Genomic DNA, 109,104 nt, shown 5'->3' on the forward strand with positions numbered 1-109,104 from the left:
GCCCGCCCGAGGCTTCGATGAAGTAGCCAATGCCGCGCCCGCGCAGCTTGCCGCGCGCCCGGCTTTCCGCCTGCCGCGTCGCGAACCCGTCCCAGCCCATGAGGTCGAGCGCCTGGCGCTGCGTGTCGAGGAAGGCACCGCTGTCGATGGCGTTGCCGGCGCAGTTCACATATGGGATCTGCTCGGGCCGCACGTAGTTGCGGGCACGGATCTCCTCGCGCGTCAGGCCGAAGGCGACGGCACCCTGGTCCAGCAGGCGCTCGATCACATAAGCCACTTCCGGGCGCCCCGCGCCGCGATAGGCATCGGTGGGGACGGTGTTGGTGAAGACGCAGCGTACCTGCGCGTTCACCGCCTGCATGTCGTAGACTGTGCCCTGGATGCGCCCACCGGCCACAGTCGGGACGCGCGGTCCGAAATCCAGCAGGTAGGCGCCCATCGCCGCGACGGTCCGCACCTTCATGCCCAGGATGCGCGCATTTCCGTCGAAGGCCATCTCGGCCTCCGTGACGTGGTCGCGGCCATGCGGGTCGCACATGAAGGTCTCGGTCCGGCCCGCGAGCCACTTCACCGGCCGCCCCAACCGCTTCGCCGCCCAGAGCACCATCGCTGATTCGGGGAACAGCTTGCCGCGCAGACCGAACCCGCCCCCGACATCGGGCGAGACGACGCGCATCTGGTCGAGCGGCACGTTGAAGATGTGCTTCGCCAAGCCTTCACGCACGCGCACCACGCCCTGGGTCGGGCTGGTGAGGGTGAAGCGCGTCCCGTCCCACTCGCCGAGCGCCACGCGCGGTTCCATCGGGTTGCCGACGACGCGGTTGTTCACGAGGCGCACTGAGACGCTGCGGTCGGCGCGCGCAAAGGCCCCATCCGCCTCCTTCTCGCGGCCCGAGGACCAGTGAACGCAGAGGTTGGAGCCGCGCTCCGGCCAGATGACCGGCGCGTCGGGCGCCAGCGCTGCGGCCGTATCGGTCACGGCGGGCAGCATCTCGTAATCCACCAGAATCAACTCGCAGGCATCGAGAGCCTGCGCGCGGGTCTCGGCCACCACCAGCGCCACCGGGTCGCCGACGAAGCGCACCGCCTCGGTCTGCAGGATGGCACGGGGCGGGCACCAGACCGGCGAGCCATCAACCCCCGGCACCTCGACGAGCACGGGGAAGAGCCCGAGCCCGTCGGCCGCTGCGTCATGGCCCGTCAGCACCGCAACCACGCCGGGTGCTGCCTTCGCGGCCGAGACATCGATCGAGAGGATGCGCGCATGGGCATGGGGTGAGCGCAGCACGGCAGCATGCACCATCCCGTCGCGCACGAGGTCGTCGGTGAACTGGCCGCGCCCGGTAAGCAGGCGGACATCCTCCTTGCGTCGCACAGGCTGGCCGATGCCGAACTGGTCCATGGTTACGCTCCCCTGATTTGGCGGTGAAGCTATCGGCACGGGCGCGGAAGGGAAGGGGGGCAGTTTGCGCGCCGCGAAATCGGCCCTAGCTTGGCCAAAGAAGGAAACGTCATGCGCTTCGACCTGCCCGACCTGCCCGACACGCGTGCCCTCCGTGCCGAGTTGCGCGAATTCCTCGCCGAAGCCGGGCGCAACTGGACGCCCGAGACCCGTGCCCGTTCCTGGATGGGATTCGACCGCGACTTCTCCCGTTCCGTCGGCGCGCGCGGCTGGATCGGCATGACCTGGCCGAAGGCATATGGCGGGCACGAGCGCAGCGCCATGGAGCGCGTGGTGGTGCTGGAGGAGATGCTGGCCGCTGGCGCCCCGGTCGGAGCGCATTGGATCGGCGACCGTCAGTCAGGGCCCCTCATTCTGCGCCTGGGCACGGAGGAGCAGCGCAAGCGCATCCTGCCTGGCATCGCGCGCGGCGAACTGGCCTTCTGCATCGGGCTGTCGGAGCCGGACTCAGGCAGCGACCTCGCCAGCCTCCGCACAAAGGCCGAGCGGGTGCCGGGCGGCTGGAGGCTGAACGGCCGCAAGATCTGGACCACCTTCGCGCACAAGAGCGACTACATGATCGCCCTGGTGCGGACCTCCCCCGCGCCGGAGGGCGGGGCGCGCCATGCCGGTCTGTCGCAATTCCTGGTGGATCTGCGCCTGTCCGGCATCTCCATCCGGCCGATCCGGGACCTCGCGGGGGAGGACAGCTTTAACGAGGTGACCTTCGACGACGTCCTGCTTCGGGAGGATGACCTGCTGGGCGCGGAGGGACAGGGTTGGGCGCAGGCAACGAGTGAACTCGCCTTCGAGCGGTCCGGCCCCGACCGCTACTTGTCCAGCTATCCGGCCCTGGTCGCCGGGCTGACCGCGCTGCGTCCGGGCCATGAGGCCGAGGCGGGGCGCATCGTCGCGCGCCTCGCCACGCTGCGCGCCATGTCGCTCTCCGTCACCGGCATGCTGCAGCGCGGCGAGGATCCGGCGGTGGAGGCGGCGCTGGTGAAGGATGCCGGCAACGGCTTCGAGCAGGCCTTGCCCGAGCGGCTTCGAGCCATGCTGGAACCGGAGGAACGGCCCGAAGACCTGTCCCGGATGCTGGAGACGCTTGCCATGCTGGCCCCCACCTTCTCGTTGCGTGGCGGCACGCGGGAAATCCTGCGCGGCATCATCGCCCGCGACCTTGGCCTGCGGTGAGAGGGCAGTGCCGATGAGCGAGATGCGCGCCCTGCTCGTGGAGCAGCTGGACCGATTGCTGACGGAGCAGGGCGGCGTCGCCGTTCTGCGTGAGGTGGAACGCGGCACTTGGCCGGAGGCGCTCTGGGCCGAAGTCGAGGCGCAAGGCCTCGCACTCGCCCTGGTGCCGGAGGTGGCCGGCGGCGCCGGGCTTGGCTGGGGGGATGCTGCCGCGCTGTGGCACGTGCTTGGAAGCCACGCCGCTCTGATTCCGCTCGGTGAGGCGATGCTGGCCGGTGCCTTTCTCGGCGCCGCTGGGATCGAGCAGCCTGAGGGCTTCACCACCCTGGCTGCCGCCGGGGAGGCTGCCCCCTTCGGCCGTCATGCCTCGACGCTGGCCATGCTGGACGGTCCTCACGTCACGCTGCGCCAGCCCGGTGAGACGACCAATGGACAGAACACCGGCCGCGAGCCGCGCGACCGGGTTACCCCTGGCGCAACCACCGCCGAGGGGGACCTGCCCAACGGATTCGGCGCCCGCGCGGCCCGGCTGGGCCTCGCCCTGCTTCGCGCAGCGCAGATTGGCGGGGCACTGGAAAAGGTGCTGGCCCTGACTGTGGACTGGGCGAACACCCGCAAGCAGTTCGGCCGGCCCATCGGCAAGTTCCAGGCCATCCAGCAATCCCTGGCGGCCATGGCGGCCGAAGTCGCCTCCGTGCAGGTCGCTGTTGCCGCCGCCGCCCGCGCCGCCGATGCGCGCGGCCTGGATGGCGCGGCCTTCGAGATCGGCTGTGCCAAGATCGTCGCTGGCGAGGCCGCGACCCTCGGCGCGGCCACGGCGCATCAGGTCTTCGCCGCCATCGGCATCACCGAGGAGCATGAGCTGCACCACTTCACCCGCCGGCTGTGGTCCTGGCGGGAGGAGGGGGGCACCGAGCGTGCCTGGGCGGAGGAGATCGGCCGCGACGCCATGGCGCGGGGCGGCGATGCCCTCTGGCCCGATCTCACCGCCCGCGACATTTCCGGAGTTTCCGCATGAGTTTCCTCCGCATCGAGCAGGAGGGCCCTCTGGCCATCCTGACCCTGAATGCCCCCGAGCGGCGCAACGCCATTTCCTCCTTCGCCGATTGCGAGGAGGTCGAGGCGGCCTGCCGCCGGATCGCGCGGGATTCCACTGTGCGCTGCGTCATCGTTACCGGCGCCGACCCCGCCTTCTGTGCAGGCGGCGACCTCAAGGCGATGCGCGACCGCACCGGCATCATGGAAGCGGAGGGCCCCGCGGGCATGCGGGAGAATTACCGCAATGGCATCCAGCGCATCCCCTTGGCGCTGTGGGAACTGGACGTGCCGACCATCGCGGCGGTGAACGGGCCTGCCATCGGTGCCGGTCTCGACCTTGCCTGCATGTGCGACATCCGCATCGCATCCGAGAAGGCGGTCTTTGCCGAGAGCTTCGTCCGCGTGGGCATCGTCCCTGGCGACGGCGGAGCTTGGCTGTTGCCGCGCGCCGTAGGCCTATCCCGCGCCGCCGAGATGTCCTTCACCGGGGATCCGCTCAATGCGCAGGAAGGGCTGGAGGCCCGGCTTGTCAGCCGCGTCGTGCCCCATGGCGAGTTGATGGATGCCGCTCGCGCATTGGCGGCTCGCATCACGCGAAACCCTCCGACCGTGTTGCGGATGACGAAGCGCCTGCTTCGGGAAGGGCAGCACATGTCCCTCGCATCCCTGCTTGAAATGAGCGCGGCGTACCAAGCGATCGCCCAGGAAACCGAGGATCACCGGGAGGCGGTGGATGCCATGCTATCCAAGCGGGAACCGCGCTTCACCGGACGTTGAGCGCAACCGCAGCATTCACGGGGCGTTCCCATCCATCATGGCCCCTTTGGACGTATCAACGGATAGCGAGTTGGAAGCAGCGATCCGCGACTTGATGGCGCGGACGCCGACCGCCCCACGCGATCCTACCCGCACGCGCATCATGCAGATGGCGGGCGGGCAGGAAGCAATGCTCGCGGCGCTGCAGTTCGCCCAGGCCTCGGGCACGCGCCGCCGGCACTGAGCGTCAGCCGCGCCCTTCAAAGGGCATGGCTGTTGCCTTGATGGTCATGAACAGAACGTTGGCGTCGAGCGTCAGGCTGTCCATGAACAGGATCGCGTTGCCGACATTCTGAACGTCCATGGTCGGCTCGACCTTGGTTTCCCCATTCGCCTGCTTCACGCCGCGCTGCATGCGCTGCGTCATCGGCGTGGCGGCGTTGCCGATATCCACCTGGCCCGCGGCGATGTCGTATTTCCGGCCGTCCAATGCCAGCGACTTGGTCAGCCCCGTCACGGCGTGCTTGGTGGCGGTGTAGGGCGCGCTGTCGGGGCGCGGCGCGTGGGCGCTGATGCTGCCGTTGTTGATGATGCGGCCACCGCGCGGCGACTGATCCTTCATCATCCGGAAGGCGTGCTGGGCGCAGAGGAAGGAGCCGGTGAGGTTGACCGCCACGATCTCTTCCCACTTATCGACCGGCAGATCCTCGAAGGGAACGCCCGGCGCGTTCAGGCCGGCATTGTTGAACAGCAGGTCCACTCGGCCCCACTTGTCCTTCACCGCCGCGAACAGCTTTGCCACATCCGCCGCCTTCGCCACGTCGGTCGCGATGGGAAGGGCCTCGCCGCCGCCGATCTGCGCGGTTTCGCCCAGCGGCTCCTGCCGGCGTCCGGCCAGGGCGACGCGGTAGCCCGCCTTCAGCAGCGTGATCGCCACCGAGCGGCCGATGCCCGTGCCCGCGCCCGTCACCACCGCAACCTTGCCCGTCATGCGCTTCTCCCTTGAAGATGGCGGCACCATGGACTTCACCTGCGCCCCCGCCAAGCCCCGCACCACCCCACCCCGGACCCGCGCGCCGGAGGGAAGCTGCGACAGCCACTTCCACATCTTCGGGCCGTATGACCGCTTCCCGCTGGATCCCGGCCGCCCGTACACGCCCCCGCCGGCGCTGGTGCCGCACTACCTCGACATGGCGGGGACGTTGGGCCTCACCCGGCGGGTGGTGGTGCAGGCCAGCGTCTATGGAACCGACAACCGGGTGACGATGGATGCCGTCCAGGCGCTGGGCCGCGCCGATACTCGGGCCGTCGTGGTGGTGGACGAGGCGGCCGACCTTCGGGAGCTGGCGCGCGGCGGCGCGGTGGGGGTTCGCTTCAACGTTGTCAGCGGCAATGGCGCGCCGCTGGAGCAGCTCGAGGCGCTGGCCCGACGCGTCGCGCCCCTGGGCTGGCATATCCAGATCTACACCACAGACATCGAGGAACTGGCGCCACGCCTGTCGGGCCTGCCCGTGCCGGTCGTACTCGACCACATGGGCGGCGTGGACGCGACCGAAGGCCCGGACTCCCCGGCTATGCGCGCCCTGATGCGCCTTCTCGAAGGGGGCGGCGCATGGGTGAAGCTGTCGGGCTACCGTGCCAGCAAGCCGCCTTATGATGACCTCGCCGCGATCGCGCGCGCCTTGGCGAAGGCAGCACCCACGCGCTGCGTCTGGGGCACGGACTGGCCGCACACCCAGTTCCGCACGGAAGCGGAGATGCTGGATGACGGCACGCTGCTGGACTGGCTCTACGACTGGATACCCGACCCGCGCGCCATCCTGGTGGAGAATCCGGCCCGGCTCTACGGGTTCTGAAGCGGGAGCAAGATCGTTTCGCCGAAGCGGGGGATGCGGAAGTCCTGGTCCCCCACCGCGGCGCGCAGCCTGTCCACTGGCTCGCCGATCGGCTCGCGCGTCAACTTGAAGGTGCCGAAATGCATCGCGATGGCGGTCCGGGCGCGCAGGTCGCGCTGGGCTGCCACCGCCTGCTCCGGCGTGATGTGGACGGCCTGCATGAACCATTCCGGGTCATAAGCGCCGATCGGGATCATCGCGGCGTCAAAAGGTCCGAACTCCTGGCCAATGGCGGCGAGGTGCTCACCCCACGCCGTGTCGCCGCAGTGCATGAACCGTCCGCCGCCTGCCGCTTCAATGGCGAAGCCGCCCCAGAGGGTTCGCGACCGGTCGCGCCAAGTGCGGGCCGCGAAGTGTCGCATGGGCAGGAACACCACCACGTGCCCGCCGGGAAGCGTGGCGCGCCTACCCCAATCAAGCTCCGTGACGTCGGGGATGCCATGCCGGGCCAGGAAGGCCGCATTGCCGAGGCCGGCGACGAAGCGAGGCGCGAAGCGGGCGTGCAACTCGCGCAGGCTGGGCAGGTCCATGTGGTCGTAATGGGCGTGGCTCACCAGCACCACATCCACCCGGTCAAGTGCGGCAAGGCTGAGGGCAGGGGGGCGCACGCGGCGCGGCCCGGCCCAGGCGACGGGTGAGCAGCGCTCGCTGAAGACCGGGTCGAAGAGCAGGACCCGCCCATCATCCAGACGCACCAGGAAGGTCGAATGGCCGATGAAGGTGAAGGCCGCATAACCCGCCGGGATGTCGCGCGGCGGTGGTGCTTCGCGGGGGTCTTCCAGCGGGGCGGGCCAAGGGGTTCCGAACCCCTCGCGCCACAGCCGCCAAAGGGCGCGCAGCCCCTGGCCGGCGCGGGACCCGTCCGGATTGAGGAAGCGCCCGTCAGCCCCGCGCTGGGCTGGGCCGATCACCACATGCTGGCCTTGGCGCGTTCCGGCCATTCGCGGTCATAGGCCTTACCGCCGACTTCGCCCGCCGTCATCCCCGCCAGGATCTGGCCGGGCGTCGGAAGGGTGGGAGCTTCATGCGGCTCCCACAGCCGGGCGCGGATCACGGCGCGCGCGCACTGGAAATATACCGTCTCGATCTGGATCAGGGCGACGGTGCGGGGCGCCTTGCCTTCCATCATGAAGCTGCCGAGCAAGGCGCGATCCGCCGTGAGCCGCGCCGTGCCATTCACCCGCAGCGCGTTGCCGCTGCCGGGCACCAGGAACATCAGCGCCACGCGCGGGTCGCGCAGGATGTTGCGCAGGCTGTCGATCCGGTCATTGCCGCGCCGGTCGGGCAGGGCCAGGGTGCGGTCGTCCAGGATGCGGACGAGCTGCCCCGGCAGGTCGCCGCGTGGCGAGCAGTCCAGCCCCTCTGGCCCTGAGGTGGCGAGGGCCAGGAAGGGAGCGGCCTCGATGATGCGCCGGTACTCCGGCGTCAGGCGGGACGCCTCCTTCCGCAGACTGGCTGGGCCTGGGGTGCCGTAATGCGCGTGGAGTTCGTCCAGCGTCTCGATGAATTTCATCCCTTGACCCCCAGCCGCCCGGCCATGTCCTGGATGAACTGCCAGGCTACCCGGCCCGATCGTCCTCCGCGGGTGACACTCCACTCGACGGCCGCCGCGCGCAGTTCGGAGGCTTCGACCGGAAGGTCCATGGCGCGGGCATAGCCCTCGATCATCGCGAAGAAGGTCGGCTGGTCGCAATTGTGGAACCCGACCCAGAGGCCGAAGCGGTCCGAGAGGGAGACCTTCTCCTCCACCGCCTCAGAGGGGTTGATGGCGGAGGAGCGCTCATTCTCGATCATGTCACGCGGCATCAGGTGCCGGCGGTTGGAGGTGGCGTAGAACAGCACGTTGGGCGGCCGCCCCTCGATCCCGCCATCGAGCACGCTCTTGAGCGCCTTGTAGTCTGCGTCCTCCTTCTCGAAGGACAGGTCGTCGCAGAAGACCAGGGCCCGCCGCTCCTGCCCGCGCAGGATGTTCAGCAGCTCCGGCAAGGTGCGGATGTCCTCGCGGTGGATCTCGATCAGGGCGAGGGAGCCGGGGTGCAGGCGGTTGGCCTCGGCATGGGCGGCCTTGACCAGAGAGGACTTGCCCATGCCGCGCGCCCCCCAGAGCATCGCGTTATTTGCAGGCAGGCCGCTGGCGAAGCGCAGCGTGTTTTCCAGGATGATCTCGCGCTGCCGCTCCACGCCCTGGAGCAGTTCGATCTCCACCCGCGACACGCGTGGCACCGGGCTCAGCGTGGCCGGCGGGTGCCAGACGAAGGCGTCGGCCCCCTCCAGGCGGGGCGGCAAGGCCGGGGGCGGGGCGAGGCGTTCCAGGGCCTCGGCGATGCGGGTCAGCAGGGCGGCGTCCATGCTGGGGTTTGAAGCGCCCGAACGCGGTTGACGCAAGGGCCGGGGCGGGTCACATCCGCCAGGATTCCCCAAAGGACGCGAGGAAACATGTTCATCTCCCCCGCTTACGCCCAGGATGCCGCCGCGGCCGGCGCGGGCGCCGTGGTCATGCAGCTGCTGCCGCTGCTGCTGATCTTCGTTGTCTTCTACTTCCTGCTGATCCGGCCGCAGCAGAAGAAGATGAAGGAGCATCGTTCCATGCTCGCCGCGCTCAAGCGCGGGGATAAGGTCGTGACCGCCGGCGGCATCGTCGGCGAGGTGAAGAAGGTGAACGAGACGAGCGACGTGGTGGAGGTCGAGATCGCCCCCAACATCCGCGTCGAGGTGGTGCGCGGCACCATCGCCAGCGTGGTTCGCCCCGAGGCGGCGAACGACGTCAAGGTCTGAGGTTTCAGGCCGAAAAAGTAAGGGGGGCCGCGAGGCCCCCCTTTTTTGTGCGCGGCGCCCGGCGGTCAGAGCCGCACGCGCAGCCAGTTGCCAATCTCGCCCACGATGCCGCGGCGGAAGGCCAGCACGCAGAGCACGAAGATGATGCCTTGGATCACCGTCACCCAGGCGCCGAACTCCGCGAGGTAGTTCTGCATGGTGATGATGACGGCGGCGCCCACCACGGGCCCGAAGATCGTTCCGAGCCCGCCGACGAGCGACATCAGCACGACCTCGCCGGACATGGTCCAGAACACGTCGGTGAGGGTCGCGATGCCGAAGACGATAGACTTGAGCCCGCCTGCAACGCCCGAGAGCGCGGCGGAGAGCACGAAGGCCATCAGCTTGTAATCGTCAGTCCGGTAGCCGAGTGAGGTGGCGCGCGGCTCATTCTCGCGGATGGATTTCATCACCATGCCGAAGGGCGAGTGGATGACGCGGTGGATGAACAGGAAGCCGATGAGGAACACCGCCGCCGTCAGCCAGTACATGGTGATGTCGGCGCTCAGCGGGATCATCCCGAACAGGTTGCCGCGCGGGATGGACTGGATGCCGTCCTCGCCGCCTGTGAAAGGCGCCTGTACGCAGAAGAAGTAGACCATCTGCGCGAAGGCCAGGGTGATCATGGCGAAGTAGATGCCTTGTCGCCGGATCGCGAGCCAGCCGATGAGGAGACCGAGCAACGCGCCCACCGCGCCGCCGATCAGCACTGCGATCTCAGGTGTGAAACCCCACACTTTGGCCGCGTGGCCAGCGAGGTAGCCGCCCATCCCGAAATACGCTGCATGGCCAAAGGAAAGCAGGCCGACATAGCCGATCAGCAGATTGAAGGCGCAGGCAAACAGGGCGAAGCACAGAACCTTCATCAGGAAGACGGGGTAGAGAAAGAAGGGGCTGACCACGATGAAGGCCACCATCACCAGGAAGGCGACGAGCTGCGTCCGCGTGAAGCCGAGGAAGACTGTTTCCTCGGTCTTGAAGTCGGTGCCGGAGAAACCGCCGGGTGCCGCCATGGATCAGGCCCTCCCGAACAGGCCGGCGGGCCGCAGCAGCAGGACGATGGCCATGACCACGAAGATCACGGTGGCGGAAGCTTCCGGATAGAACACCTTGGTCAGGCCCTCGATGATGCCAAGCCCGAAGCCCGTGACGACCGAGCCCAGAATCGAGCCCATGCCGCCGATCACGACCACGGCGAAGACGATGATGATGAGGTTGGACCCCATTTGCGGATTCACGCTGTAGATCGGCGCCGCCAGGACGCCGGCGAATGCGGCCAGGGCAACGCCCGCGCCATAGGTCAGGGTCATCATGCGCGGCACGTTGATGCCGAAGGCCTGCACCAGCGCTGGGTTCTCCGTCGCCGCGCGCAGATAGGAGCCGATCTTGGTCTTCTCGATCACCAGCCAGGTCGCGATGCAGGCAACGAGGGCCACAATCACCACCCATCCGCGATAGACGGGCATGAACATGAAGCCGAGGTCCCAGGCCCCCGTCAGCTCCGTCGGGATCCGGTAGGGCAGGCCGGAGGAGCCGAACTCGTTCCGCACCAGCCCCTCGACGATCAGCCCGACGCCGAAGGTGAGCAGCAGGCCGTAGAGGTGATCCAGCTTGTAGAGCTGTGAGATCATAGTTCGTTCGAGCAGCACGCCGAACAGCCCGACGACGATGGGTGCCAGCAGCAGCGCCCACCAATAGCCGAGGCCAAGAAAGTTCAGCATCGCCCAGGCCACGAAGGCACCCAGCATGAACTGGGCGCCATGCGTGAAGTTGATGACGTTCAGCATCCCGAAGATGACGGCGAGGCCGAGCGAGAGGAGCGCGTAGAAGGCCCCATTGATGAGACCGAGCAGCAACTGCCCGAAGAGCAGTGGTGCCGGGATGCCGAAGATCTCGTCCATACGCGTATCTTACCCCCTGACGAGCGGGCAATTTCCCTCGGCCATGGGGCGGAAAGCCTCCTCGGCCGGGTTGGTCGCCGCGATGTTGTAGTAATCCCACGTCCCACGCGATTCGCGGGGCGTCTTCACCTGGAAGAGATAGGTTGGGTGGATCTTGCGTCCGTCCGGCCGGATGCGCCCGGTGCCGAAGGCGTCGTCATCCGTTTCCATGGACTTCATGCGTTCCGCCACCGCGCGGGCATCGGCCTTGGCGGCGGCGGCGCCCAGTGCGCCGGCGGCCTTCAGGTAATGCACCGTCGCGCTGTAGCACCCCGCCTGTACCTGGGCGGGCATGGCGCGGTTTGGCATCCGCGGCTGGACACGCTGGCTGAAGGCGCGGGTTCGGTCGTTCAGGTCCCAGTAGAAGGACTCGGTCAACAGCAGGCCCTGCGCCGTATCGAGGCTGAGGGAATGGACCTCCATGAAAGACATCAGCAGCCCGGCGATCCGCATGTTGCGTGTCAATCCGAATTCGCGCGCCTGCTTGATGCAGTTCGCCGTATCCGTCCCGGCATTGGCGAGGCCGAGCACTTTGGCCCGGCTGGCCTGGGCCTGGACGAGGTAGGAGGAGAAATCCGTCGTCTGCGGGAAGGGGTAGCGTGCCGAGCCGAGCACCCGCCCGCCGCCCTGCTCTACGAAGGAGGAGGTGTCGCGCTGGAGCGCGTGGCCGAAGGCATAGTCCGCCGTGATGAAGAACCAAGTATCGCCCCCCGCGCGGGTCAAGGCGGCTCCGGTTCCCTTGGCGAGCATGTAGGTGTCGTAGGTCCAGTGCACCGTGTTCGGCGAGCATGCAGAACCGGTCAGGTCGCTGGTGGCAGCACCAGAGTTGAGGAAGAGCTTGTTCTTCTCCCGCGCGATCTGGCTGATCGCTAGTGCGACAGAAGAGGTGGGAACATCGACGATGACGTCCACGCCCTGGTCGTACCACTGGCGTGCGATGTTGGAGCCGACATCAGGGCGGTTCTGGTGGTCGGCCTGGATCACCTCGGCCTGGACGCCAAGGCGCGAGGCGAATTCCATCACCGCCTGCTGCGTGCAGATCGCGGAACCGGGACCGGTCGGGTCGCGGTAGGGGCCCGACATGTCGGTCAGGACGCCCAAGCGCAGCGTGTTGGCCTGCTGGGCACGCAGTGAAGCAAAGGGCAGTGTCGTGGCGGCTGCGCCGGCCAGGAGGCCGCGGCGGTGGATGGTCATGCTGGCGTTTCCTTGCTCGTGTTGCCCCCGTTGCGACGGGGCCGGCATGGATTCTTCGCGCCCATGTCCGGCCCCGCCCTCTCCTTGTCTCTCTCCTAGCTGCGGACGAGTGAGCAGCCGCCTTCGCTCATCGGGCGGAAGGCTTCCTCCGCCGGGGTGGTCTGCAGCAGCTTGTAGTAGTCCCACGGGCCGCGGCTTTCGCGCGGCGTCTTCACCTCGAACAGGTAGGAGGGCTGGATCCGCCGCCCATCGGGGCGAATTGAGCCCTGGCCCATTGCATCGTCGTCAGTGGGCATCGCCTTCATGCGGTTCACCGTCTCGACACCGCTGGCCTTGGCCTGCTGCGCGCCCATATCGGCCACGGCCTTCAGGTAGTGGACGATCGCGCTGTAGCAGCCCGCCTGGCCCATGCCCGGCCGGAGCTGGTTGGGCATGTTGGGCAGGACGCGCTGGGTGAAGGCGCGGGTGCGGTCATTCAGGTCCCAGTAGAAGGTCTCGGTGCAGACCAGCCCCTGTGCCGTCTCCAGCCCCAGCGAATGCACGTCGGAAATGAACATCAGCAGTGCAGCCAACTTCACGCCACGTCGCGTCAGCCCGAACTCGGCTGCCTGCTTGATGGAGTTGATGGTGTCGCCGCCCGCATTGGCGAGGCCGACGACCTTGGCGCGCGACGCCTGAGCCTGCACCAGGAAGCCCGAGAAGTCAGTGCCCGGGAAGGGCGTCCGCACCGCGCCCAGCACGCGGCCACCTGCGGCGCGCACGAAGTTCGAGGTGTCGCGCTCCAGCGCATGGCCGAAGGCGTAGTCCGCCGTCAGGAAGAACCAGGTGTCGCCGCCGGCCCGCACCATGGCGCCGCCCGTGGACTTGGCGAGCATGTATGTGTCGTAGGTCCAGTGGATGGTGTTCGGGCTGCACTGCGCGCCCGTCAGGTCGCTGGTCGCGGCGCTGCTGTTCAGGAAGATCTTGTTGCGTTCGCGCACCACGGTGTTGATGGCGAGCGCGACAGAGGAGGTCGGAACGTCGAGGATGACATCCACCCCGTCCCGGTCCATCCATTGCCGCGCGATGTTGGAGCCGACATCCGGGCGGTTCTGGTGGTCGCCCACCAGCACCTCGACATTGATGCCGCGCTGCGTGACGCCGGAATCGGCAATGGCCTGCCGTACGCAGGCGACAGAGCCGGGGCCGTTCACGTCACGATACAGACCGGACTGGTCGTTCAGCACGCCAATCCGGATGGTGTTCTGCGCCTGGGCGCGGGCCTGCCAGGTGGGCAGGGCGCCGAAGGCGGTACTGGCGGCGGCGCCCGCCAGCAAGCGGCGGCGATTAATCTCAGACATTCTTTTCACGCTCCCTGTTTTGGTCTTCCGCCGGCGAGGGCCGGCGGATTATTGGGCGGCCGGTCTGCGCCGGCTCGCCCCTCGGTGGTCAACTCAGCCGCGGACGAGGCTGCACCCGCCTTGGCCCACTGGCCGGAAGGCTTCATCCGCCGGCACGGTGGACAGAAGCTTGTAGTAGTCCCACGCCCCGCGGCTCTCCTGCGGGGTCTTCACCTCGAACAGGTAGGCGGGGTGGATCTTGCGGCCATCGGGACGGATGGAGCCCTGGCCGAAGGCGTCGTCGTCGGTCGGCATGGCTTTCATGCGGTTCACCGCCTCGGCGCCGCTGGCCTTGGCCTGCTGCACACCCATGTCGGCAACGGCCTTCAGGTAGTGCAGCACTGCGGAGTAGCAGCCCGCCTGCACCATGGTCGGGCGCAGCCCGCCCGGCATGTTGCCCAGGCGCTGCGTCAGGGCGCGAGTGCGGTCGTTCAGGTCCCAATAGAAAGTTTCGGTCAGGACGAGGCCCTGCGCCGTCTGAAGGCCGAGCGAATGCACGTCGGTCACGAAGACCAGCAGCCCCGCCAGCTTCACGCCGCGGCGCGTCAGCCCGAATTCTGCCGCCTGCTTGATGGAGTTGATGGTGTCGCCGCCCGCATTCGCGAGGCCGATCACCTTCGCCCGGCTCGCCTGTGCCTGCACGAGATAGGAGGAGAAGTCGGTCGTGCCTGGGAAGGGGGTGCGGACCTGACCGAGGACGCGTCCACCCGCGGCGCGCACGAACTCCGCCGTGTCGCGCTCCAGCGCATGGCCGAAGGCGTAGTCCGCCGTCAGGAAGAACCAGGTGTCGCCGCCGGCCCGCACCATGGCGCCGCCCGTGCCGCGCGCGAGCATCCAGGTATCATAGGTCCAGTGGATGGTGTTCGGGCTGCACTGCGCGCCCGTCAGGTCGCTCGTGGCAGCGCCGGAGTTCAGGAAGACCTTGTTGCGCTCACGCACCACCGTGTTCACGGCCAGGGCCACGGAGGAGGTCGGCACGTCCACGATCACGTCCACGCCGTCCCGGTCGATCCATTGGCGGGCGACGGTCGAGCCGACATCGGGGCGGTTCTGGTGGTCGGCCTGCACCACCTCCACGTTGATGCCGCGCTGGGTGATGCCGCTATCCTGGATGGCGAGGCGCACGGCCTGGGTGGAGCCAGGGCCGGACAGGTCACGATACAGGCCCGACTGGTCATTGAGGACGCCGATGCGGATGGTGTTCTGCGCCTGCGCCCGCGCACCGGACATGGGCAGCCCGGCAGCAAGGGGCGTGGCCGCAGCGGCGGCGAGGAGGTTGCGGCGGTTCAACGTCATAGGATCAGTCCTTTCGAGTGCCTTACACGCCCAGGTATTCGTTCAGGCGGTCCATCGAGGTCGCGAGCTCGGCATTGGTCACGGTCGCCTTCACCTCGCCATGCTCCATTACGTAGTGGCGGTCGGCCACGGTTTGCGCGAAGCGGAAATTCTGCTCCACGAGCAGCACGGTGAAGCCGCGGCTCTTCAGCTCGCGGATGGTGCGGCCTATCTGCTGCACGATGACCGGCGCCAGCCCCTCCGAAGGCTCATCCAGCAGAAGCAGCTTGGCCCCCGTGCGCAGGATGCGGCCGATCGCCAGCATCTGCTGTTCGCCACCCGACAGCTTGGTGCCCGGCGAGCGTGCGCGTTCCTTCAGGTTCGGGAAGAGCGTGTAGATTTCGTCCACTGAGAGCCCGCCCGACCGCACTGCCGGCGGCAGCAGGAGATTCTCAGTCACGTCCAGCGAGGCGAAGATGCCCCGCTCCTCCGGGCAATAGGCAATGCCCGAACGGGCAATCAGGTCGGGGCGCAGCCCGATCGTCTCCTTGCCCTCGAAGACGATGGAGCCGGCACGGCGGCCGGTGAGCCCCATGATGGCGCGCAGCGTGGAGGTCTTGCCGGCGCCGTTGCGCCCCAGCAGGGTGACCACCTCGCCCTCGTGGATGTCGAGGGAGACGCCGTGCAGCACGTGGCTCTCGCCGTACCATGCCTCGAGGCCACGGACCTTCAGCATCGGCTCAGCCATGGGCGACTCCTCCCGCAGCGTTGGGGGCGCCGACGCTGGCCGGGTCGGTGCCGAGATAGGCGGCCTGGACATCGGGGTTGCGACTCACCGTCGCGTAATTGCCCTGGGCCAGGACCTCGCCGCGCGCCAGCACGGTGATCTCATCGCAGAGGCCTTCGACGACCTTCAGATTGTGCTCCACCAGCAGCACGGTCCGCCCGGCCGAGACGCGCTTCACCAGTGCCACGATGCGATCCACGTCCGCATGCGTCATGCCGGCGGTGGGTTCGTCCAACAGCATCATGACGGGGTCGAGAGCGAGGGTGGTCGCGATCTCCAGCGCCCGCTTGCGGCCGTAGGGCAGCTGGCCGGCCTGCACGCGCTCATACTCCGTGAGCGCCACATCCTCGAGGAGCTCGCGCGCCCGCGTGTCATACTCGCGCAGCACAGAATCACTGCGCCAGAAATCGAAGGAACCGCCGCGCTGGCGCTGCAGGGCCAGCTTCACGTTCTCCAGCACCGTGAGGTTCGGGAAGACGGCGGAGATCTGGAAGGAGCGCACGAGGCCGAGGCGCGCCACCTCGGCCGGCTTCAGCGAGGTGATGTCGCGTCCATCATAGGTGATGGTTCCGCGTGTCGGAATCAGGAACTTGGTGAGCAGGTTGAAGCACGTTGTCTTGCCGGCGCCGTTCGGGCCGATCAGCCCATGGATCGAGCCGCGGCGGATCGCGAGATTCACGTCCTTCACCGCGACGAAGCCACGGAACTCCTTGGTCAGTCCTTCCGCCTTGAGGATCGTGTCGCTCACCCGGCCCAGCCTCCCATTCCAACCGGCATTTCAGCCGCGCTTGCCAAACTGTATGGCAATGCGGTGAGCCATGTGCAAGCGGCATCACAGTTCCCACCAAGGCGGGAAGCTAGCGATTCCTGATCGCTGCCAGGAGGCGCTCAGCCGTGGCCGGGAGGCCGAGGCTCGGCACCCCCGTGGCATCGCGCAGGGCATTCACAACCGCCGTCGCGAGCAGGAGCGGCGGCTCCCCAACTGCCTTGGAGCGGAAGAGCGCTCCTGCCCGTGCCTCCGAGCCTTCTAGAAGCCGGGCCCGCAGCACGGGGGGCACGTCGCGGGAACCCGGAATCTTATAGGTGGACGGGCCAAGAGTGCGCTGCCGCCCGTCCCCGTCCCACCACAACTCCTCGCTGGTCAGCCAGCCCATTCCCTGCACGAAGGCGCCCTCGATCTGGCCGAGGTCGATGGCCGGGTTCAGGCTGCGTCCGCAATCCTGCACGAGATGCGCCGAAAGGCACCGATGCTCGCCGGTCAACGTGTCCAGCAGCACCTCCGCAACCGCCGCGCCATAGGTGAAGTAGAAGAATGGTTCCCCTCGCATGCGTCCCGCATCCCAATGGATGTCCGGCGTCCGGTAGAACCCGGTCGCGGAGAGGCTGACCCGTTCCCGCCAGCAAAGCTTCGCCAGTTCGCCGAAGCGCATTCCCTCATTGCCGCCGGGCGGGAGGACATGGCCGTCCTCGAAGCGCAGGCTCTCCGGCGTGCAGCGAAGGTGCCGCGCGGCGACCTCCGCCATCCGGTCACGGACCGCCATGGCCGCCGCATGGGCCGCCCAGCCGTTCAGATCGCTGCCCGTGCTGGCGGCTGTGGCGCTGGTATTGGGGATCTCGGCCGTCGAGGTGGGGGCGAGGCCGACCGCTTCGACCGGCATGCCGAACACTTCCGCCACCACCTGCGCCACCTTGATAAACAGCCCTTGGCCCATTTCGGTCCCGCCATGGGCCAGGCGGATGGAGCCATCCGTGTAGACATGCACCAGGGCGCCGGCTTGGTTCAGGTGCGGGATGCCGAAGGCGATGCCGAATGCGCAGCAGAAGGAGCCCACCCCCTTCCGGAGCGTCGGATGCTCGGCGTTGAACGAAGCCGCCTCTGCCCGCAACCGGTCCCATTCGGCATCAGCCTTGGCCTCGGCCAGGACGCGGCGGGTCAGGGCGGGCTCTAGCCTCTGGCCGTAAGGAGTCCGATCCGCGAGGTTGCGCAGGCGCAGGGATTCCACGTCGTGGCCAAGCTGCGCCGCGGCCCGGTGCAGCACATCCTCCATCAGCAGCGCGCCCTGCGGGCCGCCGAAGCCGCGAAAGGCCGTGTTGCTGACATGATTGGTCTTCACGGCGCAGGCTAAGACGCGCAGCGCCGGCGCGCCGTAGCAGTTCAGCGCATGGGTGAGGGCACGGAACACTACCCCGCCGGACATATCCAGCGAATGGCCGCCATCGGCCGCCAAGGTGGCGTCCAGCGCCAGCAGGCGCCCCTCCTCGTCGAAGCCGGCCTGCCAGCGATACAGGAAAGGGTGGCGCTTGCCCGTCGCCGCCATGTCGGCGCGGCGGGACAGGCGCAGCTTGACCGGGTGGCCCGTCACTCGCGCGGCGAGTGCCGCCGCCGCCGCGACCCAGGAGGCGTTGCTCTCCTTCCCGCCGAACCCGCCGCCAAGACGCCGGCACTGCACGGTCACCCGATGATAGGGCTCACCCAGCACGCGCGCGACAACGTGCTGCACCTCCGTCGGGTGCTGGGTCGAGGAGTGGACGAGCATCTCGCCTTCCTCACCGGGGATGGCGAGGGCGATCTGGCCCTCCAGGTAGAAATGCTCCTGGCCGCCGGCGCGGAACTCTCCGGTCAGGCGGTGCGGCGCGGCCGCGAGCGCGGCCTCGACATCCCCTTCGGCGATGATCTGCGGCGGGACGAGGAAGGAGCCTGTCTCCAGCGCCGCCTCGATGCTCAACACGGGTGGTAGCGTTTCGATACGCGGACGGGCCGCTGCGGCGGCGCGCAGGGCGGCGTCGCGCGTCGGCGCGACAAGGATGGCGAGGGGCTGCCCGTGATGCTCGACCAGGGTTTCCGCCAAGAGCACCTCGCCATGGCCAATGGGCGCGATGTCGTTCTGACCCGGAATGTCGGCGGGCAGGATGGCTCGCACCCCTTCGGGCAGGTCGAGGCCGCGCAATCGCCCATGCGCGACCGGCGACAGTGCCAGCGCCGCGTGCCAAGTCCCCGCAGGTTCGGGCAGATCGTCGAGGAAGCGCGCTTCGCCGCTCGCGTGGCGCAACGCGCTGTCATGGCGCAGGGCATGGCCGACGATGGCGGTGTTCATGCGTGGACCGTCGCAGGCAAGTCCGGCCGCGCGTGACGCAGGGCGAGCCGGCGCAGGAGGCCGCGCGCCGCTTCCAGACGGTAGGCGGCCGCGCCGCGATGATCGTCCATCGGTGCAAAGCGCAGAGCGGCGCCGGCTTCGCGTGCCGCATCGTCATCCAGGCTGCGGCCGGTCAACACCGCTTCGGCCTCGCGCGCCCGCATGGCCGTCGCCGCCATGCCCCCAAATGCAAGGCGGGCGCGTGACACGGTTTCCCCCGCGAACTCGACACAGGCGGCCAGCGAGACGGCGCTGATATCCTGATCATGGCGGCGCGACAGTTTCTCCGCTGCCAGCAGCGCGCCCGGCGGTGGCGCCGGAAGTTCGATCGCGACGATGATCTCGTCCGACGCCAGGGCGTTGCGCCGGTAGCCGAGCAGGAACTCTTCCACCGGAACCCGACGCGCGCCGCGCGGAGAGGCACACTCCACGACGGCCCCAAGCGCCAGCAGCACCGGCAGCGCATCTCCAATGGGTGAAGCCGTACCCAAATTCCCGCCAACGGTCCCGAGCGTGCGGATCTGCCGCGACCCCAGCCGTTCCAGATAGGGGACGAGCGGGGCGAAGCGCGCATCCGCACGACAGGCTTCGAGCCACTCCGCATAAGGGGCCGCCGCGCCGATGCGCTGGCAGGCCTCGCCCACTGTCACACCCTGCATCTCGCGCACGTTCAGCAGGCAGATCACCTCGGCCGGGTGCTCGCGATGCTCAGAGAATCTGAGGCCGAGATCCGTGCCGCCCGCGAGCAGCATCGCATCAGGGAAGGCAGCACGCAGCGCCACGGCCTCCTCCAAGGTGGCTGGAAGGTGGAAGCCGCCGAATTGAGAGGAAGCTGCGGCGAAGCCCGGCGCCGTCTCGCCGTCATCCGACATCGCCGCCATGGCGTCGAGGATGGGGCGGTAGCCGGTGCAGCGGCACAGGTTTCCGGCGAGCGCGGCGTGCGGGTCGCCGCCCGATCGGGTCCAGGCCCAGGCCGCCATGACGATACCGGGGGTGCAGAACCCGCATTGCGTGGCGCCGCCCTCGGCCAGGGCCCGCACCACCGGATGGTCACGTCCCAGGCCTTCCACGGCGCGGATTGCGCGTCCATGCATCTGGCCGAGCACGCACAGGCAGGCATTGACCGGGCGGCGCGAGGCGCCTGCCTCGATGACGACCGTGCATGCGCCGCAATCCCCCTCGGCGCAGCCTTCCTTGGCGCCTGTCAGCCCCTCGGCGCGCAGCCAGTCGAGCAGCGTGGTGGTGGGCGGCGCCTCAATCGTCCGGCGCGCGCCGTTCAGCGTGATCTCGATCGAAGCCATGCCGCATGATGGGCGCGGCACAGCACGGCTGTCACCGCAAACCATCCTCGCCGACGATTTCGTCAACAGTCAGGCCGCCGATGCGGGGCAGGGGGCGCCCGCCCGTCGTCAGCGCAAGGCAGAGCAGGATCTCGTCGCGCCGCGGCGCGTCGGGCATCCGCACCTCGATCGCGTCGAAATGCGAGCGGACGAAGGCGGCGTCCTTGTGCCCCAGCGGGACGTCCACCGCCGTGCCCATGCCGCCGCGCTTCTTGGCAGAGGGAATGAGCGCCGGCCCCTTGCCGAGCGCCGCGCGCACCGACGCGCCCATCTTTGGATGCAGCAGCGCGGCAGCGTGCTCTAGCTCGCCATCCTCGCCCACGACGGCAGCCTTCCCGAAGGAATGGACCTGCTCTCCCGGGATGCCGAGCGCCCCGATGGCCCGCGTGGCGAGTTCCGCCCCGAGCGTCGCGCCCAGTTCGACCAGGGTGGTCAGGTCCTCCTCGAAGCGGCCAGCGAAGGGATTTCGCAGCACAGCCATGGCGACGGCGCGGCGAATGGGCGGGGAAACGGGGCGCCCGACCTCCATCGCGGTTTCCTCGACGAGGACGGCCCATTTGCGGATCGCGGTCATGCCAGCACCTCCGGGATTCGGGCGGCGGGCGGCGTGTTGCGCGAACGGCCGCAACGCACCTCGCCATCCACGATCACCATGCCGATCCCGGGCAGTTCACCATGGATGAAGGCTTCTGCTGCATCCTCTCCGGCACCGCCGATCGGCGCATCCAGGAACACGAGGTCAGCGGGGCGTCCCATGGCGATGGTCCCGGCTTCGATCCCGCGCCAGCGCGCCGTGTTGCCGCCCGCCGCCGCGATGGCGATGCCCGGGTCGAGTTCGCCGAGCGAGCAGAGCAGCGAGATCGTCCGCAGCACGCCGAGCGGCTGTACGCCCGATCCGGCCGGGCTGTCCGTGCCAAGGACCAAACGGTCCAGCCGGCCCATCTCCCGGAGCACGTTCACGGCGTGGAGAGCGTTGCGCGGGTTGCCGTTGTGGACGATTTCGATGGCGCGCTTCGTGCCCTCAATGACCTTCGTCAGCTCCGCGGCGGGCAAGGAGGTCGGGCCCCCGTTGATGTGTGCGACGATGTCCGCATCAGCGGCGATCACCACCGGGGCGCGCATCAGGTTGGAGCCGGCGATGGACGGGCCGCCGCAGTGGATCATGGCGTTCAGCCCGGCTTCGCGTGCGGCCTGCATGTGCTCCACCACCTCCGCCTCGTCCTTCACGGTGCCCAGCCCGAACTCGCCGAGCCAGCGCACTCCGGCGCGCGCCATCTCGGCATAATCCTCCCGGGTGATGCCGCGCTCGGGCACTGGGGCGCCGGCCAGGACGCGTGCACCCATTGGGCGGAACGCGGAAAAGGCGCGCTGCGCGGCGACGGCGAGGGCCTTTACCCCAACCGGGTCCTTGGGCCTGCCGGGCAGATGCACCTCGCCGGCCGAGATCAGCGTCGTCGTGCCGCCATGGACCATGCCCTCGATCCAGCCCAACTGGTTCTGGCGTGGGGTCCAATCGCCGAATGCGGGATGGACGTGGTTGTCGATCAGCCCGGGCATGACGGCACAGCCATGCGCCTCGATGACCGTCTCCGCCTCGAAATCCGCAGCGCGGCCGATGCCTGCGATGCAGCCGTCTTCGACGAGGATGGCATCGGCGTCCAGCACGGGGTCCCGCACTATGCCGGAAAATACGAGGCCGAGGCCCCGGATGAGGCTTCGCGTCATTTGTTCCCTCTCTCCTCGCCCTGCGAGGTTGAAAGGGCGGGGCAGGGCTGTCAAAGCCCGGTGGATTTTTCGCGCGCGCACCCTCACACTCGCCCGGCGCTTGGCATGGAGGCGGCGGAGTTGGACCGTTACTGGCGCCCGCGCCATCTGCGGGCGGCGTTGCACATCTCGGTAGGCGAGGGAGCGCGTAACCATCGCGCGACCTTGGAGGGACCGGCGGCGGACAGCGCCGGGCTGTACGGCGCGCTGGGCAGGCGTGAGGAGGACACCATCGCGTTCGCCGTGCCCCGTCACTTCGCCAATCGCATGCTGGATGCGCTGGGGTGACGGACTGGCCTCCGCCACAGCGCCACCTCCTCCCCGACGGGCGGATGCACCTTTCGGATGGGCCGATGGACCTGCTGATCGGGCTGGAAGGGACGCGTCCCGCCATCCAGACGGCGCGGGAGGTGGCGTTCCGCGCCCTGTGCGGCGTGCTTCCCGCTCTGGCTGCGGAACTTCCCCTGTTGCGGGCGCCCCTGCTAGGCCGCCCGCCCGAGGCCGCGCATCCGGTTTCGCGCCGGATGGTCGAAGCGTGCTGGCCTTTCCGCGCCGCCCTCATCACGCCCATGGCTGCGGTCGCGGGCGCAGTGGCAGAGCACGTTCTGGCGGCGATCGCGGCGGTGCCGGGTCTTTCGGCCGCCCATGTGAACAATGGCGGCGACATTGCCGTCCATCTGTCGCCTGGAGCGTCCTTGCGCATCGGGCTGGTGGAGCGGGCGGATCGCCCGGGCGTCGGACCCGTCGCGCATCTCCGCGCTGAGGACGGGGTGGGCGGCATCGCCACTTCGGGCTGGCGCGGGCGATCCTTTTCCCTTGGCATCGCGGATGCCGTGACCGTGCTGGCCTGCCGGGCGGCGGAGGCGGACGCCGCGGCGACGGTCATCGCCAACGCCGTGAATGCCGAGCATCCTTCCATCCTCCGGCGCCCGGCCGAGGAGCTGGACCCGGATACTGACTTGGTAGGACAAGGCGTCACGGTCGCGGTCGGAACCCTCCCGGTATCACTGCTTGAGGCAGCCTTGGATGCGGGGCTCTGCCAAGCGGAGCTGCTTCTCGCCCGGGGACAGATCCGTGGGGCCTTTCTGAGTCTGGGGGGCTGCACGCGCGTGGCCGGTAGCGCAGAGATTGCTGCCTTGGGTGCCCCGGCCGCGTTGCTGCCGAAGAGTGCCGGCGGATCCGGCGAAGAGTGAAAAGGGAGGACAGGGCGATGAGCGACCCGCGGCTGAGACGCCGGATCCTGGTGCTGGGAATGGCGAGCGGTGGAATCACCGCTCAGGCCGGGGCGCAGCAGCCTAAGAGCGGCTCTCCTGGCACGACGCCTTCCGAGCCGCCCGGCAAGCGCAAGTCCTCGCCTCCGGAAGAGGCACCGCGTCCGCCCCCCAACCGAGGAACCTCGGATTCGGACCCGAGCGATCCGCCGGGCCAGGGGAGGGGCGGCAGCCGCCCGCGCGGTACGACCGACAGCGACCCGAATGATCCGCCCGGCCAGGGGCGCGGCGGCTCGCGCCCACCTGGACGCGGCGCGACGGATAGCGACCCGAACGATCCGGTCGGTCGAGGCCGGGGCGGCGGAGGCGAGCAGGGTGGTGGCGTCACCGACCGCGACCCAAACGACCCGCCCGGCCGTGGCCGCGGCGGTGGGCGCGGTCCACAAGGCCCGACCGACACCGACCCGTTCGATCCGGCTGGCCGCGGACGCGGCGACGGTCCAGAACTCAAGAGCACCTGACGCGGCGGGTCAGCCCTCGCCGCGGGCCGCCGCCAGAGCGAAGACGCGCAGGCGGCTGGCCAAAGGCTGCTCACCGCGCAGCGCATCCTGCTCCGTCACCAGCGCAGCCAGGGTGAGGCCGCGCGCTGCGGCCATGCGCTCCAGCGCCGCCCAGAACTCGGGCTCCAGCGCGATGGAGGTGGCATGGCCTGCGAGGCGCAGCGAGCGCTTGGACAGATGCGCCCCAGTCACGCAGGGCGGATCATCGTCTCTGGTCGGACCCAGGCGTCGAACTCGGCGCCCGTGCTCACGCCCAGCCGGATCGCGGCCTCACGGAGCGTCAGATCCTCGTGCAGGGCCAGCTTCGCCACCTTCACCGCCTTATCGTAGCCGACATGCGGATTCAGCGCCGTGGCGAGCATCAGTGACTTCGCGAGGTTCTCCGCGAGGCGCGGGAGGTTCGGCTCCAGCTTGTCCACCATGTGCTGCGCGAAGCTTTCCGAGGCATCGGCGAGCAAGGTGATGGATTGCAGCACAGCCTGGATGATGAGCGGCTTGTAGGTATTCAGTTCAAGGTGGCCATGCGCATTGGCGATGGTGACGGCGACTTGGTTGCCCATCACCTGCGCGCAAACCATGGTCAGCGCCTCGCTCTGGGTGGGGTTGGTCTTGCCCGGCATGATCGAGGAGGACAGGCCGTCCTCAGGGATCATCAGTTCGGACAGGCCGGAACGAGGGCCAGAGCCGAGAAGGCGTATGTCGTTCGCCATTTTGGTGAGCGAGGCGGCGATGACGTTCAGCGCGCCGTGCAGCTCCAGAAAGGCGTCATGCGCCGCCATCCCTTCCGACTTGTCGGGATTGGGCGCGAAGGCCAAGCCGGTTCGGACTGCGATTACCTCGCAGAAGAGGCGGTCGAAATCCTTGTGGCGATTCAGCCCGGTTCCCGCCGCCGTACCACCCTGCGGCAGCATGAGGAGGCGCGGCATGCAGGCATCCAGGCGATCCAGCCCCAGGCGGACCTGCCGCTCCCAGGTGGCGAATTCCCCGCCCAGCGTCACCGGCACTGCGTCCATCAGGTGGGTGCGGCCGACCTTGACCACAGTGGCCCATTGCGCCGCCCGCGCCGCGAGGCTCTGAGCCAGCGTGCCCAGAGCAGGCTTCAACCGGTTCACCACCGCCTGCGCGGCGGCGAGGTGCATGACCGTCGGGAAGCTGTCGTTGGAAGACTGACCGCGATTGACGTGGTCGTTCGGATGCACCGGGTCGCGCGAACCAAGCTCATGGCCGAGCAATTGGTTCGCCCGGTTCGAGACCACTTCATTGGCGTTCATGTTGGTCTGAGTGCCCGACCCGGTCTGCCAGACCGAAAGCGGGAAATCCGCGTCCCGCGCGCCGGAGATGATCTCCTCGGCGGCCTGCTTGATCGGGTCGGCCAGCAGGGCGGGCAGCTCGCCCAGCCGGCGATTCGCCTCGGCCGCCGCCCATTTCTGCTGTCCCACGGCGCGGATCAGCGCCGGCGGGAAGCGTTCGGTCCCGATGGCGAAGAGGCGCCTCGCCCGCTCAGTCTGCGGGCCCCAAAGGCGGTCCGCAGGGATCTCGATGGTGCCGAGGCTGTCGGTTTCGGTTCGCGTGGTCATGCTACCCTCCCGTCCGCGGCAGTAAAGCGCAGGCGAGGCGATCGTTCCACGCCGAAGCCGATGGTCAGTCGCTGTAGGTCGCGATCTCGATCAAGTTTCCGTCAGGGTCCCGGCAGTACACGCTGGTGATGGGGCCCAGCGCGCCGTCCTTGGGGACGGGGCCCTGCTCCACCACCACGCCACAGTGGTGGAGATGCGCCACCACTTCCATCGCCGTAACGGTGACGATGAAGCAGAGGTCATGCGTGGCCGGAGCGGCGGCAAGGCCGGACCACCATTCCGCCTGGGTCGCCTCCTGCGGGCGGAGGTTGATCTTCTGCCCGCCGAAGCGCAGCGAGGTGCGGCGGTGGGGGCCAAACTCCTCCCGCTCCATGCCGAGGACGCGCTGGTACCAGGCGGCGCTGATCTCCACGTCCCGGCAGGTGACGACCAGGTGATCGAGACGGTCCACCGAGAAGCGCATCAGCCCTTGTCCCCTTGCTGGCGGCGCAGCCGCGCCGTCACTTCGATCTCGATCCGCATCGCATCCGCCTGCAGCCCGGCATGAAGCAGGGTGGAGGCCGGCCGCACCTCGCCGAACCAGCGCCGGACCACCGGCCAGCAGGGCTCCCAATCCTCGCGGCGCGGCACGATGAACGTTGCACGCACCACATCCGCCACCTCCGCCCCCGCTTGGCGCAATGCCGCCGCGATATTGCGGAAGGCCTGCTCGCACTGGTCTTCGACGCCTTCGGCGATGGTCATGGTCGCGTAGTCGTAGCCGGTCGTGCCGGAGACGAAGATCCAGTCGCCATCGACCACGGCGCGGGAGTAGCCGATCTCCGCCTCGAAGCGGGAGCCGGAGGAGATGAGGCGGCGCGTCATGCGTGTGATCCTACCCTCGAGGCGCCGCTACCAGCCGGAAGACGAGGCGGCGCGCCAGCGGCATGACCACCAGGATCGTCGGGAACGCGATCACCCGGAAGCTCGTCCACGCCACCGGCCAGCTGGACATGCGTGAGACCACGGAGGTCAGCAGGCAGGTCAGCATTAGCGCGGTGCAATTTGTTTGCAGACGAAGCCACCGGGTCGGATCACTCAAGCCCGTCGTAGAAGTCGTTGCCCTTGTCATCCACGACGATGAAGGCCGGGAAATCCTCGACCTCGATGCGCCAGATCGCTTCCATGCCAAGCTCAGGGTATTCCAGCACCTCGACCTTGCGGATGCAGTCCTGCGCCAGACGTGCCGCTGGGCCGCCGACGGAGCCGAGGTAGAAGCCCCCATAGGCCTTGCAGGCATTGGTCACCGCCTTGGAGCGGTTGCCCTTGGCCAGCATGACCCGGGACCCGCCCGCCTTCTGGAAAGCCTCCACATAGGAGTCCATACGGCCCGCCGTGGTCGGGCCGAAGGAGCCCGTGGGCATGCCTTCCGGCGTCTTCGCGGGGCCGGCGTAATAGACCGGGTGGTTCTTGATGTACTCGGGCAGGCCTTCGCCGCGGTCCAGCCGCTCCTGCAGTTTGGCATGCGCAATGTCGCGCGCCACGACGATGGTGCCAGTCAACGAGACGCGGGTCTTCACCGGGTGCTTGGTCAACTCGGCCCGGATCGCTTCCATGGGCTGGTTGAGGTCGATCTTCACAACGTCGCCGCCCAGGATCTCGTCCGTCGTCTCGGGCAGGTACTTGGCAGGGTCGTGCTCCAGATCCTCCAGGAACACGCCTTCGGCGGTGATCTTCGCCTTGATCTGGCGGTCGGCCGAGCAGGAGACGCCGATGCCGATGGGCAGCGAGGCGCCGTGACGCGCCATGCGGACCACGCGAACGTCGTGGCAGAAATACTTGCCGCCGAACTGCGCGCCGATGCCCAGGTTCTGCGTCAGCTTGTGGATTTCGGCCTCTAGTTCCGGGTCGCGGATGGCGTGGCCGGCCTTGCTGCCCTGCGTCGGCAGCTTGTCCAGGTAACGCGTGGAGGCGAGCTTCACCGCCTTCAGATTCGCTTCGGCCGAAGTTCCGCCGATGGCGATCGCCAGGTGATAGGGCGGGCAGGCCGAGGTGCCGAGCGTCTTGATCTTCTCCTCCAGGAACGCGAGCAGCTTCGGCTTGCTCAGCACGGCGCGCGTCTGCTGGAAGAGGAAGGTCTTGTTGGCCGAGCCGCCTCCCTTGAGCACGAACATCAGGTGCAGCTCATCGGCATGGTGCTCGCCGGGGCTGGCCAGGATGGTGAACTCTACCGGCAGGTTGTTGCCGGTGTTCGTCTCGTCGAAGGTGGTGATGGGCGCCATCATGGAATAGCGCAGATTCGTCTCGGTATAGGTGCGCGCGACGCCGGTGGAGATTGCCTCCTCCTCATCGCCCTCGACCCAGACGCGCTGGCCCTTCTTGCCGAAGACGATGGCTGTGCCGGTGTCCTGGCACATGGGCAGCTTGCCGCCAGCCGCGATATTGGCGTTCTTCAGCAGGTCCAGCGCCACGAAGCGGTCATTCGCGCTCGCCTCGGGGTCCTTCAGGATGTTCGAAAGCTGCTGCAGGTGTCCAGGGCGCAGCAGGTGCGAAACGTCGCGGCAGGCCTGGAAGGCAAGCTCTTCCAGAACACGCGGCGGGACACGCAGCACGCGCTTGCCATCGACCTCGATCGTCGAGACGCCCTCGATGGGCAGCTTCCGGTAGGGCGTCGTGTCCGCACCCAGCGGGAACATGGGCGCGTAGTCGAAGCGCTTGGTCTCGGTCGCGCCGGTGACCGGCGCGGCGTCCACGTCGAGAGGAGGATTCATGGCTTCTGGTCTTTCAGTCGCGCTTGCGGCGGAAGGCATCGAGGCTCACCACCTGCGGCGTGGCGGGCGGTTCGTCCTCGGTTGTGGTGGGGGCAGGGGCGGGCTCCGCGGCGGCCTGCTCTTCCTGCGGCGCCTCCAGTTCCAGGTCCGGATCGAAGCGCAGGCCGAACTGGGCGTGCGGGTCCTGGAAGGCGGTCATGGCACCAAAGGGGACGGACAGCATCGCCGGAACCCCGGCGAAGGACAGCCCGACGGAGAAGCGCTGCGCCGCCCGGTCGACCGCCAGGTCCCAGAACCGGTGCTGGAGCACGATCGTCATCTCCTGCGGGTAGCGCACCTTGAGGTGGCCCGGGATGATCGTCCCCGGATGGTCGGTCCGGAAGGAAATGTAGAAGTGGTGCTCGCCGGGCAGCCCCTCCCGCGCGGCATGTTCCAACGCGTCCACCACGACGGCGCGCAGGGCGCGGCCGGCCCAGTGTTCATAGGGGAGGAGGCTGGGGGGCGGTGCTTGGGTCATGTTAAAATCCTGCGGCGCGCAACATACGAGCGGAACGCCGTCAGGGGAAGGAAGGCACGGACCCCGCATCCGCCCGGAAGAAGAGGCGGGGAGCTTCTGTTGCCCGGTGCTCCCCAAACCGCGCTTACCTATTTGTTAGGCAGCGAGCGCCACAGCCTCGCGGCTGTTGTCGTTGGCACTTGTGATTTAGCCCGATAACGGCGGTACAATGCCGGGCAAAAGCTGCGTCTTTACCTCGCACGTCGAGCCTGTTTCGTCCCCAGAACCGAGCCCCCGACAAGGGGAAGGTGAGTGGTGGAGACGCCGGGCACTGCCCCCGGGTCCGTAACGCTTATTCCACGCAACGTTTATCGCCATAGCCGCAAGCGGCACCGGGAGATGTAGCACTGTGCCCACCGGTTTTCGAGGGGTGGAGTGACAAATCCGGCCATGCCCCCGAAACTCCCTGCCAAGGAAAGAGGGGGAAATGGCATGGACGGCCCGGTGGGCTTCATTGGCCTTGGCATGATGGGCGCGCCGATGGCGGCGAATCTGGTGGCCAAGGGGACGCCCCTCCTCACCCACGATGCCGCGGGCGTCACGATTCCGGGGTCCGAGGCGCTGCCTCGCCCGACGGAACTCGCCTCCCGCGCCTCGACCATCATCCTGATGCTGCCTGACAGCCCGGCGGTGGCCTCCGTACTTGGCGCCCTGGAAGGGGCGCTGCGTCCGGGGACGGTGGTAGTGGACATGGGATCCTCGCTTCCCGCCGCGACACGGGAATGGGGAGAGCGGCTTGCCGCCCGGGGCTGCGCCATGGTGGATGCGCCCGTCTCCGGCAGCGTCGTGAAGGCGCGGGCCGGGACGCTGGCGATCATGGCCGGGGGCGCCTCTTCCGACCTGGATCGCGTGGAACCGCTCCTCCGCCGCATGGGCGAGGCGATCATCCGCACCGGCGTCCTGGGCAGCGCCCACGCCATGAAGGCGCTCAACAATTACGTCTATGCCGCCGGTCTCCTGGCCGTGAGCGAGGCCGCGCTGATGGCGGAGCGGGAAGGGCTGGACCTCGGAATCCTGACGCAGGTGCTCAATGCGTCCTCCGGCCGGAACATCGCCTCGGAGACCAAGCTGGCGCAGGAAATCGCGTCCCGCCGCTACGCGGGCGGGTTCCAGCTTGGACTGATGCGCAAGGACATCGAGACGGCAGCCGGCATCGCCGAGGCCACGGGGGTGGAGGCGCGGCTGCTGCGCCTGCTTCGCAAGGAATGGGCAGAGGCTGTCGCCGCCCAAGGGCCGAAATCCGATAACACGGCTATCCACAAGCATCTCGAAGAACGGGAACGTCCATGATCCAGCGTCGCCACCTCCTTGCAGCCGGGCCGTCGCTCCTTGCGGCGCCCGCGCTGGCCCAGTCATGGCCCGACCGGCCCATCCGGATGATCGTGGGCTTTCCGGCAGGCAGCGTGACCGACAGCCTGGCCCGCATGATCGCCGAGCCGCTGGGCCGCGAACTGGGCCAGCCCGTCGTGATCGACAACCGGCCCGGCGGGAACGGGGTGGTTGGGACGATGGCGCTCAAGGGCGCGGCGCCGGATGGCCACACGGTCGGCATCCTCAGCGTCACCAATGGCGCGCTGAACACCTACCTCGTCCGTAATCTGGGCTATGACCCGATCCGCGACTTCACGCCGATCGGGTTCCTGGCCGAGGCGCCCTACGTGCTGGTGGTGAACCTGAACAACCCGGCCCGAACCACGGCTGAGTTGATGGAGCAGGCCCGGCGCCGGCCGGGGGAACTGACCTTCAGCCACGGCAACGCTTCCTCGCTGATCGGGTCGCAGCTTCTCAACCGCATTGCCGGGGTGACCATGCTCCCCGTCCCGGTGCGCGGCGGCCCGGACGCGCTGACCGAGGTCATGGCCGGGCGCATCGACTGCACCCTGACCGACCTCGTCGCCGGGCTGACCCAGGTTCGGGACGGAAGGGTGCGCGCGCTCGGCGTTACTTCGCGCGAGTCCTTCCCCCTGGCGCCGGACATCCCGCCCATCTCCCGCGATGTGCCCGGCTTCGAGCTGATCGTCTGGTTCGGCGTCTCCGCCCCGGCCAACACGCCGGCTCCGGTCGTTTCCCGCTTCAACTCTGCGCTCGAAAAGGTACTGGCCTCGGCGGAACTGCGTGAGCGTCTGGGTCGCCTCGGCTATGCCCCGCGCGCCATGCCGCCGCAGCAGTGGCAGAGCTTCCTGCAAGGCCAGATCACCGACCTCACCCGCCTCGCGCGGGAGGTGGGGCTGGAGCCCTCGTGAAGGGGATCGCGGGCGAGGCGGCCGTCGTCACCGGCGGTGCGCGAGGCCTCGGCCTCGCCATCGCGCGGCGGCTGGAGGAGGCAGGGGCGCGTGTCGCCCTATGGGATGCCGACGAGGGCGCATTGTCGCGCGTGTCAGCCTCGCATCGCGAAACCGTGGACGTGACCGATGCGGGCGCGGTGGAGGCCGCGCTCGCCCGGACCGAGTCGGCCATCGGCCCGGTGGGGATCCTGGTGGCGAACGCCGGCATCACCGGCCCCAACCACCGGCTGGAGGACTACCCGGTCGAGGCCTGGCGTCGCGTGGTCGAGGTGGATCTGGTCGGAGTCTTCCTGTGCTGCCGCGCCGTCGTACCGGGGATGCGGCAGCGCGGGCGCGGCCGCATCGTCAACATCGCCAGCGTCGCTGGGAAGGAGGGGAATCCCATGGCCTCTGCCTATTCCGCTGCCAAGGCCGGGGTGATCGCCCTCACCAAATCGCTCGCCAAGGAATTGGCGGAAACGGCGATCCGCGTGAACTGCATCACCCCCGCGGCGGTGGAGACCGACATCTTCTACCAGATGACGGCGGAGCAGGTCGCCTGGATGAAGTCCAAGATCCCGCTCGGCCGCTTCGGTCTCGCGGAGGAGGTGGCCGAGATGGCGGCATTCCTCGCTTCGGACGGGGTGTCGTTCTCGACCGGGGCCGTGTTCGACTGCTCGGGCGGCCGCGCCACCTACTGACGACGCGGCCCCATGAAGAGGGGAGCGGGCAGCAGCGACCGGGCGGCAAGCGGCACGGGCTGGGCGCGATAGGCGTCGAGGCCCAGCCCCGGCATCGTCGCCGCCGCGACCTGAATATGCTCTGCCTGATTCGAGAAGGCGAGGCGCGGGGCAGGGGCCGGGCGCGGCGAGGCCAGGGCGCGATCCTCGGCGACCCGAGTAGCCGTCTCGGCCCAGGCGGTCTGGACGCGGGCGCGGTATGCCTGGGCCAGTTCCGGGGTGTGCGAGTGGTAGTGCCCGGCTGCCACCATCCAATCGGGCCGCGCGGCGTGGAGTTCCATGAGGAAGCGCGCTGCGTAGCGGGCGTTGGCGTCGGGGTCGAAGGCCTCCTCGGCGCTGGCGAAGGCGCGGGGGTGGTGGTGCAGATTCACCTGCATGCAGCCCACGTCGATGACGCGCACGCCGCGTCCCTGCATTTCCCGCAGCGCGGCGAAGGCTGCCTCACGTGTCGGCAGGAAATGCCCACGCCCCTCGGCATTCAGGGTCCAAGGCCAGGGCGAGATGGTCCCGGTCTCGGGGCTGCGGCGTCCTGACTCCACGCGGCCGATGGCTTGCAGAAGTCCGGCCGGAATCCCGGCGCCGCGCTCGGGGCGCGCGATGGCGGCGCAGCAGAGCTGCCCAGGATCGGCGGATGCCACCGCCCATGGAATGAAAACGGACACCAGGATGGGCAAAAGACCGGCAAGGCGCATGGACTTGCCTACGCAACCGTCATGCCACGATCCTTGGGCTCAGGGTTGCAGGGAGCGAATGCTGCAATGCGAAAAATCACTTGCGTGCAAACGATCTCCGCGCTATCTATCCCTCCAGCAGCGAGGTTCGCCTCGTTGTTTTCTTGGACGTTTCCTCCCTAAACTTGGCGGCCCAGCAATGGGTCGCCATTTTTTTTGCTCGCATGGGCGCCGGGCCCGCGATCTGGCCTAGGTGATCGGGACCGCGACGTGGCGCGCGAAGCCGGGGCGGGTCATCAGCATGCCATGCAGCGCCTTGAGGCGCGGCGTCTCGGGGCGCGTGATCGGGAAGTTCAGCCAGCGATGCAGGTAGGGGGCGAGGGCGATCTCCGCCAGCGAGAGCGCGTCGCCGCTCAGCCAGTCGCGACCTTCCAGCGCTGTCTCTACGATGCCCCACAGCGCCGCTGCCTCCGCTTCCGCCCGTGCCAGGGCGGCCCGGTCGCGCTCCGGCTCCGGCGTCCGGTAAAGAGTGAACAGGATGGTGGTCATCGGCGCGTTCAGGTGGCCAAGCTGCCAGTCCATCCACTTCTCGATCCCGGCGCGCGTGTGCGGATCGGCGGGGTGCAACGGCGAGCTGGGCGCGTGGCGCGCGACGAGGTAGCGAAGAATGGAGTTGCTCTCCCAGAGGGAGAACCCGTCTTCCTCCACGATGGTCGGCACGCGGGCCATGGGGTTCATCGCGAGGTAGGAGGCCTCGTTCGTCCGCCCGAAGGAGCCGCCCGCATCCAGCCTCTCGAAGGGCAGGCCCAGCTCCTCGCAGAGGAACAGCAGCTTCATGACATTGGATGAACTGGCGCGGCCCCAGATGGTCAGCATCGGATTTCCCCGGTTTGATGCGCGGAGGCTAGGCGCCGGTCCCGCCTTGCGGAAGGGGGAGCGCGGCGCGAAGAAGTGCCATGGCCGGAGCATTCCTTGTCGCATTCCTTTCGGCGCTGGCGCCGCTCGCCGCCCGGCTGTCGGAGGTGACGCTCGCCCTGCCGCCCTGCGCCCTGTGCCTGTGGCAGCGCGCTCCCTATTGGGTCGGCTTCGCCCTGGCCTCGGTCGCGCTGCTGGGCTTCGGACGGCGCTGGCTGCTGATCGGTGCCGGGCTCTGCGCCGCTGCCTCCGCGTCCATCGCCGCGTTCCACCTTGGGGTGGAATTCGGCTGGTGGCCGTCCCCGCTTGCCGGATGCCAGGTCGCGGCGATCAATCCGAGCCTCTCCCTGGAGGAGATGATGGCGAGCCTCGCGCCACGGCCGACCAAGCCCTGCGACGAGCCTGCCTATCTCCTTCCCGGCTTCCCGCTTTCCATGGCGGGCATGAACCTCATCTATGGGGTGGGCTTGGCCGCCTTGGCCTTCACCTTCGCCCGCAAGGAGTTCCGATGACCGAAAGGACCCCCCGCCGCTACCTTGAGCGCGTGATTCGCGTGGATCATGCCGGCGAATATGGTGCGAAACGCATCTATCAGGGTCAGCTTGCTGTGCTGCGCGGGACGAAGCACGAGCCGACTATCCGCCACATGCAGGAGCAGGAGCAGGTTCATCTCGACACCTTCTCCCGCCACATCGCCAAGCGCCGGGTGCGTCCGACCGCACTGCTGCCCTTCTGGCACGTCGCCGGCTTCGTGCTGGGCGCGGCCACGGCGGCCATGGGGTCCCGTGCGGCCATGGCCTGCACCGTGGCGGTGGAGGAGGCGATCGATGAGCACTACCAGGCTCAGGAAGCCAATCTCGGCGAAGACGAGGCGGAGCTGAAGGCGGAGATCGCCCGCTTCCGCGCCGAGGAACTGGAGCACCGCGACATCGGCATCGCCAACGAGGCGGAGCTGACGCCGGGCTACCGGGCGCTCTCTGCCGCGATCAAGCTGGGCTGCAAGGTCGCCATCAAGATCAGCGAGCGAGTCTGACTGGCACGATCCTTGCCTTGACCCCCCGCCACCCGGCGCACCATACATCCGCGGTGAGCAACCCTCCCGCCTCCGACGTGCCCGCCCGGGCCGGTCGCGCGCCCGTCGCGGTGCTGCCGACCAGCCGTGCGGTCCCGGCCCCGTCGCGCCCGCGCCGCACGCCGAGCGCCGGCCAGATCGCGCGCAGGCAGCGCTTCGTGTGGCTGGTGAAGCTCGTCCTCCCGGCGCTGATCATGGCCCTGCTCGGCCTCCTGTTCCTTTGGCCGGAGCTGGAAGGGAGGGAAGGGCGCCTGTCCTTCCGGCGTGGGCCCGCTATGACGCCCGAAGCGCTGCAGGTGGTGGCGCCGCGTTATCAGGGCGTGGATGAAGTGAACCGTCCTTATACCGTCACGGCGCGGATTGCCCGCCAGCCGGGCCAGGACCAGGTTCTGCTGCTCGACTCGCCGGAGGCGGATATCCTGCTGAGCGATGGGGCCTGGGTGTTCATTGAATCGCGCGAAGGACGGTATGACCGGCCGCGCCAGGCGCTTGACCTGTGGGGTGACGTGCGCCTGTTCCATGACGGGGGCACATTGTTCCGGACGGAAGCGGCCGTGGTGCAGGTGGATGCCGGCCATGCCTCGGGCGACCGCCCGACCCAGGCGCAAGGTCCCTTCGGCACCATCGAAAGCGAGGGATTCGAGATGCGCGACCGCGGCGCCGTGATGATCTTCACCGGCCGTGCCCATGCTGTTCTGGAAGGGCGCCAGCAATGAGGCGGCTTCTTCTCGCTCTCTCCCTGCTCTCTGGCCTCGCGGCGGCGCAGGGCTTGGACATGTCGCAGGGCGGCCCGGTGGACATCACCGCCGATGACGGCATCGAGTGGCGTCAGGCGGAGCAGGTCGTGATTGCCCGTGGCAATGCCCGCGCATCGCGCGACGGAACCACAGTGGAGGCGGCGAGGCTCCTTGCCCGCTACCGTCCCGCTGCGGGCGAGGCGGATCCGGCCCGGCCCGGCGAGACGCCGCTTTCCGGCGGCAACGAGATCTGGCGCATGGAAGCGGAAGGCAATGTCCGCATCTTCACTGCGACGGACAGGGCCACGGGCGACCGTGGCGTGTTCGACATGGACCAGTCGGTGATGGTGCTGACCGGCCGCAACCTGTCCTACGCCACCCCGCAACAGACCATCACCAGCCGCGACAGCCTGGAATACTGGAGCGAGCGCCGCATGGCGGTGGCGCGGGGCGAGGCCGTGGTGACGACCGAGGATGGCCGTCGCATCACGGCCGACACGCTGGTCGCCTACATGCTCGCGGACCCGCAGCCTGTCCCTGGTGGCGCCGCCCCGGCACGCGGCGTGGCTCAGGCGCGTCCCGGAACCCAGGGAACCGCTGCGCCACCGCCGGGTCAGGGCCGCATCGACCGCATCGAGCTCTTCGGGAACGTGGAGATCCGCACCGCCACCGAGGTGGTGCGTGGCGAGCGCGGCGTCTATTCAGCCCAGACCGGCATGGCGCGCCTGCTGGGTGATGTCCGCATCACCCGGCAGGAGAACCAGGTGAATGGGCGCGAGGCGCTGGTGAACATGAACACCGGCGTGTCGCGCATCGTCTCCGCGCCCGGACAGCGCGTGCAGGGTCTGATCGTGCCTCAGCAGGGTCAGGCGGTGCCGCGATGATTCGGCCCAAGCTGCATGCTGTTCCATTGGGCGGCGGCCTCGTCGCTGAGGGGCTGGGTAAGCGCTACAAGAAGCGCCCCGTCGTGCGGGACGTGAACGTCTCGGTCAGGCGCGGCGAGGCGGTGGGGCTGCTTGGTCCCAACGGCGCCGGCAAGACCACGACCTTCTACATGATTACGGGGCTCATCCAGCCCGATAGCGGCCGTGTCATGCTGGACGGCGCCGACGTGACGCGACTTCCCATGTATCGCCGGGCACGGCTGGGCATCGGCTATCTTCCGCAGGAAGCCTCGATCTTCCGGGGCCTTTCGGTGGAGGACAATATCCGCGCGGCGCTGGAGGTGGTGGAGCCCAAGCGCGACCTGCGCGAGCAGATGCTGGACGGCCTCCTGGCCGAGTTCGGCATTGGCCACCTCCGCAACGCACCTGCGCTCGCACTTTCCGGCGGCGAGAGGCGGCGCTGCGAGATCGCCCGCGCCCTCGCCACCCATCCCTCCTATATCCTGCTCGACGAGCCTCTGGCTGGCATCGACCCTATTGCCGTTGGCGAGATCCGCGACCTCGTGAAGCACCTGAAGGATCGTGGGATCGGCGTCCTCATCACCGACCATAACGTGCGCGAGACGCTCGAAATCATTGACCGGGCCTATATCCTGCATGACGGCCAAGTATTGATGGAAGGTTTGCCGCAAGAGATTGTGGCGCATGAAGGGGTCCGCCGCGTATACCTGGGCGAGAAATTTAGCCTTTGATGCGCCGAGAGGCGCGCTGACCCATGTCCCTCGGCCCCAGGCTCGACCTTCGTCAGTCGCAATCGCTGGTGATGACGCCGCAGCTGCGTCAGGCGATCAAGCTTTTGCACGCCTCGAATCTGGAAGTCGCCGCCTTCGTCGAGGAGGAGCTGGAGCGCAATCCCTTGCTGGAGCGGGACGAGGGCAGCGTCTCCGTCGCGCCTGAGGCGCCCGTCCCGGATGCGGCGGAAGCGGCGACCTCCGACCGCATCGCCGAAGTGCCGCTCGATGCCGATTTGTCTAACGTCCAGGAGGATGGCGATTCATGGCAGCCTGCCCTCGGACCGGGCGGCCGGTCGGATTTCGGGGATGGGCCGGACACGCTCGACGGCGCCGCCGCCGCCACGGTCAGCTTGCGGGAACGCCTCGCTGAGCAGATCCGCCTGTCCTTCCCCGAGGGGCGGGAGCGCATGGTGGCCGCCGCGCTGCTGGCCCTGCTGGACCCGAGCGGCCGCTTCCTGGCGGACCCGGCACAGGTGGCCGGCGCCCTTGGCTGCGAGCAAGCGCTGGTGGAGGCGGTGCGCGGAAGGCTGATGCGCTTCGAGCCGGTCGGCATCTTCGCGCGCGACCTGCGCGAATGCCTGGAGGTACAGTTGATCGAGCGCGGACGGTTCGACCCGTTCATGGCCCGGCTGCTCGACAACCTGCCCCTCCTCGCCCAACGCGACATGCGCGGCCTCCAGGCTGCCTGCGGCGTGGATGCCGAGGACCTCGCCGAGATGGTGGCGGAGCTTCGGCGCCTCGACCCCAAGCCGGGTGCAGGAGCGGACGATGCGCTGGCCCGGCCCGTTCAGGCCGACATCCTGATGCGGCCGGACAATGATGGCGGCTGGGTGCTGGAGCTCAATCTGGAGACCCTGCCGCGCGTGCTCGTCAACCGGGGCTTCGCAGCGCGCGCCACCGTGTCCTGCAAGGATCGCGAAGGGCGCAACTTCCTTCAGGAGCAGCTGCAATCGGCCAACTGGCTGGTAAAAAGCCTCGAGCAGCGGTCCAACACCATCCTGCGCGTCGCCAGCGAGATCGTCCGTCGCCAGGACGCGTTCCTGCGCCATGGCATCGAGTTCCTGCGCCCCCTGATCCTGCGTGACGTCGCCGATGCCGTGGAACTGCACGAGAGCACGGTCAGCCGCGTCACCTCCAACAAGTACATCCAGACCCCGCGTGGCCTGCTGGAGCTGAAGTTCTTCTTCACGACCGCCCTTTCCGGGGCCAGCGGTGCCGAGGCCGTGAGCGCCGAGTCCGTGCGGCACCGCATCAAATCCCTGGTTCACGAGGAGACCGCGGAGAGCGTGCTGAGCGACGATGCCATTGTTGCAAAGCTCCGGGAGGAAGGCGTGGACATCGCGCGCCGGACCGTGGCCAAATACCGGGAGGCGCTCCGCATCCCCTCGTCGGTTGAGCGGCGGCGCCAGAAGGCGGCAGGCTGAGAAAGGCGGCCCTTCGCCGCACAAGGCCGCGACGCCCGCGGAACCTCCGGGGCGGGCATCGCGGTGCGATCCAGACGATGGCCGTTTGAAGCCCGATTTGGCATTCGGCCGTTGGCATTGCCGGAGGGGCCGCCTCGGCCCAGGGGAACGTCCCTGTTCGGCCCGGCGGCGTCTGGAACGGAGGAAGACGAGACGATGCACATCACCGTCGCCGGCAAGCAGGTTGCCACCAGCGATGCGCTGCGAGTTCACGTCGAGGAAGGCCTCGGCACCATCACATCCAAGTATTTCGACCACGCGCTGGAAGCGCGCGTCACCTTCCGCAAAGCAGCGAAGGGGGCGGGGTCATTTGCCTGCGACATCAACCTCCATGCCGGCCGCGGCCTGCTCATGCGCGGGGAAGGGCAGGGGCCCGACGCGCACCGCGCCTTCGACGAGGCGGCCGAACACGTCGCCAAGCGCCTGCGCCGCTATCGCCGCCGCGTGAACGAGCACGCCCGGTCCCAGGCCGGGGAGCGCGATGGGAGCGAGACGGCGCGCGAGACCGTTTTCCGCGGCGAAGAGGAGGAAGCGACCGACGAGGCGCAGGCCGCGCCTGACGGCGCCGACCACCCGGCCGTGGTCGCGGAGGATACGCGAGAGCTGCACACGCTGACCGTGGGGGAGGCGACGATGCGCCTGGACCTGGAGGGCGGACCGGTGCTGGTGTTCCGCAACCGCGCCTCGCAGGCGATCAACGTGGTCTACCGGCGCCCGGATGGGCATATCGGCTGGATCGACCCGGCGAGCTGAGCGCGCGAACCTGATTCAGTGCGCGAAGAGGTCGGGCTCGTCGTAACCCATCAGGTCCAGCTTCCCGCGCACCGGCAGGAAATCGCAGCAAGCGAGGGCCAGCTCCAGCCGGCCCTCGCGGCGCAGCAAAGCTTCAAGCCGCGCCCAGAGCGCATGGAGGTGAAGCACGTCGCTGGCGGCGTAGGCGCATTGCTCAGGCGTTAGCTCCGCAGCGCCCCAATCGCTGGTCTGCTGCTGCTTGCTGATCTCGACGCCCAGCAGGTCGCGGCAAAGATCCTTCAGCCCGTGCCGATCCGTGTAGGTGCGGACCAGCTTGGAGGCGACCTTGGTGCAGCGCAGCGGGGCCACGGTGACTCCCAGGCCCTGATACAGCGCCGCCACGTCGAAACGGGCGAAGTGGAAGAGCTTGGTCACGGCGGGATCGGCGAGCAGCCGCGACAGATTCGGGGCGGCCCCGAATCCGCGCCCGCCCAGCGCCTCCGGGATGAACTGCACGAGGTGCGCCGTGCCGTCACCACTCGAAAGCTGGACGAGGCACAGCCTGTCCCGCCGCGGGTCAAGGCCCATCGTCTCAGTATCCACCGCCACCACGGTGCCGAGCGAAAGCCCGTCCGGGAGGTCATGCGCGTGCAAATGCACAGTGCCGCCCGGGGTGAAGAGCGTCTTGGACATGCGGCGAAACCGTCTCAGGGGAGGAGTGGTGCCCAGGAAAGGACTCGAACCTTCACGACCTTGCGGTCACTGGCACCTGAAGCCAGCGCGTCTACCAATTCCACCACCTGGGCAATCAGCGGTGCTGTGAGGCCGGGAATAATGGCGGCGCGTGATGGCGTCAACCCCGTCCCCCCGTGCTGATTCGTCCTTATAAGGTCGCAGCGGAAGACGGAGGCGCGGCATATGCGGAAGGTGGCGGCAGTGTTCGGCGGGACGGGATTTCTCGGCCGCCAGGTGGTGCAGCGACTGGCGCGGGAGGACTACGTAGTGCGCGTTTGCGCGCGGCGCCCGCCGACCTCGGCGCAGCTCTACACCATGGGCCGCGTGGCGCAGGTCGCGACCCTGGCCGCCGACGTGGCGGACGATGCCGCCGTGGCGCGTGCCGTTGAGGGCGCGGAGATCGTGGTGAACACGGTCGGCGTCCTCCATGGCGATTTCCAGAGCATCCAGGCCGAAGGCCCAGCGCGGATCGGGCGGCATGCGGCCGAGGGGGGGGTGGCGCGAGTCGTCCACATCTCGGCGATCGGCGCCGACCGGCAGAGCCCCTCCGCCTATGCCCGTACCAAAGCTGAGGGCGAAGAAGGCCTCCTTGCTGCCTTCCCGCGCGCGACGATCATCCGGCCCTCCATCGTCTTTGGCGAGGGCGACGGGTTCTTTGGGCGATTCGGCACCATGGCGGCCTGGCTTCCCTTCATGCCGGTCATCAAGGGCAACACGCGGTTCCAACCAGTCCATGTCGGGGATATCGCCGATGCGGTGCTGGCCTGCCTCCATGATCCGGCCACCGAAGGCCGCATCTACGAGGTGGCGGGGCCACGCGTATGGACCTTCCGCGAACTCCTCGCCTTCATCCTGAAGGAGACGGGACGCGACAAGCGCCTCGTCACGATCCCCGATGGCGTAGCAAAGGTACAGGCGTGGTTTGGGGAGTTCCTTCCGAACCCGCCCCTGACCCGTGACCAGCTCCTACTTCTGGACAGGGACAATGTCGCATCACCGGACATGCCCGGGCTGAAGGAGCTCGGCCTGACACCAAAGGCTGTTGAGGCCGTCATGCCCCGGCTCCTGAGTCGCTTTCAGCCCGGGGGCGGCCGCCGGATCCGGCCTGACTGAAAGGTCCGGAAAGGGACTATATAGGAAGCGGCTTTCAGGCGACCCAGAGCCTTTAGAGAGCTTGCTGGCGTATAAGGTAAGCTAGTCTTACCTAAATCGTGATTTCCCGCTTCCCTCCGTAGTTTTCCTGCGCTATGCGCTGCGGGCCCGCTGAAAGGATGCCCCATGGCTGAGCGCATGCTGCAATTCGTCCGCCTCTCGCAGCAGACGCCTCAAAAGCGGTCGGCCAGCCAGCGTCGCGAGGATTTCCGCGAGATTTACGACCGCTTCGATCCGGATCGCGCATCGGAGCAGGCCAGCCGCTGCTCCCAGTGCGGCGTGCCCTTCTGCCAAGTGCATTGCCCGCTCAACAACAACATTCCCGACTGGCTCAAGCTGACGGCTGAAGGTCGGCTGGAGGAGGCCTACGAGGTCGCGGCCGCTACCAACACCTTCCCCGAGGTGTGCGGCCGGGTCTGCCCGCAAGACCGCCTTTGCGAAGGCAATTGCGTGATCGAGAAGGGCTTCGACTCCGTCACGATCGGCAGCGTCGAGCGCTACATCGTGGACACGGCCTGGGAGAAGGGCTGGGTGAAGCCGCCGACCCCGTCTCGGGAGAACGGCCATTCCATCGGCATCATCGGTGCCGGACCAGCCGGCCTGGCTGCCGCCGAGCGGCTCCGCATCCGCGGCTTCGCCGTCCATGTCTATGACCGCTACGACCGCGTCGGCGGGCTGATGATTTACGGCATTCCCGGCTTCAAGCTCGAGAAGGAAGTCGTGCTGGCTCGCTGGAAGCAGTTCGAGGCCGGCGGCATCCAGTTCCATCTCGGGGTCGAGATCGGCCGCGACATCACACTGGATCAGTTGCGCGAGCGTCATGACGCGATCTTCGTCGCCACCGGCGTCTACAAGGCACGCGATGTGGAGCTTCCCGGCGCTGAGCTCTCCGGTGTCGTCCCGGCGCTCGACTACCTGACCGCCAGCAACCGCCAGGGCCTGGGCGACTCGGTTCCCGAGTTCGAGTCGGGTGCGTTGAACGCCGCGGGCAAGGACGTGGTCGTCATCGGCGGCGGCGACACGGCGATGGACTGTGTCCGCACGGCCGTTCGCCAGGGCGCGGCTTCGGTGAAGTGCCTCTACCGGCGCGACAAGGCCAACATGCCCGGTTCGATGCGCGAGGTCCGGAACGCGGAGGAGGAGGGGGTCGAGTTCTTGTGGCTCTCCGCCCCCGTGGGCTTCGAGGGCGCAACCGGCGCGGTGACGGGCGTGCAGGCGACCCGGATGCATCTCGGCCTGCCGGACGCCACCGGCCGCCAGCAGGTGGAGCCCATCCCGGGCAGCAGCTTCACCGTCCAGGCGGACCTCGCCATCAAGGCGCTGGGCTTCGACCCGGAGGACCTTCCGGCGATGTTCGGGGAGCCGGCTCTGACCGTGACGCGCTGGGGCACGCTGAAGGTGGACCACCGTACCATGATGACGAGCCTGCCCGGCGTTTTCGCCGGTGGCGACATCGTCCGGGGCGCTTCGTTGGTGGTGTGGGGCATCCGCGATGGCCGCGACGCAGCGGAGCAGATCGCGGATTACGTTTTGGCCAAGGCGAAGATCGCCCAGGCGGCGGAGTGACGGACATGGAACGCGACTACGTCGAGAACTGGCAGCGCAACGCCGCCCTCCTGAACGAGGCTGGCATCGACACGACCGAGCATGACGCCTGCGGCGTCGGACTCGTCGCCGCGCTGGACGGCAAGCCGTCGCGCGCGGTGGTGCGTGCGGGCATCGATGCGCTGAAGGCGGTTTGGCACCGCGGCGCCGTGGATGCGGATGGCAAGACCGGCGACGGCGCCGGCATCCATGTCGAGCTGGCGCCCGAGTTCTTCGAGGACGCGGTGCGCCTCGGCGGCGATACGCTGCGGCCCGGCCTGATCTCGGTCGGCATGGTCTTCCTTCCCAAGACCGATTTCAGCGCGCAGGAGCGTTGCCGTACTATCGTCGAGACGGAGATCCTCGGCATGGGGTTCGGTATCTATGGCTGGCGCCAGGTGCCGATCAACGCGACCGTGATCGGCGAGAAGGCGAACGCGACCCGCCCCGAGATCGAGCAGATCCTGATCTACGACCCTGAGCTGCGTGACAAGGCGACGACGGAGCGCGACCTCTACGTCACCCGCCGCCGCATCGAGAAGCAGGCCATCGCGGCGCAGATCCCGGAGCTCTATCTCTGCTCCCTCTCCTCGCGCTCGATCATCTACAAGGGGATGTTCCTCGCTGAGGCGCTGAGCGAGTTCTATCCTGACCTGCAGGACGAGCGCTTCGTCAGCCGTTTCGCCATCTACCACCAGCGCTACTCGACCAACACCTTCCCGACCTGGCGCCTGGCGCAGCCCTTCCGGATGCTGGCCCATAACGGCGAAATCAACACCCTCTCGGGCAACGTGAACTGGATGAAGGCGCATGAGACGCGCCTTTCCCACCCGCTGCTCGACCCCTTCCTGGACGACATCAAGCCGGTGGTGCAGGCCGGCAACTCCGACACGGCCTGCCTGGACAACGTGTTCGAGTTGATGGTGCGCGGCGGGCGCGACGCGCCGATGGCGAAGGCCATGCTCATTCCCGAGAGCATCGGCAACAACGCCACCATGCCGCAGCCGCATCACGACCTGTTCCTCTACTGCAATGCCGTGATGGAGCCGTGGGACGGCCCTGCCGCCGTCTGCGCGACGGATGGGCGCTGGGTCGTGGCGGGGCTCGACCGGAATGGCCTGCGCCCGCTGCGCTACACCATGACCGACGAGAAGCTGCTGATCGTGGGCAGCGAGACGGGCATGGTGAAGCTCCGCGAGGATCAGATCGTCGCAAAGGGCCGCGTCGGTCCCGGCCAATGCATCGGCGTGGACCTCGACGAGGGCCGCCTCTACCTCGACGGCGAGCTGAAGGACACGCTCGCCGCACGCAAGCCCTTCGGGCAGTGGGTGAATCGCACCACGCGGATCGACGAGATCGTCAAGAAGTCCGGCGCCAAGCCCGAGCAGATGACGGGCGAGGCGCTGCGCCGTGTCCAGCTCGCCATGGGCTATACCATGGAGGAGCTGGAGCAGATCCTGCACCCGATGGTGGAGGATGCGCAGGAGGCGGTCGGCTCCATGGGCGACGACACGCCCATCGCCGTGCTCTCCGGCCATTATCGCGGCCTGCATCATTACTTCCGCCAGTCCTTCTCGCAGGTCACCAACCCGCCCATCGACAGCCTGCGCGAGACGCGGGTGATGACGATCCGCACGCGCCTGGGCAATCTCGGCAACATCCTCGACGAGGATCCGAGCCAGTGCGACATGCTGATGCTGGACAGCCCGGTCCTTTCGACGGCCGAGTTCCAGGCGATGCGCGACTACATGGGCGCCAGCGCCTGCGAAGTGGATTGCACCTTCCCGGTTAGCGAGGGCGAGGCCGGGCTGAAGCGCGCTCTTGAGCGCATCCGGCGCGAGGCGGAGGACGGCGTACGCTCGGGCTGCCAGCACGTCATCCTGACCGACGAGGCGCAGGGGCGTGAGCGCGCGGCGATCCCGATGATCCTGGCGGTGAGCGCGGTGCACACGCATCTCGTCCGCACCTCGCTTCGCACCTTCGTGTCGCTGAACGTGCGCTGCGCCGAGTGCCTGGATGTGCACTACTTCGCCGTGCTGGTCGGCGCCGGCGCCACGACGGTCAACGCCTACCTGGCCGAGGCGTCCATCGCCGACCGCCACAGGCGCGGGCTGTTCGCCGACATCTCGCTGGACGCGGCGATCGGACGCTTCAAGAAGGCGGTCGACAAGGGGCTGCTGAAGGTGATGTCCAAGATGGGCATCTCTGTCCTTTCCTCCTACCGCGGCGGCATGAACTTCGAGGCTATCGGCCTGTCGCGTGCCCTCGTGGCTGAATACTTCCCGGGCGTCGCCTCGCGCATCTCGGGCATCGGGCTCAACGGCCTGGCGCGCCGCGTGCTGGCGATGCACGAACGCGCCTTCGGCTCGGAAGTCGTGGTGCTTCCGGTGGGCGGCCTCTACAAGATGCGGCAGCGTGGAGAGGCGCACGCATTTGGCGGCACGCTGATCCACACGCTGCAGCGCGCGGTCGAGACGGACAGCTACCAGACCTTCAAGCGCTACAGCGACCTCGTCCGCAAGCAGCCGCCCGTGGCGTTGCGCGACCTGCTTGACTTCCGGGCGGAGGGGCGGAAGTCCATCGCGCTGGAGGACGTGGAAAGCATCACCGAGATCCGCAAGCGCCTACTGGCGCCCGGCATCTCCCTCGGCGCACTGAGCCCCGAGGCGCATGAGACGCTGTCCATCGCGATGAACCGGATCGGCGCCCGCTCCGACAGTGGCGAGGGCGGCGAGGATCCGGAGCGCGCGAAGCCGCGCCTGAACGGGGACAATGCCAACTCGGCGATCAAGCAGATCGCCTCGGGACGCTTCGGCGTCACCGCCGAGTACCTGAACAACTGCCGCGAGATCGAGATCAAGGTCGCGCAGGGCGCCAAGCCGGGCGAGGGCGGGCAGCTGCCCGGCTTCAAGGTCACGGGGCTTATCGCGCGTCTGCGGCACTCGACTCCGGGCGTGACGCTGATTTCGCCCCCGCCGCATCACGACATCTACTCGATCGAGGACCTGGCGCAGCTCATCTACGATCTGAAGCAGATCAACCCGGATGCGTCGGTCTGCGTGAAGCTCGTCTCGCGCTCGGGCATCGGCACGATCGCGGCGGGCGTGGCGAAGGCGAAGGCCGATGCTATCCTCGTCTCCGGCCACTCGGGCGGCACGGGCGCCAGCCCTGTGACCTCCATCAAGTATGCCGGATTGCCCTGGGAAATGGGTCTCTCCGAGACGCATCAGGTGCTGCTGCTGAACCGCCTTCGCCACCGGGTGAAGCTGCGGACGGATGGCGGCATCAAGACCGGTCGCGACGTGGTGATCGCCGCCATGCTGGGTGCTGAGGAGTTCGGCATCGGCACGGCCTCGCTCGTCGCCATGGGCTGCATCATGGTGCGGCAGTGCCACGCCAATACCTGCCCGGTCGGCGTCTGCACCCAAGACGAGGCGCTGCGCGAGAAGTTCACCGGCAGCCCGGAGAAGGTCATCGCCCTCTTCTCCTTCATCGCGGAGGAGGTGCGCGAGATCCTGGCCTCGCTCGGTTTCCGCAAGCTGGAGGACATCATCGGCCGCACCGACCTGCTGCGGCAGGTGAGCCGCGGTTCGGAAGACCTGGACGACCTCGACCTCAACCCGCTGCTGGTGAAGGCCGATGCGGGGGCAGAGAAGCCCTACTGCACGGTCGAAGGCCGCAACGAGGTTCCGGAGACGTTGGACGCCGACATGCTGAAGGATGCCGCGCCGCTCTTCGAGCGTGGCGAGAAGATGCAGCTGGCCTACAACATCCGGAACACCCACCGCGCCATCGGCACCAAGGTGTCGTCGCGCATCGTCCGGCAGTTCGGCATGACCGGCCTGCAGGATGGGCATCTGGCGGTTCGGCTGCGCGGATCGGCCGGTCAGTCGCTCGGCGCTTTCGGCGTGCGCGGGCTGAAGCTGGAGGTGTTCGGCGACGCCAACGACTACGTCGGCAAGGGCCTTTCGGGCGCCACCATCGTGGTGCGCCCGGCGCCGTCCTCCAACCTCGTCTGGAACGACAACACGATCATCGGTAACACCTGCCTCTACGGCGCGACCGCCGGCGCGCTTTTCGCCGCCGGGCAGGCCGGTGAGCGCTTCGCGGTCCGCAACAGCGGGGCGCTGGCGGTGGTCGAAGGCTGCGGCGCCAATGGCTGCGAATACATGACCGGTGGCTCCGTAGTGATCCTGGGCGCGGTCGGCGACAATTTCGGCGCCGGCTTCACGGGCGGCCAAGCTTTCATCCATGACGCCGCAGGCACTTTCGAGCGACGGGTGAACCCGGACACCGTCCTGTGGCAGCGTCTCGCGTCGCCTCACTGGGAGGCGGAACTGCGGGCGCTCATCGAGCGCCACGTAGCCGAGACGGGCAGCCGCCATGCCGCGCGCATCCTGAATGACTGGCCGGAGGAGCGGGCGCATTTCTGGCACGTCGTGCCGAAGGAATATGCGCGTTACCTGCCGCGTCCGATGACGGAGGTGCCCCAGGCGGCCGAGTGACGGCAAGGGAACGGAACAGGGACTTTCGTTGCAAAGGACCCGTTCCGTTCCCTTCATGTTGCGGCAACCGCGTGGCATTGAAATGGCGCGATGCGGATCCTCTACCACCTGCCCCTTTCCCCTTACTGCCGTAAGGTCCGACTCGCCCTTGCGGAGAAGCGCATCCCCTTCGAGCTCCGAGTCGAGCGTGTGTGGGAACGGCGGGACGAGTTCCTGGCGCTGAACCCTGCAGGGACCGTGCCGGTCCTGGTGGAGGAAAACGGCCTCGCCATCGCCGACTCCTACGCCATCTGCGAGTACCTGGACGAAGCTTACCCGGACATCTCGCTCTTCGGCCGCACCCTGGCGGAGCGGGCGGAGGTGCGGCGCCTCGTGGCGTGGTTCGACACCAAGTTCGGCGAGGAGGTCACGCGGAACCTGATCTGGGAGCGCCACCTGAAGCGCCCCCTCGGCCTCGGCAACCCGGATGGCGCAGCGATCCGCGCGGGCTACGCCAATCTGAAGCCACACATGGAAGTGATCGGGTGGCTGGCCGAGTCGCGGCCTTGGCTGGCGGGTCCGCAGCTTTCCCTCGCGGATTTCGCGGCGGCCGCCCACCTCTCGACGCTCGACTACGCGAATGACGTGGACTGGTCGCTGAACGCGGCGGCGCGGGACTGGTATAGCCGCATCAAGTCGCGCCCCGCCTTCCGCGGTCTGCTGCAGGACCGCATCAGCGGGCTGTCCCCGCCGTCGCACTACGCCGATCTGGATTTCTAGGCCCTCAGCGGCGGGCCGGACCGAACTCGCTCAGGGAAAGGTTCTGCTGCGCCAGCTCGGCGGCGGCGCTGTCCGGCGCGAGTTCGATGGCGCGGCGCCAATCCGCCTGGGCGCCCAGCAAGTCGCCACGCGCCTGCCGCAAGATGCCGCGCTCCAGCAGGGCTTCGGCATTGTCGGGTGCCAGGGTCAGGGCGCGTTCCACGGCCTCGCGCGCCTCGTCGGGCCTGTCCAGATGGCGCAAGGCAGCGGCGCGAAACACCAGCGCCTCGGCCCGGTCTGGCTCGATGGCAAGGACGCGGTCCAGATCCTCCAGCGCCTCACGATAGCGTCGCTGGCTGGCGAGGATCACGGAGCGATCCACGAGCAACTCCGTGTCGAAGGGCGAAAGGGTCAGCGCGATGGTGATGGCGGCGAAGGCCCGGTTGGGCTCATCCGCCATCATCCAGGCTTGCGCGGCCTGCCCATACACCGCGGCGCGCGCCTGGTTGCCCGCGCGCGACCCGGCAGCAAGCCGCTCCAGCCGCTCCGCAGCGCGCGAAGGCTCGCCCGTGCCGATGGTCGCGAGGGCCAAGCAGTGCCGCGCGCCTTCGCCGCCGCCGGTCGCTTCCCAGGCGAGGGCGAAGCGCAGCGCTTCATCCACGTCGCGGCGCAGTAGGGCGAGGCAGTTCTCGTAATCCTCGCCATCGGCAAGGCGCGGCGGTTCCGGCGGCAAGGGCAGGGAAGAAACGTCGCCCTCGGAGATGCGCTCGGGCTGCGCGCTGGTCGGCCACAGCCACCACCCGGTCGCCCCGACGAGGGCCAGGGAGCTCGCGAAGCCGAGCACGAGGGGGATGGGGGTCGGCACGGCCTCACCCTAGCCGCGCCAGGGATTCCGCGCCAGATCAGCGACATGGACCGACATCTTCTGATCCTGGGCGGGGGGTTCTCCGGCCACGCCGTGGCAACCCTGGCCCGGCGCGCAGGGTGGCGCGTCTCCGTCTCCACCCGCCAATTCCCGGTCGAGCAGGAACGCCGCTTCGACGATCCCGCGCTGCTGGAAGGCGTCACGCATCTCCTGTCCACGGTGCCGCCCCGCGAGGAGGGCGACCCGGCCTGGGCAATCCACGGCGCGGCACTGCGCCGGGCGCCGCTGGAATGGGCTGGGTATCTCTCGACGACGGGGGTGTATGGCGACCGGATCGGTGCGGCGGTGGACGAGGAGACGGCACCCGCTCCCGGCCAGGCCCGCTCCCTTCGTCGCCTGGCGGCGGAGGAGCAGTGGCGCGACCTCCATTGCGCCGTTGATGTGTTCCGTGTGGGCGGAATCTACGGCCCTGGCCGATCCGCGCTGGACGATCTGCGCAACGGCACGGCGCGTCGCGTGGACCGGCCCGGGCACCGCTTCGGCCGCATCCATCGCGACGACATCGCTCGCGCATGCCTAGCGGCGATGGTGCGGCCCGAAGGACAGCGCGTCTTGCACCTGGTGGACGATGAGCCCGCAGAGCCGGCGCGGGTGACGGAGGAGGCAGCGCGGCTGCTCGGCGTGCCCCCGCCGCCGCTCATTCCCTTCACGGAGGCGTGGGGGGGAATGAGCCCGATGGCGCGCTCCTTCTGGAGCGAATCGCGCATCGTCCTGAACCGACGCACCAAGGCAGCGCTTGGCCTGGACTGGCTCTATCCGAGCTTCCGCGAGGGGCTACGCGCCATCCTCGCCGAGGAGTGCGCCCAGGGTGCGCCCGAGCAGCAGCAGGTCGCGGGGCGATGACAGGCGGTGATCACCGCCCTTCACGAGGGTGAAGTGTACATCCTCCGACTCCACCGCCTCCATGAGGCGCAGGGCGTGGCGCCAGGGTACGTCGGGATCCGCATCGCCCTGGAGGATGCGGACCGGGCACCGTAGCCCGATCGGCCCTCCGAGCACGAGGTTATGCCGCCCATCCTCGATCAGTGCGCGGGTGATGGGGTAGGGGGCACCATATTCGCTGGGCCGCAGCCACACCCCGTCGCGGGCGATGGCGGAGCGGATCTCCGCAGTGAAGCCCGCCCACATCAATTCTTGGGTGAAGTCGGGCGCGGGCGCGATGCCGACGAAGCCCGACACGCGTTCCGGGTGCCGCAAGGCCAGGAGCGTGGCGATCCAGCCACCCATGGAGGACCCGACAAGGACCTGCGGCCCCTCGGTCAGCGCCAGCAGCACCGCTTCCGCATCCGCCAGCCAGCGGGAAATGGTGCCGTCCTCGAAGCGGCCGCCGCTGGCGCCGTGGCCGCTATAGTCGAAGCGCAGGAAGGCGCGCCCGCGCGACGCGCACCATTCGGCGAGGTATTCCGCCTTGGTGCCGGTCATGTCGCTGTTGAACCCGCCCAGGAACACCGCACCGGGTCCGCGCCCCTCCTGACGGCGATAGGCGAGGGGAGTGCCGTCGGGCGCGAGGATCGTCGTTTCGTCCATGCCTTCGCATGGCATTGGGCCAAGCAACTTGGCAAGCCGCGCTGACAGGCGCCGCGCAAAGCGTCATGCTCGCGTCATGGCGCTTCCCATCATCGATATCTCCGGCCTGCGCGACGGCAGCGAGGCGCGGCAGCGGGAGGTCGCGGCGCGCATCGGCGCGACATGTCGGGAAACCGGCTTCTTCCTGGCGACAGGCCATGGCGTGGATAGGGAAACGGTCACGGCGCTGTTCGGCGCCGCGCGCCGCTTCTTCGCGCTGCCCGCGGCGGATAAGGAGGCGCTGTCCATCCGCCACTCGCCGCATAACCGGGGCTACGTGGCCCTGGGCGAGGAGCAGCTTGATCCGTCTCGCCCCGCGGACCGGAAGGAAGCCTTCAACATCGGCCTGGACCTTGCTCCGGACGATGCGGAGATCCGGGCCGGCCTGCCCTTCCGGGGCGTGAATCTCTGGCCCTCCCAGCCCCGCTTCCGTGAAGCGACGCTAGCCTATTTCAATGCGGCCTGGACGGTCGCACGTCTCCTTCACCGCGGCTTCGCGCTCGACCTCGGATTGAGGGAGGGGTTCTTCGAGGACAAGCTGGACCGCCCGCTCGCCACGCTGCGCCTGCTCCGCTACCCGGCCGGGAACCGCCCGGACGACCCGCTCGGTGCCGGCGAGCACACGGACTACGGCAACGTCACGGTGCTGGCGAATGACGGCATGCCCGGTCTGGAGCTTCGGCGTCGCGACGGGGTGTGGGTGGAGGTGCCGCGCGTGGCTGGTGCCTTCGTCTGCAACATTGGCGATTGTCTGATGCGCTGGACGAACGGGGCCTACGCCTCCACCCCGCACCGGGTTCACGCGCCATCAGTCGAGCGCTTTTCCGTGGCCTTCTTCTGCGACCCCAATCCGGATGCGGTGGTCGCTGCGATCCCCTCCTGCACTGGCCCGGGCAATCCGCCGCGCTGGCCGCCCATTACGGCAGCGGAGCATTTGCGGTCACGCCTCGACGCCACCTATGCGCATCGCCGCAAGGCGGCAGGGGGGTAGGCTTCGGCGCAGGGCGGGGGTAACCGGGCAGTGACATGGCAGTTCCCCCGACCATCCTGCAGGTGCTCCCGGCCCTCGACTCGGGCGGCGTGGAGCGCGGCACGGTCGAGATCGCGGAGGCGATTTCCGCTGCCGGCTGGCGGCCCTTGGTCGCCAGCGAGGGCGGACGCCTCGCGGCAGGGTTAGGGGACGCGCATGTGACGCTTCCCCTTTCCGCCAAGTCGCCGTGGGCGATCTGGCGCAATTCCCTGCGCCTCGCCGCCCTGGCGCGGCGCGAGGGAGTCTCGCTGATCCATGCACGTTCCCGGGCGCCCGCCTGGGCGGCGCTGCGAGCGGCGCGGCGGCTGGGCGTGCCCTTCGTCACGACCTATCACGGCACCTACAACGAGGGCTTCCCGGGCAAGCGCCTATACAACTCGGTGATGGCGAGCGGCGACCGCGTCATCGCCATCAGCCGCTTCATCGCAGAACACCTGACCCGCATCCACGGCATCCATCCGGACCGGATTCGCCTGATCCCGCGCGGCGTGGACCCGGCCCGCTTTGATCCCGAAGCGGTGCCTGCGGCGCGGGTGATGGCAATGCGCGCAGGATGGCGCGTGCCAGAGGGGGCGAAGCTGCTGCTGCTTCCCGCGCGCCTGTCGCGCTGGAAGGGTCAGGAGGTGCTGGTGGACGCGCTGGCACAGTTGCCGGATTCCCATGCCGTCCTCGCGGGGGACGCGCAGGGGCGGCAGGGGCTGGTGGCATCGCTGCTCAGCCGAGCCGCGGCCCTTGGCGTCGCGGACCGGCTGCATGTGGCGGGCCACGTCACCGACATGCCCGCCGCCTTGTGCGCGGCCGACGTGGTGATCCACGCCAGCACGGAGCCGGAGGCCTTCGGCCGCACCGTGATCGAGGCCCAGGCCATGGCGCGTCCGGTCATCGCGGCCGACCTGGGCGGACCGCGCGAGACGGTGCGGCACGGGGTGACTGGCTGGCTTGTGCCGCCCGGCGACCCGGCAGCCCTGGCGAGGGCGGTACAGGAGGTGCTTGCCCTGCCACCGGCCGCGCGCGCCGCCATCGGCGCTGCCGCCCGCGCCACGGTGCCGACCCTGGCGGCGATGCAGGACGCCACCCTCGCCGTGTATCGCGAGCTTCTTCCGGGCCGATGAATCGCATCCTGGTCATCAAGCTGTCTGCGCTGGGCGACGTGGTGCAGGCCTTCGGGCCCTTTGCCGCCATCCGCGCCCATCATCCGGACGCCCACATCACCTTGCTGACGACGCCGCCCTTTGCAGCGCTGCTGGAGGGTTCTCCCTGGTTCGACGCCATCCGCGCGGATGGCCGCCCGGGCTGGGGAAACATCGGGGCGCTGCTGCGCCTCGCGCGGGGGTTGGGTGGGGCGGGGTTTTCCCGCGTCTATGATCTGCAGACCTCGGGGCGGTCCTCGCGATACCGCTGGTTCGTGCCCGGCGCCGAATGGTCCGGCATCGCGCGCGGCGCCTCTCATCCCCATGCCAACCCGGCACGCGATGCGATGCACACGCTGGACCGCCAGCGCGAGCAGCTGGAAATGGCCGGAATCCGTCATTTCCCGGCGCCTGACCTGTCCTGGCTGGATGCCGACCTGTCGCGCTTCCGCCTGCCGACGCGCTTCGCGCTGATGGTACCTGGGGCCAGCGCCGCCCGCCCCGGCAAGCGCTGGCCGGTGGAGCGCTTCGCCAAGGTGGCGATGGGGCTCGGCATGCCCTCTGTGGTGGTGGGAGGCCCGTCCGAGTCCGGTCTGGCCGCCGCCATCCCGGGCGCGCTGGATCTGTGCGGGAAGACCAGCCTGCGTGAACTGGGCGCCATTGCCCGCCGCGCAGCGCTGTGCGTGGGCAACGACACCGGGCCGACCCATCTTGCGGCGGCCTGCGGGACGCCCACCCTCGCCATCTTCGGCGAGGAGAGCGACCCGGCCCTCTGCGCTCCGCGCGGCCCGGCGGTCTCGGTGCTGCGTGGGAACCCCATCGGTGCGGTCTCCGCGGCCGCGGCCCTGGCCGCGCTGCCCTACCGGCCTTGACCCTTGCGCGACCCTTCCCCATGGTCCGCGCCCGTTTCCGAGGAATTTGCGCATCATGCCCGTGATCACCCTGCCCGACGGTTCCACCCGCCCGTTCGACGGCGCGGTGACGGGCACCGAGGTCGCGGCGAGCATCGGGCCCGGCCTCGCCAAGGCAGCGCTGGCGATGGAGCTGGACGGGAAGCTGGTGGACCTCGCCACGCGCATCGAGGCGGATGCGAAGCTGCGCTTCATCACCCGCAAGGATGGCGAGGCGCTGGAACTGATCCGCCACGACGCGGCGCACGTCCTGGCCGAGGCGGTGCAGGAGCTCTTCCCCGGCACGCAGGTCACGATCGGCCCGCCGATCGAGAATGGCTTCTATTACGACTTCCACCGCAATCAGCCCTTCACCCCGGACGACTTTGCCGCGATCGAGGCGAAGATGCGCGAGATCATCGCACGCAACGCCGCCTTCACCCGGCGCGAAGTGCCGCGCGAGGATGCGGTGGCGCTGTTCGAGGGCAAGGGCGAGCGCTTCAAGGTCGAGCTGATCCGCGACCTGCCCGAGGACCAGGTCATCTCCCTCTATGACCAGGGTGGCTGGGAGGATCTTTGCCGCGGGCCGCATATGCGCTCCACCGGCGATATCGGCGACGCCTTCAAGCTGATGAAGGTCGCGGGTGCGTACTGGCGCGGCAAGGCGGGCAACCCGATGCTGTCGCGAATCTACGGCACCGCCTGGCGCGACCGGAAGGAGCTGGACGCCTACCTCACCATGCTGGAGGAGGCGGAGCGCCGCGACCATCGCCGCATCGGCAAGGAGATGGGGCTGTTCCACCTCCAGGAGGAGGCGACGGGGTCGGTCTTCTGGCACCCGAGGGGCTGGCGCCTCTACCAGATCGTGCAGGACTACATGCGCCGCCGCCTGGACGACGCCGGCTACCAGGAGGTGCGGACGCCGCAGGTGCTGGACCGCAAGCTGTGGGAGGCGAGCGGCCACTGGGAGAACTACCGCAAGAACATGTTCATGGCGACGGTGGAGGACCAGGACGAGGCGCACCGCCTCCTGGCGCTGAAGCCGATGAACTGCCCCTGCCACGTGCTGATCTTCAACCATGGCCTGCGCTCCTACAGGGAGCTTCCGCTGCGCATGGCGGAATTCGGCGCCTGCCATCGCTACGAGCCCTCGGGCGCGCTTCATGGCATCATGCGCGTGCGTGCCTTCACCCAGGACGACGCGCATATCTTCTGCGAGGAAGGCCAGATCGCCGACGAGACGGTGCGCTTCGTCGCGCTGCTGTCGCAGATCTACCGCGATTTCGGCTTCGACAGCTTCCGGGTGAAGTTCAGCGACCGGCCCGAGGAGCGGGCAGGCGACGACGCGACCTGGGACCGGGCCGAGGGCGCACTCAAGGAGGCCTGCCGGATCGCGGGCGTCGAATACGAGCTGAATCCGGGCGAGGGGGCCTTCTACGGCCCCAAGCTGGAATTCGTACTGCGCGATGCCATCGGGCGGGACTGGCAATGCGGCACGCTGCAGGTGGATTTCGTCCTGCCCGAGCGTCTGGATGCCGAGTACGTGGCCGAAGACGGCACCCGCAAGCGCCCCGTGATGCTGCACCGTGCGATCCTGGGCAGCTTTGAGCGCTTCCTGGGCATCCTGATCGAGCAGCATGCCGGCCGCTTCCCACTGTGGCTGGCGCCGGTGCAGGTGGCGGTGGCGACCATCGTGGACGATGCCGCCCCCTTCGCGCAGGAGGTGGCGGCCGCCTTCCGCGCCGCCGGCCTGCGCGTGGAGACCGACCTGCGGAACGAGAAGATCAACGCCAAGGTCCCGTTCCATATCGAGCAGCGCACGCCCTACCTCGCGGTCATCGGGCGGCGGGAAGCCGAGGAAGGCAAGGTCGTGCTGCGCCGCCTGCCCGGGCGCGAGCAGCAGGCCCTCCCCCTTGCCGAAGCGGCCGAGATGCTCGCCCGCGAGGCCAGGGCGCCCGATCTGATGGTTGCGCCTTGACGCGCGCCGCACCATAAAGCAGCCGTTACACAGTCACTACGACAGGAGAACACCATAGCCCGAGGTCCAATGCCGCCCGTCCCTCCCACTCGAGAGGGACCCCGCGTGAACGAGGAGATCCGCGTCCCCCAGGTCCGCCTGATTGACGAGAATGGCGAGATGATCGGGGTGCTGAGCATCCGCGACGCGCTTTACCGGGCCTATCAGGCCGGGATGGACCTGCTCGAGATCAGCCCGAATGCAGTGCCGCCGGTCTGCAAGATCACTGACTACGGCAAGTTCAAGTACGAGCAGCAGAAGAAGGCCAACGAGGCCCGCAAGAAACAGAAGGTCGTCGAGATCAAGGAAATCAAAGTTCGTCCGAACATTGATGACCATGATTACGACGTGAAGATGAAGCAGGCGCGTTCCTTTATTGGTGAGGGCGACAAAGTCAAGGTGACCCTTCGCTTCCGCGGCCGCGAAATGGCGCACCAGGAACTTGGCGTGAAGCTTTTGGAACGGATCCGCACCGAGCTTGGTGAGCTGGTGAAGGTCGAGTCCATGCCGCGCCTTGAGAACCGCCAGATGGTGATGGTGCTGGCGCCGAAGTAGCGCCGGCCCCGCCTTCCTGGTTGACCCCGGGGCTAATCCCGCCTAGGGAGGCCCCTTCATCCGGTCCCTTCGGGGGCCGCCGCCGCTCCGCGAAGGCTCGCGCAGCGGCGCGATTTCGTTTGGAAAGGGCTCTTCGTGTTCGAGGCATTGGGCAACCGGCTTCAGGGGGTGTTCGACCGGCTGCGCGGCCGCGGCGCGCTGTCCGAAGCCGATGTGAACGATGCCCTGCGCGAGGTCCGGATCGCGCTGCTGGAGGCCGATGTCGCCCTGCCGGTGGTGAAGGACATCACCGCCAAGGTGCGCGAGCGGGCCGTGGGGCAGGAGGTGATCCGCTCCATCCAGCCCGGCCAGCAGGTGGTGAAGATCGTCCATGACGCGCTGGTGGAGGCGCTGGGCGGCAATGACGAGGGGCCGCGCGGCCTCGACCTGAATGCCCCCGCGCCGGTGCCGATCCTCATGGTCGGCCTCCAGGGCTCGGGCAAGACGACCACCTCGGGCAAGATCGCGCTGCGGCTCCGTGGCAAGGAGCGCAAGAAGGTCCTCCTCGCCTCGCTCGACGTGCATCGCCCGGCGGCGCAGCTCCAGCTTGAGCAACTGGCGAAGAGGGCCGAGGTCGTCTCGCTCCCCATCATCGCCGGCCAGACGCCGCTGGAAATCGCGGCGCGTGCCATGGATCAGGCGCGGCGTGAGCTGTTCGACGTGGTGGTGCTCGACACCGCCGGCCGCCTCGCGATCGACGAGGCGCTGATGGCCGAGGTCGCGGCGGTGAAGGCGGCGGTGAAGCCGCACGAGACGCTGCTGGTCGTGGACGCCATGACCGGCCAGGACGCGGTGAACACCGCCCGCGCCTTCAATGAGAAGGTGGGCGTCTCAGGCATCGTCATGACGCGGGTGGATGGCGATGCGCGCGGCGGCGCGGCGCTGTCCATGCGGGCGGTCACGGGTGCGCCGATCAAGCTGCTCGGCGCTGGCGAGAAGCTGGACGCGCTGGAGGAGTTCCACCCGGACCGCATCGCCGGCCGTATCCTCGGCATGGGCGACATCGTCTCGCTGGTCGAGCGCGCGGCGGAGACGATCGACCAAGCGGAGGCGGAGAAGCTCGCCGCCCGGATGCAGAAGGGCCAGTTCTCGCTGGAGGACTACGCGGCCCAGCTGAAGCAGATCGGCAAGATGGGCAGCCTCTCGGGGCTGATGGGGATGCTGCCGGGCGTCGGCAAGCTGAAGGCGCAGATCGAGAACGCCAATCTCGACACCACCATTCTGAAGAAGCAGGCGGCGATCATCGGCTCCATGACTCCGAAGGAGCGCCGCGCGCCCGAGATCATCAAGGCGTCGCGCAAGCGACGCATCGCGGCCGGTTCCGGCGCCTCCGTTCAGGAGGTGAACCGGCTGCTCAAGCAGTTCGAGGACATGCGCGACATGATGAAGCGCATGAACAAGATGGGCCAGAAGGGCCTGATGCGCGGCGGCCTCGCCTCGCTCCTTCCCGGCCTCGGCAAGCGACCATTCTGAAAGCAGGAGTTAGTTCATGGGTCTGAAGATTCGCCTCGCCCGCGCCGGCGCCAAGAAGCGCCCCTACTACCACATCGTGGTGGCCGACAGCCGCTCGCCGCGCGACGGCCGCTTCATCGAGAAGCTGGGCTCCTACAACCCCATGCTGCCGGCCGACCACGCGGACCGCATCCGCCTGCAGGACGAGAAGATCAAGGAGTGGCTGGGCAAGGGTGCGCTCGCGACCGACCGCGTCGCCAAGTTCCTGGGCAAGGCCGGCATCATCCCCATGCCCGTGTTCCCTGAGCAGCCGAAGCAGTCCGCGCCGAAGAAGAAGGCGCAGGAGCGCGCGGCCGCCGCGGCGGCGGGCTGAAGCACTGCTTGGAGTGAGCCTCGGTGGCCACGGCGATGATCCTGTTGGGCGAGATCGGGCGGCCGCACGGCGTGCGGGGCCTGGTGCGCGTCCGCAGCTTCGCCGCCGTGCCGCGGGACCTCGCTGCCTATGGCCCGCTCTTCTCGGAGGACGGGCAGCGGCGCTTCGCCCTCACGATGCTGGCCGATGACCTCGCCCGGATCGAGGGTGTGACGGACCGCGACGAGGCGCAGCGCCTGACCGGCACCAAGCTCTTCGTCCCGCGGGAGGCCCTGCCGGCTCCGGAGGAGGAGGAGTTCTACCTCGCCGACCTGGAAGGGCTCGAGGCGGTGACCGAGGCGGGCGAGGCGCTGGGCCGGGTCCGCGCCGTGGAGGACCACGGTGGCGGCCCTTTCCTGGTGCTGGACTCCACGCCTGAGCGGCTGATCCCCTTCACTCGCGCCGCCGTGCCGGTGGTAGACGTGACGGGGGGGCGCGTCGTCGTGGCGCCGCCGGAAGAGGTGGAGGCGAAGCCGGAATGACCTGGCACGCCACCTGCCTGACGCTCTTCCCCGGGATGTTTCCCGGGCCGCTGGGCGAGTCCCTTGCCGGCCGCGCCCTGCGCGAGGGGATCTGGCGGCTGGAGGCGCGGGATATCCGCGCCCACGGGCTGGGCAGGCATCGCACCGTGGACGACACGCCCTTCGGCGGCGGCGCCGGCATGGTGATGCGCCCCGATGTGGTGGACGACGCCATCGCGGCTTCCATGCCCGAAGGGGACGCGCGGCCATTGATCTACCTGACGCCGCGCGGGCGCCTGCTGGACCAGCCCCTGGTCCGCGAGCTTTCCGCCGGAGCCGGCGTGGTGCTGCTTTGCGGCCGCTACGAAGGGGTGGACCAGCGCGTGATCGAGCACCGCGCGATGCAGGAGGTCTCCCTCGGGGATTTCGTGCTGAGCGGTGGCGAGATGGCGGCGCTGACCCTGTTGGACGCCTGCGTGCGGCTGCTGCCCGGCGTCATGGGCGCGGCCGAGAGCGGGGTGGAGGAAAGCCACTCCGCCGGGCTTCTCGAATACCCACACTACACGCGCCCCGCCGAATGGCAGGGGCGCGCCGTGCCGCCGGTGCTGCTCTCGGGCCACCATGCCGAGGTAGCGCGCTGGCGGCGCGCAGAAATGGAGGCGGCGACGCGGGAGCGGCGCCCGGACCTCTGGAACCGACATCTGGTTGCCCGCGAAGGCGCGGCGGCCTAAACGGATTGAATCGAAAGGACTAGTGCCATGAACCTGTTGCAGCAGTTCGACGAGGCGCAGAAGCAGCGCCTTCTCGCCGAGCGCCCCGTTCCCGAGTTCGCCGCCGGTGACACCGTCCGCGTGATGGTCAAGGTGGTCGAGGGCGAGCGCGTCCGCACCCAGGCCTATGAAGGCGTGGTGATCGCGCGCTCCAACCGCGGGCTGCACAGCAACTTCACCGTCCGCAAGCTCTCCTACGGCGAGGGCGTGGAGCGCGTCTTCCCGCTGCACTCCCCTTCCATTGCGGAGATCAGCGTGGTGCGCCGCGGCAAGGTCCGGCGCGCGAAGCTGTATTACCTGCGTGGCCGCACCGGCAAGTCGGCGCGCATCGCCGAGAAGCTGGGTCTGCGGACCGACCCGGCAAAGGCCGAGGCCCAGGCGCAGGGCTGACTGACCAGGGGCCGCAGCCGCAGGGTTGCGGCCCTTCCTGTTTCTACCGTCGGGGGAACGCAAAATGGCCGAAGCACGGCCCCGCACGCTGTTCGACAAGATTTGGGACCATCACGTGGTCGAGACGCTGCCCGACGGGACGGCGCTCCTCTACATCGACCGCCACCTCGTCCATGAGGTGACGAGCCCGCAGGCCTTCGAGGGGCTTCGCGTCGCCGGCCGCCCTGTGCGCCGGCCCGACGCCACCATCGCCGTGGTGGACCACAACATCGCCACCGACGCCACGCGCCGCACGGGCATCACCGACCCGGAAAGCCGCCTGCAGGTCGAGACGCTGGAGAAGAACGTCGTCGAGTTCGGCGTGCCCTACATTCCGCTGCTCGACGCGCGGCAGGGCATCGTCCACGTGATCGGGCCGGAGCAGGGGCTTTCGCTCCCCGGCATGACCATCGTCTGCGGCGACAGCCACACCTCCACGCATGGCGCCCTCGGCGCGCTGGCCTTCGGCATCGGCACCAGCGAGGTGGAGCATGTGCTCGCCACGCAGACGCTGCTGCAGAAGCCGGCGAAGAACATGCGCGTGACGGTGGACGGCACGCTTCCGGTCGGCTGCACCGCGAAGGACATCGTCCTCGCCATCATCGGCAAGATCGGCACCGCGGGCGGCACGGGGCACGTGATCGAGTTCGCCGGCGAGGCAATCCGGGCGCTCGACATGGCCGGGCGCATGACGGTCTGCAACATGTCCATCGAGGCGGGCGCCCGCGCCGGCATGGTTGCGCCGGACGAGACGACCTTCGAGTACGTGAAGGGCAAGCCCTACGCCCCCAAGGGCGAGGCCTTCGAGCGCGCCGTTGCATGGTGGCGCTCCCTGCCCACCGACCCCGGCGCGCATTTCGACAAGGAAGTGACGCTGCGGGCGGAGGACATCGTGCCCATGGTGTCCTGGGGTACGAGCCCGGAGGACGTGCTGCCCATCACCAGTACCGTGCCCAACCCGTCCAGCTTCGCCGACGAGGCGCGGCAGGCGCAGGTGCAGCGTATGCTGGACTACATGGGGCTGCAGGCCGGGCAGAAGCTGACCGACCTCAAGGTGGATGTCGTCTTCATCGGCTCCTGCACCAACTCGCGCATCGAGGACATGCGCATGGCGGCCAGCATCGTCCGTGGCCGCAAGGTGGCGGACGGCGTGCGCGCCATGGTGGTACCGGGCTCTGGCCTCGTGAAGCAGCAGGCCGAGGCCGAGGGCCTCGACCGCGTGTTCCAGGATGCCGGGTTCGAGTGGCGCGAGGCCGGGTGCTCCATGTGCCTCGGCATGAACCCCGACAAGCTGACGCCGGGGCAGCGCTGCGCCAGCACCTCGAACCGCAACTTCGAGGGCCGTCAGGGCCCGGGTGGGCGCACGCATCTGCTCAGCCCCGCCATGGCCGCCGCGGCCGCTCTGGCCGGGCACCTCGCCGATGTCAGGGAGTGGCAGCCGCAATGAAGCCCTTCACCAACCTCACGGGCATCGCTGCGCCGCTGCCCAAGGCCAATGTGGACACGGACCAGATCATCCCGGCCCGTTTCCTCAAGACCATCCAGCGCTCCGGGCTGGGCCGGCACCTCTTCGCGAATTTTCGTTTCCGCGAGGACGGATCGGAGAACCCGGATTTCGTGCTGAACCAGGAGCCGTACCGCAACGCCGAGATCCTCGTCGCCTTCGAGAATTTTGGCTGCGGCTCTTCGCGCGAGCACGCGCCCTGGGCGCTGCTGGATTTCGGGATCCGCTGCGTGATCGCGCCAGACTTCGCGGACATCTTCCACAACAACAGCTTCAAGAACGGCATCCTGCCGGTGAAGCTGCCGCGTGAGGTGTGCGAGAAGCTGATGGAGGATGCACGGATGGGCGGCAATGCGCGCCTGACCGTGGACCTCGAGCGCAAGGTGGTCGTTCGCCCGAACGGCGAGGAGATCCCGTTCGAGGTGGACGCCTTCCGCCGTCACTGCCTGCTCAACGGATTGGACGACATCGGCCAGACGCTTGAGCACAAGGACTCGATCGACTCCTACGAGGCGCGGCAGCGCTCCTCCCAGCCCTGGCTTTACGCATGAGCGCGAACAAGAAGCTCCTCGTCCTGCCGGGCGATGGAATCGGTCCAGAGGTGATGGGCGAGGTCCGTCGAGTCATCGACTGGATGGGACGTCGCCGTTCCGCCTCCTTCGACATCGAGGAAGGTCTTGTCGGCGGTGCCGCCATCGAGGCCACGGGCACGCCTTGCCCGGATTCGACGGTGGAAGCGGCGATGCGCGCCGACGCCGTGCTGTTCGGTAGCGTCGGCGGTCCGCGATGGGACAAGCTACCCTTCGAGCAACGGCCGGAGCTTGGCATCCTGCGACTCCGCAAGGACCTCGGCCTCTTCGCCAATCTGCGGCCGGCCGTCGTGCTGGATCCGCTGGTGGACGCGTCGTCGCTGAAGGCCGACGTGGTGCGCGGGCTCGACATCATGATCGTGCGCGAGTCCACGGGCGGCATCTATTTCGGTGAGCCGCGTGGCGTGCACACCGGGCCCGACGGGAAGCGCACCGGCATCGACACCGAGGTGTACACGGAGGACGAGATTGCCCGCGTTGCACGCGTGGCCTTCGACCTCGCCCGCAAGCGCCGCAACAAGGTGACGAGCACGGAGAAGGCGAACGTCATGCAGTCCGGGCGCCTGTGGCGCGCGGTGGTGAGCGAGGTCCACCAGGCCGAGTTCCCGGACGTGGAGCTGGAGCACATGTACGCGGACAACGCGGCCATGCAGCTCTGCTCGCGCCCTAAGCAGTTCGACGTGATCCTGGCGAGCAACCTGTTCGGCGACGTGCTGTCGGATCTTGCGGCCGCGCTCACCGGCTCACTTGGCATGCTGCCTTCTGCGACGCTCGGTGCGGTGCAGCCATCCGGCAAGCGGCATGCACTGTATGAGCCGATTCACGGTTCCGCGCCCGACATCGCCGGGCGGGGCGTCGCGAATCCATCCGCACAGATGCTGTCCTTCGCTATGTTGCTGCGCTGGTCCTTCGGCATGGAGGAGGATGCGCGGATGATCGAGACGGCGGTGGAAAAGGTGCTGGCCGGTGGTTTGCGCACCGCCGACATCATGCAGCCCGGCCTCGCGCGCGTCGGCACCGCCGTGATGGGCGAGGCGATCCTGCGCGAGCTCGAAAAGCTCGCCGCGTAAAACGCATGGGTGAGGGGGTTGCGCCGTGTCGCGCACGGCGTTATCTCCCCGCCCACGGCCAGCGCCCGTAGCTCAATGGATAGAGCACCAGACTACGGATCTGGGGGTTGGGAGTTCGAATCTTCCCGGGCGCGCCACTTTCCCTGACAAGCAGAGAATAGGTTCCCTTGCGGCCTTCGCGCGGCTGCGGCGAACTCGTCCCTCGGGCCGCACGGCCAGTCCAGCGAAGGGGGGACCAGAGTGAAAGCATCCAATCCGAAGGCGGAGGCGCTACGGGCGCTGCTGGACCCGCAGCGCCCGGCCATGGCCATGGCGGCGCACAACCCGCTGGCGGCGAAGCTGGCCGCTGAGGCAGGCTTCGAGGCCATCTGGGGCAGCGGATTCGAGCTTTCGGCCTCCTATGCCGTGCCCGACGCGAGCATCCTGCCCATGGGCACCCACCTCGAGATGATGCGCGCAATGGGGGAGGTGCAGGACGCCCCCATCGTCGCCGACATCGACACCGGCTTCGGCAATGCGGTGAATGTCGCCTATGCCGTGCCGCGCTATGCCGCCGCCGGCGTCGCCGCGGTGGTGCTGGAGGACAAGACCTTTCCCAAGGACAGCTCCCTGCGGCCCGGCGGGCGGCAGGAGCTGGTCCCGGCCGGCGAGTTCCAGGGCAAGGTCGAGGCGGCCCGAGCCCATGGCGGCGGCATGCTGGTCATTGCGCGCACCGAGGCGCTGATCGCCGGCCAGGGCGAGGCGGAGGCGCTGCGCCGCGGCGCCGCCTATGTCGAGGCCGGCGCCGATGCCGTGCTGATCCACAGCAAGAGCAAGTCGCCCGAGGAGATCCTGTCCTTCTGCCGTGCCTGGGATGGCCGCGTGCCGCTGGTGCTCGTGCCTACCAGCTATCCGCAGCTTTCCTTTGCGGATGTCGCGGCGCTTGGGAAGGTCGGCCTCATCATCTGCGGCAACCATGCGATTCGCGCCGCCGTCGCTGCCATGCGGGACACCTTCCGGCGCATCCGAGAGGAGGGGGACATCGCCGGGGTCGAGGGCAGCATCGCCAGCGTCGCAGAGGTCTTCGCCCTGCAAGGCGACGACGCGCTTAGGGATCTGGAGCGCGCCTTCCTGCGCTGACCTGCCGATTCCCCTTGGAAGCGGCGCCCGGCCGGCGGCAAGCTTGTGCCATGGAAGACCGCTTCCGCTCCTTCGCCGAGTTCTGGCCTCACTACTTGCGGGAGCACGCCCGCCCAGCGACGCGCGCGGTCCATGTCATGGGGACCTGGGCTGCCCTGGCCGTGCTGATGCTGGGGGTGGTGAACGGGCCGTGGTGGCTCGTGCTGCTGGCGCCGGTGATCGGCTATGGCTGCGCCTGGGTGTCGCATTTCTTCATCGAGCGGAACCGGCCAGCCACCTTCACCTATCCGGCTTGGTCTCTGCTTGGCGACCTGCGGCTCGCTTGGCTGGCTGCGACCGGGCGGCTCGGCACGGAGCTTCGCCGCCACGGCCTTTCCTGACTTGGCTACCCTTCCAGGCGGACGTTGCCGGCGCGCGCCACCTCACGCCACTTCGCGATCTCGTTGCGGACGAAGGTGCCGAAGCCCTCGGGCGTCTGCGGATCGGGGATGGCGCCCATGGAGAGGATACGCGCCTCCATCGCTGGGTCGCGCAGGATTTCGCCCACATCGGCGCTGACCCGCGACACGATCTCGGCCGGGGTGCCGGTGGGCGCCACGAGGCCCGTCCAGCCCGCTGCCTCGTAGCCGGGGGAGAGCGTCTCGGCGATGGTCGGCACGTCGGGAAGCTGCGGCAGGCGGCGCGGCTGCGCCACGGCAATGGCACGCACGCGGCCCCCCTGGATTTGCGGCAGGGCGCTGGCGACGCTGTCGAACATCAGCGGCACAGTGCCGGCGACGAGGTCCGCCATGCCCGGCCCGCTGCCGCGGTAATGCACGATGTTGAAGCGCAGCCCGGTGCGCATCTGCAGCAGCTCCGTCGCCATGTGCTGCGAGGAGGCCGGGCCGGCGGAGGCGATGTTCACCTCGCCGGGACGGGCACGCACCCGCTCCGCCATCTCGCGTGGATCGGCAGTGCCGAAGGACGGATGCGCGACGAGAAGCAGCGGCACCATGACGATGTTGCTGATGGCGGCGAAGTCACGCTCGACGTCATAGGGCAGGCGAGGCAGCACGGATGGCAGGATGCCGATCGTGCCCGAGGTGCCGGCGCCCAGCACGTAGCCATCCGCAGAAGAGCGTGCGACGGCATCCATCGCGGGTGCGCCGGCACCGCCGCCGCGATTCTCCACCACTACGCGCTGCGGCCAGCGCTGCGACAACTGGTCTGCGACAAGTCGCGTGAAGATGTCGGCTGCCTGGCCGGGCGGGAACGGGACGATGATGCGGACCGGCCGGTCGGGCCATGAGGATTGAGCCACTGCAGGCGAAGCAAGCGCGGCGATGCCGCCACCCAGAACAATCCGTCGTGCAACCAATGCCATGGCTTCCTCCCAATTCAGGAAAAGCTTAGGCTCACGATAGCCGGAAGGGAAAGCTATGGGCGTGAACACCGTGGAAGTCGCTGTCCTGCCGGGCGACGGGATTGGACCCGAGGTCACGGAGGCGACCCTCGCGGTGTTGGAGGTGGTGGCGAAGCGCCACGCGATCGGCTTGCGCTTCACCTCGCATCGCGCAGGCGCCATGGCCTATCGCGACACCGGCACCGATCTTTCGGATGAGGTTTTCGAGGCCTGCCGCCGCGCCGACGCCATCCTGCTGGGAGCCATGGGCTGGCCCGGCATCCGCGCCGCCGACGGTACTGAACTCGCGCCCCAGATCACGCTGCGCCAGCGCCTCGACCTCTATGCCGGCGTGCGTCCCATTCGTGCGATTCCGGGCGTTCCGCTCGCCCTGGCCGATCCGCGTGCGGCCGAGATCGATTTCGTCATCCTGCGCGAAAGCACGGAGGGGCTGTTCTACTCGAAGGACCGCGGCACGGTGACGGAGGATTGGGCAGAGGAAACCCTGCGCATCACCCGATCGGTCACGGAACGACTCGCGCGGCGGGCCTTCATCCTGGCCGGGCAGCGCCGCCGGCGCGTGACGCTGGTGGACAAGGCGAACGTGTTCCGCGCCTTCGCCTGGATGCGCGACATCTTCACCACCGTCGCCGCCGATTTTCCGGATGTGCGCTTCGACGCCGCCTATGTGGACGCCATGGCGCTCGACATGCTCCGACGCCCCTGGGAGTTCGACCTGTTGCCGACGGAGAACATGTTCGGCGACATCCTGTCCGATCTCGGGGCAGGGCTGATCGGCGGCATGGGCTTCGCGCCCTCGGCCGATGTCGGCGACGAGTACGCGGTGTTCCAGCCAAGCCACGGCACGGCGCCGGACATTGCCGGGCGAGCGCTGGCCAATCCCACCGCCATGATTCTTTCCGCGGCGATGATGCTGGACTGGCTGGGCGAAGCGCCGATGCAGGAAGCCGCCACCGAGTTGCGCGACGCAGTGGACCGCGCCTTCGCCGACGGCCTGCGCACGCCGGATATCGGCGGCACGCACGGCACGAATGAAGCGGCGCGGCGCGTCATCGCCGCGCTGGGCGGAAGCTAGCGCCCCAGCGCCTCGCGCACGCCCTCGGCCAGGGTAAGGGCGAGGGCGCGGGCGATGCAGTCATTCAGGCGATCGATGGCCGCGCGCCTTTCGCCAGGCGGAGTGCGCTCGATGTCTAGGAAGCCGGAATCCACCCACTCCTCCATCAGCTCCCAGCGACGGAAGAGGGTCACGCCCGCTGCGGCGGCGGCGAGGCGCAGCTTGTCCCGGTAGGCCTCCGTATTCGCATTGGCGCGCAGGAAGCGACTCCACTGCATGTCCATCAGCAGCGCATCGGCGCCGCGCCGGCGGATCCGGTCCAGCCCGGCCTGCAGGGCGTCGCTCATCTCCTCCAGGTCAGAGCCGCGGGCGGCTTCGACGGTTCCGGCCTGCCAGATGACCAGGGCAGGGGCGAGGCTCGTGGCCTCCGCGCGCAGCAGCGCCAGATGGTCCTGCACCGTCACGCCGCGCCCGCCGCGCACCGCGACCTCGACCGTGCGGCCGGGATACGCCTCCGCCAGCAGCACCTGAAGACGCGCGGGCCAAGCGGCGTCCGGCCCACTTCCGCCAGGCCCTGTCACGCTCGCCGACCCCAACACCAGCACGCGCAGCGTCCCGGCTCCGAGCGCATGAGCCATAATGGGCAGCGGCCGTGTGGCGGCGAGGAAGTCCGAGGAGGGGGCGCAACGCGGGTCGGCCAGGGCCGGCCCGGCAAGGAGAAGCAGCAGGAGAAGGGCGCAAGCCCGCATGGTGGCTTACCTTATTGGGCGGGTGCGGGCGCAGGCAAGCGTTGTCCTTCGCGCTGCCAGTCCGACAGAACCGCCAGGGCGATCAGCGCCGCGAGGCAGAGCAGGTTCACCAGCCACTGCATCAGCATCCCGTCCTCCGCCTCCAGCACCACTCGCGCGAGGAAGGACAGCAGGATGCCGAAGCAGAAGACGGGCAGGGAATGCTGACCCATGAGGACGAAAGGCCGCGCGAGCCTGCTCCGGACCCAAGTGGCATCACGCGGCACCCCCACCACGACCAGCCAGCACAGCGCGAGGATGGCGAATAGGCGCATGGGGTGCAGGCTGGTCTTGTCCACGGAGGCCAGGAACTGCGCGAAGCCCTCCGGCATCCGTGCCATGACCGCGGGCAGCCGCTCCGCGATCACCAGCGTCACAGCGCAGATGACCAAGTAGAAAACCGCAGCCCCGGTGAGGAGACGTGAGCGCGGCGGCCAAGGCAGGGTGGGCCCCCCGCGGGCCGCCTGGCCCAGGAGGAACCCGATCACGAACAGCAATTGCCAGCCGAGCGGATTGAAGAACCAGCCCCCTTCACGCCACCGCGGGAAGTTCACGTCGAAGCCCCGCGCCGCCGCCCAGATCGCGAGGGAAATGCCCAGCAGCAGCAGCGGCCTTCGCCGCAGGGCCAGCATGGGCAGCAGCAGCACGAGCAGCACGATGTAGAGGGGCAGGATGTCGAGGAAGGCCGGCTGGAAGCGCAGCAGCAGAGCCTCCAGCAGAGTGCGGTAGGGATCCTCAGCGAAGGGGTCGAGGGCGAGCTCGTCCAGATAGGTTCCACGATCCAGCGCGGCCGCGGAGAAGCCGACCTGTGCCGTGAACACCACGAGCAGGAAGATGTGCGCCATGTAGAGCTTGCCGACCCGGCGCAGCGCCCGCCCGGCCGCCATGGCCCAGCCCTGGCGGTCTGCTGCCCCCGCATAGGCGAAGGCCCCCGCGTAACCGGCGAGAAGCACGAAAGCCTCTGTCGCGTCGGCGAAGGAAAAGTTCTTGAGGGTGAACTGGCTGAGGGCGTTGCCGGGCGTGTGGTTCACCACGATCATCCACAGGGCCAAGCCCCGGAGGAGATCGGCGCGGAGATCGCGTGTCATCCTGTGGCCAAGTCCTCCTTCGGTCGCCATACTAATTGCATGAGGCGACTCATGCCCCTTCTTTTCCTGGGCCTGCTCAGCGGGCCGGCCCTCGCGGCACCATGCGCGCCCGCCGGGGTGCAACTGCCGGCCATCCCTGCTCTTGCCAGTGCGCTGGAACGCGGATCGCTGACCATCGTCGCATTTGGCTCCTCCTCCACCGAGGGGGCGGGTGCCTCATCGGCCGGGCTGGCCTATCCCGCGCTGCTGGAGGAAAGGCTGCGCCTGGCTTGGCCCGGCGTTGCCCTGCGGGTGGTGAATGCCGGGCGCTCCGGCGAAACCTCGGCCGAGATGCTGGCGCGAATGGAGCGGGACGTGCTGGCCGAGCGGCCCGACCTCGTGATCTGGCAAGCCGGCGGCAACGAGGCCCTGCGCGGGCGCGAACCGGCCGAGTTCGCCGCCGTGATGCGCCAGGGGCTCGACCGCTTGCAGGCAGCCGGGATCCCGGTGGTGCTGATGGACAATCAAACCAGCCCGCGCCTCGCGGCGCGCGGCCCGGCCTTTGACGCGGAGCTCGGTCGGCTGGGTGCGCCGGTGTTCCGGCGCTCCGCCGCCATGCGCGCCTGGGCGGAGCGGGGCGAGAATGCGCTGATTTCCTCCGACGCGCTGCACCTCAATGACCGCGGCTATGCCTGCCTCGCCGGGGAGCTTTCCGCCGCGCTGCGCGGTGCGGCTGGGGACGCTTGGCAGCGGCGCGCAATCGCCGCACAACGGCGTCCATGACCGAGATCGCTCCCCTCGCGCGCATCTACCTGCCGCCGCGCCCCGCCACCCAGTCGGGCAAGGGCCGCAGCGGGGAATGGGTGCTGCGCTTCGCCCCGACCGAGAAGCTTCGCCTCGACCCCCTAATGGGCTGGGCGGGCTCCGGCGACACGATGAAGCAGGTCTACCTGACCTTCCCCACGAAGGAAGCCGCGATCGCCTATTGCGAGGCGCGCGACATCTCCTACGAGGTCGAGCCGCCCGCTTCCCCCGCACCGATCAAGCCCAAAGTCTATGCGGATAATTTCCGCTATGGCCGGGCCGAGAACTGGTCACACTGACCTGCTTCGCGCCCTTAGCTCAGTTGGATAGAGCAGGAGCCTTCTAAGCTTCAGGTCGCTGGTTCGACTCCAGCAGGGCGCGCCAAGTCTTCTGCGGGGCTCAGGGCGATGCAGGCCCTTAGCTTTTGCTGAGCCCCAGTGAACCTGGTTGGCTTAGCGCCTTCCCAGCCGCCGCCCTGGGCCGCCGTGTTGCCCCGGATCGCCCGGTTCGAGACTTGGCAAGACAAACCAGCCACACTGAAGTTGCTAGCCCTTCCGTGAGCGCGGCCCCAGGAAGGTCACTCCCCGCTTTGAGCGCCGGGGCGCGGCCGGGCTGGAGGCGCGCCGCCCAACGTGCCGGTGCCTGGGGTGCTGCGCGTAAAGACCGGGTCAGCCTCGCCATGCACACCGCTGAAGGTCGGAGTTCCGGCCGAGGACGGCGCCGAGCCCGCGCCCGAGCCGGTGCTGACGGGAACCGCGTCGCCGCGTACGCCGACGAAGGTGGGTCCGCCCGGGGCGGGATCGGCGCAAGCGGAGACACTTGTAGCGGCCGCAAGAGCCAGGATCGCTGTGGTCTTCATCCTTCTGCACTCCTCCGTTGTAGCATCGCGACTCCGTTAGGCGGGCGCGATGAATTTGGCCCTGCGTTTCGGCTAACGATCCGTTCAGCAGACGTTCGTCTGCCAGGTCGCAGCAACGCAGATGCCTCACGACGGCAAGAAGGTGGGCGAACTATGAATTTCGCAGCGTCAAGCGTCAAACGCGATGCGTGCTCAGAGCGTCCCGTCCGGACTTCGTTTGGGGTGCCAAGTGTCAATCCTTGAGCGGGGAAGCCCTCTAAGCTTCAGGTCGCTGGCTCGACCTTGGCGGGGCGCGTCAAGCCGCCCCTGCGATTGAGGCGCTGCCATTGCCGTTCAGGCGTGGCGCGAATGGTTGCGCGCATCCCAAGCCGCCATGTGTGAGTTGAGCATCACACGGAACGAGAGGATGCCCGCTCATGCCATCGATTCCCGCCTTCCTGCTGCGCCAAGCCGCAATCGGCTTCGGCGTTGCGACGATCTTCGCCGCGGCGATCCTCGTCGCCGATCCGTCGGGGATGTCGGGCCTGCTGCTCGGCGCGGCCGAGCATCCGCTGCCGCTCCTGCTGCTCTGGGCCTTCCTGGGCATGACCTTCAGTGCGGTGCAGATCGGGGCGGCGGTGATGCTTTCCGCCGAGGAGGCGCCGCAGAGCGGGCGGCGCGTCCCGGTCCTTGTGCCCGTGCCGGTGCGTGTCACGCGCCGGCGCTAGGCGCTACCCACGCAGTGCCTTGATCTGGCGGCCATAGCTGGACGGGTCGCAACGCGCATCCACCAGGGCCGGGCGGCCGGATGCCAGCGCCTCCCGCATGGCGTCGCTAAACTCCGCCTCCGAGGAGGCACGCCACGCCTCCCCGCCGAAGCCGCGCATGACCTGGGCAAAATCCGCCTCCGGCCAGTCGAGTGACCGGGAAGGCAGATCTCGCCCGCCTTTCTTGATGTCGATCAGCGAAAGGGTGGCATCGTTGAAGACCACCACGACGAGGCGAAGCCCCATCGCCGCTGCCGTCGCCAGTTCGCCGAGCGCCATCAGCAACCCGCCATCCCCGGTGAGGGCGATCGCGCCGCGCGCCGGGTCGTGGATGGCAGCGGCAATGGCTGCGGGCAGGGCGTGACCCATGCTGGCGAGGCCATTGGAAATCAGCAGATCACCGGGCCTCTCGGCCTGCCAGAAGGTCGTGGACGGGAACATGTGGGCCCCTGCGTCCACGGCGACGCGCGGGTCTGCGCCGACCTCCCGGCATGCGGCCTGGGCCAAGCGCACGATGGCCGACGGCGAGATGCCGAGATTGCCGCCCGGCCCGTTTTCCAGCGCCGCGAGCCAGGTTTCCCGGTGACAGGCGATGCAGCCTTCGGTCCAGCCCGACCGGCCGGCCTTGCCGGCGAGCGCCTCCACCGCCGCTTCCCAGGCGCCAGTCACCTGCAATGTGGGGGCGCGGTATTCCAGGCTCCGCTCCGCATTGGCGAAATCCAGGATGGGCGCGTCGAAGCGCCAGGGCTGCGGGATGAACTCGATCGGGTCCGCGCCCAGCAGCAGGATGAGGTCGGCTTCGCGCAGGATCGGCGCCTCGGCCTCGCCGCCGGTGAAGACACCGCCAAAGAGCGGATGCGCATCGGGCACCACGCCCTTGGCCTTGTAGGTGACGAGTGCCGGACAGCAGAGCGCCTCGGCCAGTGCCCGCACGGCCTCCGCGCGGCCCGGAGCGGTCGCCTCAAGCCCTGCAATGAGGACGGGCCGCCGCGCGCCGGAAAGGAGGCGGCCCGCTTCCGCGACCAGCGCATGGTCGGGTGGGTTCAGGCGGGGCGGCGTCCAGGCGGGAGGGGCCGGAACCTCGGCACGCGCGTCCTCGCCGCTCAGCTCGACATAGGCCGGCCCGCGTGGTTCGGAGAGTGCAGCGGAGAGCGCCTCCACCGCGGCGGCGCCGGCCGGGACATCCTGGCTCCGCTGCTGGGCGCGGGTGACGGGCGCCATCATCGCCGCCTGGTCGAAAAGCTGGTGCGTGGCGAAGCGGGCCTCCGCCTTGCCGAACCCGTCCGCCACGAGCACCACCGGCGCGCGTTCCAGGCTGGCATCGGCGATGCCGTTCGCCGCGTTGGAGACGCCCGGTCCGCGCGTGACCAGCACGCCGACAGGGCGATGGCTCAACTCCGCCAGGGTGAGGGCCATGATGCCCGCGCCGCTTTCCGTGCGTGCGAGGTGGAAGGGAATCCCGCGCGCCTTCGCTGCGGCGATGAGGTCGAGCGAGGAGCCTCCGCCGGGCACGCCGAAGATCGCGGGCATCCCCGCTGCCGCAAATGCCACCGCCACCGCTTCCGCTCCGTTCATCTATGCACTTCCTCTGCTGATTCGGCGGGCGATCGGACACCGACGGGGCGAGAGGGGCAAGCCGTCGCGCTGGACATAGCTGGGGCAGCTTGGTGAAGTCAGGTCAAGGCCGGGCGCAGGGAGCCGCGATGGGATCCGCATTCAATGAGATGGGCGAGGGGCCGGACCACAGTGCCGCCTATGCCGAAGTCGCGCGCTGGCTGGCGGCGACACCGCCGGAGGAACTCGCGGCGAAGCGCGCCGAGGCCGAGTACCTCTTCCGAAAGGTGGGCATCACCTTCGCGGTCTATGGTGAGGGCGGCGACCCCGAGCGGTTGATTCCCTTTGACATCATCCCGCGCGTCCTCGCCCGCGCCGAATGGGACCGGCTGGCGCAGGGGCTGTCGCAGCGCGTGCGCGCGCTCAATGCCTTCCTGGCAGATGTGTACGGTGCCAGGGAGATCCTGCGTGCCGGCCGGATCCCGGAGAACCTTGTCCTCCGCAACGAGCAGTTCCGGCCCGAGATGGAAGGCTTCGCGCCGCCGGGCGGCGTCTACACCCATATCGCGGGCATCGACCTCGTCCGCACCGGTCCGGACGATTTCTACGTGCTGGAGGATAATTGTCGTACGCCCTCCGGCGTCTCCTACATGCTGGAGAACCGGGAGGCGATGCTGCGGCTCTTCCCGCGTCTGTTTTCGCGCCATCGCATCGCGCCCGTCAGCCGCTACCCCGAAGAGCTGCTGGAAACGCTGAAGGCAGCCGCGCCGGAGCGCGCGGGACCTGACCCGACCGTCGCCATCCTCACGCCAGGCCATTTCAACAGCGCCTATTACGAACACTGCTTCCTCGCCGACGAGATGGGGGTGGAAGTGGTGGAAGGCGCCGATCTCTGCGTCGAGAACGACGTGGTCCACATGCGCACCACCGCCGGTCCACGCCGCGTGGACGTGATCTATCGCCGGATCGACGACGACTACCTCGACCCGCGCGCCTTCCGGCGGGATTCGATGCTTGGCGTGCCGGGTCTCATCGCCGCCTATAAGGCAGGCAACGTGGCGCTGGCGAACGCGCCGGGCTGCGGCATCGCCGATGACAAGGCAATCTATCCCTACGTGCCCGACATGATCCGCTTTTACCTGGGCGAAGAGCCGCGCCTCGCCAATGTTCCCACCTATCTCTGCGAGCGCGACGAGGATCGCGCCTATGTGCTTTCCCACCTGGACGAGTTGGTGGTGAAGCTGGCGCAGGGCTCTGGTGGCTACGGCATGCTGATCGGTCCGCACGCGACCCGGGAGCAACGCGAGGATTTCGCTGCGCGCATCCGCGCCAACCCCTCCCACTACATCGCGCAGCCGACCCTGGCACTGTCCACCGTGCCGACGCTGTGCGGCGACGCGGTGGCTCCGCGCCACGTCGATCTGCGCCCCTTCGTGCTCTCGACGCGCGATCATGTGCGGATCGTCCCGGGCGGTCTGACACGCGTGGCGTTGCGTGAAGGGTCGCTGGTGGTAAATTCGTCGCAGGGTGGCGGCACCAAGGACACCTGGGTTCTGGATGAGGAGGCCTCGTCGCCCGGCCAGTCGCAGTCCCAGTCCCAGTCCCAATCGCAGGGCTACATCTCGTGCTGAGCCGCGCCGCCGACTCGCTCTTCTGGCTTGGGCGCTACACCGAACGTGCGGCCAATGTCGCGCGTGGCCTCAACGTCGCCTGGCGCCTGGATGGGCTTGGCACCGGTGAGGACTGGCATCGCATCCTTGTCGCGTCCGGCTGCGAGCCGGGATTCATGGAGAAGCACGGCAAGGTGACGCCCGAGGCCGTGGTCGATTTCCTCGTGCGCGACCCGGACAATCCCTCGGGCATCCTGTCCTGCTTCGCCGCAGCGCGCTCCAATGCGCGGCAGGTCCGCACGGCGCTGACCGTGGATATGTGGTCCGGGCTCAACGAAAGCTGGGCGCAGTTCCGCAACTCCGCTCCCGAAGATTTCCAGGGGGAACGCCTTCCGGAGTTCCTGGATCGCGTGCGGGAGAGGGTGCTGCTGTTCAACGGAGCGGCGCAGGACACGATGCTGCGTGGTGAGGCCTTCCTTTTCGTCCAGCTCGGCACGGCGCTGGAGCGGGCGGACAACACCGCGCGCATCCTGGACGTGAAGCACGACATGCTGAAGCCGGGCAGCAACGGCACGGTGGAGTTCGCGCAGTGGCAGGCCATTCTGCAATCCGTCTCCGCCCTGCGTGCCTATCACTGGATATTCCGCGAGCGGCTGGACCCTGCCCGCATCGCCGAGCTGCTCATCCTGCGGCCGGAACTTCCGCGATCCCTTGTCGCTTGCCATTCGCGCGTGACCGAGGTGCTAGAGATGATCGCGGCTGGGCAGGGCGGGAGGCGCGGCGAATGCCACCGCCTCTCCGGCGAGATCACCGCCTCGCTGCGCTACGGCAAGCTGTCCGACATCCTCGAGGGCGGTCTGCATGACTGGCTGACGCGCATGATTGGGCGAACGGCGCAGCTCGGCGGCGCCATCGAGGAATTCTACATCCAGGGGGGATGAGGCCGTGACATATTGCGTCGGCCTTTGCGTGAATGAAGGCGTGGTGATGTTGTCCGACACTCGCACCAATGCCGGCCTCGACAACATCTCCTCCTTCTCGAAGATGTTCGTGGCCGAGCTTCCCGGCGAGCGGGCGCTCGTTCTGATGACGGCGGGCAACCTCGCCGTCACGCAGACCGTGTGGAACCTCCTGCAGCAGGGCATCTGGCTCAACGGGTCGCATCACCGGCTGGAGACGGTGCCGGACATGTTCCACGCGGCGCAGCTCGTGGGCGCCGCAGTCCGGCAGGTACAGCAGATGGATGGGGCCGCGCTGCTCGCCCAGGGTATTCCCTTTGAATGCTCCTTGCTGCTCGGTGGGCAGATCCAGAACGGCCCGCCACGGCTTTTCCTGATCTATGCGGCGGGCAATTTCATCGAGGCGACGGAGGACACGCCCTTCCTCCAGATCGGCGAGCATAAATATGGCAAGCCCATCCTGGACCGCGTGCTGAACATGAAGACCTCGCTCAATGAGGGCGTGGCGCTGACGCTGATCAGCATGGACAGCACCATCCGGTCCAACTTGTCGGTGGGGCTGCCGCTGGATCTCGCCGTGATCTGCCGTGATGCGCTGCGGATCACGGCCCGCAAGCGCATCACGGAGGAAGACCCGTATTACCGCGCCATCCGCGAAGGTTGGGCCGGCGCGCTGCGCGAGGCCTATCTCAGCCTGCCGAAGCCAGACTTCCCACTGATCTGATCAGCCGAGCGTAACTCGGGCGGTGCGCACCACCTCGCCCCAAAGGCGCGAGTCGCGGGCGATCAAGGCGGCGAAATCCTCGGGCGAGCCGGACAGGGGCTCGGCTCCCTGTTCGCGGAGCCGCGCGACGATTTCTGGCTGGGCGAGGGCGCGGGCAATGCCGGCATTGAGCAGCGCCACCACCGGTGCCGGACTCCCCGCCGGCGTCAGCACGCCGAACCAGGAGGTGACCTCGTAGCCGCTGAGCGTCGCGCCGATGGTGGGGACGCCCGGCAGGGACGACACAGGGCGCGGCCCCGCGACGCCGAGTGCCCTTACCGCGCCGCTCTGGATATGCGGCAGGATGGTTGGCAGGTGGTCCACCATCATCAGCACCCGGCCCGAGACCAGATCCGTCATGGCCTGAGCGCTGCCCCGATAAGGGACATGGCTCAGCTCCACGCCTCCGCGTGCGCGGAACAGCTCGGCCGCGAGGTGGGTGATGGAGCCCTGGCCGGAGGAAGCGAAGGTGACCTGACCGGGCTCGGCCCGTGCCTTCGCCACGAGCCCGGCCACGTCGGAAACCCCCAGCGACGGATGCACAACCAAGACCATCGGGACGGAGGCGACGGTGCCCACCGGCGCGAAATCCTTCGCCGCGTCATAGGAGAGGCGCGGGTAGAGATGTGGTGTGATGGATTGCGTCGCGGTCGTGCCGAGCAGCAGCGTGTAGCCATCGGGTGCCGACTTCGCTACCGTTTCGGTTCCGATGGTGCCGCCGGCGCCCGTGCGGTTCTCCACCACGAAGGCCTGGCCGTGCTCGGCCTGCCAGGCCTGGGCGATGGCGCGGGCCAGGATGTCGGTCGCGCCACCGGCTGCGAAGGGCACGATCAGGCGGACCGGTCGCTGCGGCCATGCCGCCTGGCCGAGAACAGGGCGAGGCAGGGCAAGGCTGGCAGCGCCGCACAGAGCGGCCCCCAACGCGTGGCGACGGTGCATGATGTTTCCTCCGGGTAACGGGGTCTTCATGCCCCGGCTGCGCGAGGTTAAGCGCAGCGCATCGCCCCGTGGAACCCCCTCAGCTTCCGACCTTGAGGGGGCTGACGAGCCCGCGTAGGCAGGCCAGCAGGGACAGGGCGGTGATGCGCCCCGTCCGCGGGTTCTCGTCGCTCGGCACGTTCTCGATCGTCATGGTGAGGCGGGCGGACTCGGCCTCGACCCGGATCGTGTGTGTGTTGCGCGTCACGCCAGGGTCGGCCCAGATCTCGACCGTGGTGCGCTCCGGGCCGATGCCGGCCATGGCCAGCGCGGCGGCGACGTTGACATTGGCCGGGAAGCCGGCCGCCGCGTCGAAGGCATTGCCGGCGAAGACGCGCTTCGCCTCCGTGATGGTGTTCACGTCAATGCCCTTCTGATCGAGGTAGGGCGCCCCGGCGAGGCCACGCGGCGGCTTCCGCGTCTCAATGGTCACGCTCTCCACCTCGCCCTCCGCTGCGGCGCGCACGGCGTCGAGGCCGAGCAGCGCGCCGGTCGGGACGATGATCCGCGCCCCAGTCTCCCGCGCCCGGTCCACAAGATGCATGCGGGGGAGGAGCTGGCCGCAGGATGAGGGAATGAAGGCGCAGCCCGCCTCGATGGCGGCGGTCGCCACCTCCTCGAAGATGGCGGCGGGAGCGCATTCGACGATGATGTCGCATTCGCGCGGCAGCTTGGCGATGTCGAGGATGAGGGGACGGTCCTTGAACCCCTTCATGACATGGCGCGCCTTCTCGGCATCGCGCACCGCCACCGCTGCGAGCTTGAGGCCGGGCACTCCGGCATCCAATGCACGCGCAAGCTTCAGCCCGATGGCGCCCAGCCCGACGATGCCGACAGTGTAGCTTTCCATGCTTCTCTCCCCGCGCATTGGCCGCGCGGGGGTAGCACAGCGCCCGGCCAAGTCCAGACACGTTGAGGCTACGGACCGGGGCGACCGGCCCGCCCGGATTCAGACCACGGGGCTTCGCCCGCCATCCACGTTGATGGCCGTCCCGGTGACGTAGCCGCCCGCGTCGCTCGCCAGCAGCAGTGCCATGGAAGCGAACTCCTCGGCCTTGCCGATGCGGCCGAGCGGGACGGAGCGGCCCTGTTCCGCCTTCCAATCCTCCCAGGACAGGTTCCGCTTGTCGGCTGCGTGGCGGCGTACCCACTGGTCGCTCTCGATGATGCCGACGAGGAGCGCGTTCACCAGCACGTTGTCTGGTGCGAATTCGTTGGCCAGCGCCTTGGTCAGCGCCATGCCGGCGGCGCGGGACACGCTGGTGGGAGTCGAGGTGGCGAGGGGCGCCTTGGCGCCGATGTTCAGCACGTTGATGATGCGACCCCAGCGCTGCTCCCGCATTCCCGGAAGCGCGAGGCGGCACAGGCGGATCGCCGCCATGAGCTTGAGATCCAGGTCGTCCTGCCAAAGCTCGTCCCCCACGTCGAGGAACGGGCCGCGCTGCGAGGTGCCGGCATTATTGACCAGGATGTCCACCCGGCCCAGCGCGGCCTCCGCCTTGCCGTGGGCGTCGCGGCAGCCCTGCGGCGTGCGGATGTCGGCGGCGATGGCGGCGACCCTGGCGGATGGCACGGCGGCCTCGATCTCCGCCTTCGCCTTGTCGAGACCGCCTTGGTCCCGCGCTACGAGCGCGACATGTCCTCCTGCTCGCGCGAAGGCCAGCGCCATGGCGAGGCCGAGCCCCTTGGAGCCCCCGGTGATGAGCGCCGAGCGCCCTTTCAGCGTGATGTTCATGCGGCCTCCGTCAGCGTAGATGGGTGGAAGAGTTCCTCGGGCGAAACTTCGCGCGAAGCGAGGCCATCCGCCAAGGCATAGCGCGTCATCGCCGCGATCTCGTCGCGGTTGCGGCCGAAGCCATAGGGCCAGGGGTCGCCGCCCATGGCCTTCTCCTGCTCCTCGAAGGCGGCGGCGACCCAGGGCATGGAGACGCGCAGCACGTTGGTCAGGCGCAGCTCCGCCACGGACAGGCGTCGCGCCTCAGCGAAGGCACGGAACAGGGTGACGGGCAGCCAAGGATGCGCCTCCGCCACGTCCTTTCGCACGGCGAGGCAGTGCATGATCGGGAAGAAGCGCGTCGCGGCGAAATAGGCCTTCTCGGCAGAAGCGTAGTCGGGGAAGAGGCGCGCGATCTGCGGGTGCGGCGCGGGTGGGCGTGGGGTGATCAGCGCATCCACCTTCCCCTCGCGCAGCGCCGTCTCGGGCTCCATGCCCAGCGGCGCGACGTCGTGGCCCGGCGGAAGCTGGACGGCGATGCGCTCCGCCCCGATGCGCCACTTGATGCCGCGCGTATCAACCCCGTGCTGCTCGCGCAGGATGCCGCGCACCCAGAGCGCTGCGGTCTGCTGGTATTCCGGCAAAGCGATGGTCTTGCCGGCCAAGTCCTCCGGCCGCGCGATGCCCCTGTCGGTGCGGATGTGGATGGCGGAATGGCGGAAGGCGCGCGACAGGAAGACCGGCACGCCGATATAGGGCGCGTCGCCGCGGGCCGTGGTGGTGATGTGGCTGCCCATGGACAACTCGCTCACCTCAAAGGCGCGGTCGCGCAGGGCACGACGAAAGATGTCCTCGGGCTCACCGGGTTGGGCGATGAACTCAACGCCCGGCACGGCAACACGCCCGTCCAGGATGGGCCGCGTACGGTCGGACAGGGTGCAGGCCAGGGAAAGGCGCAGCTTCGCCATTCAGTCGCTCTCTTTCGCGAGGTTCTCAGGGGTAAAGGGCATGCGGGTCGGGCGGATTCCCAGCGCCTGGTGAACCGCGTTGGCGATGGCAGCGATGGTGGGCGCGACGCTCGGTTCCCCGGCGCCCAAAGGTGGCTCCTCGGGGCGCGTGATCAGCTTCACCATGACGCGCGGTACTTCGGAGAAGCGCAGCACTGGATAGGCGTCCCAGGAAGTGCTCAGGATGCGCTCCTCGTCGAATCGCGCCTCCTCCTTCAAGGCGATTGAGGTGCCGTGAATGGCTCCGCCCTCAAGCTGGTTCAGCGCGCCATCGGGGTTGATCACTTCACCCATGTCGCAGGCGAGGTGCAGGGAGAGGCAGCGCAGCGTCTCTTCGGCACGGATATGCGCGACGGCGGCGCACCAGGCGCCGGTGTTCTTGTAGCGGGCGAGGGCGATGCCCATGCCGTCGCCCTCGGGAAGCTTGTGGCGCTCCTCGAAGCCGGACATGTCGACGGCTTCGAGGAGCACGGTGGCGGCGCGCGGGTCGTCCAGGTGGCGCAGCCGAAAGCCGACCGGATCGCCTTCCGACAGCTCGTCCATCACGCTCTCGATCGCCCAGACATTCGCGAGCGCGCCCAGGCCGCGCAGCGCGGAGGAGCGGATCGGCATCTCCGTTAGCCGCACCATCTCGGCCTTCATGTGCGGCACGCGGTAGATGGGCACGAGGTTGCGCTGCACGCCGCCACCCCCGGCGAGGGGTGGGTTGATGGAAACCGGCATGGGCGCGGCCCTGGGCAGGAGTGGCGCACTCAGCAGGGCCGGATCCTTCGCGCGGCCCGGACGGCCGGAATGCCCGTTGCCCCGTGCCTCGGATCGCCAGGAGGTGATCCGGCCCCCGTCATCCCGATGCACCTCGACCGCTACGCGCATGGCAGGCGAAAGCGGCGCAGAGGCGAGTTCCTCCGCACGGGTCCACAGCGCGCGGACGGGGCGCCCGGGATGGGCGCGGGCGCAGAGCGCGGCGTCTAGCGCCACGTCGTCGGCGCCGTTGTGGCCGTAGCACCCGGCGCCTTCGCGGTGCTCCACCACCACCGCCTCCGGCGGCAGGTGGAGCGCCTTCGCCAAGTCAGTGCGCAAATTGTAGGGGCCCTGGCTGTGGCTCCAGACACGCAGCGCGCCTGCCTCCCAAAGCGCGACGGCGCAGCACGTGCCAACCGAGCCATGCGCTAGGAAGGGGCGCCAGAAGACGCGGCGCAGCACGCTGGTACCGTCCTTCGCCTCGCCATGTTCGGCCACGGTGCTTCGCTCGCCTGGCGTTTCCTCCAGCCAGCGCGTCCAGTCGGCGGGAAGGGGAGTGCCGCCCTCCCAGCGGGCGAGGCGCGTGGCGCGCTCGGCCGCGCGGGCCGCCTCGGCCTCGGTCGCCGCGACCACTGCCAGGAAATCGCCTTCGCGCAGAGCGAAGTCAGGCGCCGTGACGAGACGGGCGTCAGGGCGCGGCGGGCGGATCATTCGGGCATGGAGCATCCCGGGCAGGCGCATGTCGTGGATAAAGCGAGGCTCCCCGCGCAGCTTGGGCGGCAGGTCGAGGCGCGGCGCACTGGTTCCGGCGACGCGCCGCGCGCTGGCGGGGATGGGCGACGCGTCGGGACTCGCCTCCGCATCCAGCAGGTCACGGTCAGACAGGGCCGCATAGGAGGAAATTTCGGCGCCATCGGGGGCGAGGAAGCGGCCCCCTTCTACCCGCAGCGCCTCGTGCGGCACGCCGCTCGACTGCGCGGCGACGGACATGAACAGGGCGCGCGCATCGGCGCAGGCGTGGCGCAGCGCCATCCCGCACTCCTGCACGGAGAGAGAGCCGGAGGTCACCGCCTCGTCGGGGCTTTCGCCGGTGACGGTGGGGGCGATGCGGATAGCCGGGAGAGGCAGCCCAAGCTCCTCCGCCGCGATCTGCGCGAGCGTCGTGAGGATACCCTGGCCAAGCTCCACCTTGCCGGGTCGGATCGTCGCCGTGCCATCCGGATGGAAGGCGAGCCAGCGCGACAGGCGCCGGTTGACGTGCAGCGACCCCGGCAGGCGCGCCTTGCCGTCATCGGCGAAGCCATGGAAGGCGAGGTTCATGCCGCGGCCCGCCGCACCGCGCGCAGGATGCGGTTATGCGCGCCGCATCGGCAGAGATGCGGCTCCAGCGCTGCACGGATCGCCGCCTCGTCCGGATCGGGGTTTCGCCGCAGCAGCGCCGCCGCGCTGACCAGGATGCCGGAAAGGCAGAAACCGCATTGTCCCGCCTGCTCCGCCTCGAAGGCTTCCTGCAGCCTTTGCGGCGTCAGCCCTTCGATCGTCACGACCTCGCGGCCCTCGGCCGCTTCCACCGGCAGGGCACAGGAGGGGACGGACTCGCCATCCAGCAGAACGTGGCAGGCGCCGCACCGCTCCTCGCCGCAGCCGAAGCGCGGGCCGGACAGCGCGAAGTCGCCGCGCAGCGCTTCGAGGAGGGTGACGCCGCCTTGATGCTCCACCGGGCGGCCGTTCAGCGTGAACCCCATCCTCACCCCGCCGTGATGCGTGCCGTGGTGATCCATTCGCGCTGCCTCGCCACGTCACGCTGGAGGAAGGCGGCGAATTCCTCGACGCTCATCGGCAAGGGCTGGGCGCCCGCCGCCGCCTGGCGCTGCGCCGTCTCGGGCAGGCGAAGGACGCGGTTCACCTCGGCATTCAGCCGCTCGACGATCGGGCGCGGTGTGCCGGCAGGGGCCATGAGGCCCAGCCAGATGCTGGCCTCATAACCCGGCAGCGTCTCGGCCACCGCGGGAAGTTCCGGCAGTAGCGGCGAGCGCTGCGGGCCGGTGGTGGCGAGGCCGCGCACCCGCCCGGCCGTGATCTGCTCGCGCATGGTCGGGATGGCGTCGATCATGATCGGCACCTGGCCGGCGATGACGGCCGTGCGCGCCTCGTTGGAGCCGCGGAAGGGCACGTGCGTGACCTCGACCCCCGCCATGGATCGGAACACCTCTCCCGCGATGTGGTAGGGCGTGCCGGGTCCGGAGGAGGCATAGTCGTAACGACCCGGATTCGCCTTCAGCAGGGCGATGAGTTCCGGCACCGTCGTGGCCTGGATGGACGGATGCACGACCAGCGCGTGGTAAGCGATGTTGATCGCAGCGACGGGCGCGAGGTCGCGCAGCAGCACATAGGGACGGTTCGGCAGCAGCGTCTCGTTCGCCGTGTGCGTGTTGCTCATGAGCAGGAGCGTCTGGCCGTCGGGTGCCGCCTTCGCCACGGCATCCGTGCCGATGGTGGCGCCGGCGCCGGGCCGGTTCTCCACGATGAAGGGCTGGCCAAACGCCGCCGACAAGGGTTCGGCCAGGAAGCGCGCCGCCACGTCGGCGCTGCCGCCCAGCCCGAAGGGCACCACGATGCGGACCGGTCGCTGTGGCCAGCTGGGCTGAGCGCGGGCCAGGGACGGCGCGGCCAGGGCAGCCCCAATGCCGGCCAGAAGAAGCGGGCGACGCTGCGTCATGGGTTTCCTCCGTTGTGTTGCGTCCTTCTTCCGCCGGGACGGGGCGCGCCGCAAGTGCGTTCCGCTAGAGCAGCAGCGCCCCATAGAACGCCCCGGCCACCAGCACCCAGAGCGGCGAGCGCGAGGAGAGGGTGACGAACACGGTGCAGACGGCAGCCAGCGGCAGGGCCAGCACCGCCTCATCCACCGTGCCTTTCGCGAGGAGCAGGCCCGAGGCAGCGATCAGACCCACGGCGATGGGGACCAGCCCACGCTCCACCACCCGCAGCCATGGCAGGTCCCGCTGCCGCAACCGCGCCACAGCATAGGCGAGGAGCGAGGTCGGCCCGCACATGGCCAGCATGGCGGCGAACATCCCTGCTGCGCCGGCGACATGCCAGCCGATCAGCCCCACCACCATGATGTTTGGCCCAGGCGCAGCCTGGGCCAACGCGAACCGCTTGGCGAAGGCCAGGCTGTCCATCCAGCCATGCTCCTCCACCACCACGCGGTGCATCTCGGGCAGCACGGCGATGCCGCCGCCGATGCTCACGAGGGAGAGCGCGAGGAAGGCCAGCACCAAAGGGCCGATCTCGTCATCCTCGCTCATCGCGCAGTCCTGTGCGCCGCCCAGATGCCGAGCGGCGCGAGGCCGAGCAGCACGAGGGGGAGGGGAACCCGCAGCAGCGCCAGGAGGAGGGCCAGCAGCCCGGTCGCGAGCAGCATCGCCGTCGGGCGAAGCTTGATCGCCATCTTGATCGCCGTGCCCAGCACCATCCCGGCAGCAGCGGCCGCGATGCCGGTCAAGACGGCACGCACCAGCGGGATCTGCCCGTAGCGGTCATAGAGCGAGGCGACGCCGAGCAGCACGGCCATCGGCCCGGCAAAGAGTCCGATCGCCGCCAGAGCCGCTCCGGCGGCGCCGTGGAAGCGCGTTCCGACATTGATCGCGCAGTTCAACGCATTCGGTCCCGGCAGGACCTGCCCGACCCCGAGGGCCTCGGCATATTGCTGGTCGGTGAGCCAGCCCTTCTTCTCAACGAGGAGCTGGCGCGCCCAGGCATTCACCCCGCCGAAGCCGGTCAGGCCGATGCGCAGATAGGCCAGGAAAAGCTGCGTGCGGCTGGGCGTCACAGGAGGAACCAGCCCAGCACGCCCCCCGCTGCGAGCGCCCAGAGCGGCGAGAAGGCGGTGCGCCAGACGAAGAGCGCGCTACCCAGGATGATGACCCAGGGCAGCGGGCCGGTCCCGGCTGCCTCTGCCATGATGACGCCCGAGGCGGCGATGAGTCCGATGGCCACGGGCACCAACCCGAATTGGGCTGGCCTCAGCCAGGGCGCGCGCGAGAGGCGCTGCGTCACTCCTGCGACGCACCAGGCGAGGATTGCGGCGGGCAGCAGCATGCCGAGAGTCGCTGCGCCAAGCCCCACCGGTCCCGCGATGCGCCAGCCCATCACGGATGCAGCAAGGATATTCGGGCCCGGTGCCGCCTGGGCGAGCGCGAATAGCTGCGCGAAGGTCGCCGGTTCGATCCAGCCACGAATCTCGACGATTTGGCGGTACATCTCGGGCAGCACTGCATTCGCGCCGCCGATGGCAAGCAGCGAGAGAAGTGAGAAGGTGAGGAAGAGCTGAAGGATCACGCCGTCTGCCTTCTGAGCGACAGCCAGATGCTGATCGGCGCGAGGATGAGGACGATCAGCGGCAAGGGCAGGCGCAGCCAAGCACCCGCGACGAGCGACAGCAGCCCGACCCCGATCAGTTCCAGCGGTGGGCGCAGCTTGTCGGCCATCTTCACCGCCATGCCGATCACCATCCCCGCAGCGGCTGCGGCGACGCCGCGCATGAAGGAGGCGACGCCCGGCTCCTGCCCGAAATGGTCGTAGAATACGGCGAGCAGGATCAGGATGACGAGCGGACCGCTATAGAGCCCCGCCGTCGCCGTCACTGCCCCTGCAAGGCCATGGAAGCGGCGGCCGATCATCACCGCCGCGTTGCCGACATTCGGCCCCGGCAGCACCTGGCCGAGGCCGAGCACCTCCGCGTATTCGCGCTCGGTCAGCCATTTCCGCTCTTCCACGATGACGTGGCGGGCGATGGCCGCGACGCCGCCGAAGCCGAGCAGGCCGATCTTGGCGTAGCCGAAGAAGAGCTCGCCGAGCCTCACCGCGGCAGGAGCTGTTCGGCAATGGTCGCGAAGAAGGAAGCGCCGATCGGCAGGATTTCGTCGTTGAATTGGTATTGCGGATGGTGGACCGAGTATTCGCCCTCGCCGCCTAGGAAGAGGTAGGAGCCAGGGCAGGAATTCAGCATGAAGGAGAAATCCTCCGCGCCCATCGTCGGCTTCGGCAGCGGCAGAACCTTGTCCTCGCCCACTACGGCGCGCGCAGCAGGCAGCACCATCTGCGTACTCTCGGCGTCGTTCACCGTGGCGGGATAGGCGCGAAGGAACCGCGCCTCCGCCGTGCAGCCGAAGCTTTCCGCGATGCCGGTGACGATCTTCAGGAACTTGCTTTCCAGCAGGTCGCCCACCTCGGGTAGGAACCAGCGCGCCGTGCCCATCATCTTCACCGTGCTGGGGATGACGTTGTAGGTGTGTCCGCCCTGGATGCAGCCAATGGTGATGACGCCGGCCTCCACCGGCTCCACGTTGCGGGCAACGACGGTCTGCAAAGCCTGGATGATCGCGGCGGCAACCACGATCGGGTCATTGCCCTCATGCGGCATGGCGCCGTGCGCGCCCTTGCCGGTGATCTCGACCTCGAGGTTTGCGACGGCCGCCATCATCGGCCCCTCGCGCCACAGGAAGGTGCCGGTGGGCATTCCTGGCCAGTTGTGGATGCCGAAGACGCGCTGCATCGGGAAGCGGTCGAACAGCCCCTCCTTCACCATCACCCCGCCCCCGGCGAGGTTCTCCTCGGCAGGCTGGAAGATCACGTAGACCGTGCCGGAGAAGTTGCGCGTCTCGGCCAGGTACTTGGCGGCGCCGAGCAGCATGGTGGTGTGCCCGTCATGGCCGCAAGCATGCATCTTGCCCTGCACCGTCGACGCGAAGGGCAATCCCGTCGCTTCCTCGATCGGCAGCGCGTCCATATCGGCACGGAAGCCGATGGCACGGCCGTTCGGTCCGCCCTGGCCATGGATGACGCCGACGATGCCGGTGCGGGCGATGCCCTCATGCACCTCGTCGCAGCCGAACTCGCGCAGGCGCTGTGCGACCAGGGCGCTCGTGCGAGTTTCCTCGAAGCCCAGCTCGGGATGACGATGGAAATCGTGCCGCCATTCCGTCATCTCGGGATGGAAGTCGGCGATGCGGTTGATGACGGGCATGGGGGACTCCTTTGCGTCAAGCAAAGGTCAGGCGGAGCCCTTCGGCAAGGGGGATTGGATGGACCCCCAGCACCTCCCGCATGGCTGAGATGCTGAAGGCCTTGTCCTCGGTCAGCCGCCGGATCTCGTCCCGCCCAACCCTGGGAAGGAGGAGGCGGGCCACCGGTGCGATGGCCATCAACAGCCCCGCCGGCACGGGCAGTACTGGACGCGGCGCATAGCCGGCAGCGCGGGCCACCTCGGCGCAGAACTCGCGGTAGGGCAGGGCCTCCGGCCCCGCCACGATCAGCACGCGCGGTGCCTCATGCGCGATGCCGATGGCCGCGAGGAGAGAGCGCGTGACATCCGACTGGTGGATGGGCTGGACCAGGGCGCGCCCGCCGCCGGGCAGTGGAAGCGCCGGCAGGCGCCGCATCAGCGCCGCGAGGCGCTGCACGTTGTTCTCGCCCTGGGCGCCGTAGATCATGGTCGGGTGCAGCATCACGCCAGGGCGGCCATCGGCGAGGAAGGCAGCCTCGCCCGCCCGCACCCCGTCCCCATGAGCGTCCGGCCAGCGAGAGTGGCGGCGAGTGGAGCCCATCAGCACGACGGGCACCCGCGTCGCGGCCAGGATGGCCGGGGCGTGGCGCGCATGGGCACAGGAGACGACCAGCTCCGCGCCTTCCAGCGCCTTCGCCAGCGCCGGACCATCCTCCAGCGGAGCGACCGCGTGCGGCGCTTCGATGCCGAGCGCCCGCCAGCGTGCCGCGTCCCGCACCACGGCGCGGAAGGGCCGGTCCAGTGCGCGGGCCAGCACAGCGCCGGACCGGCCCGTCGCGCCGATGAGCGCGATCATCCCTCGGGCAGGAGGAAGCGAAGATCCGCCCCTTCGGGAGCCTGGGTGACTTCCCGGCGCACCAGCGCGTCCCAGCCGCGCTTCGGCGCGGGCGGGGCCGACCATCGGGCGCGGCGCTCGGCGAGCACCGCCTCATCAACCAGAAGGTCCAGCCGACGCTCCTTCACCGAGAGCCGGATCCGGTCACCCGTCTCGACCAGGGCGAGCGGACCGCCCGCGAAGGCCTCCGGGGCGATGTGCAGCACCACCGTGCCGAAGGCCGTGCCGGACATGCGGCAGTCGCTCATCCGCACCATGTCCTTCACCCCCGCACGGCCCAGCTTGCGCGGGATCGGGAGGTAGCCGGCTTCCGGCATCCCGGCGGGCGAGAGCGGACCGGCGCCCTTCAGGACCATGATGGTCTCAGGCGTCACTGGGAGAGCGTCGTCGTCGATGCGCGCCGCCAGATCCTCCAGCCCGTCGAAGACGTGGCACTCGGCCTCGTGCTCGAACAAAGCTTCCGTCGCGGCGGAACGCTTGAGAATCGCGCCATCGGGCGCCAGGCTGCCGCGCAGCGCAACCAAGCCGCCAACGGGAGAGACAGGCTCGGAGCGCGACTTGATGTAGGTGCGGTCCACGAAGGCAGGCCCATCGCCGATGCGCTCGGCCAGGGTGCGGCCATCGAGGTCTGTGCAGTCGAGGTGCAGCAGGTCACGGATTTCGTGCAGCAGCGCGACGAGGCCGCCGGCCGTGTGGAAATCCTCCATGTACCCCTCGCCCGTGGGCTTGAGGTCCACAAGAACAGGGGTGGTGTCGGACAGGGCGTTCAGGCGGTCGTAATCCACCTTCACGCCGACACGCCCAGCGATGGCCGAGAGATGGACGAGGGCATTGGTGGAGCCGCCGAGCGCCAGCAGGACACGAAGCGCGTTCTCGACCGACTTCTCGGTGATCAGAGTCTCGGGTGGGACGGGCTTCTGGATGAGCCGCACGGCCTGGGCGCCCGCCTCTTCGGCCGCACGCAGTCGGTCGGCATGGGTCGCGGGGATGGAGGCGGCCATGAGCGGCATGAAGCCGAGCGTTGCGGCAAGGCAGGCCATGGTGCTGGCCGTGCCCATCACGCCGCAGGTCCCCGCGGTGGTGGCGAGGTTGCCCTCCACCTCTGCGATGCGCTCCTCGCTGACGTCGCCGGCGCGGTAGCGGCCCCAGTAGCGGCGGCAGTCTGTGCAGGCGGCCAGGCGCTCGCCCATGTAGCGGTTGGCGGACATCGGCCCGACGACAAGCTGTACGGCAGGAACCCCGGCGCTGGCGGCGGCCATGAGCTGGGCGGGAACGGTCTTGTCACAGCCGCCCACCAGCACGACCGCATCCATGGGCTGGGCCGCGATCATCGCTTCCGTGTCCAGCGCCATCAGATTGCGGTAGTGCATGGAGCAGGGCTGAAGGAAAGGCTCGCAGAGCGAGATGGTCGGGAAGGCGAGGGGCAGCCCGCCAGCCATCAGCACGCCGCGCTTCACGGCCTCAATCAGCTCGGGCGCCGAGCGGTGGCAGTTGTTCAGGTCGCTGCCCGTATCGGCGATGCCCACCACGGGCCGGTCGAGGGCGGCCTGGGAATAGCCCATGGACTTGGCGAAGGAGCGCCGCAGGTAGAGCGCGAACTCCTTGTCGCCGTAATTGGCGGCGCCTCGCGCCAGCCCCTTCTTCTCGGTCATCGCCGCCACTCCCCAGGCATCACAGCTGGGCAAACTGCCCGCAGAGGGCAGGGGCGTCCAGGGGCTGCCCCCTCTCCCGTCATTCAGGCTGGATCCCGGCCCGCGTCATCAACTCCCGATGCAAAGTGAGTTCTTCCGCGATGCGTGTGCGGAGCGGCTCCGGACCGGGTGGCGTCTCCACGAAGCCAAGCTGGGCGAGCTGTGCCCTCGCCGCCGGGGTACGGAAGCTCTCGGCCGCTGCCTGGGCCAGGCGTTCCTGGATCGGTTGCGGCGTTCCGGCTGGGGCTTGCAGGGAGAACCAGCCGGCCGAACGCAGACCGGCGAGGCCCATGCCCAACTCATCCACCGTCGGCACAGTGGGCAAGGCCTCCAGCCGGTTGGCGGCAGGGACCGCGAGCCCGGCCAGGCGCCCGCCCTCGATCTGCGGCCGTGCCGGGGCAACGACCGTCATCATCGCGTCGATGCGGCCGGCCATCGTCTCGGTCAGGCCGGGCGGGGAACCGTTGAAGGGCACGTGGAGCATGTCGGTCCCGGTGCGGCGCATGAAATCCAGCATCAGCAAATGCGAAGAGGAGCCGACTCCCCAGGTCGCGTAGGAAAGCGCGCCCGGTCGTGCCTTCGCGGCCTCGACCAGCGCCTGCACCGTCGGCGTGCGCGGATGGGCGACCAGCGCGAAGCCCGTCTCGGCCAGCATGGTCAAATGCGCGAAATCGTTGACCGGGTCGTATCCGATGTTGCGGAGCGCGAAGGGCGCCATGGTGAAGGACACCACGGTGCCGAGGAACAGGGTCAGCCCGTCCGGCCGGGCCCGGGCGACGTGGCGGGCGCCGAGCGTCGTGGTGGCGCCCGGCTTGTGCTCCATGATGAAGGTGCCGCCGAGCCGCTCCGACAAGCCCTGGGTCAGGATGCGCCCGAGCACGTCGGTGGAGCCGCCGGGTGAATAGGGCAGGACCACCGAGACGGTCTGGCCCCCGGGCCAGGATTGCGCCCGTGCGGGCAGGGCGAGCAAGGCAGGCGCGGCCAGGAAGGCACGGCGTTGGATCATTGGTTTCCTCCGTTTCTCGCAGCTTGGCAGCGCAAGCGTGCGGGGCTCAAGCGGATTGGCGGGCCGTAGTATCATGATACCGCAGCAACTAAGGCTTGACCGGAGGCCGGTTTCCGGCGAGAAGCCCCACACGTAATTCTGCGGTTCAAGGTTCGCACATGCTCAGCATTCAGACCCGCTCGGTGAAGCCGGCGGAGGTCCAGAAGAACTGGTGGGTGATCGATGCCGAGGGTCTGGTTCTCGGCCGCCTCGCCTCCATCATCGCCAATCGCCTGCGCGGCAAGCACAAGGCGACGTTCACCCCGCACGTGGATTGCGGCGACCATGTCGTCGTCGTCAACGCGGACAAGGTGCGGCTGACGGGCAACAAGGCCCAGCAGTCGGTCTTCTACTACCACACCGGCTATCCGGGCGGCATCAAGGGGCAGACCATCCGCTCCCGCCTCGACGGCCGTTTCCCCACCCGCGTGGTGGAGAAGGCGGTGGAGCGCATGATCACGCGCGGTCCGCTCGGCCGGCAGCAGATGAAGAACCTGCATGTCTATGCCGGCGGCGAGCACCCCCATGCGGGCCAGAGCCCGCAGGCGCTCGACGTTGCCGCGATGAACCGCAAGAACAAGGTTGGCTGAGATGAGCGAGCAGACCACGGCGAACTCCCTCGCCGACCTCAAGAACCTGGTCCAGGGCACCCCGGCAGCCGCCGGCAGCGAGGCGGCGCCGGCCCGTGAGCCGAAGCGCGATGCCCAGGGACGCGCCTATGCTACCGGCTCCCGCAAGGAGAGCGTGGCGCGCGTGTGGGTGAAGCCCGGCAAGGGCACCATCACCATCAACGACAAGCCGCAGGGCAAGTATTTCGCGCGCCCTGTGCTGCGGATGCTGATCGCCCAGCCCTTCCTGGTGGCCGACCGCTACCAGCAGTTCGACGTCGTTGCCACGGTGACGGGCGGTGGGCTGTCGGGCCAGGCCGGCGCGGTGCGCCACGGCATCTCGCGGGCCCTGTGCAACTACGAGCCGGAGCTGCGCGGCATTCTGAAGAAGGCCGGCTTCCTGACGCGCGACCCGCGTGCGGTCGAGCGCAAGAAGTACGGCAAGATGAAGGCGCGACGTTCCTTCCAGTTCTCCAAGCGCTGACGCCTGGGGACCGGGCGGCAGCGCCCGGTCTTCCAAGGACCGTGTCAGGGGTAGGTTCCGCAAGGGACCTGCCCCTTTTTCGTTTCTCAACCCTATTCCACACTCGAGACCAACGGAGACGAGACCATGTCCAGGACCCCTTCCATCTTCATTGACGGCGAAAGCGGCACGACGGGCCTGCAGATCCGCGCGCGGCTGGAGAACCACAAGGGGATCGAGATCCGCTCCATTCCCGAGGAGAAGCGCAAGGACCCGGGTGCCAAGCGCGCGCTGATGGAGGAGGTGGACGCCGTCGTGCTCTGCCTGCCGGATGCCGGCGCGAAGGAGGTTGCCGCCATCGCGAAGGAGATGGGCGCGAAGGCCCCGCGGCTGCTGGACGCCTCCACCGCCCATCGGGTGGACCCGGACTGGGTCTATGGCTTCCCCGAACTGACGAAGGGCCATGCCGAGCGCATCGCCGCGGCGCCCCGTGTTTCCAACCCGGGCTGCTACCCGACCGGAGCCATCGCCCTGCTGCGCCCGCTGACCGAGGCCGGCATCCTGCCCGCGGACTTTCCGATCTCAGTCAATGCCGTCTCCGGCTACACGGGCGGCGGCAAGTCCATGATCGCGGAGTTCGACGCGGGCACGGCGGCGCCCTTCTTCCTCTACGGGCTGGGGCTGGAGCACAAGCACGTGCCTGAGCTTCAGCTTTACTCGGGCCTGTCCCGGCGGCCGATCTTCGTGCCGAGCGTCGGGGAGTTTGCGCAGGGGATGCTGGTTTCCGTTCCGCTGCATCTCGACGCCCTGCCCGGAAAGCCTGCGCCGGGTGACCTGGAAGCGGCGCTGACGGCGCATTACGCCGGGTCGGACTGGGTGAAGGTTCTGCCCGCCGATGGCGGGGCGCGCCTCGCACCGGAGGATCTCAATGGCTCGAACGCGCTGGAGCTGCGGGTCTATGGCAGCCCGGCACATCGCCAAGCGGTGCTGGTCGCGCGGCTCGACAATCTCGGGAAGGGCGCCTCGGGCGCGGCGGTGCAGAATCTGGGGCTGATGCTGGGGGTCGAGGTGGACGCCGCGCTTCCGGTGGCCGCATGAGCCTTTATCCCTTCGAGGGGAAGCTTCCCCGCATCCACTCAGCCGCCTGGATTGCCCCCACGGCGGCCGTGATCGGCGATGTCGAGATCGGGGAGGCGGCCAGCATCTGGTATCACTGCGTCCTGCGCGGCGACACGAACTTCATCCGGGTCGGCGCGCGGTCGAACATCCAGGACGGAACCATCGTCCACGTGAACCATGGGCGGGAACCGGCGATCATCGGGGCCGATGTCACGGTAGGCCATGCCGCCATCATCCACGCCTGTACGCTGGAGGATGGCGCCTTCGTTGGCATGGGCGCCACCGTGCTGGATGGCTGCGTGATTGAGGGCGGCGGAATGCTGGGGGCGGGTTCCGTGCTGCCGCCCGGAAAGCGCATCCCGGCTGGGGAACTCTGGATGGGCAACCCGGCTCGGATGGTGCGTGTTCTAGATGAGGCGGCGCGTTCCCGCTTCGCCCGCACCGCGCCGCACTACGTGGAGTTAGCCGGACGCCACCGCGCTTCGCTGGATGGCGAAAAAGACAGCTTGCCTCCCTCGTAGCGCCATGCGGGCGGGCTAGATTCATCCCATGAACCGCCTCGCCCTCCCGCTGCTCTTCGCTCTCGCCGGCTGCACGGTCGGCGAGGTCCCGCCCTCAGCCACCATGCCGGTCTCGGCGGTGGGGCCAGTGACGGATCCGATGCGGGCCTCCGTCCTGTCCAGCGCTTATGTCTTCGGTCATCCGGCATCCACGCGCCCGGCGGATCGGGCGCGCGGCGCCGCGATGGTGGAGTTCATGGCGGCCGATTACCGCTGGAATCCGCGCTGGTGGGAATACTCTCCGACCGTCGGGATTCAGTTGGACGAGGCAAGGGCCGAGCTCCGCCGCGCTTATTCGGTTCCGCCCGGAGCTCCGCCCCAGGTGGTGGTGGACGCCATGGTGGCGACGGGCGCCGCGCTGGAGGCGCGTGACGAGGCAGCCGCGCGCGGCACACTGGTAGCGCGGGGTTTCCCGGCGCCGGACGCGACTCTCGCCGCACTTTCTGTACCCCGCCCCTTGCCTGCGGCGGCGCGGGCGACCAGCCTTGCCGAATCGGAATTGATGCGGATTGAGACGCAGAATCGATTCTCGGGTGATGGCGGCAGCAGCGGCTCCCATCCCTGATCCAGGAGAACCAGACGTGCGAATGAAAGCCTTCCTGACGCTGCTTCTCCTTGCTGGTGCATGTGCGCCTCTGCCGCCGGAGAACGTCGTGTATCTGCCGTCTGACGCAGTGCCTGGCGCGGGCGATCCCACGCGCAGCGCGATCACCTCCGTGGCAGGCGGGTTCGATGTTCTCGGCCGTCCGCGCGGCTCCCTGGCCGACGCCGCGCGTAACATCGCGTTCCTGGAATACCTCACGGAGAACACCTCCATGAACAATCCGGTGCTCGACAACACGCCCGTCAACCTGCCGCTCCAGCTTCGGACCGCGCGGCAGGAATGGCGCGGTGCCCTCGGCATTCCGGCCAACGCACCGCCGCAGCTGGTTGTGAACCAGTATTTCGGCGCGTCGCGCTCGTTGGAGGCGACCGGCACCTCACCCATCAGCCTCGCGGCGCTCGAGGCGCGGCCAGTCATGCCCGCCACGGCCGCCGCCGCCGCCCTCGCCGGCGAAGCGGTGCGCAGCCGCGGAGCCGGAGCCCCGGTCGGGAGCGTCCGCTAATGCGCCGGCGCTCCTTCCTGGTCCTGCTGCCCCTGGCAGCCTGCGCGGAGGGGGCGCTGCCTCCCGTCGAGTCCGCGCGCCTGCCGCCCGGCAGCGTCGAGGGCGCGGGCGACCCGACCCGAGCGGCCGTGCTCCGCGCCTCCTACGCCTTCACCCATCCGGGGACGCTGGCCAACCAGCCTGCCGCAGCCGCGGCCGCGATCCTAGACATGGAGTATCTGGCCGCATCGCTGCCGACCGACCCGCGCTACAACCAGCGTGACCCGCTGCTGCCGGTCCGGCTGCGGCAGGCGCGGCAGGAGTGGCGCGGCGTCCTCGGCATCCCGATGGAGGTGCCGGCCCAGACGGTGATCGACCGTATGGCGCGCATCGCGGGTGCCGTGCAGGCAGGCATCCCGCCGCGCGAAGATCCGGCGCTGGTTGCCCGCCTCGCCGCGCTGCCGCCCCTGCCGCGCACGGCCGAGGCGGCCAATTCGGCCGCGCAGGTGCAGCTTCAGACGGACCAGACACGGGGCGGGGCAGGGGGCCATTTCCGGTTTTGAGACGGGCGCTCCTCCTCCTCGCCCTCGCTGCGGCGGGCTGCGCCGAGATGCGCACACCTCCCGCCCCGCCGCCCCCGCCCGAATTGTCGGGCGGGCCAAGCGCACTGCCGGCGCCGGAAGTCGCGCGCATCGCCGCGCGTGACTTCGACGCTCAGGGGGCCGCGCTGGAGGGACGGCCGGCCGCCACGGCGCTGGCCATCGCGCGGCTGGAATTCCTGTCCCGCTCGCTCGGCCCCGGCGGCGCGATGGCCGGGTACCCGGATTCCTTCCGCTTCGTGATGAGCAGGGCAGTCGAGGAAGGGCGGCAGGCCCTGGCCATCGAGCCGCGCGCCGCGCCGGACACCGTGATCGCAGCGCTGGTCGAGGCGTCCCGCGCCCTGGGGGCGGGAAGGGAGCCGAACCTGGGCCCACCCGTGTTCCGGGATGCCCAGCCAACGCCCCGCGAAAGGCTGCAGGTTCCTGGCCCGTTCCCGAACGCCGCACTGGCCACGGCGGCGCTGGCAGAGGAGGTGGCGCGGCGCAACAGCGGTGCCGCGACCACGGCCTTTGGCGTCAGTCGGTCGCCATGACGCGCACGTAGCGCCCCGGCGCATCCTCGATCGCCGGCAGCGCGCCGCTGCCCGGCACGCGGGCCGGGACGCGCTCACTGTCCAGCGCCGTCACCCAGCGCTGCCAATCCGGCCACCAGGACCCGGCCATCTCGGTCGCGCCGGCAAGCCAGTCATCCGGCGAGGGCGGAAGCTGCTCGTTCACCCAGTGGCTGTACTTGCCGGAGTCGGGCGGGTTCACCACCCCCGCAATATGGCCCGAGGCGGCGAGGACGAAGCGGATCGGCCCGCCATAGATCTGCGTGCCGCGATAAGTGCTCTTCCAGGGCGCGATGTGGTCCTCGCGCGTCGAGATCATGTAGCTCGGCACCTTGATCCTCCGGAGGTCGATCTTCGTGCCGAGGAGCTCGATCTCGCCCGGCTTCACCAGGTCGTTCTGTTGGTACATCCGGCGCAGGTAGAAGGAATGCATCCGCGCCGGCATCCGCGTGGAATCGTCGTTCCAGTACAGGAGGTCGAAGGGGAAGGGGTCCTGCCCGAGCAGGTAGTTGTTCACCACGAAGGACCAGATGAGGTCGTTGGCGCGCAGCATGTTGAAGGTGGTCGCCATCTCGGCGCCCTCCAGGAAGCCGCGCTTCTGCATCTTGTCCTCGAGGGACTTCAACTGCTCTTCGTCGATGAAAACGCCCAGTTCGCCTGCCTCCTCGAAGTCGGTCATGGTAACGAAGTAAGTCGCCGACTTGATGCGGTCGTCGTTCTTCGCGGCCATGTGGGCGAGGGTGGTGGCCAGCAGCGTCCCGCCCAGGCAGTAGCCGATCGCGTTGATCTCCCGCTCGCCCGTCGCCTTCTCGATGGCGTCCAGCGCGGCGAGCACGCCCTCGGTCATGTAGTCGTCGAAGCCCTTCTCGGCCAAGGCCTCGTCCGGGTTGACCCAGGAGCAGACGAAGACCGTGTGGCCCTGTTCCACCGCCCAACGGATTAAGCTGTTCTTCGGGCGAAGGTCGAGGATGTAGAACTTGTTGATCCAGGGCGGCAGGATCAGGAGCGGCCGCTTCAGCACCTTTTCGGTGGTCGGCGTATACTGGATCAGCTGCATCAGCGGCGTCTCGAACACCACCTTGCCCGGGGTGACGGCGATGTTCTCGCCCACCTTGAACTTGGTGTCGTCCGTCATGCGGATGCGCAGGCGCCCCTTGCCACGCTCCAGATCCGCCAGGAGGTTGGAGAGGCCCTTCAGCAGATTGGCGCCGCCCGTTTCCGCGGTGCGGCGCAGCACCTCAGGATTGGTGAGCAGGAAATTGGCCGGGCTCATCGCGTCCACGAACTGGCGCGTGTAGAAATCCACCTTCTGCGCGGTCTTGGGGTCCAGCCCCTCGGCGCCCTGAACCGTGTTCACGAAGTAGCGCGCGGAAAGCAGATAGGACTGGCGGATGAAGTCGAAGACCTCGTTTTCCCGCCATGCATCGTCCTTGAATCGCCGGTCGCCCTTGGGCTCGGAAATGACCGGGGCGACCTGTTCGCCCAGCATGCGCCGCGCCGTGCTGTTCCACAGCGTCAGGTAGTCCTGCCAGAAGCCGATCTGCGCCTGCATCAACCGCGCCGGATTGGCCATCAGCCGGGTCGTCATCTCCATGAAGGCGGAGCCGATGTTGAAGGGGTCGGGGCTTGCCGTCTCCTCCGACTGGCGCTTCAGGAAGTCGGCCACGATCCGCTGTCCGCGCTCCGCCACCTCGGCCATGGTACGCGTTACCAGCGCCGGATCCGGCAGCTTGGGGTTGATAGGTTCCTGATTCTGGCTCACGCAGGGCGCCCTTCCGGCTTTGGCGCGGGCCGAGGGAGCGCTATGGGTAGCGGGAGCCCGAAGGTATCCCGCGTGACACAGCCCTTCCCGTCCCACCTCACACTTGTCTCAAAGCGTAGTGACGCGCACCGCGCCATTCAAGCGATGTGCCTCGCGACGCTGGCAGCCATGCTCGCCGGATGCGGCGGCGAATCGCCGCAAATCGGGCGGCTCTGGCGCGAGGCGACCGGGCAGGAAGCTGCAGGACGGCTGCCGCCTCCTGGCATCGACCGCCCCGCGCCCAACCTCGCCTCCGTGCCTCCGGTGCCGGAACGGCCGGACCTCGCGGCCCGGCAGAGCCTGACCCGGCGGCTGGAGGAGGATCGCTCTGCGGCGGAGCGGCCGGCGCCGCGCCGCGACCCTGGCGCCTTGGAAGCCTCGCCCGGCGCGCCGGACATCGCCGCCGCGCCTCCCACCCCGCCGCGCATCGCGACAGCGCCCGCCGTACCCTGGGCACGGCCACGGGGCGCCCCCGCGGCCCCATCCATCGGCCCGGCCCCGACCCCCGGCGAGGTGCCCGACCTGCCGCCGCCGGAGCTCCTGGCCCCGGCGCCGCCGCCGCCCAACCTACTCGCGCCCGCGCCGCCTCTGCGGTAAAGCCGGCGCGAGAGCCTTGTTCCGAGGAGGGCCATCATGGCCGAAGAGTTCCACCGCATTCGCCGACTGCCGCCCTATGTCTTCGCCGAGGTGAACTCGGCCAAGGCGAAGGCGCGCGCGGCGGCGGAGGACATCGTGGACCTCGGCATGGGCAACCCCGACAGTCCGACGCCCCCGCACATCGTCGCCAAGCTGGTCGAGGCGGTTCAGGACCCGCGCACCCACCGCTATTCCATGTCCAAGGGCATTCCCGGACTGCGGAAGGCGCTGGCCGGCTATTACGCGCGCCGCTTCGGCGTGAAGCTGGACCCGGAAACGGAGGTGGTCGCGACCCTCGGCTCCAAGGAAGGGCTGGCGAACCTCGCCCAGGCCATCACCTCGCCGGGCGACACGATCCTGGTGCCGAACCCCTCCTACCCGATCCACCAGTTCGGCTTCATCATCGCCGGCGCGACGGCCCGCTCCATCCCCTATACGCCCGACGACGCCATGCTGGAGGCGATCGTGCGCGCGGTGAAGCATTCGGTGCCGAAGCCGACCGCGCTGATCGTGAACTTCCCCTCCAACCCGACGGCGCTGCTCGCGAGCCGCGAGTTCTACAAGGAGCTGGTGCGGATCGCCCGTGAGCACGAGCTCTTCATCCTGAGCGACCTCGCCTACGCCGAGTTGTATTTCGACGAGAACAACCCGCCCCCCTCCGTGCTGGAGATCCCGGGTGCGAAGGATTGCACGGTCGAGTTCACCTCGCTCAGCAAGACCTACAACATGCCGGGCTGGCGCATGGGCTTTGCCGCCGGCAACCCGCGGCTGATCGCGGCGCTGGCGCGGGTGAAGTCCTATCTGGATTACGGCGCCTTCACGCCTATCCAGGTCGCGGCGGCCGCCGCGCTGAACGGCCCGCAGGATTGCGTGGCGGAGATGCGCACCCTCTACCGCGAGCGGCGCGACGTGCTGGTGAAGGGGCTGCGCCAAGCCGGCTGGGACGTCCCGCCCTGCGAGGGCTCCATGTTCCTCTGGGCGCCCATCCCGGAGAAGTTCCGCTCCCTCGGTTCGGTCGAGTTCTCCAAGCTGCTTCTGGCCAAGGCCAAGGTCGCGGTCGCGCCGGGCATCGGCTTCGGCGAGCATGGCGACGACCACGTCCGCATCGCGCTGGTGGAGAACACGCATCGCATCCGCCAGGCGCTGCGTGGCATCCGCAGCTTCCTTCAGGGCGACAACGTCGCCCCGGCCGAGGAGGTCGTGGCGAAGTGACGCTCAAGGTTGGAATTGCCGGCCTCGGCACGGTCGGAGCCGGTGTCGTTTCACTGCTGCGGGCCAACGCCAGTGTGATCTCCGCGCGCGCCGGGCGGCCCGTCGAAGTCGTCGCGGTGTCTGCCCGCGACCGCGGCAAGGACCGTGGCGTGGCGCTGGATGGGCTGCGCTGGCACGAGGATCCGGTGGCGCTGGCCGCCGACAACGACCTGGATGCGGTGGTCGAGGTGATGGGCGGGGCGGAAGGCCCGGCCCGCGCCCTGGTCGAGGCGTCGCTGGAAGCGGGCAAGCCGGTCGTCACCGCCAACAAGGCGCTGATCGCCACGCATGGCGCGGCGCTGGCGGCGCTGTCCGGGCGCACGGGTGCCGCCCTCGCCTATGAGGCTGCTGTGGCTGGCGGCATCCCGGTGATCAAGGCCATCCGCGAGGGACTGGCGGGCAACAAGCTCAGCCGCGTCGCGGGCATCCTCAACGGCACCTGCAATTACATCCTGACCGAGATGCGCGTGCAGGGCCTGCCCTTCGACACGGTGCTCGCCGAGGCGCAGCGCCTGGGTTACGCCGAGGCCGATCCGTCCTTCGACATCGACGGCGTGGACGCGGCGCATAAGCTGGCCATCCTCGCTGCGCTGGCCTTCGGGCGGCCGGTGGATCTGTCGGCGCTCCACATCGAGGGCATCCGCCATGTCTCGGCGCTGGACATCGCGCTGGCAGGCGAGCTCGGCTACCGCATCAAGCTGCTCGGCATCGCTTCGCGCGAGGCGGCGGGAGTCGCGGCGCGGGTGCATCCCTGCATGGTGCCGGTGGGCAGCCCGCTCGCGGCAGTAGAAGGGGTGTTCAATGCCGTTCTGGCGGAAGGCGACGCGGTTGGGCGGGTGGTGCTGCAGGGCCGTGGCGCCGGCGCAGGTCCGACGGCCAGCGCCGTCGTGGCGGACCTCGTAGACCTCGCACGCGGGCGCCACACCCCGGTCTGGGGCGCGGCCGAGCCCATGGACACCGCGCCGCCCATGCCGATGGAGCGCCATGTCGGTTCCTACTACATGCGCCTGATGGTGCTTGATCAGCCTGGCGTCATCGCCGACGTGACCGGCATCCTCCGCGATGCTGCGATCAGCCTGGATTCCATGCTCCAGCGCGGCCGCGCCCCGGGCGAGGCGGTCCCCGTGGTCCTCGTCACCCATGAGTGCGAGGAACGGCGGATGAGTGAGGCGCTGTCGCGCATCGAGGCACTGCCTTCCGTGGTGGAGAAGCCCGCCGTGATCCGGATCGAGACGCTGTGACACCGCGCCGCGCCCTTCTGGCCCTGGCCTTGCTGCTGGCGCCACTCACGGCGGGCGCGCAGGAAACCAAGCTGCGCCTGAGCGATTCTGCGACGATCCGCCGTGCGCCGGACGAGCCCGTGGCCATGCTGCGCGCCGAGGCGCGGGCCGCGAGCGCCGCGGCCGCCCAAGCCGCGGTGAACCGCACCGTGACGGTCGCGGTGGAGCAGGCGCAGCGCGTCCAGGGGCTGCGCGTCACGACCGGCCGCTACGCCACGCATCGCAGCGAGGAGCAGCGGCTCTGGCTCGCCGTGCAGTCCATCACGCTGCGGGGTGGCGAGGCCTCGGCGCTGGCCGACCTCGTCGGGACGCTGCAATCGCAGGGCCTGGCCCTCGACATGCTGGGTGCCCAGCTTTCCCAGGAAGCGGAGCGTGAGGTGCGCGAGGAAGCGACGCGCGAGGCCATCCGCCTCCTGCGCGCTCGCGCCGAGATCGTGGCCACGGAGCTGGGGCTGCGCGTCTCGCATCTCGCGGAGCTTTCGATCGACATGGCCCATGACGGTCCGCGCCCGATGATGGCGGCCAGCGCGATGCGCGCGGCGCCGCCGATATCGCTGCCGGAGGACGCGCCGGTGACCGTGCGCGCCTCCGCCGAGGCCATCCTTCTTCCCCGATGAACCCAGGACAGACGACGATGCCAATCGAACCCGGCCAGGTGGTGGACCGCAACCTCGCGCTTGAACTCGTGCGTGTGACCGAGGCGGCGGCGCTGGCCGCGTCTCGCTGGGTGGGCAAGGGCGACAAGAACGCCGCCGATGGCGCGGCGGTGGAGGCGATGCGCCGCGCCTTCGACACGGTCGGGATCGAAGGCACCGTCGTAATCGGCGAGGGTGAGATGGACGAGGCGCCGATGCTGTTCATCGGCGAGAAGGTTGGGCTCTACGCCAAGACGGGTGGCGGCGTGCAGGCGGACATCGCGGTGGACCCGCTGGAAGGAACATCGCTCACTGCCAAGGCCGGGCCGAACGCCATGGCCGTCGTAGCGCTGGCGAGCAAGGGCTGCTTCCTCCACGCCCCCGACATTTATATGGACAAGATCGCGGTCGGGCCGGGCCTGCCGCCGGGCGTCGTGGACCTGGACCTCTCGCCCGGCGAGAACCTTCGCCGCCTGGCCGAGGCGCGCGGCGTTCCCGTCAGCGCCCTGACCGTCTGCACCCTGGATCGCGACCGCCACAAGGACATCATCCGAGCCTGCCGCGAGGCCGGGGCGCGCATGATGCTGATCCCCGACGGCGACGTGTTCGGCGTCGTCGCGGTGTCGCAGCCCGAGACGGGGGTGGACATCTATATGGGCTGGGGCGGCGCGCCGGAGGGCGTGCTGGCCGCAGCCGCGCTGCGTTGCATTGGCGGGCAGATGCAGGGGCGCCTGATCTTCGAGAATGACGAGCAGGTGGCCCGCGCGCGCGACATGGGCATCGCCGACCCGAAGCGGAAATATGAGCTGGAGGAGATGGCGCGCGGCGAGGTGATGTTCGCCGCTACCGGCGTGACCTCCGGCCCCATGTTGCGCGGCGTCCGCATGATCCAGGGCGGCGCCATCACCCATTCCATCGTCATGCGCTCCAAGACCGGCACGGTGCGCTACGTCGAAGGACATCACAACTTTACTATGATGCCCAAGGTCTGATGCAGACCGCGCTCGGCATCGAGCGCAGCCTCACCGGTCGCCGCTGGGTCTGGCGCGGCGGGGATGAGCGGCTGGGCGCGATGCTCGCCCAGCGTCTGTCCCTGCCGGAACTCGTCGGGCGCCTCCTGGCCACGCGCGGGATCGGGGTGGATGCGGCGGCCGACTTCCTGGCACCGACCCTGCGCGCCCTGCTGCCCGACCCCTCGACCATGCTCGACATGGATGCGGCCGCTGCGCGCCTCGCAGATGCGGTGCAGCGCGAGGAGCATGTCGCCGTCTTTGCGGATTACGACGTGGACGGGGCCTGTTCCGGAGCATTGATGGTCGAGGTACTGCGCGGCCTGGGCTGCTCGGTGACCCACCACGTGCCCGATCGCATCACGGAGGGCTACGGGCCGAACGCGCCCGCGCTGGAGCGCCTGATGCTGGGCGGCGCGACGTTGATCGTCTGCGTGGATTGCGGCATCGCGGCCCAGGACGCGCTATCCGTCGCGGAGGGCAGGGCGGATGTCGTGGTGCTGGACCACCACAAGACCGAAGGCCCGGCCCCGCGCATCCGCGCCGCCGTGAACCCGAACCGGCTCGACTGCACATCGGGGCTCCGACAGCTTTGTGCGGCCGGCGTCGCATTCCTGGCGGCCGTCGCGCTGCAGCGCGAATTGCGGCGGCGGGGCTTCTTCGCCGCGCGGCCGGAACCGGATCTGAAGCGCCTGCTCGACCTCGTGGCGCTGGCGACGATCTGCGACGTGGTGCCGCTTTCCGGCGTGAACCGCGCCTTCGTGCAGCAGGGGCTGCGGGTGCTGGCCGGGCGCGGCCGGGCCGGGCTGAATGCGCTGCTCGACATCGCTGCGGGGCGCGATGCCCCCACCGCCCACACGCTTGGCTATGCGCTGGGGCCGCGCATCAATGCAGGGGGCCGGATCTCGATCCCTGATCTCGGCCTTCGCCTGCTGCTGGAGGGCGACGCGGTAGAGGCACGGGCCATGGCGGAACGGCTGGATGCCGTGAATCGCCGCCGCCAGGAGGTCGAGGCGGGGGTGCTTTCCGCGGCCATGGAGGCTGGGCAGCGGCAGCTCGATGCCGGACATGCGGTGCTGTTGGTGTCCGACGAAGGCTGGCATCCCGGTGTTGTAGGGATCGTGGCCGGGCGCCTGCGCGAGCGCTTCAACCGCCCGGCCTGCGTGGCAGGAGTGGATGGCGGGACCGCCAAGGGGTCGGGCCGCTCCGTGCCGGGGCTCGACCTGGGCTCGGCGGTCATCGCAGCGCGGCAGATGGGGCTGCTCTCCGCAGGCGGCGGGCATGCCATGGCGGCAGGCTTCACCCTGTCGGCCGACTCCCTGCCACGGCTGCATGCGCATTTAGACGAGCGGCTAGCAGCGGCGCGCGACCTTCCCGGCGTGGCGGAGTTGGCGCTGGAGGGGGCCCTGCACCTTCGCGGGGCGACGCCGGAACTCGCCGGGCAGGTTGAGCGGCTCTCCCCCTTCGGCCCGGCCAACGAGGAGCCGGCCTTCGCCATCACCCGCGCGCGCGTCGTCCGATCCAGCCGGGTCGGGCGCGAGGGGACGACCATCCGTGCTTTCCTGGAAGGCGAGGATGGGGGGCGTCTGAAGGCGGTCTGCTTCCGCGCAAAGGAAGGGCCACTTGCCGAAGCTCTCCTGGCTCAAGGCACTGGGTCGCTTGCCGTAGCCGGATTCCTTCGGGTGGACCGCTGGAACGATCAGGAAACGGCCTGCCTGCACGTCCTGGACGCCGCGCGCGAAGCCTGAACACCTCTTCCAGTATGGAAATCTTGAGCCCGGCCGACCTTGTCGCGCCGGGCATTTGATTCTTGCTCATGCAAGTAATCGCTCGCCACGGCACAATTGAAATGGGAAAGATATCTGTCTAAAAAGGAAAATATGCGCGCTTGGACTTGTTTGGTTGTAGATAAGGCGGCAATACTCTCTTAGGTTGTAAAGCCGACGCTGTAGGAAAGCAATCTGAAGGTCGGCGCAGCCATATGTCAGGGGTATTGAATGGTCCTTCATATTTCGTACGTGAATGACAAGCGGCGGCTCGACAACGAGGTGCGCCGCAGCCTTGCGGCTTGGCCCCAGCGTTCCCCCCGGTCTTGTTGCGTCCGCCAAGCAGCCCGGCACATGGCTCCGCGCCCGTCCCGAGAATGGACGGCCCGCGACGCAGCCCTACCTGAAGGTTCCGGGCGCAAACCGGCTTCGGACACTTCCGGATGGGCTCTATCTGCATTTTTCGCCGAGCGCGGAGGAGCCTTACGTGGACATCCTTTGCATCGAGGCGTGCGGGACGGTGCAGAACCTGATGGACAAGCGTTCGCGCTTCGCGCCCTCCGTCACCTCGCTACTGGCCGTCTGCCCCGTGGATTGGCTGCTGGCCCCCGTCCAGCCGGGCCATGCTGTGCCGCGCTGGCGCATGATCCGGATGCTGAAGCGCGAGCCGAAGGAGCCGTTGATCCTGCCGGTGCGCGACGCGCGCGTGCTCTTCGCGCTGAAGCCGAAGGACTATCTGGGCTTCGCGCAGACCCAGACCGCGCAGCCGCACGAATTTTTCTGCCCGATGGACCGTTGATCGGGGCAGACCCGCTCACGCACCGGGCGCTGCGGAACCTGATCTCTCGAGCCTCGTTGGCCTCCAACTTCATGGAGCTGCCGGCGAACGATCCTATTTGATTAGGGTGTACAGCATCCGCAGGCTGGTGATGGCGAGGAAGAGCGCGAAGGCGCGCTTCAGCAGCAGGGGCGGTATGGTATGCGCAAGCCGGACCCCCCACGGCGTCGCCACGATCGAGGAGGGCACGATCAAGGCAAAGCCAATCAGGTTCACCCAGCCCAGGGAGTAGGGTGGGCGGCCCTCGGCGCCGATGCCAGCCACAATGAAGCCGATCGTCGCGGGGATCGAAATGATCAGCCCGAATGCGGAGGTGGTGGCGACGGCCTGGCGGATCGGGACGCCCGCCATGTTCAGCACCGGCACACCCACCGTGCCGCCGCCGATCCCCATCATGGCACTGACCGCGCCGATGCCGCCGCCGATGAAATGGCGTGAGGCCCCGCTAGGCAGGCTGTCCCGCAGCCGGAAATCCACACTGGTGACGCCCATGTTGACCGCAACAGCCAGCGCCGTGACGGCGAAGACCAGCGTCAGCCCTGGGCCACGCATCGCAACCGCCAGCGCCGTACCGATCAGCACCCCCACGAAGATCGAGGGGGCCAAGCTCCGCAGGAGCCCGATATCCATCGCACCCCTCTGGTAATGCTTACGAGCCGAGACGATGGAAGTCGGGATGATGGTGGCGAGCGAGGTAGCAACGGCGACCTTCATCTGCGTCGCTTCCGGCACGTCGAAGAGGGGGAGGACGTAGAACAGCACGGGCACGATCACGATGCCGCCGCCTACGCCCAGCAGCCCTGCCAGCACGCCGGACACGCAGCCCGTGAACACCATCGCCGCGGCGAGCCCCGCCAGCCACTGCCAATCCACCATCGGGCTTCGCCTTCCTCATCAAACGGTTCCGCCATAGCTTCGCGGCCCCAACCTGTCACGATGGGCGCACGTGCTGATTACCGACCCCTTTTTCTATACGCTGGCTGTCCCGGCCTTTCTGCTCACCGGGATCAGCAAGGGTGGCTTTGCCTCCGGCGCCGGCAATACGGGCGTGCCGCTGATGTCCGTCGCCATTCCCGCTCCCGATGCGGCCGGGATCGCGCTTCCCGTCCTCTGCGCGATGGACATCTCTGCCGTGCGGGCGTGGTGGGGGCGATGGGACCGGGAATTGCTGCTTTCGCTCCTGCCTGGCGTGGTGGTCGGCATGGCGCTGGGCACGCTGGTCTTCGGGATGCTGTCGGACCGGGCGGTGAAGCTGGTGATCGGCGTGATGACGCTGGCCTTCCTGGCCCGCAGCCTGTTCGCTTCCGGCGAGGCGCCGGCCCGAATGCGGTCGCGCGTGAGGGCCTTCTTCAGCTCCGCGGCGTCCGGCGTCACCTCCTTCATCGCCCATGCCGGAGGGCCCCCGCTGGCGATCTATCTTTTCCCGCTGCGCCTCCCTCGCCAGACCCTGGCGGCGACGACGGCGGTCTTTTTCGCCTTCGTGAACTACGCGAAACTGGTTCCGTACGGCTTCCTGGGCGTGCTGTCCGTGCAGAACCTGTTGACCAGCCTTGTCCTGCTGCCCCTGGCGCCGATCGGGATCAAGATCGGCGTCGTGCTGGCGCAGCGTATGTCGGACCGCATCTTCTATCGGGTGGTCCATGTCCTTCTTTTCCTCACATCCCTGCACCTGATCTGGGAAGGCGGTTTTCGATGATGCTCGGCGTCCTTGGCGGCATGGGGCCCTTGGCCTCGGCGGATTTCATGCGGCAATTGACGCTGCTGACACAGGCGGAGCGCGACCAGGACCACGTTCCCGCCCTGCTGTGGAGCGATCCGCGCGTCCCCGACCGGACGGCGGCACGGCTGGGGAAGGGCGAGGACCCGCTGCCGATGCTGCTGCAGGGCATCAGGGGGATCGAGGCCGCCGGGTGCAACGCCGTCGCCATCCCCTGCAACACCGCCCATGGCTGGTTCGACGCCATGCAGGCGGCGACGAAGCTGCCCATCCTGCACATCGTGGATGCCGCCCGTGAGGAATTGGACCGGCTGGGGGTGGAGGACGGCCCGATCGGGCTGATGGGCACGGCCGGCACGCTGGCCATGGGGCTGTACCAAGGGCGCATCGGGCGGGAATGCCTCGTTCCAGAGCCGGCGCTGATGGAGAGCCATGTCAGCCCCGGCATCGCTCTGGTGAAGGCGAACCGGGTGCACGATGCCTACGCCCCACTGGCCGAGGCCGCGAGGATCCTGCGCAACCGAGGCGCCCGCGCGGTGGTGTTGGGCTGTACGGAAATCCCCCTCGGCATCGCAGCAGGCGAGGCGATGGAGTTCCCGGTGGTGGACACGGTCGCCGCCCTGGCGCGGGCGGCGATCCGTCACATGGGCTTCACGGCGGCCTGACGCGCGGTCAGGTGTCTTGAAACTCCGGGGAGACGCGGCGCCACGCGAAGTGGGTCTCTCCGGGTCAGATCAAGCTTGCCAGACTGGGGCGGGCCGAGCCCGCCCCTAAGCGGGTCAGAGACCCGGACCGTGGGCGACGAACTTCGTCGTCAGATAGGCTTCGAGCCCTTCCGGCCCGCCCTCGCTGCCATGGCCCGACTCCTTCACCCCGCCGAACGGCGTCTCGGCGACGGAGATGCCGAAGGTGTTGATGCCCAGCAGGCCGCTTTCCACCCGCTCCTGCAGGCGGATCGCGCGGTCGCTGTCACGGGTAAAGGCATAGGCGGCGAGGCCAAAGGGAAGGCGGTTCGCCTCAGAGAAGGCCTCCTCCTCCGAGGAGAAGCGGTTGATGAGGGCGACGGGGCCGAAGGGCTCCTCGGTCATCATCCGCGCATTCATCGGCACGTCGGACAGCACGGTCGGGCGGAAGAAGAAGCCCTCATTGCCCATGCGCTCGCCGCCCGTGTGCAGCTTGGCGCCCTTCGAGGTCGCATCGGCGATGAAGGCCGTCATGGCATCCACCCGGCGCGGATTGGCGAGGGGGCCCATCTGGATGCCGGACTCCATCCCGTTGCCGATCTTCAGCGCCTCGGCGGCCTTGGCGAAGGTCTCGACGAACTTCGCGTGGGACTTCTCGTGCACCATGAAACGGGTCGGCGACACGCAGACCTGTCCGGCATTGCGGAACTTGCCGGCCACGGCCATGACTGCCGCCTTCTCGGCATCCACGTCGTCGAAGACCAGCACGGGGGCATGGCCGCCGAGCTCCATCGTGGTGCGCTGGGCCTTCTCGGCGGCCAGCTTCATCAGCTGCTTGCCTACGGCGGTGGAGCCGGTGAAGGACACCTTGCGGATGATGTCGCTCGCCATAATGTGCGTGCTGACTTCGCCCGGGACGCCGAACACGACCTGGATCACGCCGGCCGGCGCGCCCGCCTCAGTGATGAGGCGCGCCATCTCGATCGCCGTCGCCGGCGTCTCCTCGGATGGCTTGATGATGCAGGGGCAGCCGGCGGCGAGGCTGGCCGCCATCTTCCGGGCCGGGGTAATGGCGGGGAAGTTCCAGGGCGCGAAGGCGGCGGTGACGCCCACCGGCTGCTTCAGCACGATGTGGCGCGTCCCGCCCGCGCGGGCCGGAATGATGCGACCATAGGCGCGCTTGCCTTCCTCGGCCATGAATTCGAACACGTCGGCCGCGGCGAGGACCTCGATCTTCGCCTCAGGGTGGGGCTTGCCCTCCTCGAGGGTGAGCATCTCGGCGATGGCGTCCGCGCGCTCGCGCATCGCATCGGCGGTCTTGCGGAGGATGCGGGCGCGCTCATAGGCCGGGGTGTTGGCCCAGACCGGCAGCGCCTTCTGCGCCGCTTCCAGGGCGCGGTCGAGGTCGGCGGTGGAAGCGTGGGGCAGGGTGCCCAGGCTCTGGCCCGTCGCGGGGTTCAGCACGGGCTCGCTGTTGCGGCCCTCAGCGCCGAGCCACTCGCCGGCGATCAGCATCTTGAGTTGGGGGTACTGGGACATCAGCGATCCTCCGTATTCTCCCGGAGGATAGAGGCGATGCGGCCCGGCGCGAAGCCGGGGGTCACATCAGCATTCGCAACCCGGCGCAGGCTCGGAGGAGCCGCGGACGATGTGATGGTCCACCCATTCGGCGACGAGGCGCCGCGCCTCCGTCACAGAGGATTCCGGGTGATGAACGCGATACAGCGTCGTGCAGGCCTGGAAGGCGACCATATCCGGCTGGCCGAGGTCGCGAAGCTCGCGATAGGCAGTGACGACGGCCCGCTCGCAGCGTCGGGCGATGTGGCTGTAGTCGCGACCCATGGTAACCCTCCAAGTTGCGAATCACTCGCAACTTGGAGGGAGGATAGCGACGCTTGAACAAGCGTTCAAGTGACGCCGGGGTCAGGCGCGCGAAACAGCTTCCGCGATCGCCTTGCCCACATCCACCGTGCCGGCCTGGCCGCCCAGGTCGCGGGTGCGCGGGCCGCCGTCGCGCAGCAGCGCCTCGATGGAATCGGTGACGGCCTTGGCCGCTTCCCGCTCACCCAGGTGGTCCAGCATCATGGCGCCGGACCAGATCTGGCCGATCGGGTTCGCCACCCACTTGCCGGCAATGTCCGGCGCCGAGCCGTGCACCGGCTCGAACATCGAGGGGTGGTCCTTCTCGGGATTGATGTTGGCGCTGGCCGCGACGCCGATGGAGCCCGCCACCGCGGGCCCCAAGTCGGACAGGATGTCGCCGAACAGGTTGGAGCCGACCACCACGTCGAACCAGTCCGGGTGCTGCACGAAATGCGCGCAGAGGATGTCGATGTGGAACTGGTCCGTCGTCACCTCGGGGTAGTTCTTCGCCATCTCGGCGAAGCGCTCGTCCCAGTAGGGCATGGTGAAGGTGATGCCATTGGACTTGGTGGCGCTGGTCACCTTCTTTCGCGGGCGGGTCATCGCCAGCTCGAACGCATACTTGATGATCCGATCGGTGCCCGTCCGGGTCAGGATGGATTGCTGCGAGACGAATTCTCGGTCGGTGCCCGGGAACATCCGGCCGCCGACGGAGGAGTATTCGCCCTCGGTGTTCTCGCGCACGACATAGAAGTCGATCTCGTGCGGCGCGCGGTCGGCGAGCGGCGTCTTCACGCCAGGCAGCAGCTTGCAGGGGCGCAACGAGACATACTGGTCGAAGCCGCGCCGGATCGGGATCAGGAGGCCCCAGAGCGAGACATGGTCCGGCACGCCAGGCCAGCCCACCGCGCCCAGGAAGACGCTGTCGCTGTCGCGAAGCTGGTCCAGCCCGTCGTCGGGCATCATCTTGCCGGTCTGGGCGTAGGTCTCGCAGGACCAATCATAGTGCTTCAGCTCCAGCTCGAAGCCGAAGCGGCGGGCGGCCGCGTCGAGGACGCGCAGCCCCTCGGGCGTGGTTTCCTTGCCGATGCCATCCCCGGGAATGACGGCGATGCGGTGCTTGCGGCCGGCCATGGGACGCTTTCCCCTCTTGCTGAACCCGGTCGGGTTACGCCGCGCGGGGTCCCCCGGCAAGACGGCGCAGCAGGACCAGAAGGGGTATGGCCAGCGCAACGAGTCCCGCTTGCACCGCCGGGCGCGGCCCGAATGACAGGTCGAGATTGGCGGCGGCGATGCGCGCGGCGGGGAGATTGGTGGTCAGCGCGTACCAAGCATATTCCAGCCCCGCCGCACCCCCGACCGCAAGCAACACGAGGCAGAGAAGCGCCGCTGGATGCGCCTGCCA

At 68.8% G+C, this 109,104-nt stretch carries 116 protein-coding genes, 3 tRNA genes and 1 other RNA gene (2 of these 120 running past the window's edge); 65 read left to right on the plus strand and 55 right to left on the minus strand.

Annotated elements, in window-relative coordinates; genetic code table 11:
• On the minus strand, positions 1–1,402 hold the 5' portion of the coding sequence (locus JTJ31_RS00810; RefSeq protein ID WP_207536695.1) for a xanthine dehydrogenase family protein molybdopterin-binding subunit. Its footprint begins 881 nt before the window's first position; the window shows 1,402 of its 2,283 coding nt (coding positions 1–1,402); its start codon is at positions 1,400–1,402; its stop codon lies beyond the left edge, outside the window.
• Positions 1,403–1,513: 111 nt separating this feature from the next.
• Between JTJ31_RS00810 and JTJ31_RS00815 the strand changes: the two genes are divergently transcribed.
• The 4 genes from JTJ31_RS00815 (at position 1,514) to JTJ31_RS00830 (ending at position 4,673) form a co-directional block, all read left to right on the plus strand.
• Entirely contained in the window at positions 1,514–2,635 is a 1,122-nt protein-coding gene (locus tag JTJ31_RS00815) for an acyl-CoA dehydrogenase family protein (protein ID WP_207536696.1), read from the plus strand.
• A gap of 13 nt (positions 2,636–2,648) precedes the next feature.
• Positions 2,649–3,653, plus strand: a complete 1,005-nt coding sequence (locus JTJ31_RS00820) for an acyl-CoA dehydrogenase (protein WP_207536697.1) — start codon at positions 2,649–2,651, stop codon at positions 3,651–3,653.
• Entirely contained in the window at positions 3,650–4,450 is an 801-nt protein-coding gene (locus tag JTJ31_RS00825) for a crotonase/enoyl-CoA hydratase family protein (protein ID WP_207536698.1), read from the plus strand. The genes JTJ31_RS00820 and JTJ31_RS00825 overlap by 4 nt, the downstream gene beginning before the upstream one ends.
• 70 nt (positions 4,451–4,520) lie before the next feature.
• On the plus strand, positions 4,521–4,673 hold the full coding sequence (locus JTJ31_RS00830; RefSeq protein WP_207536699.1) for a hypothetical protein: 153 nt from the start codon (positions 4,521–4,523) through the stop codon (positions 4,671–4,673).
• Between the two features lie 3 nt (positions 4,674–4,676).
• Here JTJ31_RS00830 and JTJ31_RS00835 read toward each other — a convergent pair whose 3' ends face one another.
• Positions 4,677–5,420, minus strand: a complete 744-nt coding sequence (locus JTJ31_RS00835) for an SDR family oxidoreductase (protein ID WP_207536700.1) — start codon at positions 5,418–5,420, stop codon at positions 4,677–4,679.
• Here JTJ31_RS00835 and JTJ31_RS00840 point away from each other — a divergent pair.
• The gene (locus JTJ31_RS00840) at positions 5,419–6,285 is read left to right on the plus strand and encodes an amidohydrolase family protein (protein WP_207536701.1); all 867 of its coding nucleotides are present in this window, start codon (positions 5,419–5,421) and stop codon (positions 6,283–6,285) included. The genes JTJ31_RS00835 and JTJ31_RS00840 overlap by 2 nt on opposite strands.
• On the opposite strand, the gene JTJ31_RS00845 is transcribed toward JTJ31_RS00840, so the two are convergent.
• From JTJ31_RS00845 to JTJ31_RS00855, 3 genes are read right to left on the minus strand one after another with little or no spacing between them, the layout of a single operon-like run.
• A complete protein-coding gene (locus JTJ31_RS00845) occupies positions 6,273–7,265 on the minus strand; it encodes an MBL fold metallo-hydrolase (RefSeq protein ID WP_207536702.1) in 993 nt (330 codons plus the stop codon). The two genes, JTJ31_RS00840 and JTJ31_RS00845, sit on opposite strands and share 13 nt — an antisense overlap.
• The gene (locus JTJ31_RS00850) at positions 7,232–7,837 is read right to left on the minus strand and encodes a pyridoxamine 5'-phosphate oxidase family protein (protein ID WP_207536703.1); all 606 of its coding nucleotides are present in this window, start codon (positions 7,835–7,837) and stop codon (positions 7,232–7,234) included. Before JTJ31_RS00850 ends, JTJ31_RS00845 begins: the two co-directional genes overlap by 34 nt.
• Positions 7,834–8,673, minus strand: coding sequence for an ATP-binding protein (locus JTJ31_RS00855; protein WP_207536704.1), 840 nt, complete (start codon positions 8,671–8,673; stop codon positions 7,834–7,836). The genes JTJ31_RS00850 and JTJ31_RS00855 overlap by 4 nt, the downstream gene beginning before the upstream one ends.
• Positions 8,674–8,760: 87 nt before the next feature.
• On the opposite strand from JTJ31_RS00855, the gene yajC reads away from it, so the two are divergent.
• Positions 8,761–9,099, plus strand: coding sequence for a preprotein translocase subunit YajC (yajC, locus tag JTJ31_RS00860; protein WP_207536705.1), 339 nt, complete (start codon positions 8,761–8,763; stop codon positions 9,097–9,099).
• Positions 9,100–9,164: 65 nt separating this feature from the next.
• On the opposite strand, the gene JTJ31_RS00865 is transcribed toward yajC, so the two are convergent.
• The 11 genes from JTJ31_RS00865 to JTJ31_RS00915 all read right to left on the minus strand — a co-directional run bounded on the left by JTJ31_RS00865 (position 9,165) and on the right by JTJ31_RS00915 (position 21,912).
• Complete coding sequence (locus JTJ31_RS00865) at positions 9,165–10,151, minus strand: branched-chain amino acid ABC transporter permease (protein WP_207536706.1); 987 nt, start codon at positions 10,149–10,151, stop codon at positions 9,165–9,167.
• Between the two features lie 3 nt (positions 10,152–10,154).
• Positions 10,155–11,039, minus strand: a complete 885-nt coding sequence (locus tag JTJ31_RS00870) for a branched-chain amino acid ABC transporter permease (RefSeq protein ID WP_207536707.1) — start codon at positions 11,037–11,039, stop codon at positions 10,155–10,157.
• Positions 11,040–11,048: 9 nt separating this feature from the next.
• Positions 11,049–12,272: an ABC transporter substrate-binding protein gene (locus tag JTJ31_RS00875; RefSeq protein ID WP_207536708.1), complete on the minus strand. Its 1,224-nt coding sequence runs from the start codon at positions 12,270–12,272 to the stop codon at positions 11,049–11,051.
• Between the two features lie 95 nt (positions 12,273–12,367).
• Positions 12,368–13,612, minus strand: a complete 1,245-nt coding sequence (locus JTJ31_RS00880) for an ABC transporter substrate-binding protein (protein WP_207536709.1) — start codon at positions 13,610–13,612, stop codon at positions 12,368–12,370.
• Between the two features lie 93 nt (positions 13,613–13,705).
• Positions 13,706–14,947, minus strand: coding sequence for an ABC transporter substrate-binding protein (locus JTJ31_RS00885; protein WP_207536710.1), 1,242 nt, complete (start codon positions 14,945–14,947; stop codon positions 13,706–13,708).
• Between the two features lie 22 nt (positions 14,948–14,969).
• Entirely contained in the window at positions 14,970–15,674 is a 705-nt protein-coding gene (locus tag JTJ31_RS00890; RefSeq protein WP_207536711.1) for an ABC transporter ATP-binding protein, read from the minus strand.
• The gene (locus JTJ31_RS00895; protein ID WP_207536712.1) at positions 15,667–16,461 is read right to left on the minus strand and encodes an ABC transporter ATP-binding protein; all 795 of its coding nucleotides are present in this window, start codon (positions 16,459–16,461) and stop codon (positions 15,667–15,669) included. The genes JTJ31_RS00890 and JTJ31_RS00895 overlap by 8 nt, the downstream gene beginning before the upstream one ends.
• A 109-nt stretch (positions 16,462–16,570) precedes the next feature.
• Complete coding sequence (gene xdhB, locus JTJ31_RS00900; RefSeq protein ID WP_207536713.1) at positions 16,571–18,808, minus strand: xanthine dehydrogenase molybdopterin binding subunit; 2,238 nt, start codon at positions 18,806–18,808, stop codon at positions 16,571–16,573.
• Positions 18,805–20,148, minus strand: coding sequence for a xanthine dehydrogenase small subunit (locus JTJ31_RS00905; RefSeq protein ID WP_207536714.1), 1,344 nt, complete (start codon positions 20,146–20,148; stop codon positions 18,805–18,807). Before JTJ31_RS00905 ends, xdhB begins: the two co-directional genes overlap by 4 nt.
• Positions 20,149–20,179: 31 nt before the next feature.
• On the minus strand, positions 20,180–20,761 hold the full coding sequence (locus JTJ31_RS00910) for an amino acid synthesis family protein (RefSeq protein WP_207536715.1): 582 nt from the start codon (positions 20,759–20,761) through the stop codon (positions 20,180–20,182).
• A complete protein-coding gene (locus tag JTJ31_RS00915; protein ID WP_207536716.1) occupies positions 20,758–21,912 on the minus strand; it encodes an amidohydrolase family protein in 1,155 nt (384 codons plus the stop codon). Before JTJ31_RS00915 ends, JTJ31_RS00910 begins: the two co-directional genes overlap by 4 nt.
• 120 nt (positions 21,913–22,032) lie before the next feature.
• Here JTJ31_RS00915 and JTJ31_RS00920 point away from each other — a divergent pair, with 120 nt between their 5' ends.
• From JTJ31_RS00920 to JTJ31_RS00930, 3 genes are read left to right on the plus strand one after another with little or no spacing between them, the layout of a single operon-like run.
• On the plus strand, positions 22,033–22,239 hold the full coding sequence (locus JTJ31_RS00920; protein ID WP_207536717.1) for a hypothetical protein: 207 nt from the start codon (positions 22,033–22,035) through the stop codon (positions 22,237–22,239).
• Positions 22,236–23,144, plus strand: coding sequence for a UPF0280 family protein (locus JTJ31_RS00925; RefSeq protein ID WP_328805624.1), 909 nt, complete (start codon positions 22,236–22,238; stop codon positions 23,142–23,144). The genes JTJ31_RS00920 and JTJ31_RS00925 overlap by 4 nt, the downstream gene beginning before the upstream one ends.
• Positions 23,145–23,161: 17 nt before the next feature.
• Complete coding sequence (locus JTJ31_RS00930; protein ID WP_207536718.1) at positions 23,162–23,683, plus strand: hypothetical protein; 522 nt, start codon at positions 23,162–23,164, stop codon at positions 23,681–23,683.
• Positions 23,684–23,692: 9 nt separating this feature from the next.
• Here JTJ31_RS00930 and JTJ31_RS00935 read toward each other — a convergent pair whose 3' ends face one another.
• The 7 genes from JTJ31_RS00935 to ssrA all read right to left on the minus strand — a co-directional run bounded on the left by JTJ31_RS00935 (position 23,693) and on the right by ssrA (position 28,976).
• The gene (locus tag JTJ31_RS00935) at positions 23,693–23,914 is read right to left on the minus strand and encodes a ribbon-helix-helix domain-containing protein (protein WP_207536719.1); all 222 of its coding nucleotides are present in this window, start codon (positions 23,912–23,914) and stop codon (positions 23,693–23,695) included.
• The gene (locus JTJ31_RS00940) at positions 23,911–25,299 is read right to left on the minus strand and encodes a class II fumarate hydratase (protein ID WP_207536720.1); all 1,389 of its coding nucleotides are present in this window, start codon (positions 25,297–25,299) and stop codon (positions 23,911–23,913) included. Before JTJ31_RS00940 ends, JTJ31_RS00935 begins: the two co-directional genes overlap by 4 nt.
• 64 nt (positions 25,300–25,363) lie before the next feature.
• Positions 25,364–25,762 (minus strand): VOC family protein, encoded by a 399-nt coding sequence (locus tag JTJ31_RS00945; protein ID WP_207536721.1) that lies wholly within the window; start codon positions 25,760–25,762, stop codon positions 25,364–25,366.
• On the minus strand, positions 25,762–26,163 hold the full coding sequence (locus JTJ31_RS00950) for a RidA family protein (protein ID WP_207536722.1): 402 nt from the start codon (positions 26,161–26,163) through the stop codon (positions 25,762–25,764). Before JTJ31_RS00950 ends, JTJ31_RS00945 begins: the two co-directional genes overlap by 1 nt.
• Positions 26,164–26,372: 209 nt before the next feature.
• Positions 26,373–28,049: a fumarate hydratase gene (locus JTJ31_RS00955; RefSeq protein WP_207536723.1), complete on the minus strand. Its 1,677-nt coding sequence runs from the start codon at positions 28,047–28,049 to the stop codon at positions 26,373–26,375.
• Positions 28,050–28,062: 13 nt separating this feature from the next.
• Entirely contained in the window at positions 28,063–28,566 is a 504-nt protein-coding gene (locus JTJ31_RS00960) for an SspB family protein (protein WP_207536724.1), read from the minus strand.
• Between the two features lie 84 nt (positions 28,567–28,650).
• Positions 28,651–28,976, minus strand: a transfer-messenger RNA (tmRNA) gene (gene ssrA, locus JTJ31_RS00965).
• A gap of 61 nt (positions 28,977–29,037) precedes the next feature.
• Between ssrA and JTJ31_RS00970 the strand changes: the two genes are divergently transcribed.
• The 3 genes from JTJ31_RS00970 to JTJ31_RS00980 are packed head-to-tail and all read left to right on the plus strand — an operon-like array spanning position 29,038 to position 31,570.
• On the plus strand, positions 29,038–29,895 hold the full coding sequence (locus tag JTJ31_RS00970; RefSeq protein ID WP_207536725.1) for an NAD(P)-dependent oxidoreductase: 858 nt from the start codon (positions 29,038–29,040) through the stop codon (positions 29,893–29,895).
• Positions 29,892–30,848, plus strand: a complete 957-nt coding sequence (locus JTJ31_RS00975; RefSeq protein ID WP_207536726.1) for a Bug family tripartite tricarboxylate transporter substrate binding protein — start codon at positions 29,892–29,894, stop codon at positions 30,846–30,848. Before JTJ31_RS00970 ends, JTJ31_RS00975 begins: the two co-directional genes overlap by 4 nt.
• Positions 30,845–31,570, plus strand: coding sequence for an SDR family NAD(P)-dependent oxidoreductase (locus JTJ31_RS00980; RefSeq protein ID WP_207536727.1), 726 nt, complete (start codon positions 30,845–30,847; stop codon positions 31,568–31,570). The genes JTJ31_RS00975 and JTJ31_RS00980 overlap by 4 nt, the downstream gene beginning before the upstream one ends.
• Here JTJ31_RS00980 and JTJ31_RS00985 read toward each other — a convergent pair.
• Entirely contained in the window at positions 31,564–32,301 is a 738-nt protein-coding gene (locus JTJ31_RS00985; protein WP_207536728.1) for a lytic transglycosylase domain-containing protein, read from the minus strand. The genes JTJ31_RS00980 and JTJ31_RS00985 overlap by 7 nt on opposite strands.
• A gap of 228 nt (positions 32,302–32,529) precedes the next feature.
• Positions 32,530–33,156, minus strand: a complete 627-nt coding sequence (locus JTJ31_RS00990) for a glutathione S-transferase family protein (protein ID WP_207536729.1) — start codon at positions 33,154–33,156, stop codon at positions 32,530–32,532.
• Between the two features lie 80 nt (positions 33,157–33,236).
• Here JTJ31_RS00990 and JTJ31_RS00995 point away from each other — a divergent pair, with 80 nt between their 5' ends.
• The 7 genes from JTJ31_RS00995 (at position 33,237) to hpf (ending at position 38,898) form a co-directional block, all read left to right on the plus strand.
• Positions 33,237–33,707 (plus strand): disulfide bond formation protein B, encoded by a 471-nt coding sequence (locus JTJ31_RS00995; protein ID WP_207536730.1) that lies wholly within the window; start codon positions 33,237–33,239, stop codon positions 33,705–33,707.
• Positions 33,704–34,228 carry a demethoxyubiquinone hydroxylase family protein gene (locus JTJ31_RS01000; RefSeq protein WP_207536731.1) on the plus strand — a complete coding sequence of 175 codons (525 nt, stop codon included), beginning with the start codon at positions 33,704–33,706 and terminating at the stop codon, positions 34,226–34,228. The genes JTJ31_RS00995 and JTJ31_RS01000 overlap by 4 nt, the downstream gene beginning before the upstream one ends.
• A gap of 53 nt (positions 34,229–34,281) precedes the next feature.
• Complete coding sequence (lptC, locus tag JTJ31_RS25145; RefSeq protein WP_207536732.1) at positions 34,282–34,983, plus strand: LPS export ABC transporter periplasmic protein LptC; 702 nt, start codon at positions 34,282–34,284, stop codon at positions 34,981–34,983.
• Positions 34,980–35,888 carry an LptA/OstA family protein gene (locus JTJ31_RS01010; protein ID WP_207536733.1) on the plus strand — a complete coding sequence of 303 codons (909 nt, stop codon included), beginning with the start codon at positions 34,980–34,982 and terminating at the stop codon, positions 35,886–35,888. Before lptC ends, JTJ31_RS01010 begins: the two co-directional genes overlap by 4 nt.
• Positions 35,885–36,640: an LPS export ABC transporter ATP-binding protein gene (gene lptB, locus JTJ31_RS01015; RefSeq protein WP_207536734.1), complete on the plus strand. Its 756-nt coding sequence runs from the start codon at positions 35,885–35,887 to the stop codon at positions 36,638–36,640. The genes JTJ31_RS01010 and lptB overlap by 4 nt, the downstream gene beginning before the upstream one ends.
• Positions 36,641–36,663: 23 nt before the next feature.
• Positions 36,664–38,106 carry an RNA polymerase factor sigma-54 gene (gene rpoN, locus JTJ31_RS01020; RefSeq protein ID WP_207536735.1) on the plus strand — a complete coding sequence of 481 codons (1,443 nt, stop codon included), beginning with the start codon at positions 36,664–36,666 and terminating at the stop codon, positions 38,104–38,106.
• Positions 38,107–38,301: 195 nt separating this feature from the next.
• Positions 38,302–38,898, plus strand: coding sequence for a ribosome hibernation-promoting factor, HPF/YfiA family (gene hpf, locus JTJ31_RS01025; protein WP_207536736.1), 597 nt, complete (start codon positions 38,302–38,304; stop codon positions 38,896–38,898).
• A gap of 15 nt (positions 38,899–38,913) precedes the next feature.
• Here the strand turns inward: hpf and JTJ31_RS01030 are convergent, their stop codons facing one another.
• Positions 38,914–39,570 (minus strand): ribonuclease D, encoded by a 657-nt coding sequence (locus JTJ31_RS01030; RefSeq protein WP_207536737.1) that lies wholly within the window; start codon positions 39,568–39,570, stop codon positions 38,914–38,916.
• 26 nt (positions 39,571–39,596) lie between these two features.
• A tRNA-Leu gene (locus tag JTJ31_RS01035) sits at positions 39,597–39,683 on the minus strand.
• A gap of 112 nt (positions 39,684–39,795) precedes the next feature.
• Between JTJ31_RS01035 and JTJ31_RS01040 the strand changes: the two genes are divergently transcribed.
• The 4 genes from JTJ31_RS01040 to JTJ31_RS01055 all read left to right on the plus strand — a co-directional run bounded on the left by JTJ31_RS01040 (position 39,796) and on the right by JTJ31_RS01055 (position 47,612).
• Positions 39,796–40,725 carry a complex I NDUFA9 subunit family protein gene (locus tag JTJ31_RS01040; protein WP_207536738.1) on the plus strand — a complete coding sequence of 310 codons (930 nt, stop codon included), beginning with the start codon at positions 39,796–39,798 and terminating at the stop codon, positions 40,723–40,725.
• A 165-nt stretch (positions 40,726–40,890) separates the two neighbouring features.
• The gene (locus tag JTJ31_RS01045; protein ID WP_207536739.1) at positions 40,891–42,330 is read left to right on the plus strand and encodes an NAD(P)-dependent oxidoreductase; all 1,440 of its coding nucleotides are present in this window, start codon (positions 40,891–40,893) and stop codon (positions 42,328–42,330) included.
• Positions 42,331–42,335: 5 nt separating this feature from the next.
• Positions 42,336–46,853 carry a glutamate synthase large subunit gene (gene gltB / locus JTJ31_RS01050; protein ID WP_207536740.1) on the plus strand — a complete coding sequence of 1,506 codons (4,518 nt, stop codon included), beginning with the start codon at positions 42,336–42,338 and terminating at the stop codon, positions 46,851–46,853.
• Positions 46,854–46,943: 90 nt separating this feature from the next.
• Positions 46,944–47,612 (plus strand): glutathione S-transferase family protein, encoded by a 669-nt coding sequence (locus JTJ31_RS01055; protein ID WP_207536741.1) that lies wholly within the window; start codon positions 46,944–46,946, stop codon positions 47,610–47,612.
• Positions 47,613–47,616: 4 nt separating this feature from the next.
• Here JTJ31_RS01055 and JTJ31_RS01060 read toward each other — a convergent pair whose 3' ends face one another.
• The gene (locus JTJ31_RS01060; RefSeq protein ID WP_328805627.1) at positions 47,617–48,456 is read right to left on the minus strand and encodes a tetratricopeptide repeat protein; all 840 of its coding nucleotides are present in this window, start codon (positions 48,454–48,456) and stop codon (positions 47,617–47,619) included.
• 45 nt (positions 48,457–48,501) lie between these two features.
• Here JTJ31_RS01060 and JTJ31_RS01065 point away from each other — a divergent pair, with 45 nt between their 5' ends.
• Positions 48,502–49,359 carry an SDR family oxidoreductase gene (locus JTJ31_RS01065; protein WP_207536742.1) on the plus strand — a complete coding sequence of 286 codons (858 nt, stop codon included), beginning with the start codon at positions 48,502–48,504 and terminating at the stop codon, positions 49,357–49,359.
• On the opposite strand, the gene JTJ31_RS01070 is transcribed toward JTJ31_RS01065, so the two are convergent.
• Positions 49,291–50,043, minus strand: a complete 753-nt coding sequence (locus JTJ31_RS01070; RefSeq protein WP_207536743.1) for an alpha/beta hydrolase — start codon at positions 50,041–50,043, stop codon at positions 49,291–49,293. The genes JTJ31_RS01065 and JTJ31_RS01070 overlap by 69 nt on opposite strands.
• Positions 50,044–50,119: 76 nt before the next feature.
• On the opposite strand from JTJ31_RS01070, the gene JTJ31_RS01075 reads away from it, so the two are divergent.
• The 16 genes from JTJ31_RS01075 to JTJ31_RS01150 all read left to right on the plus strand — a co-directional run bounded on the left by JTJ31_RS01075 (position 50,120) and on the right by JTJ31_RS01150 (position 63,930).
• Positions 50,120–51,073: an isopenicillin N synthase family dioxygenase gene (locus JTJ31_RS01075; RefSeq protein WP_207536744.1), complete on the plus strand. Its 954-nt coding sequence runs from the start codon at positions 50,120–50,122 to the stop codon at positions 51,071–51,073.
• A gap of 35 nt (positions 51,074–51,108) precedes the next feature.
• A complete protein-coding gene (locus JTJ31_RS01080; protein WP_207536745.1) occupies positions 51,109–52,224 on the plus strand; it encodes a glycosyltransferase family 4 protein in 1,116 nt (371 codons plus the stop codon).
• The gene (locus tag JTJ31_RS01085) at positions 52,221–53,114 is read left to right on the plus strand and encodes a glycosyltransferase family 9 protein (RefSeq protein WP_207536746.1); all 894 of its coding nucleotides are present in this window, start codon (positions 52,221–52,223) and stop codon (positions 53,112–53,114) included. The genes JTJ31_RS01080 and JTJ31_RS01085 overlap by 4 nt, the downstream gene beginning before the upstream one ends.
• A 55-nt stretch (positions 53,115–53,169) precedes the next feature.
• A complete protein-coding gene (gene thrS / locus JTJ31_RS01090; RefSeq protein WP_207536747.1) occupies positions 53,170–55,110 on the plus strand; it encodes a threonine--tRNA ligase in 1,941 nt (646 codons plus the stop codon).
• A 69-nt stretch (positions 55,111–55,179) separates the two neighbouring features.
• The gene (gene infC, locus JTJ31_RS01095) at positions 55,180–55,704 is read left to right on the plus strand and encodes a translation initiation factor IF-3 (protein ID WP_207536748.1); all 525 of its coding nucleotides are present in this window, start codon (positions 55,180–55,182) and stop codon (positions 55,702–55,704) included.
• A gap of 135 nt (positions 55,705–55,839) precedes the next feature.
• Entirely contained in the window at positions 55,840–57,216 is a 1,377-nt protein-coding gene (ffh, locus tag JTJ31_RS01100) for a signal recognition particle protein (RefSeq protein WP_207536749.1), read from the plus strand.
• A 16-nt stretch (positions 57,217–57,232) separates the two neighbouring features.
• Positions 57,233–57,568 (plus strand): 30S ribosomal protein S16, encoded by a 336-nt coding sequence (gene rpsP / locus JTJ31_RS01105; RefSeq protein WP_207536750.1) that lies wholly within the window; start codon positions 57,233–57,235, stop codon positions 57,566–57,568.
• Between the two features lie 23 nt (positions 57,569–57,591).
• Positions 57,592–58,089, plus strand: coding sequence for a ribosome maturation factor RimM (gene rimM / locus JTJ31_RS01110; RefSeq protein ID WP_328805630.1), 498 nt, complete (start codon positions 57,592–57,594; stop codon positions 58,087–58,089).
• The gene (gene trmD, locus JTJ31_RS01115) at positions 58,086–58,799 is read left to right on the plus strand and encodes a tRNA (guanosine(37)-N1)-methyltransferase TrmD (RefSeq protein ID WP_207536751.1); all 714 of its coding nucleotides are present in this window, start codon (positions 58,086–58,088) and stop codon (positions 58,797–58,799) included. The genes rimM and trmD overlap by 4 nt, the downstream gene beginning before the upstream one ends.
• A 27-nt stretch (positions 58,800–58,826) precedes the next feature.
• Positions 58,827–59,228: a 50S ribosomal protein L19 gene (rplS, locus tag JTJ31_RS01120; protein WP_207536752.1), complete on the plus strand. Its 402-nt coding sequence runs from the start codon at positions 58,827–58,829 to the stop codon at positions 59,226–59,228.
• Positions 59,229–59,292: 64 nt separating this feature from the next.
• Complete coding sequence (gene leuC / locus JTJ31_RS01125; protein WP_207536753.1) at positions 59,293–60,714, plus strand: 3-isopropylmalate dehydratase large subunit; 1,422 nt, start codon at positions 59,293–59,295, stop codon at positions 60,712–60,714.
• Positions 60,711–61,322: a 3-isopropylmalate dehydratase small subunit gene (gene leuD, locus JTJ31_RS01130; protein WP_207536755.1), complete on the plus strand. Its 612-nt coding sequence runs from the start codon at positions 60,711–60,713 to the stop codon at positions 61,320–61,322. Before leuC ends, leuD begins: the two co-directional genes overlap by 4 nt.
• Positions 61,319–62,431, plus strand: coding sequence for a 3-isopropylmalate dehydrogenase (leuB, locus tag JTJ31_RS01135; RefSeq protein ID WP_207536757.1), 1,113 nt, complete (start codon positions 61,319–61,321; stop codon positions 62,429–62,431). The genes leuD and leuB overlap by 4 nt, the downstream gene beginning before the upstream one ends.
• Before the next feature lie 61 nt (positions 62,432–62,492).
• Positions 62,493–62,568: transfer RNA gene (locus tag JTJ31_RS01140), tRNA-Arg, on the plus strand.
• A 103-nt stretch (positions 62,569–62,671) separates the two neighbouring features.
• Complete coding sequence (locus JTJ31_RS01145) at positions 62,672–63,550, plus strand: phosphonopyruvate hydrolase (protein ID WP_328805632.1); 879 nt, start codon at positions 62,672–62,674, stop codon at positions 63,548–63,550.
• Between the two features lie 50 nt (positions 63,551–63,600).
• The gene (locus JTJ31_RS01150; protein WP_207536758.1) at positions 63,601–63,930 is read left to right on the plus strand and encodes a DUF962 domain-containing protein; all 330 of its coding nucleotides are present in this window, start codon (positions 63,601–63,603) and stop codon (positions 63,928–63,930) included.
• Positions 63,931–63,935: 5 nt separating this feature from the next.
• On the opposite strand, the gene JTJ31_RS01155 is transcribed toward JTJ31_RS01150, so the two are convergent.
• Complete coding sequence (locus JTJ31_RS01155; protein WP_207536759.1) at positions 63,936–64,913, minus strand: Bug family tripartite tricarboxylate transporter substrate binding protein; 978 nt, start codon at positions 64,911–64,913, stop codon at positions 63,936–63,938.
• A gap of 55 nt (positions 64,914–64,968) precedes the next feature.
• Between JTJ31_RS01155 and JTJ31_RS01160 the strand changes: the two genes are divergently transcribed.
• Entirely contained in the window at positions 64,969–66,027 is a 1,059-nt protein-coding gene (locus JTJ31_RS01160; protein ID WP_207536760.1) for an isocitrate/isopropylmalate dehydrogenase family protein, read from the plus strand.
• Here JTJ31_RS01160 and JTJ31_RS01165 read toward each other — a convergent pair.
• Positions 66,024–66,755, minus strand: coding sequence for an SGNH/GDSL hydrolase family protein (locus JTJ31_RS01165; RefSeq protein ID WP_207536761.1), 732 nt, complete (start codon positions 66,753–66,755; stop codon positions 66,024–66,026). The two genes, JTJ31_RS01160 and JTJ31_RS01165, sit on opposite strands and share 4 nt — an antisense overlap.
• 11 nt (positions 66,756–66,766) lie before the next feature.
• On the minus strand, positions 66,767–67,882 hold the full coding sequence (locus tag JTJ31_RS01170) for an OpgC family protein (protein ID WP_207536762.1): 1,116 nt from the start codon (positions 67,880–67,882) through the stop codon (positions 66,767–66,769).
• Positions 67,883–67,933: 51 nt separating this feature from the next.
• Here JTJ31_RS01170 and JTJ31_RS01175 point away from each other — a divergent pair, with 51 nt between their 5' ends.
• From JTJ31_RS01175 to JTJ31_RS01185, 3 genes are all read left to right on the plus strand, one after another.
• Entirely contained in the window at positions 67,934–68,644 is a 711-nt protein-coding gene (locus JTJ31_RS01175; protein WP_207536764.1) for an SGNH/GDSL hydrolase family protein, read from the plus strand.
• Positions 68,641–68,964, plus strand: coding sequence for an ETC complex I subunit (locus JTJ31_RS01180; protein ID WP_207536765.1), 324 nt, complete (start codon positions 68,641–68,643; stop codon positions 68,962–68,964). Before JTJ31_RS01175 ends, JTJ31_RS01180 begins: the two co-directional genes overlap by 4 nt.
• Positions 68,965–68,972: 8 nt before the next feature.
• Positions 68,973–69,049: transfer RNA gene (locus tag JTJ31_RS01185), tRNA-Arg, on the plus strand.
• A gap of 193 nt (positions 69,050–69,242) precedes the next feature.
• Here the strand turns inward: JTJ31_RS01185 and JTJ31_RS01190 are convergent.
• Positions 69,243–69,524, minus strand: a complete 282-nt coding sequence (locus tag JTJ31_RS01190) for a hypothetical protein (protein WP_207536767.1) — start codon at positions 69,522–69,524, stop codon at positions 69,243–69,245.
• 416 nt (positions 69,525–69,940) lie between these two features.
• On the opposite strand from JTJ31_RS01190, the gene JTJ31_RS01195 reads away from it, so the two are divergent.
• On the plus strand, positions 69,941–70,231 hold the full coding sequence (locus JTJ31_RS01195) for a hypothetical protein (protein WP_207536768.1): 291 nt from the start codon (positions 69,941–69,943) through the stop codon (positions 70,229–70,231).
• Positions 70,232–70,234: 3 nt separating this feature from the next.
• Here JTJ31_RS01195 and JTJ31_RS01200 read toward each other — a convergent pair whose 3' ends face one another.
• Positions 70,235–71,845: a thiamine pyrophosphate-binding protein gene (locus tag JTJ31_RS01200; protein ID WP_207536769.1), complete on the minus strand. Its 1,611-nt coding sequence runs from the start codon at positions 71,843–71,845 to the stop codon at positions 70,235–70,237.
• A 128-nt stretch (positions 71,846–71,973) separates the two neighbouring features.
• Between JTJ31_RS01200 and JTJ31_RS01205 the strand changes: the two genes are divergently transcribed.
• Genes JTJ31_RS01205 through JTJ31_RS01215 form a run of 3 tightly spaced genes read left to right on the plus strand, consistent with a single transcriptional unit; the run spans position 71,974 to position 75,117 of the window.
• Positions 71,974–73,455: a circularly permuted type 2 ATP-grasp protein gene (locus tag JTJ31_RS01205; protein WP_207536770.1), complete on the plus strand. Its 1,482-nt coding sequence runs from the start codon at positions 71,974–71,976 to the stop codon at positions 73,453–73,455.
• Positions 73,449–74,375, plus strand: coding sequence for an alpha-E domain-containing protein (locus JTJ31_RS01210; protein WP_207536771.1), 927 nt, complete (start codon positions 73,449–73,451; stop codon positions 74,373–74,375). Before JTJ31_RS01205 ends, JTJ31_RS01210 begins: the two co-directional genes overlap by 7 nt.
• 4 nt (positions 74,376–74,379) lie before the next feature.
• Positions 74,380–75,117 (plus strand): proteasome-type protease, encoded by a 738-nt coding sequence (locus JTJ31_RS01215; RefSeq protein ID WP_207536772.1) that lies wholly within the window; start codon positions 74,380–74,382, stop codon positions 75,115–75,117.
• On the opposite strand, the gene JTJ31_RS01220 is transcribed toward JTJ31_RS01215, so the two are convergent.
• The 15 genes from JTJ31_RS01220 to JTJ31_RS01290 all read right to left on the minus strand — a co-directional run bounded on the left by JTJ31_RS01220 (position 75,118) and on the right by JTJ31_RS01290 (position 89,195).
• Positions 75,118–76,095 (minus strand): Bug family tripartite tricarboxylate transporter substrate binding protein, encoded by a 978-nt coding sequence (locus tag JTJ31_RS01220; protein ID WP_207536773.1) that lies wholly within the window; start codon positions 76,093–76,095, stop codon positions 75,118–75,120.
• 79 nt (positions 76,096–76,174) lie between these two features.
• Complete coding sequence (locus JTJ31_RS01225) at positions 76,175–76,984, minus strand: aspartate dehydrogenase (protein ID WP_207536774.1); 810 nt, start codon at positions 76,982–76,984, stop codon at positions 76,175–76,177.
• Between the two features lie 99 nt (positions 76,985–77,083).
• Positions 77,084–77,869, minus strand: coding sequence for an SDR family oxidoreductase (locus JTJ31_RS01230; protein ID WP_207536776.1), 786 nt, complete (start codon positions 77,867–77,869; stop codon positions 77,084–77,086).
• Positions 77,866–78,816, minus strand: a complete 951-nt coding sequence (locus tag JTJ31_RS01235; protein ID WP_207536778.1) for a type 2 periplasmic-binding domain-containing protein — start codon at positions 78,814–78,816, stop codon at positions 77,866–77,868. The genes JTJ31_RS01230 and JTJ31_RS01235 overlap by 4 nt, the downstream gene beginning before the upstream one ends.
• Positions 78,817–80,916, minus strand: a complete 2,100-nt coding sequence (locus tag JTJ31_RS01240; protein WP_207536779.1) for a xanthine dehydrogenase family protein molybdopterin-binding subunit — start codon at positions 80,914–80,916, stop codon at positions 78,817–78,819. It lies immediately after the preceding gene.
• The gene (locus JTJ31_RS01245; protein WP_236019755.1) at positions 80,913–81,377 is read right to left on the minus strand and encodes a (2Fe-2S)-binding protein; all 465 of its coding nucleotides are present in this window, start codon (positions 81,375–81,377) and stop codon (positions 80,913–80,915) included. Before JTJ31_RS01245 ends, JTJ31_RS01240 begins: the two co-directional genes overlap by 4 nt.
• A complete protein-coding gene (locus tag JTJ31_RS01250; protein ID WP_207536780.1) occupies positions 81,344–82,315 on the minus strand; it encodes a tripartite tricarboxylate transporter substrate binding protein in 972 nt (323 codons plus the stop codon). Before JTJ31_RS01250 ends, JTJ31_RS01245 begins: the two co-directional genes overlap by 34 nt.
• 64 nt (positions 82,316–82,379) lie before the next feature.
• The gene (locus JTJ31_RS01255) at positions 82,380–82,904 is read right to left on the minus strand and encodes a chromate transporter (protein WP_207536781.1); all 525 of its coding nucleotides are present in this window, start codon (positions 82,902–82,904) and stop codon (positions 82,380–82,382) included.
• Positions 82,901–83,428: a chromate transporter gene (locus JTJ31_RS01260; protein WP_207536783.1), complete on the minus strand. Its 528-nt coding sequence runs from the start codon at positions 83,426–83,428 to the stop codon at positions 82,901–82,903. Before JTJ31_RS01260 ends, JTJ31_RS01255 begins: the two co-directional genes overlap by 4 nt.
• Complete coding sequence (locus tag JTJ31_RS01265; RefSeq protein WP_207536784.1) at positions 83,425–83,937, minus strand: chromate transporter; 513 nt, start codon at positions 83,935–83,937, stop codon at positions 83,425–83,427. Before JTJ31_RS01265 ends, JTJ31_RS01260 begins: the two co-directional genes overlap by 4 nt.
• The gene (locus JTJ31_RS01270) at positions 83,934–84,461 is read right to left on the minus strand and encodes a chromate transporter (RefSeq protein ID WP_207536785.1); all 528 of its coding nucleotides are present in this window, start codon (positions 84,459–84,461) and stop codon (positions 83,934–83,936) included. The genes JTJ31_RS01265 and JTJ31_RS01270 overlap by 4 nt, the downstream gene beginning before the upstream one ends.
• Positions 84,458–85,624 carry a M20 aminoacylase family protein gene (locus tag JTJ31_RS01275; RefSeq protein ID WP_207536786.1) on the minus strand — a complete coding sequence of 389 codons (1,167 nt, stop codon included), beginning with the start codon at positions 85,622–85,624 and terminating at the stop codon, positions 84,458–84,460. Before JTJ31_RS01275 ends, JTJ31_RS01270 begins: the two co-directional genes overlap by 4 nt.
• A gap of 16 nt (positions 85,625–85,640) precedes the next feature.
• Positions 85,641–86,459 carry an NAD(P)H-binding protein gene (locus JTJ31_RS01280; RefSeq protein WP_207536787.1) on the minus strand — a complete coding sequence of 273 codons (819 nt, stop codon included), beginning with the start codon at positions 86,457–86,459 and terminating at the stop codon, positions 85,641–85,643.
• Positions 86,456–88,150 (minus strand): dihydroxy-acid dehydratase, encoded by a 1,695-nt coding sequence (locus JTJ31_RS01285; RefSeq protein WP_207536789.1) that lies wholly within the window; start codon positions 88,148–88,150, stop codon positions 86,456–86,458. Before JTJ31_RS01285 ends, JTJ31_RS01280 begins: the two co-directional genes overlap by 4 nt.
• Before the next feature lie 79 nt (positions 88,151–88,229).
• Entirely contained in the window at positions 88,230–89,195 is a 966-nt protein-coding gene (locus JTJ31_RS01290) for a Bug family tripartite tricarboxylate transporter substrate binding protein (protein WP_207536790.1), read from the minus strand.
• Positions 89,196–89,353: 158 nt separating this feature from the next.
• Here JTJ31_RS01290 and rplM point away from each other — a divergent pair, with 158 nt between their 5' ends.
• The 8 genes from rplM to JTJ31_RS01330 all read left to right on the plus strand — a co-directional run bounded on the left by rplM (position 89,354) and on the right by JTJ31_RS01330 (position 94,201).
• A complete protein-coding gene (rplM, locus tag JTJ31_RS01295; protein WP_207536791.1) occupies positions 89,354–89,824 on the plus strand; it encodes a 50S ribosomal protein L13 in 471 nt (156 codons plus the stop codon).
• 1 nt (position 89,825) lies between these two features.
• Entirely contained in the window at positions 89,826–90,326 is a 501-nt protein-coding gene (gene rpsI, locus JTJ31_RS01300) for a 30S ribosomal protein S9 (protein WP_207536792.1), read from the plus strand.
• Between the two features lie 126 nt (positions 90,327–90,452).
• Positions 90,453–91,403: an N-acetyl-gamma-glutamyl-phosphate reductase gene (gene argC / locus JTJ31_RS01305; RefSeq protein ID WP_207536793.1), complete on the plus strand. Its 951-nt coding sequence runs from the start codon at positions 90,453–90,455 to the stop codon at positions 91,401–91,403.
• A complete protein-coding gene (locus JTJ31_RS01310) occupies positions 91,400–91,945 on the plus strand; it encodes a gamma carbonic anhydrase family protein (RefSeq protein ID WP_207536794.1) in 546 nt (181 codons plus the stop codon). Before argC ends, JTJ31_RS01310 begins: the two co-directional genes overlap by 4 nt.
• Before the next feature lie 28 nt (positions 91,946–91,973).
• Entirely contained in the window at positions 91,974–92,549 is a 576-nt protein-coding gene (locus JTJ31_RS01315) for a hypothetical protein (RefSeq protein WP_207536795.1), read from the plus strand.
• A 16-nt stretch (positions 92,550–92,565) separates the two neighbouring features.
• Positions 92,566–93,090: a hypothetical protein gene (locus tag JTJ31_RS01320; protein WP_207536796.1), complete on the plus strand. Its 525-nt coding sequence runs from the start codon at positions 92,566–92,568 to the stop codon at positions 93,088–93,090.
• Positions 93,090–93,632, plus strand: coding sequence for a hypothetical protein (locus tag JTJ31_RS01325; RefSeq protein WP_207536797.1), 543 nt, complete (start codon positions 93,090–93,092; stop codon positions 93,630–93,632). The genes JTJ31_RS01320 and JTJ31_RS01325 overlap by 1 nt, the downstream gene beginning before the upstream one ends.
• Before the next feature lie 47 nt (positions 93,633–93,679).
• Positions 93,680–94,201: a hypothetical protein gene (locus JTJ31_RS01330; RefSeq protein ID WP_207536798.1), complete on the plus strand. Its 522-nt coding sequence runs from the start codon at positions 93,680–93,682 to the stop codon at positions 94,199–94,201.
• Here the strand turns inward: JTJ31_RS01330 and JTJ31_RS01335 are convergent.
• A complete protein-coding gene (locus JTJ31_RS01335) occupies positions 94,185–95,981 on the minus strand; it encodes a PHA/PHB synthase family protein (protein ID WP_457852397.1) in 1,797 nt (598 codons plus the stop codon). The genes JTJ31_RS01330 and JTJ31_RS01335 overlap by 17 nt on opposite strands.
• Positions 95,982–96,053: 72 nt before the next feature.
• Between JTJ31_RS01335 and JTJ31_RS01340 the strand changes: the two genes are divergently transcribed.
• From JTJ31_RS01340 to JTJ31_RS24425, 7 genes are all read left to right on the plus strand, one after another.
• Entirely contained in the window at positions 96,054–96,617 is a 564-nt protein-coding gene (locus JTJ31_RS01340) for a hypothetical protein (RefSeq protein ID WP_207536799.1), read from the plus strand.
• A 36-nt stretch (positions 96,618–96,653) separates the two neighbouring features.
• Positions 96,654–97,868, plus strand: a complete 1,215-nt coding sequence (locus tag JTJ31_RS01345) for an LL-diaminopimelate aminotransferase (protein ID WP_207536800.1) — start codon at positions 96,654–96,656, stop codon at positions 97,866–97,868.
• Positions 97,865–99,148, plus strand: a complete 1,284-nt coding sequence (locus JTJ31_RS01350) for a homoserine dehydrogenase (protein WP_207536801.1) — start codon at positions 97,865–97,867, stop codon at positions 99,146–99,148. The genes JTJ31_RS01345 and JTJ31_RS01350 overlap by 4 nt, the downstream gene beginning before the upstream one ends.
• Positions 99,145–99,804: an SIMPL domain-containing protein gene (locus tag JTJ31_RS01355; RefSeq protein WP_207536802.1), complete on the plus strand. Its 660-nt coding sequence runs from the start codon at positions 99,145–99,147 to the stop codon at positions 99,802–99,804. The genes JTJ31_RS01350 and JTJ31_RS01355 overlap by 4 nt, the downstream gene beginning before the upstream one ends.
• Positions 99,805–99,821: 17 nt before the next feature.
• Complete coding sequence (glpX, locus tag JTJ31_RS01360; RefSeq protein WP_207536803.1) at positions 99,822–100,814, plus strand: class II fructose-bisphosphatase; 993 nt, start codon at positions 99,822–99,824, stop codon at positions 100,812–100,814.
• Positions 100,814–102,580 carry a single-stranded-DNA-specific exonuclease RecJ gene (recJ, locus tag JTJ31_RS01365; protein WP_207536804.1) on the plus strand — a complete coding sequence of 589 codons (1,767 nt, stop codon included), beginning with the start codon at positions 100,814–100,816 and terminating at the stop codon, positions 102,578–102,580. Before glpX ends, recJ begins: the two co-directional genes overlap by 1 nt.
• Before the next feature lie 505 nt (positions 102,581–103,085).
• The gene (locus JTJ31_RS24425) at positions 103,086–103,397 is read left to right on the plus strand and encodes a hypothetical protein (RefSeq protein WP_236019757.1); all 312 of its coding nucleotides are present in this window, start codon (positions 103,086–103,088) and stop codon (positions 103,395–103,397) included.
• A gap of 93 nt (positions 103,398–103,490) precedes the next feature.
• Here JTJ31_RS24425 and JTJ31_RS01375 read toward each other — a convergent pair whose 3' ends face one another.
• Entirely contained in the window at positions 103,491–104,312 is an 822-nt protein-coding gene (locus tag JTJ31_RS01375) for a sulfite exporter TauE/SafE family protein (RefSeq protein WP_207536805.1), read from the minus strand.
• A 70-nt stretch (positions 104,313–104,382) separates the two neighbouring features.
• On the opposite strand from JTJ31_RS01375, the gene JTJ31_RS01380 reads away from it, so the two are divergent.
• Positions 104,383–105,132, plus strand: a complete 750-nt coding sequence (locus tag JTJ31_RS01380; protein WP_207536806.1) for a sulfite exporter TauE/SafE family protein — start codon at positions 104,383–104,385, stop codon at positions 105,130–105,132.
• The gene (gene cuyB / locus JTJ31_RS01385; protein WP_207536807.1) at positions 105,129–105,818 is read left to right on the plus strand and encodes a cysteate racemase; all 690 of its coding nucleotides are present in this window, start codon (positions 105,129–105,131) and stop codon (positions 105,816–105,818) included. Before JTJ31_RS01380 ends, cuyB begins: the two co-directional genes overlap by 4 nt.
• Before the next feature lie 114 nt (positions 105,819–105,932).
• On the opposite strand, the gene JTJ31_RS01390 is transcribed toward cuyB, so the two are convergent.
• The 4 genes from JTJ31_RS01390 to JTJ31_RS01405 form a co-directional block, all read right to left on the minus strand.
• Positions 105,933–107,375, minus strand: a complete 1,443-nt coding sequence (locus JTJ31_RS01390) for an NAD-dependent succinate-semialdehyde dehydrogenase (protein ID WP_207536808.1) — start codon at positions 107,373–107,375, stop codon at positions 105,933–105,935.
• A 66-nt stretch (positions 107,376–107,441) separates the two neighbouring features.
• Positions 107,442–107,678 carry a hypothetical protein gene (locus tag JTJ31_RS01395; RefSeq protein ID WP_207536809.1) on the minus strand — a complete coding sequence of 79 codons (237 nt, stop codon included), beginning with the start codon at positions 107,676–107,678 and terminating at the stop codon, positions 107,442–107,444.
• 81 nt (positions 107,679–107,759) lie between these two features.
• The gene (locus tag JTJ31_RS01400) at positions 107,760–108,833 is read right to left on the minus strand and encodes a tartrate dehydrogenase (protein WP_207536810.1); all 1,074 of its coding nucleotides are present in this window, start codon (positions 108,831–108,833) and stop codon (positions 107,760–107,762) included.
• A 34-nt stretch (positions 108,834–108,867) separates the two neighbouring features.
• Positions 108,868–109,104: the final stretch of a protein-methionine-sulfoxide reductase heme-binding subunit MsrQ gene (locus JTJ31_RS01405; protein WP_207536811.1), read on the minus strand. Its footprint extends 588 nt past the window's final position; 237 of the gene's 825 nt are visible here — the last part of the coding sequence; its start codon lies off the right edge, out of view; its stop codon occupies positions 108,868–108,870.

Origin of the sequence: Sabulicella rubraurantiaca (assembly GCF_017355885.1) — a bacterium.
GTDB classification, from domain to species: Bacteria; Pseudomonadota; Alphaproteobacteria; order Acetobacterales; family Acetobacteraceae; genus Roseococcus; species Roseococcus rubraurantiacus.

Bases quoted from the DNA above. Each gene is read 5' to 3' on its own strand.
- JTJ31_RS00880 (WP_207536709.1), bottom strand. From the start codon at position 13,612: ATGTCTGAGATTAATCGCCGCCGCTTGCTGGCGGGCGCCGCCGCCAGT.
- recJ (WP_207536804.1), top strand. From the start codon at position 100,814: ATGCAGACCGCGCTCGGCATCGAGCGCAGCCTCACCGGTCGCCGCTGG.
- JTJ31_RS00905 (WP_207536714.1), bottom strand. From the start codon at position 20,148: ATGGCTTCGATCGAGATCACGCTGAACGGCGCGCGCCGGACGATTGAG.
- leuD (WP_207536755.1), top strand. From the start codon at position 60,711: ATGAAGCCCTTCACCAACCTCACGGGCATCGCTGCGCCGCTGCCCAAG.
- JTJ31_RS00890 (WP_207536711.1), bottom strand. From the start codon at position 15,674: ATGGCTGAGCCGATGCTGAAGGTCCGTGGCCTCGAGGCATGGTACGGC.
- JTJ31_RS00870 (WP_207536707.1), bottom strand. From the start codon at position 11,039: ATGGACGAGATCTTCGGCATCCCGGCACCACTGCTCTTCGGGCAGTTG.
- JTJ31_RS00940 (WP_207536720.1), bottom strand. From the start codon at position 25,299: ATGACCACGCGAACCGAAACCGACAGCCTCGGCACCATCGAGATCCCT.
- JTJ31_RS01195 (WP_207536768.1), top strand. From the start codon at position 69,941: ATGCCATCGATTCCCGCCTTCCTGCTGCGCCAAGCCGCAATCGGCTTC.
- JTJ31_RS01165 (WP_207536761.1), bottom strand. From the start codon at position 66,755: ATGCGGGCTTGCGCCCTTCTCCTGCTGCTTCTCCTTGCCGGGCCGGCC.
- JTJ31_RS01010 (WP_207536733.1), top strand. From the start codon at position 34,980: ATGAGGCGGCTTCTTCTCGCTCTCTCCCTGCTCTCTGGCCTCGCGGCG.
- JTJ31_RS01000 (WP_207536731.1), top strand. From the start codon at position 33,704: ATGACCGAAAGGACCCCCCGCCGCTACCTTGAGCGCGTGATTCGCGTG.
- JTJ31_RS01275 (WP_207536786.1), bottom strand. From the start codon at position 85,624: ATGCCCGTCATCAACCGCATCGCCGACTTCCATCCCGAGATGACGGAA.
- lptB (WP_207536734.1), top strand. From the start codon at position 35,885: ATGATTCGGCCCAAGCTGCATGCTGTTCCATTGGGCGGCGGCCTCGTC.
- JTJ31_RS00865 (WP_207536706.1), bottom strand. From the start codon at position 10,151: ATGGCGGCACCCGGCGGTTTCTCCGGCACCGACTTCAAGACCGAGGAA.
- JTJ31_RS01280 (WP_207536787.1), bottom strand. From the start codon at position 86,459: ATGATCGCGCTCATCGGCGCGACGGGCCGGTCCGGCGCTGTGCTGGCC.
- JTJ31_RS01030 (WP_207536737.1), bottom strand. From the start codon at position 39,570: ATGTCCAAGACGCTCTTCACCCCGGGCGGCACTGTGCATTTGCACGCG.
- rplS (WP_207536752.1), top strand. From the start codon at position 58,827: ATGAACCTGTTGCAGCAGTTCGACGAGGCGCAGAAGCAGCGCCTTCTC.
- JTJ31_RS01150 (WP_207536758.1), top strand. From the start codon at position 63,601: ATGGAAGACCGCTTCCGCTCCTTCGCCGAGTTCTGGCCTCACTACTTG.
- glpX (WP_207536803.1), top strand. From the start codon at position 99,822: ATGCCAATCGAACCCGGCCAGGTGGTGGACCGCAACCTCGCGCTTGAA.
- yajC (WP_207536705.1), top strand. From the start codon at position 8,761: ATGTTCATCTCCCCCGCTTACGCCCAGGATGCCGCCGCGGCCGGCGCG.
- JTJ31_RS00850 (WP_207536703.1), bottom strand. From the start codon at position 7,837: ATGAAATTCATCGAGACGCTGGACGAACTCCACGCGCATTACGGCACC.
- JTJ31_RS01080 (WP_207536745.1), top strand. From the start codon at position 51,109: ATGGCAGTTCCCCCGACCATCCTGCAGGTGCTCCCGGCCCTCGACTCG.
- rplM (WP_207536791.1), top strand. From the start codon at position 89,354: ATGCTCAGCATTCAGACCCGCTCGGTGAAGCCGGCGGAGGTCCAGAAG.
- JTJ31_RS00845 (WP_207536702.1), bottom strand. From the start codon at position 7,265: ATGGCCGGAACGCGCCAAGGCCAGCATGTGGTGATCGGCCCAGCCCAG.
- JTJ31_RS00930 (WP_207536718.1), top strand. From the start codon at position 23,162: ATGAGCGACCCGCGGCTGAGACGCCGGATCCTGGTGCTGGGAATGGCG.
- JTJ31_RS01075 (WP_207536744.1), top strand. From the start codon at position 50,120: ATGGCGCTTCCCATCATCGATATCTCCGGCCTGCGCGACGGCAGCGAG.
- JTJ31_RS00945 (WP_207536721.1), bottom strand. From the start codon at position 25,762: ATGCGCTTCTCGGTGGACCGTCTCGATCACCTGGTCGTCACCTGCCGG.
- JTJ31_RS01155 (WP_207536759.1), bottom strand. From the start codon at position 64,913: ATGGCATTGGTTGCACGACGGATTGTTCTGGGTGGCGGCATCGCCGCG.
- JTJ31_RS01170 (WP_207536762.1), bottom strand. From the start codon at position 67,882: ATGACACGCGATCTCCGCGCCGATCTCCTCCGGGGCTTGGCCCTGTGG.
- JTJ31_RS01330 (WP_207536798.1), top strand. From the start codon at position 93,680: ATGCGCACACCTCCCGCCCCGCCGCCCCCGCCCGAATTGTCGGGCGGG.
- JTJ31_RS00840 (WP_207536701.1), top strand. From the start codon at position 5,419: ATGCGCTTCTCCCTTGAAGATGGCGGCACCATGGACTTCACCTGCGCC.
- JTJ31_RS00915 (WP_207536716.1), bottom strand. From the start codon at position 21,912: ATGACGCGAAGCCTCATCCGGGGCCTCGGCCTCGTATTTTCCGGCATA.
- JTJ31_RS01375 (WP_207536805.1), bottom strand. From the start codon at position 104,312: ATGGTGGATTGGCAGTGGCTGGCGGGGCTCGCCGCGGCGATGGTGTTC.
- JTJ31_RS00995 (WP_207536730.1), top strand. From the start codon at position 33,237: ATGGCCGGAGCATTCCTTGTCGCATTCCTTTCGGCGCTGGCGCCGCTC.
- JTJ31_RS00990 (WP_207536729.1), bottom strand. From the start codon at position 33,156: ATGCTGACCATCTGGGGCCGCGCCAGTTCATCCAATGTCATGAAGCTG.
- JTJ31_RS01390 (WP_207536808.1), bottom strand. From the start codon at position 107,375: ATGTCCCAGTACCCCCAACTCAAGATGCTGATCGCCGGCGAGTGGCTC.
- JTJ31_RS01230 (WP_207536776.1), bottom strand. From the start codon at position 77,869: ATGAACATCACGCTGAAAGGGCGCTCGGCGCTCATCACCGGGGGCTCC.
- JTJ31_RS01070 (WP_207536743.1), bottom strand. From the start codon at position 50,043: ATGGACGAAACGACGATCCTCGCGCCCGACGGCACTCCCCTCGCCTAT.
- JTJ31_RS01225 (WP_207536774.1), bottom strand. From the start codon at position 76,984: ATGGAAAGCTACACTGTCGGCATCGTCGGGCTGGGCGCCATCGGGCTG.
- JTJ31_RS00950 (WP_207536722.1), bottom strand. From the start codon at position 26,163: ATGACGCGCCGCCTCATCTCCTCCGGCTCCCGCTTCGAGGCGGAGATC.
- JTJ31_RS00855 (WP_207536704.1), bottom strand. From the start codon at position 8,673: ATGGACGCCGCCCTGCTGACCCGCATCGCCGAGGCCCTGGAACGCCTC.
- JTJ31_RS00960 (WP_207536724.1), bottom strand. From the start codon at position 28,566: ATGACCCAAGCACCGCCCCCCAGCCTCCTCCCCTATGAACACTGGGCC.
- JTJ31_RS01175 (WP_207536764.1), top strand. From the start codon at position 67,934: ATGCCCCTTCTTTTCCTGGGCCTGCTCAGCGGGCCGGCCCTCGCGGCA.
- rpsP (WP_207536750.1), top strand. From the start codon at position 57,233: ATGGGTCTGAAGATTCGCCTCGCCCGCGCCGGCGCCAAGAAGCGCCCC.
- JTJ31_RS01240 (WP_207536779.1), bottom strand. From the start codon at position 80,916: ATGAACCTCGCCTTCCATGGCTTCGCCGATGACGGCAAGGCGCGCCTG.
- gltB (WP_207536740.1), top strand. From the start codon at position 42,336: ATGGAACGCGACTACGTCGAGAACTGGCAGCGCAACGCCGCCCTCCTG.
- JTJ31_RS01235 (WP_207536778.1), bottom strand. From the start codon at position 78,816: ATGGCGAAGCTGCGCCTTTCCCTGGCCTGCACCCTGTCCGACCGTACG.
- JTJ31_RS01395 (WP_207536809.1), bottom strand. From the start codon at position 107,678: ATGGGTCGCGACTACAGCCACATCGCCCGACGCTGCGAGCGGGCCGTC.
- JTJ31_RS00835 (WP_207536700.1), bottom strand. From the start codon at position 5,420: ATGACGGGCAAGGTTGCGGTGGTGACGGGCGCGGGCACGGGCATCGGC.
- JTJ31_RS01200 (WP_207536769.1), bottom strand. From the start codon at position 71,845: ATGAACGGAGCGGAAGCGGTGGCGGTGGCATTTGCGGCAGCGGGGATG.
- JTJ31_RS01345 (WP_207536800.1), top strand. From the start codon at position 96,654: ATGGCCGAAGAGTTCCACCGCATTCGCCGACTGCCGCCCTATGTCTTC.
- JTJ31_RS01250 (WP_207536780.1), bottom strand. From the start codon at position 82,315: ATGACGCAGCGTCGCCCGCTTCTTCTGGCCGGCATTGGGGCTGCCCTG.
- JTJ31_RS00820 (WP_207536697.1), top strand. From the start codon at position 2,649: ATGAGCGAGATGCGCGCCCTGCTCGTGGAGCAGCTGGACCGATTGCTG.
- JTJ31_RS01085 (WP_207536746.1), top strand. From the start codon at position 52,221: ATGAATCGCATCCTGGTCATCAAGCTGTCTGCGCTGGGCGACGTGGTG.
- argC (WP_207536793.1), top strand. From the start codon at position 90,453: ATGTCCAGGACCCCTTCCATCTTCATTGACGGCGAAAGCGGCACGACG.
- JTJ31_RS00910 (WP_207536715.1), bottom strand. From the start codon at position 20,761: ATGACCGCGATCCGCAAATGGGCCGTCCTCGTCGAGGAAACCGCGATG.
- rpoN (WP_207536735.1), top strand. From the start codon at position 36,664: ATGTCCCTCGGCCCCAGGCTCGACCTTCGTCAGTCGCAATCGCTGGTG.
- hpf (WP_207536736.1), top strand. From the start codon at position 38,302: ATGCACATCACCGTCGCCGGCAAGCAGGTTGCCACCAGCGATGCGCTG.
- JTJ31_RS01190 (WP_207536767.1), bottom strand. From the start codon at position 69,524: ATGAAGACCACAGCGATCCTGGCTCTTGCGGCCGCTACAAGTGTCTCC.
- JTJ31_RS00815 (WP_207536696.1), top strand. From the start codon at position 1,514: ATGCGCTTCGACCTGCCCGACCTGCCCGACACGCGTGCCCTCCGTGCC.
- leuC (WP_207536753.1), top strand. From the start codon at position 59,293: ATGGCCGAAGCACGGCCCCGCACGCTGTTCGACAAGATTTGGGACCAT.
- xdhB (WP_207536713.1), bottom strand. From the start codon at position 18,808: ATGAACACCGCCATCGTCGGCCATGCCCTGCGCCATGACAGCGCGTTG.
- JTJ31_RS00975 (WP_207536726.1), top strand. From the start codon at position 29,892: ATGATCCAGCGTCGCCACCTCCTTGCAGCCGGGCCGTCGCTCCTTGCG.
- JTJ31_RS01315 (WP_207536795.1), top strand. From the start codon at position 91,974: ATGAACCGCCTCGCCCTCCCGCTGCTCTTCGCTCTCGCCGGCTGCACG.
- JTJ31_RS00985 (WP_207536728.1), bottom strand. From the start codon at position 32,301: ATGCGCCTTGCCGGTCTTTTGCCCATCCTGGTGTCCGTTTTCATTCCA.
- JTJ31_RS00875 (WP_207536708.1), bottom strand. From the start codon at position 12,272: ATGACCATCCACCGCCGCGGCCTCCTGGCCGGCGCAGCCGCCACGACA.
- infC (WP_207536748.1), top strand. From the start codon at position 55,180: ATGCCGCCCGTCCCTCCCACTCGAGAGGGACCCCGCGTGAACGAGGAG.
- JTJ31_RS01285 (WP_207536789.1), bottom strand. From the start codon at position 88,150: ATGACCGAGAAGAAGGGGCTGGCGCGAGGCGCCGCCAATTACGGCGAC.
- JTJ31_RS01045 (WP_207536739.1), top strand. From the start codon at position 40,891: ATGGCTGAGCGCATGCTGCAATTCGTCCGCCTCTCGCAGCAGACGCCT.
- trmD (WP_207536751.1), top strand. From the start codon at position 58,086: ATGACCTGGCACGCCACCTGCCTGACGCTCTTCCCCGGGATGTTTCCC.
- JTJ31_RS01245 (WP_236019755.1), bottom strand. From the start codon at position 81,377: ATGGATCACCACGGCACGCATCACGGCGGGGTGAGGATGGGGTTCACG.
- JTJ31_RS00970 (WP_207536725.1), top strand. From the start codon at position 29,038: ATGGACGGCCCGGTGGGCTTCATTGGCCTTGGCATGATGGGCGCGCCG.
- leuB (WP_207536757.1), top strand. From the start codon at position 61,319: ATGAGCGCGAACAAGAAGCTCCTCGTCCTGCCGGGCGATGGAATCGGT.
- JTJ31_RS01160 (WP_207536760.1), top strand. From the start codon at position 64,969: ATGGGCGTGAACACCGTGGAAGTCGCTGTCCTGCCGGGCGACGGGATT.
- cuyB (WP_207536807.1), top strand. From the start codon at position 105,129: ATGATGCTCGGCGTCCTTGGCGGCATGGGGCCCTTGGCCTCGGCGGAT.
- JTJ31_RS01040 (WP_207536738.1), top strand. From the start codon at position 39,796: ATGCGGAAGGTGGCGGCAGTGTTCGGCGGGACGGGATTTCTCGGCCGC.
- rpsI (WP_207536792.1), top strand. From the start codon at position 89,826: ATGAGCGAGCAGACCACGGCGAACTCCCTCGCCGACCTCAAGAACCTG.
- JTJ31_RS01180 (WP_207536765.1), top strand. From the start codon at position 68,641: ATGACCGAGATCGCTCCCCTCGCGCGCATCTACCTGCCGCCGCGCCCC.
- JTJ31_RS01290 (WP_207536790.1), bottom strand. From the start codon at position 89,195: ATGATCCAACGCCGTGCCTTCCTGGCCGCGCCTGCCTTGCTCGCCCTG.
- JTJ31_RS00825 (WP_207536698.1), top strand. From the start codon at position 3,650: ATGAGTTTCCTCCGCATCGAGCAGGAGGGCCCTCTGGCCATCCTGACC.
- JTJ31_RS00885 (WP_207536710.1), bottom strand. From the start codon at position 14,947: ATGACGTTGAACCGCCGCAACCTCCTCGCCGCCGCTGCGGCCACGCCC.
- thrS (WP_207536747.1), top strand. From the start codon at position 53,170: ATGCCCGTGATCACCCTGCCCGACGGTTCCACCCGCCCGTTCGACGGC.
- JTJ31_RS01310 (WP_207536794.1), top strand. From the start codon at position 91,400: ATGAGCCTTTATCCCTTCGAGGGGAAGCTTCCCCGCATCCACTCAGCC.
- JTJ31_RS01400 (WP_207536810.1), bottom strand. From the start codon at position 108,833: ATGGCCGGCCGCAAGCACCGCATCGCCGTCATTCCCGGGGATGGCATC.
- JTJ31_RS01055 (WP_207536741.1), top strand. From the start codon at position 46,944: ATGCGGATCCTCTACCACCTGCCCCTTTCCCCTTACTGCCGTAAGGTC.
- JTJ31_RS01325 (WP_207536797.1), top strand. From the start codon at position 93,090: ATGCGCCGGCGCTCCTTCCTGGTCCTGCTGCCCCTGGCAGCCTGCGCG.
- JTJ31_RS01065 (WP_207536742.1), top strand. From the start codon at position 48,502: ATGGACCGACATCTTCTGATCCTGGGCGGGGGGTTCTCCGGCCACGCC.
- JTJ31_RS00955 (WP_207536723.1), bottom strand. From the start codon at position 28,049: ATGAATCCTCCTCTCGACGTGGACGCCGCGCCGGTCACCGGCGCGACC.
- JTJ31_RS01255 (WP_207536781.1), bottom strand. From the start codon at position 82,904: ATGAGCGAGGATGACGAGATCGGCCCTTTGGTGCTGGCCTTCCTCGCG.
- JTJ31_RS01220 (WP_207536773.1), bottom strand. From the start codon at position 76,095: ATGCACCGTCGCCACGCGTTGGGGGCCGCTCTGTGCGGCGCTGCCAGC.
- JTJ31_RS01205 (WP_207536770.1), top strand. From the start codon at position 71,974: ATGGGATCCGCATTCAATGAGATGGGCGAGGGGCCGGACCACAGTGCC.